The organism is Pseudoroseicyclus sp. H15 (assembly GCF_054353345.1).
Genome location: NZ_JBTHJE010000004.1, coordinates 56460 through 167708 on the forward strand (window position 1 = coordinate 56460; position 111249 = coordinate 167708).

Sequence of the window (111249 nt, forward strand, 5' to 3'; positions counted from 1 at the left end):
TGGGCGACGTGCAGATCGGCCCCGGCAAGGGCGCCCGCTTCGAGCAACACGACCGCGACGAGGGGAGGGCCGAGGTGACCGGCCGGGCGGAGGACATGTATGCCTTCCGCACCCCCTCGCTGCGCAACGTGGCGCTGACCGAGCCTTATGGCCATGCCGGTGCCTTCCGGACGCTGGAGGGCTACCTCGCCTTCCACGTCGACCCGGTGGCGGGAATGGAGGCCTATGACCGCGCCGAGGCGCTGCTGCCGGAGCTGGGCGTGAGCGACTGGGCCATCATGGACACCGACGAGGACCGGGCGGCCATCGAAGCTGCGGTGGAGGTGCCGCCGGTGGAGCTGAGCGAGGCCGATATCGAGGCGCTCGTGGCGTTTCTGGGCACGCTGACCGATCCGGTGGCGGAGACGGGGCGGCTGGGCATCCCAGAGACGGTGCCGAGCGGGCTGAATGTGCCGATGCCCTAGGGGCGGGGTGGTGGGGTGCCACTTTTGCGTCAGTTCCCCTTGGCCGACACTCGATGCCTGGTGCAAGGGTCGCGCCCGACCCGTGAGTGGGCGGACGCGCCGCTCAAGCTGACCGATTTATCCCTGAAGCATCGGACGACCGGCCTGCTGCGAGCATCATCGCCATGCGCCCGCCCGGGGGGCGGGTCGGGGGCGGCCCGCGCTTGGTCAGCGCGGGCCAGTAAGTGGGCGGGTCTCGCTCAGCTGGTGCAGGCTGGATGGTTCCGACTGGAGAGAGACGCGACCCCTTGGCTTCAAGGATGCGCCAGAGACACCACCGCATCCACCCCGACCTCGGCCTCGCTGACCGTGCCGTCGGGCCAAGTCACCGTAACGCTGGCCGCCTCTGCTTCGCCCAGGCCGAAGTGCTGCGGTACGGCCTCACCGCCGGCATGGCCGCCGCCGATGGTGACCTGGCGGGTGTGGCGCTGGCCGTCCTCCGTTTCCACCACGATCTCGGCGCCGATGGCGCGGCTGTTGCCGCCGGGCTGGGAGAGGTCGATGGCAAGCCAGTGGCCCGTGCCCTCCGTCACGTTGCGGTAGAGTTCCAGCGGGGCGCGGCGGTTGACGACCACCAGGTCGAGCCGGCCGTCTCCGTCGAGATCGGCCAAAGCCGCGCCGCGGGAGCGGTCGGTCGTGGCGATGCCGGCGACCAGGCCGGTTTCGGTGAAGGTGCCGTCCTCCCCCTGCATCAGCAGATTGTTGGGGTCGTGGATGGCGTTGCTGGGCATCTGGTCGACATTGCCCTTGGCGATGAAGAGATCGTCGCGCCCGTCATTGTCGACATCGCCCCATTCGGCATGCCAGCCGGTGGAGGGGCGGCCGTCGTCGCCCAGATAGGGGCGCTGGGCATAGGTGCCGATGGAATAGGGCGCGGCGCGATAGGCGCCGTCGGGCCCGGCGAGCTGCAGGAGCTGATCGCCCATCGAGGTGAGCATCACCTCGTCGCGCCCGTCGCCGTCGAGGTCGCGGGAGGCGATGCCCATGCCCCAGAGGGAGACGGTGGGCCAGCCATCCTCCTCGGTGAGGAACCGGCCCTCATCGATGTCCCACATCTGCTCGTAGCCGCCGCGCACGTAATAGTGCCGGTCGTTGGAGAGGCGGAGGCCGAGGCGGCGACGGGCATCACGGGCGGCGAGGATGGAGAGGGCGCAGAAGCCCGGCTCCAGCGGCTCGGAGACGTAGCCGGAGGGGGAGGGGCGCAGGATGACGTTGCCGTCGCAGGCCTCGAAGGGGCCGGACGGATCGGCGCGGTCGACATAGTGGCCGATGGCGAGGGTGGGGGGGCCGTCGCCCTCCCACCAGGCGGTGAAGGCGGTGGACCAGCGGTCTTCGGCCGGGATGGTGTCCTGGCCGGTGGCCTCGGTGAAGCCGCAGGCGCCGTCGCCGAGGAGCAGCCGGTCGGGGCCGACGCGCAGGACGAAGAGGTCCAGCGCGCCGTCGCCGTTAACATCCAGCGGGTAGGCGCCGGTGCTGCCGGTGATCTCGGGGAAGGGGGCAGGGGTGAAGGCGAAGCCGCCCTCGTTGCGCAGGAGCAGCATGGGGGAGGTGCCGCCGGCGGCGACGATCTCCGGCAGGGCATCGCCGTTGCAGTCGAAGACCGCGGCGCCGCCGCCGACGAAATGCTCCCAGCCGCCGGTATATTCGTGCGCGGGGATGTCGGCCGAATGGGGCTCGAAAAGCGGGTCGGCAGTGGCGGGCAGGGCGAGGATGGTGAGCGCAAGGACCGGCAGGAGAGTGCGGAGGGGGGCGCGGCCCCCCGCCTGCGGCCCCCCCGGGATATTTTGAGAAAAGCGAGAGATTGGGGCGGGGCGATGGGGGCGGGCGATGGCGCCTGGTGCGGCGGCCTCACGAAGGGTGGGGATCATGCGGCGGCCGTGCCGATCACGCGGTCGGTGACCTTGTCGAGCGCCAGAGCCGTGGCGCCGCGCGCCCAGACCAGATCGCCCCAGGCGTGTATCTGCACATCGGCGGGGGGGCGGCCGGAATCGAGCACCTGGCGATGCAGCTCGGCCAGCATCTCGTCCGCATAGAGATAATCGTATTGCATGCGCTCGCCCGACAGGATGACCAGCTCGGGGTCGAAGAGCTGCAGCACATTGCTGAGCCCGAGCGAGAGGATCTTGCCGGCGCGGTTGAAGATCGACCGGGCCGCGGCATTGCCGGCCTTGGCCTCGGCGAAGAGATCCTCCAGCAGCATGTGCACGTCGACCGGGTCGCGAGACGACATGCCGAGCGCGGTGCGCGCCTCACGGGCGAGGGCATAGTCGGCGACATAGGCCTCAAGGCAGCCGCGCTTGCCGCAGCGGCAGAGGGCGCCGTCGATCTGCACCTTGGTGTGGCCGAGCTCCAGCCCCATGCCGCGGGTGCCGCGCCAGAGCCGGCCGCCGATGACCGCGCCCATGCCCACGCCGCCCTCGATGGTGACAACGAGGAAATCCTGCGTGTTGCGCCCGGCGCCGAACCACAGCTCGGCCAGGGTGAGCATGTTGGCATCGTTGTCGATATAGGTGCGCACGCCGAAACGTTCTTCAAAGGCGGCGGCGAGCGGCAGATCGCGGCCCGTCATCACCGGCGACCAGGGGATGGTGCCGGCGTGATGGTCAACCATGCCGGGCAGGCCGATGCCGGCGGCGGAGATGTCGCCGGGGCGCACGCCCGTCTCCGCCAGCAGCCGCTCCACCAGGCGGCCGATCTCGGCGATCATCTCTGGCATAGCCTTGCGCGCGGCGCTGGCCGCGACGGCAACCTCGGCGCGGATCGTGCCGGCGAAATCGGCGAGCACGGCGGTGTGACGCTCGTCCCCGAGCTTGATGCCGACGACATGGTGGGCGCCGCCCACCACCTCCAGCGCTACGGGAGGGCGGCCACGGCCCATTTCCAGCCGCTCGCGCGGCGCGTCGGTGACCTCGCGCAGATTGCCCTGCGCAATGAGATCGGAGGTGAGCGTGGTGACCGAGCCGGCAGAGATGCCGAGCGCGCGTACGACATCGGCCCGGGCGGCCCGGCCCGAGGCGCGCACATGCTCGAACACCAGCTGGCGCAGGGCCTTGGTCTCGCCAGACGAGGGCGCGCTAACCAGCGGGCCGCAGCCCGACGGCTCGACGGCGGCGGGGGCCGCGGCAGATGCGCCCTCGTCGGCATCCCCTGCGGGGAAGACCTCCTCCATATACTTCATCCCGTACGACTTATTGGGCCGCTCAGGCCCCTCCCGTTCATTGTCTGCATCTTAGAAGGCATCCGATTGATTGGAAGAGGCAATTTTTGTTCGCTGGGCGCAAAAATATTCTTTGACAGGCGAATAAAAGAAGTCATGCTGTCGGCGCAGAGTCGTAAGGCTCGCCACCGGCTCGAGAACGGGCGTGGTGAAGATAGGGAGGTACCTATGCGTAACGCACTAGTCGCCGCCGTCGTTGCGACGGTTGGCTTTTCCACGTCCGCTCTGGCGCAAGACCTGACGGTCGGTGTGAGCTGGTCGAACTTTCAGGAAGAGCGCTGGAAAACCGACGAAGCCGCCATCATGGCCGCGCTCGAGGCCGCCGGCGCCACGTATGTGTCGACCGACGCGCAATCCTCGTCGTCCAAGCAGCTCTCCGACATCGAGAGCCTGATGGCGCAGGGCGTCGACGCGCTGATCGTTCTGGCGCAGGACACGCAGGCCGTTATCCCGGCCGTGCAGGCCGCCGCCGACGAGGGCATTCCGGTCATCGCCTATGACCGTCTCATCGAAGACGACCGCGCCTTCTACCTGACCTTCGACAACGTCGAAGTCGGCCGTATGCAGGCCCGCGCCGTTCTCGAAGCGGCGCCGGAAGGCAACTATGTCATGATCAAGGGCTCGCCGACCGACCCGAACGCCGACTTCCTTCGCGGCGGCCAGCAGGAAGTGCTGCAGGACGCCATCGACAGCGGTGCGATCACCATCGTCGGTGAAGCCTATACCGATGGCTGGGTTCCGGCCAACGCGCAGCGCAACATGGAGCAGATCCTGACCGAGAACGACAACAACGTCGACGCGGTCGTGGCCTCCAACGACGGCACCGCCGGCGGCGCCGTGGCGGCTCTTGCCGCCCAGGGCATGGACGGTATCCCCGTCTCTGGTCAGGACGCCGACTTCGCCGCGCTGAACCGCGTGGCCCAAGGCACCCAGACCGTCACCGTCTGGAAAGACAGCCGTGACCTCGGCCGCGCCGCCGGCGAGATCGCCGTGCAGCTCGCCCAGGGCACCGAGATGTCCGCCATCGAGGGCGCCGAGGAGTGGACCTCCCCGGCCGGCACCACGATGTGGGCCGAGTTCCTTGCCCCGGTTCCGATCACCGCCGACAACCTCGACACCATCGTCGATGCCGGCTGGATCAGCCAGGAAGAGCTCTGCCAGGGCGTGACGGACGGCCCGTCGCCCTGCAACTGAGCCTCTTGAGGCTCTAGCACCAAGCGCCAACGGGCGCCCCGGGACTTGCCGGGGCGCCCTCCACTTCGCCGAAGGCCGTCTTTCCCATGAGCGACACGACATCGGGCAGCACTGCCCCCGCCCCGAAGCGGCGGAGCCTGCTTCAGACCCTTGAGATCGACACCCGGCTGCTGGGCATGATCGGCGCCTTCGTGCTGATCTGCATCGCCTTTTCGATTTTCACCGACGGGCGCTTCCTGTCGGCCCGCAACATCTTCAACCTGACGATCCAGACGGTCAGCGTCGCCATCATGGCGACCGGCATGGTCTTCATCATCGTCACCCGCCATATCGACCTGTCGGTCGGCGCCATCCTGGCGCTTTGCTCTGCCGTAATGGGCATGATGCAGGCGCGCTGGCTGCCCGAGATGCTGGGCGGGTTCGATTCTTTCTGGATCGCCCCGATCACCATCATCGCCGGCCTCGTCGTGGGCACCATTATCGGCGCCTTCAACGGCTGGCTCGTTGGCTATCAGGGCATTCCGGCCTTCATCGTCACGCTCGGCGGCCTGCTCGTCTGGCGCAACGTCGGCTGGTACATCACCGACGGTCAGACGATCGGCCCGCTCAACGCCAACTTCCTGCTCTTTGGCGGGGCCGAGGGCACGCTCGGCACCACGGTCAGCTGGATCGTCGGCGCCATCGCCTGTGTCGCCGCCATCTGGGCGCTCTGGTCGGCACGGCGCAGCAAGATCGAGCATGAATTCCCGGTGAAGCCCATGTGGGCCGAAGTGGCGCTCGGCATCGTCTTCATCGCCGCCATCCTCGCCTTCGTGTGGGTGCTGAATTCCTACCTCGTGCCGCAGGGCAAGCTGGAGCGCCTGTTCGAGGCGCGCGGCGAGGTGCTGCCCGAGGGCTATACACAAGGCCATGGCCTGCCGATCTCGGTGATGATCCTGGCGCTTGTCGCCGTGGTGATGACGATCATCGCCCGCAAGACGCGGCTTGGCCGCTACATCTTCGCCACCGGCGGCAACCCCGATGCGGCGGAGCTGTCGGGCATCAACACCAAGATGCTGACCGTGAAGGTCTTCGCGATCATGGGCTTCCTCTGCGGCCTATCCGCTGTCGTGGCCTCGGCGCGCCTGACCTTCCACACCAACGACATCGGCACGCTCGACGAGCTGCGCGTCATCGCCGCCGCCGTCATCGGGGGCACCGCGCTTTCGGGCGGTCTCGGCACGATCTACGGCGCCATCCTCGGCGCGCTGATCATGCAGTCGCTGCAATCGGGGATGGGCATGGTCGGCGTCGACGCGCCGTTCCAGAACATCGTGGTCGGCGGCGTGCTCGTCTTCGCCGTCTGGGTCGACATCATGTATCGCAAGCGCTGGGGAGGCAAATGATGTCCGAGGTCAATCGCAGCGGCACACCGCTCGTCGAACTGAAGAACATCCGCATCTCCTTCGGCGGCGTCCATGCCGTCGACGATGTCAGCGTCGATCTTTATCCGGGGGAGGTCCACGGCCTGCTCGGGCACAACGGCGCGGGCAAGTCCACGCTCATCAAGTGCCTCTCGGGCGCCTACAAGCAGGACTCGGGCGACGTCTTCGTCAACGGCGAGAAGGCGGTGATCAACAACCCGCGCGATGCGCGCGGCTACAACATCGAAACGATCTACCAGACGCTCGCGCTGGCCGATAACCTCGATGCCGCCTCGAACCTCTTCCTCGGGCGCGAGCTGACGACCGGCCTCGGCCTCGTCAACGACGCGGCCATGGAGGCCGAGACGCGCAAGATCATGCACCGGCTCAACCCGAACTTCAAAAAGTTCAAGGACCCGGTCTCGGCCCTCTCGGGCGGTCAGCGCCAGTCGGTCGCCATCGCGCGGGCCGTCTATTTCAACGCCCGCATCCTCATCATGGACGAGCCCACCGCGGCGCTCGGGCCCCAGGAGACGCAGATGGTCGCCGACCTGATCACCGAGCTGAAGAAGGACGGCCTCGGCATCTTCCTCATCGACCACGACGTGCACGCCGTGAAGCAGCTCTGCGACCGGGCGTCGGTGATGAAGAACGGCGAGCTCGTCGGCACGGTCGATGTGGACAAGGTGAGCGAAGACGACCTCCTCGCCATGATCATCCTCGGCAAGAAGCCGGAGCATCTGGCGGCCTGATCCGCCTTGTAATTCTGATTTTCGAAAGGGCCTCACATGTATCTCGGCCTCGATCTCGGCACGTCCGGCCTCAAGGGCATCCTGCTTGATGACGATCAGCGCGTGGTGGCCGAAGCCACCGCGCCCCTGACCAACGAACGCCCCCACGACGGCTGGTCGGAGCAGGCCCCCGAAAGCTGGATCGCCGCGGCAGAGGCGGTGTTCGCCGAGCTTGGCGCCAAGGCGGACCTGTCGGGCCTGAAGGGCATCGGCCTCTCGGGCCAGATGCACGGCGCGACCCTGCTGGACAGCGCCGACAAGGTGCTGCGGCCCTGCATCCTGTGGAACGATACCCGCTCGGCGGACGAGGCGGCGGAGCTGGATGCCAACCCCGCCTTCCGCAAGCTGACGGGCAACATCGTCTTCCCCGGCTTCACCGCGCCGAAGCTGGCTTGGGTGAAGCGCCACGAGCCGGAGATCTTCGCAAAGGTCGCCAAGGTGCTGCTGCCGAAGGATTACCTGCGCCTCTGGCTGACCGGCGACTACGTGGGCGAAATGTCCGACGCCGCCGGCACCGCCTGGCTCAACGTCGAGACCCGCGACTGGGCCGACGAGCTTCTGGCCGCCACCGACCTCTCCCGCGCACACATGCCGCGGCTGGTCGAGGGCTCGGAGGTCTCCGGCACGCTCCGCGGTGAGCTGGCGGCGAAATACGGCATCCCGGCCGGCGTCGTCGTGGCCGGGGGCGGGGGCGACAACGCGGCCTCTGCCGTGGGCATGGGCGTGGTGAAAGCGGGGCAGGCCTTCGTCTCCCTCGGCACCTCGGGCGTGCTCTTCGCCGCCTCCGACGCCTACCAGCCCGACGCCGCCAGCGCCGTGCACACCTTCTGCCATGCGCTGCCCGGCACATGGCACCAGATGGGGGTGATCCTGTCGGCGGCGGACTCGCTGAACTGGTTCGCCGGCATCGCAGGCGCCCCGGCCTCGGAGCTGACGGGCAGCCTCGGCGAGCTCAAGTCCCCCGGCCGCACGCTCTTCCTGCCGTATCTCGGCGGCGAGCGGACGCCCCATAACGACGCCAAGGTGCGCGGCGCCTTCCTCGGGCTAGATCACGGCGCCGACCGCGCCGCGCTGACCCGCGCGGTGCTGGAGGGCGTGACCTTCGCGCTCGCCGATTGCGCCGAGGCGCTGAAGGGCACCGGCACCGCCATCGACCGGCTCATCGCCGTCGGCGGCGGCTCGCGCTCCGACTACTGGCTGAAGGCCATCGCCACCGCGCTCGACATGCCCGTCGAGCTGCCCGAGGCCGGCGATTTCGGCGGGGCCTACGGCGCCGCGCGGCTCGGCCTCATGGCCGCCACCGGCGCCGGCACCGAGATCGCCACCCCGCCGGCCATTGCCCGCACCATCGAGCCCGAGGCCGGGCTGACCCAGGCCTTCAAGGACACCCATGACCGCTACCGCGCCGCCTACGGTGCGATCCGCAGCGTCTGACCATCAGTGACGAGGACCAACATGACCGATTTCTTCAAGGGCATCCCCGAGATCAAGTTCGAGGGGCCGGACAGCACCAACGAATTCGCCTTCAAGCATTACAACCCCGACGAGATGCTCATGGGCAAGCGCATGGCCGACCACCTGCGCTTCTCCATCGCCTACTGGCACAGCTTCGCCTGGGAGGGCGGCGACCCCTTCGGCGGGCGCACCTTCGACCGCCCGTGGTGGGGCGACAGCATGGACGCTGCCAAGATGAAGGCCGATGTCGCCTTCGAGATGTTCCGCATCCTCGGCGCGCCGTTCTTCTGCTTCCATGACCTCGACGTGCGGCCGGAGGGCGAGACCTTCGCCGAGAACCAGTCGAACCTCGACGCCATTGCCGACGTCTTCGCCGGCAAGATGGAAGAGACGGGCACGAACCTGCTCTGGGGCACCGCCAACCTCTTCACGCACCGCCGCTTCATGTCGGGCGCCGCGACCAACCCCGATCCGGATGTGTTCGCCTGGTCCGCCGCCACCATCAAGGGTTGCATGGACGTCACGCACAAGCTCGGCGGGCAGAACTACGTGCTCTGGGGCGGGCGCGAAGGCTACGAGACGCTGCTCAACACCGACCTCGCGCAGGAGCGCAAGCAGGCCGGGCGGATGCTGCAGATGGTCGTCGACTACAAGCACAAGATCGGCTTCAAGGGCGCGATCCTCGTCGAGCCGAAGCCGCAGGAGCCGTCGAAGCACCAGTACGATTACGACGTCGCCACGGTCTACGGCTTCCTCAAGGAGTTCGGCCTCGAGGGCGAGGTGCAGATGAACATCGAGCAGGGCCATGCCATCCTCGCCGGCCACAGCTTCGAGCATGAGCTGGCGATGGCGGCGAGCCTCGGCATCCTCGGCTCGATCGACATGAACAAGAACGACTACCAGTCCGGCTGGGATACCGACCAGTTCCCGACCAACGTGCCGGAAGTGGCGCTGGCCTATTACGAGGTGCTGAAAGCCGGTGGCTTCAACACCGGCGGCACCAACTTCGACGCCAAGCTCCGCCGCCAGTCGCTCGACCCCGAAGACCTGATCCTCGGCCATGTCGGCGCCATGGATGTCTGCGCCCGCGGCCTGAAGGCGGCCGCGGCGATGCTGGAGGACGGCAAGCTCGAAGAGGCCCGCGCCGCCCGCTACGCCGGCTGGAACGATGCGCCGTGGCTGGACATGGATCTGGAAGCGATCGAGGCCAAGGTGCGCGCCGATGGCGTGAACCCCGAGCCGCGCTCGGGCCGGCAGGAGCGGCTGGAGAACCTCGTCAACTCCTACCTCTGAGTAGGGTGGAGAGGCCGGGGGGCTGTCTGCCCCCCGGACCCCCCGAGGATATTTAAAGAAAAGCGAGGAGGGGCGGGCTTAGCCCCGCATCGTCTTCAGCGCGTCGGCCCAAAGGACGAGCTCGTCGAACATGCCGGTGAGGCCCTTGTCCATCTCCTCGTTGGCCTTGAGCGTGCCGTTGTCGATGAGCTTGCCGAAGAACGGGACGGGGACGGTTTGCTTGAGCGGCATCATACCCTGATTGGCGATCAGCGTCCGCAGCTCCTGCGCCGCGCGCAGGCCGCCCGAGACGCCGCCGTAGCAGACGACGCCCGCGACCTTGCGGTTCCATTCGGTCGAGAGGCATTGCAGCGCGTTGACCAGGCTGGCGGGGGCGAAGAAATCATATTCCGGCGTGACGAAGACGACGGCGTCGGCCTCTTTCATTTTGTCCGACCAGGCGCGGGTGTGCTCGTGCTGGTAGTCGTGCATGGCCGGGTGGTTCGGCTCGTCGAGGAGCGGCAGGTCGAAGTAGGCGAGGTCGACAAGCTCGGCCTCGATGTCACCGCGGCCCTTCGCGACGCGATGCACCCATTCGGCCACGGCGGGGCCTTTGCGGGTGGGGCGGGTGCTGCCGATAACGATTTTCACATTGAGCATGAGATATCCTTTCCTTGCCGCTGGGGCTTTGCCCCACACTATGGCGCGGCCGGGCAGGGGCAAGGCGAACGCGAGGAGAGGGCGGCATGAGAGAACATTTCGGGCGGGCGCCGGATGGCGGTGATGTCGAACGCGTCACCATCCGCGGCGGCGGGCTGACGGCCAGGGTGCTGAGCTGGGGCGCAACGCTGCAGGATCTGCGGCTGGAGGGCGTGGATCACCCGCTGGTGCTGGGCGCGGAGGAGCTGGATGCCTATCTCGGCCCGATGCTCTATTTCGGCGCGCTCGTGGGCCGCGTCGCCAACCGCATCGACCGGGGCGAGGCGGAGCTGGATGGCGAGCTGCTGCAGCTCGACCGCAACGAGCCGCATGCCACGCTGCATGGCGGGCCCTTCGGGGCGGGCGAGAAGAACTGGCGCATTGCCGAGCTGGGCGAGAGCCATGTCACGCTCACCCTGCGCATGCCCGATGGCGAGGGGGGCTTTCCCGGCAATCTCGATGTCACCGCCTATCTGGCGGTGGGCGACGACGGGCTGTCGCTGGATATCGAGGCGGAAACCGACGCACCGACGCTCTGCGCCTTCGCGCATCATTCCTACTGGAACCTCGACGGGCGCGACGATCTTTCGGGCCATGTGCTGACCTTGCCGGCCGAGTATTACCTGCCGGTCGACGATCACCTGATCCCGCTGGGCGCGCCCGAGCCGGTGGCGGGCACGCGCTTCGACTTCCGGCAGGGGCGGGCGGTGCATCAGAGGGGCGACGCGCCGCTCGACCACAACCTCTGCATTGATGGCGAGGGCCTGCGCCATGCCGGGGCGCTGGAGGCGGGCGGGCTGCGGCTCGACATTCGCGCCGACATGCCGGGGCTGCAGGTTTACGAGGGATTCCTGATCGATACGGCGCCACATGTGGGCCTGACCGGCCGGCCCTACGGCTGCCGCGCCGGGCTGGCGCTGGAGCCGCAGATGTGGCCCGACGCGCCGAACAACCCGAGCTATCCGCCCGTGGTGCTGCGCCCCGGTGAGACATGGCGGCAGCGCGCGCGGTTCAAGATTTCGCGGAGCTAGGGCGGGGCGCGTGGGGCGGGCGTCCCTGGCCCCTCACGAACGTTCCCTGGCTGGCTAGCGTGCCAGAGCAGGGAAGGTCAACTCGACGATGAGGCCCGGCTGGTTGTCTCTCAGCGCGACGCGGCCCTGGTGCTTCTCGGCAATCGCCCTGACGAGCGCCAGGCCAAGGCCGCTTCCGGGCTTCGACCGGCTGGGGTCGAGCCGGTGAAACGGCTCGAAAACCCGGTCCATCGCGTCCGCGGGTATGCCGGGGCCCTTATCCGCCACCGTGAACAGGATGCACCCGTCACCATGGGTGAGCCTCGCGGTGATGCGGTTGCCCTCCGCCCCATGGGTGATCGCGTTCTGCAGAAGGTTCACCATGAGCTGCTGAAGCATCTGGGCATCGCCCCGGATCACATGGTCCGCCGCCGCATCCGCCTCGAACGACAGGCTCTGGCCGGCATCCTCGGCGATCAGGGCAAAGGTCTCGACCAGTTCGCCTGCCAGCTCCTTCAGGTCGACGTCCGCCGTCAGAACCCCGTCACCGGCCGCTTCGATACGCGAGAGTTGCAGGTAGGCGTCGAAGATGACGCGCATGTTTTCCAGCTCGTCCTGCGTGTCTGCGAGCTCGTGGTTGGGGGCCTCGCCGCCATCAACCTTTTCGATGGCTTTGCCGAGGGAAAGATAGGCGCGGCCGAGAGGCGATTTCAGATCGTGCGCGGCGGCGGCGGCGGTGTTGCGCGTCGTGGCGACCATGCGCGAGAGCCGTTCGAGGTGAAGGTTCATCTGCCGGGCAATGCGGTCGATCTGCGTCGTGCCGCCATTCTCCGGGATACGCACCTCCATGTCCCCCTCGCTGGTGCGCGACAGGGCGGTTTCGATGTCTCTCAGGCGCCGCAGGCTCTTGCTGCTGAGGTAGTAGCCGACCGACAGCATCGTCAGGACAACGACGAAGCCGCTGATGGTGAGGGTTCGGAAGATGAGAACCTGCGTGTGGTACAGAAGGTCCAGCCGCTGGCCGACGACGAGCATATTTCCGGCCAGGGGGCCGGCGTAATAGACGTAGTCATGGCCGGTGCCTGCGGGCGCTGCGACCGAATGGTCGAGAGGTCCGACCTGCAGGCCGGTGCCGTCCGGCCGGGTCTCGACGTTTCCGGCGATAAGATTGTCGGCCGTCCCGAACAGCGCCACCGCGTGGTGCCCGCTCGATGACAGACGCGAGACCTTCTCGATGGTCTGCAGCACATGGTCGGGGCCTTCGTTCTCGTGGTCGGCGGCGATGATGTTCCAGCGCTGCTGCACGTCGTCGCCCAGCTCGGCGATCAGGCTGCTTTCGATGTAGGAAAGCGCCGCCCAGCCAAACAGTACCAGCACCGCCACAAAGACGATGGCCGACCGCAGAACCGCCGAGAACGCGGCGCCCGAGAGGACGTCACCGCGGTCCATGCATGGAATACCCGGTGTTGCGAACGGTGTGGATGAGGGGCGTGCCGAAGGGCTTGTCGACCTTGGCGCGCAGGCGGCTCATATGGGTTTCGACAACTGTCGTGTTCGGCTCGAAATTGAAGTTCCAGACGCGTTCCAGAAGCAGCGTGCGGGTCACGACCCGGCCTGCGTTGCGCATCAGGATTTCCAGGATGCTGAACTCCTTGGCGTGCAGCTCGATCACGGTGCCCCCGCGCCTGGCGGTGCGGGAGAGCAGGTCGAGCGTCAGGTCGTGAACACTCAGGACAGGCTCCACCTGCTTTTCAGACCTGCGGCGGACGATCGCGTCGATCCGGGCGACGAGTTCGGAGAAGTGGAAGGGCTTCGTCAGGTAATCGTCGCCGCCGGCTGCGAGGCCCTCGACACGGTCTTCGACCTGCCCCAGCGCGGTCAGGAAGAGGACCGGGGTCGTCTTGCTCGACGCTCTGAGCGCCTTGAGCACCGAAAGCCCGTCCATGCCGGGCAGCATGCGGTCCAGGATTGCGAGGTCGCAGTCGTTGTAGAGGCAATAGCTCAGCGCCTCGCGCCCGTCGGAGATATGGTCGACCGAGTGGCCGTTCTCGGACAGGCCGGCGACGATGTAGTCGGCAATCTTCGCATCGTCTTCTGCTAGCAGGATCTTCATCGGCATCCGTCTCCTGCGCTCATCTAACGAGAACCGGGAGGCCCGTGCCAGCGAAACAGCATTCTTTGCATGGATGTAAGGTTCGCGAGAGTTTCCGGCGATGGCGCGCCTCTATCCCCAGGCTGCACCGGTCTGACCGGCTGAAGACTTGGGAATGAACATAATGCAGCGGTATCTCACCAATCTGAAAGCATCGGCGCGGCCGGAGGCTGCGCTCTACGATGTGCGGAACCTCAGACTGGCCGGCATCGTCATGGCCGCCATCGGTGCCCTCGCCATTCTGCTGCCGCATATCGCCACCTTCGGGGCCGAGATCCTCGTGGCCTGGATGCTGACGATCTGGGGCGCCGTCGGCCTTTGGCTCTCCTGGGCCATCAGGCCCACGCCGGAGTGGCGCTACGGCTTTGCGGCCTGCGGACTAGTGTTCGTGGCGGGGCTTGCGCTGGTGCTGTTCCCGCTCGCGGGGATCGCTGCGCTGACTGTCTTGATGATGCTGTCCTTCCTGATCGAAGGGATCCTGTCGATCCTGTTCGGGCTGCGCAGCAGCGCGCATGTGTCGAACTGGGGGTGGCTGGTGTTCAGCGGGCTGTGCTCCTTCGCCGCCGGCGGGGTGATCCTGTTCGGCTGGCCGTGGACGGCAAGCTGGACGCTGGGCCTGATAATGGGGCTGAACTTTCTCTCCACCGGCCTGTCGCTCTTGATGCTGGCGCGGTTCGGGAAGGGCCCGGCCTGACATGCGTGACGCCACCGATCATGGCGAGACTCCGTCCGCCCATCCTGTCTGGGGACTGGCTTTCCGGGCGGCGGTATCTGGACCTCACGGTCCCTCTCCCTTCATCCTCCAGATCCAGTGATCCTCTCAAGGAAGGTAACGATGGCCGACGTTAAGACGCCGACACTCCTGCCGCGCGTGCTGCGCGTGATCGAGCACCCGGCATTCAAGATCGCGATTCCGCTCGTCATCGGCGTCATTGCCGTGATCGTGCTGCACAAGCTGGCCAGCCATGTGCGGTGGACAGATGTGAAGGCCGATCTTGGGGCGGCACGCCCGGCCGCGCTTCTCGCGGCGCTGGGCTGCACCGTGATGAGCTTCACGGGTATCGCCGCCTACGACTTTCTCGCCATGCGGGCCGCCGCGCCCGGCCGGATGCCCGCCCCGGTGCCTCTGGTCACAGGGGCCGCGGGCTATGCCGTCTCCGGCCTTCTGGGGGTGTCCTATCTCACCGGCACGGCTGTTCGGTATCGGGTCTATTCGGCATTCGGCCTCGACCTGGTCACGATCACCGCGATCATCGCGATTTCCTGGTCGGGGTTCCTCTCTGCGCTGGTTCTGGCCTTCGGTGCCTTGCTGACGCTGCATCCCTCTGGGCTGAGCGCGGTCGTCGACATCTCGCCGACCCTTGAGACGTCACTCGGGATTGCCCTGCTGGCTGTCCTGGGCGCCTATCTGCTGTGGCTCGCGACGGGTAAGCGGCGGGTGAAGTCGGGGAGCTACAGCATCGAGTTGCCGGGCCCTTTCCGGGCGGGCGGCCTTACTCTGGCCGGGCTTTGCGATGTCTCCGGCGCGGCCCTGACGCTCTACGTTTTGTTGCCGCCCGACCTTGTTCCGAACCTGCCGTTCTACGCCGCTGTCTATCTTGCCGCGGTCGGCCTTGGCATCCTCAGCCATTCGCCGGGCGGCTTAGGCGTTTTCGAGGCGACCATCATCGCGGGGCTGGGGGCCTCGGGGCGTTCGGACGTGCTGGCGTCGCTGCTGCTCTACCGCCTGATCTACACCGTCCTGCCGTTCTCGATCGCCGCCTCCGGCCTTGCGATCACGGCGGCGATGGCCAATCGCGGGCGGCTCAAATCGACCTCGGGTGTGCTCTGGCGCGCGATGAAGCCCGTGGTGCCGATCCTTGCCTCGGCGCTGGCCATGCTCGCGGGGGTCGTTCTGCTGCTTTCCGGCGACCTGCCGGCCGAAAGCACCCGGCTGGAGGTTCTGCGCGACCTTCTGCCGCTTGGAGTGGTCGAAGCATCGCATCTCGCCGGAAGCCTGGCCGGTGTGCTGCTGATCGTCGTTGCTGCCGGGCTCTACCGCAAACTCTACCGCGCCTGGCTGTTCGCCATGGTGCTGATCGGGGTGGGGTTCGTCGTGTCGCTGGCCAAGGGGCTCGACTGGATCGAGGCCCTGTCGATGACCGCCAGCTTCGCGCTTCTGGCGCTGCTTCGCCCGGCCTTCTACCGCGCCGAGGATGTCTCGCTCTTCCGGCTGGACAGGCGCTGGATCCTGAACGTTTTGCTACTGGGGGCGGCGGTCTTCTGGGTGGGGCTCTTTGCGTACAATCATGTCGACTACCGCAATTCGCTCTGGTGGCAGTTCAGCTGGAACGGCGATGCCTCGCGCTTCCTGCGGGCCAGCCTTGTCGTTGCCATCGTGCTGGCGGCGGTCGTAGTGAATTCGCTGATCAGCCACCGGCCCGTGGTGCGCGAGACGCATGACATCCCCGACGTCGTGCGCCGGCTGGTGGCCGAGAGCGAGGATACCGAGGCCAATATTGCCCTGACCGGTGACAAGCTGTTCCTGGTGTCCGACGACGAGACGGCCTTCATCGCCTATGCCGACACGGGCAAGTCGCTCATCGCAAAGGGAGACCCGGTCGGCGACGTGAAGGCCGGGCGCGCCCTTGTCTGGGCCCTGCGTGAGAAGGCCTATAGAACGGGCAAGCGGGTGGCGTTCTACTCGGTGTCGCCAACCTACCTGCCCACCTATCTCGACCTCGGCCTCTCCATCCTGAAGATCGGCGAGGTTGCGCGGGTCGATCTGCACGGCTTCACACTCGACGGCTCGAAGCGCAAGGAGCTGCGGCAGGCGCGCAACCGCGCCGCGCGGGACGGCTTCGTCTTCGAGATCGTCCCGCGTGCCGAGACCGAAGCGATCCTGCCGGAACTGCGACAAATCTCCGACGCCTGGCTTGCGCATAAGCAGGGGGAGGAGAAGGGCTTCTCCCTGGGCGCCTTCACCGAAGACTATATGCGCAACTTCGACGTGGCGGTTCTTCGGGAGCCCGGCGGCAGCATCGTTGCCTTCGCCAACCTCTTCGAGGGCGCGGGCCGGCACGAATTGTCGATCGACCTCATGCGCTATTCGCCGAGCGCACCGAACTTCGCGATGGACGCGCTGTTCGCCGAGCTGCTGCTCTGGGGCGCGGCGGAGGGCTATCGCTGGATGTCGCTCGGCGCCGCGCCCTTCGCCGGGGTCGAGAACCGCGACCTCGCACCGCTTTGGAACCGGGTCGGAGGCTTCGTCTACGAGCACGGCGAGCATTTCTACCGGTTCGAGGGGCTGCGCGCCTACAAGGAGAAGTTCGATCCCGTCTGGTCGCCCAATTACCTCGCCTGCCCGGGCGGGCTCGCGGCGCCGCGCATCCTTTACGAGGTCAATATGCTCGTCTCCGGCGGCCTTCGCGGGCTCATGAAGTAAAAAGGGGCTGCGGATGATCGTCAACTTCGAGACCCATACGAGCAATGAACGGATGTTCCTGTCGTGGGTGCGCACCGCTGTTGCCATCGTGGGCTTCGGCCTTGCGGCTGCCCGGCTGGGCACCCGCCCGGTGCCGCTCTGGTCGAGCTATCTGCTTTTTGCATCGGGCGGCGCCGTCGTGCTGATCGCCTGGCTGAGGATGCGCCATGTGCGCCGGCGGATCGACCTTGAGGAGCGGCTTCCCGATGACGACGGCCCGGCCGAGGTGTTTCTGCTGGCGCTGGTGATGGCGCTGTTCCTGCTGTTGGGCAGCTTCGCGGTTCATGTCGCACCCTGATTGGCCGGCAGTCCGGGCGGTCGCCAGCGTGCTTCGGCGTGTGCCGTTCACCCTGTCGTTTCTCGGGGTGATGCTGGTGACAAACTCCCTCGCCGGGACGTTCTCGGGGGAGATCGATCCGGCGGTGCTGGCGGCCTGGGGCGTCAGCGCAGAGGCGTTGCGGAGCGGCGATCTGCTGAGGTTCGTGACCGCCACCTTCCTGTCGCACGACCTGCCGATGCTGCTGCGGCAGCTTATCTTCGCGGGCGTGGTGCTGGGAATGGCGGAATGGCGGTGGGGGAGCTGGCGGACGGCCGCGCTGTTCTTCGGGATCGACCTGACGTCGACGCTGCTGCTTCTGAGCATCGTGCTGCTGATCCCTGGCCTCAACCACCTGGTGGCGGTTACCGATGTCGGCATGTCATTGGGTGGCTTCGGCCTGATCGGGGTGCTCGTGGCGTCGCGGCGGAATGCGGTGCTCTGGCTGGTCGCGATCCTTGGGCTGGTGACGGTGAAGTTCTACGCCGCGCCGGAACCGCTTGCGGATGGCGGACATGTCATAGCCCTGATGCTTGGGGTCTTCGTCGGGATATTCCGGAGGCGCGTCCCGGCCAGGGGGCGTCAGACAGGCGCCGCCTCAGGGCGCGATGACCGTCATGCACGGCAAGAGGACGTGCCGCGCTGACGTCTCGCGCCCCTCTCAGAATCCCCACCTAGCCAGCCCTCAGTGCGACATCGCAGGAGAGGCCTTCCCGCTGCTCGGGCGCTGAAGGAAAAACACCACCGGCAGCATCAGGAACGCCGCCACACCGGTCAGCCAGAACGCATCCTGAAACGCCAGAAGGCTCGCCTGTTGCTGGATCAGCCTGGCAATCTGTGCTGCGCCCTGAACCGAGTTCGGCTCCAGCCCGAGGGGCGCCAGATAGCCGCGCGCGGCGGCGTCGAAGGGTGTGATCCCAGATGCCAGCGTGGCATAGTGAAACTGCATCCGGCTGGCGACCTGCCAGCCGACCAGCGCGATGCCTACCGACGAGCCGAGCGAGCGGGTCACGCCGTAGATACCCGAGGCTTCGTCCTGCCGGTCGGGCCCGATGTTCTGGAACGCCAGCGTCGACATCGGCACGAAGAACAGCCCCATGCCAAGGCCCGACACGACGCCCGGCCAGGCGAGGTTCCAGAAGCCCGCATCGAGGTTGAGCTGCCCCAGCAGCACGTTGCCCGTGCCGGTCAGCACAAGGCCCAGAGCCAGCAGCTTGCGGGGGTCGAAGCGGGTGACGAGCACCGAACCGGTGAGCACCATCGAGAGGCCCCCCGCGATACCGCGCGGGATGAAGAGCCTGCCGGCGTCGAGCACGGGGTATCCGAGCAAGCCCTGAACGAAGAGCGGCAGGATCGCGATGGAGCCGAACATGGCCACGCCGAAGCCGAGGATCGCCACATTCGCGCCCGCGAAGCTGCGGTCGCGGAAGAGCGAGAAGTCGATGATGTTGTCGGCCTTGCCGATGCCCCGGGCGACGAAGGCCACGCCGCCGACCACCATCGTGACCGCTGCGATCTGGATCAGGTGCGAGGCAAACCAGTCGCGGCTTTCGCCGAGGTCGAGCATCAGTTGCAGGGCGCCGATGGCCGCGATCATCAGCCCCAGGCCGACCCAATCGACCTTGATGCGCCTGGTATCCTCTGACTTCAGCTCACCCGTCATCATGGTCAGCGCGAAGGCGGCGATGGGCAGGTTCACGTAAAACACTGCGCGCCACGAGAAATACTCGGTGAGGAGCGCCCCGACGGTCGGGCCTAGAACCGGCGCCACGACGACGCCGAGGCCGAAGAAGGCCATGGCCTGGCCGCGTTTCTCCTTGGGGAAGCTGTCGAAGAGGATCGACTGCGACAGGGGGATCAGGAAGGCGCCGAAGATGCCTTGCCCGAGCCGGCAGGCGACCATGATCTCCACGCTCCAGGACAGGCCGCAGAGCATCGAGAAGGTGGCGAAGCCGATGATGGCCGAGATGATCAGCCGCCGCCGCCCGACCATCCGCACGAAGAAGCCGGTCAGCGGCATGACTACGACCGACGCCACGATGTAGCTGGTCAGGATCCACACCGTCTGGTCGTTGGTGATGCCGAAGGCGGCCTGGATCTGCGGCAGCGCCACGTTGACGATGGTGCTGTCGAGCACCTCCAGCACCGCCGTCAGCACCACGGCCAGCACGATGGTCCAGCGCACGGCCTGGGCAGGGCTGGAGGGGGCAGGGGTGTCGGCGGCGACGCTCATTGCCCGTCATCCAGCCCCGAGGTGTCGACGGTTACGCTGGCGCTGGCGCCGACGCGCAGCTGCATCGCTTCATCCTCCGGGCGGCTGTCGAGGCTTATCCGCACCGGAAAGCGCTGCGTAACCTTCACCCAGTTGCCGCTCGCGTTCTGCGGTGGCAGCAGCGAGAAGACGGCGCCCGAGCCGGCCCCGAGGCTGTCGATGCTGCCATCGAGCGTCAGGCCCGGATACATGTCGATATCGATACTCACCGGCTGGCCGGGGCGCAGGCGGGCAAGGTCGGTTTCCTTGAAATTGGCGTCGATCCACCAATCGCCATCCTCAACCAGCGAGAACAGCGGCATGTTCGGCGACACCAGCGCGCCCGGGACAAGATCGAGGTTCGCGACCCAGCCCGAAACGGGCGCCGTCACCTCTGCCCGGGCGAGGTTGGTCTGCGCCAGGGTCAGCTGCGCCTCGGCCGCGCGCACCTGAGGATTGTCGTTGCCCTGCGGCCCGGTGCGTTCGCGGGCGGCCGCCAGAGTTGCTTGCGCGGTGTCGAGGCCGGCCTGCGCCTGATCGCGTGCCGTGGTGGCCTGATCGAGCGCCGCCTGAGCCACGTCGCCCTGGTTGAACAGCGTCTGGGTGCGCTGGAAGGCGTCTTGCGCCTGGGCGAGCGCGGCCTGGGCGCTGTCGACCTGAGCGGCGGCAGAAGACAGGTCGGTCGTCGCCGCGCTGGCCTGTTGAACGGCGGCATCGTAGCTTGCCTGGGCGGCCTGCACAGAGGCCTGCAGATCGCCGGTGTCGATCTGAAACAGCAGATCGCCCGCCTCGACATGCTGGTTCTCCGACACGGCAACGGTGGCGACCTTGCCGGGCACCTGCGGCGCAATCGTCAGCACATTGGCCTTGAGATAGGCGTCATCCGTCGAGGGATGGACCTTTTCGTGCTGCCACCACAGCCACATGCCGAATGCGATGGCGGCCACGGCGGCGACGAGGATGAGGAGCTTGAGGTGTTTCATGACAGACCCAGGATAGGCGAGGGCGGACCCCGATCATGGGATCCGCAGCGGGTTGCGTGGGGCGCTCAGGCGCCGAAGAGATGCGGGAACAATCCGGCCAGCCCGAAGAGGATCAGGTAGGCGGCGATCACGTAGTTCAGGACCCTCGGGAAGATCAGGATCAGAACCCCCGCGATCAGCGCCAGCAGCGGCTGGACGACGACGAAGCCGGTCATGCCTGTTCCGGCGCCGCGGCGGCGACTTCCTCTTTGTGGGCCTCATCGAAAGCGCGGCGCAGGTGGTTTTCGGAATCGGTATCGAGGTTGGTGCGCAGCACCGTGCCCCCATGCTCGCCAAGCCGGTTGATGACCCGGTCGGAGGCTTCGGTGCGCACCATCATGAACAGCGCCGCCTGGCCCGGTTTCAGAACGCCCGCGACGTCCTTCATGAAGTCGTCGTTGATGCCATAGTCAGTCAGCGCGCCCGAAAGCGCCCCGGCTCCGGCGCCGACGGCGACGCCCAGGAGCGGGTTGAAGAACAGCATACCCACCAGAAGGCCCCAAAAGGCCCCGCCGGCGGCGCCGACCGTCCAGACGTTGAGCATCTGGTTGAGCTTGATATTGCCGCTGTCTTCGGTGACGGCGACGACCGCGTCGGCGACATCGACGAGGTATTCCTTCGCCATGGTCATGAGCGCGTCGCGGGCCTCTTCGGCCTTGTCGGGTGTGTCGTACCCGATGACGATCAGTTCAGACATGTCGGTCTCCTTTTCAGTCTTTGCTTGAGTTTCAGTTCGACGAGACGTGGCTCGTGTCGATGCTATCGAGCCAGAGCTGCACCGAGCGTTCGAGGTCGCCGACGTGGTGGCCATGCGCCTCTTCTTCGGCGGCCTCGCTGTTCAGCCGCGCCTGCAGATGGCGGTAGCGCTCGCGCAGCTCCTTCGCCGTCAGATGCGTGGAATCCTGGTGCAGATGCGCCTCTTTGCGCAGCCGCTCTTCGGCGGCCTGAAGCTTGTGCCCGAGCGCCTGCATGCGGGCGTGAAGCGATGCGTTTTCCATGGCGTGTCTCCTCTTCGGGGTGGGGTCAGTTCATGTACCAGCCGTGGCTGACGACCAGCGACTGGCCGGTGAGCGCGTTGGTGGGGAAGGCGGCGAAGACATGGGCCACTTCGGCCACGTCCTCGATCGTCGTGAACTCCTGGTCGACCGTCTCGCCCAGCATGATCTTGTTCACGACCTCCTCTTCCGAGATGCCGAGGTCGCGCGCCTGTTCGGGGATCTGCTTTTCCACCAGCGGCGTCTTCACGAAGCCGGGGCAGATCACATTGGCGCGGATGCCGTGCTTGGCGCCTTCCTTAGAGATCACGCGGGCTAGGCCCAGAAGGCCGTGCTTGGCGGTGACGTAGGCCGATTTCAGCGGGCTCGCTTCCTTGGAATGGACAGAGCCCATGAAGATGATCGAGCCCGATCCGGCCTTCTGCATGTGCGGGATGACGGCCTTGGAGGTGAGGAAGGCGCCGTCCAGGTGGATCGAAAGCAGCTTCTTCCAATCGTCGAAGGGGAAATCCTCGATCGGATGCACGATCTGCACGCCGGCGTTCGAGACCAGCACGTCGATCTTGCCCCATTTGGCGATGACCTTGGCGACACCGTCGTTGACCTGCGCCTCGTCGGTGACGTTCATCTCGACGGCCATGGCCTCGCCCGGCCCTGCGGCGTTCAGCTCGTCGGCGGCCTTCTGGGCGGCGTCGAGCTTGAGGTCGGCGATAACGACCTTAGCGCCGTCGGCAACGAAGCGTTGCGCGATTCCGTGCCCGATGCCACTGGCGGCCCCGGTGATGATGCAGACTTTGTCTTTCAGATTCATGGTCTTGCTCCTTGTCGGAATGGATGGGGGGTCAGGCGAGGTAGTCATGAACGACGTCGCCCAGGCCCAGCGTCAGATCGGTCAGCAGATGCACGGCAGAGGCCACTTCGCGCACCGGAAGCTCAGCCACGGGCGCCAGCGCATGGGCGTGCAGCTCAAGCGCGGCGGGGCCCTCCCAGGCGCCTTTCAGGGTCACGTCGATGGTGTGGTAGCGAACGAGCTCGCAGATGCGAGGCGTGCAATCGACATGCGGTATGACTTTCAGCATGAAGTTCGGCGCGTCGAAGCCCTTCAGCACCTTGTCGTGGTCGAGCTCGCGGTGCTTGTAGCCCATCGTGCCGGTCGCCACGCGGACCGAGCCCACGTCGAGCGTGCCGACGAGCGTGTCCTTCTCGACGCGCAGCAACGGGTCGGCCAGCTTCTTGGGGAAGCCCCAGATCTCGCGCCCGCCGGCGATGGGCGCGTCGTCGTTGAGGAACATCGAGTGCACGTAGCCGCCGGCCACGCCGTTCAGCGTCACCGGGATCACCTGGCCGCTTTCGGTGTAGTCGCCAAAGCCCGTCGAATCCGGCATGCGGATGAACTCGTACTTCACCAGCGGCTCGGGGATCTCCAGCGGCTCCGGCACGACGCGGCGCAAAGCCTCCATGTCGGTCCGGTAGGTGATGGTGAGAAACTCGCGATTGACGAACTTGTACGGCCCCTTGGGGTAGGACGGGCTGGTGACCGGCATCGCGAAGGCGGTGGAGATGAGATCGGCTTGGTTCATGGTCAGAACTCCTTATTTTCCGCGTGTTGCAAGATCGAAGACCTGCAGGCCGTCTGTCCCGACGACGCGCGATGTCCATGAGGGGTGAGTAAGGGTGCGCTGCACGTCATGGCGACCGGCGGCCCAATGGTCGGCCATCGACTGGCGGGAGAATTCGTAATCCTTGCCGGTGCCCTCGAACCCCTCCTTGCGGTGGATCAGATGAACCAGCGTCACGGGGCAGGAGGGGCCGGCTGCGCGCAGAAGGGCCAGGTCTTCGTCGTCTTGCAGCTCTGCGGGCAGTTTGGCGGCCAGCCGCTCGGTGGCGGCGTGAAGGGCGTGCAATTCGCGGTAGCGGTCGGTGGTCAGGCGGGTCCGGCTGGAGTAGCGGATGTCCTTCTCGCGCTGCTGCACCTCCAGAACGTCCACGGGCACGGGGCCCCTGGCATTGAAGAGGTCGATCTGCAGCACACAGAGCGGCTGATCGCCTTCCGCCTGCTCCATCACGTATTGCAGAGGCGTGTTGGAGACGAGCCCGCCGTCCCAGTAGAACCGCCCGTCGATTTCGACAGGAGGGAAGCCCGGGGGCAGGGCGCCGCTTGCCATGATGTGCCGCACGTCGATGCGGGTGGTGCGGGTGTCGAAATAGACGAAGTTTCCGGTTTCGACATCGGTCGCCCCGATGCACAGGCGCGGGCCGCTGTCGTTAAGCAGATCGAAATCCACCAGCTCGGTCAGCGTCGCCGCGAGGGGGGCGGTGTCGTAGATGCTGAGCGCCGGGTGACGGCCGAAGGGCCAGACCGAAAGGGGCAGCCGCGGCCGGAAGAAGCCCGGCGCCCCGGCCATCATTACCTCGGCGGCGGCGAATTCGGAATAGGCGTGGCGTCCGGCAAGTGTCCACGCCGTTGCCATCGACGGCAGGGTCGCGGTGATCCTGTCCCAGAACGCCTTGAGGGCCGAGGCGCGATCCGCTTCGACATTGCCGCAGATGAGCGCCGCGTTGATCGCACCGATCGAAATGCCGGCAACCCAGTCGAAGGCGAACCCGGCCTCGTCGAGCGCGAGAAACGCCCCGGCCTGGTAGGCGCCGAGTGCGCCGCCACCTTGAAGGACCAGTGCATTCAGCTCGGTGGGGGGCATCGTCGTCGTTCCTTCCAGCAACCGCTTCGTGGCGTCGAGGAACAGATAGGAACGCAGTCCTGCGCGAGCTTTTCTGCAAGCTTACATTTGAGACAGGTTTGCCAAGTTATTGTTTGGAGGCGAAAAATCTGCAGTTTTGAGCGATAGGATCGCGGCGCTCGGGGGGGCAGAGACTGGTTTCCGCAGCGCGACCCTCATTGGTGTAGATGTCCGACGCAGAGCCGCCGATCTGCTGTCAAAGTCACATTTGCCCAGCATGGCAGAGGCCAAGCCTGCCCCGACCGCCAATACGCCCTTTGTGGGATTTGCAATCGTGACAAGGTCGCCCGGCGGCAGTAGGCCCACGCGCACTCATGGGGCGTTCCGGAGGGCGCGATGACCTGGAAAGACGTGCAGGGCTGGGCGACACATCTGCATCCCGACACATGGACGGGCGCGATGATCATCCTCGTGCTCTTCATCCTGGCCGGACTTCTGCTGTCGCGCCTGCTCCGGCACGCGATCCGCCTGATCGTCGAGCGGGACCATGACAACCGGCTCGACAGGATGTCTGTCTCGTTCCTGTCGAAAGTGGCGAGCGCCTTCGTGTGGATCCTCATGGTGATGTTCTACGCCCACATGATCCCGGCGCTCGACCGGTTTGCGACGGCCCTGCTGGCGAGTGTGTCGGTCGCCTCCATCGTCTTCGGCCTGGCCGCGCAATCGACGTTGTCGAACTTCGTGGCGGGCTTCAGCCTGATCTTCTATCGCCCGTTCCGGCTTGGCGACAAACTGCAGATCAGCGCGCCGACCGGGGTTGAAACCGGCACGGTGGAAGACGTGTCGCTCGGCTACACGGTCTTGAAAACCTACGACAATCGCCGGGTCATCATCTCTAACGCGTCGATCTCGAACACGACGATGGTCAACCTCTCCGCCCGCGAGCTCCGCACGATGGCGATGATCCCGATCTCGGTCGGCTACGATGTCGACATCGACGCGGCCCGCGCCCTAATCCTCGAGATCGCGTCGGCTCTTCCGGATATCGAAGAGATCGTCGGCTGCCCCGTCACCAACCTCGGCGGCTCGAGCGTCGATTTCAGTCTTCGTGTCTGGTGTGCGGATGCCGGCGTAGCGGCGGGCATCAAGAACACCGTGCTGGAAGCCGTGAAGAAGCGCTTTGATGCGGCCGGCATCGAGATCCCCTACGCCTACCAGAACATCCAGATCACGAAGCTCCCGGACGGGTTTTCTCAGGGAGAGCGCACCGAGACTGAGTGACGGAGGAGCCCCCCGTGCGAAGCGGGGCAAGGTGGGATACAGTGATCCAACCGCGCCCGAAGCCAACAGTGCCCACGAGACATGACGCTAGATCAGAACGCCAAACTCTCCGTCGCCCCCATGATGGACTGGACAGACCGTCACTGCCGCGCACTGCACCGGCATCTCTCGGCGCGCGCGCTGCTCTATACCGAGATGGTGACGGCCGAGGCTGTGATACACGGCGACCGCGACCGGCTGATCGGCTTCGATGCCTTTGAGCAGCCCGTCGCGCTGCAGCTCGGCGGCTCTGCCCCGGAAAAGCTGGCCGAGGCGGCGCGGATCGGGGCCGACTGGGGCTATCCCGAGATCAACCTCAACTGCGGCTGCCCGTCCGACAGGGTGCAATCCGGCGCCTTCGGGGCGGTGCTGATGAAGAGCCCCGATCTCGTCGCCGATTGTGCCGCTGCCATGATCGCCGCCGCGCCCGGCGCCGAGATCACCGTCAAATGCCGTATCGGCGTGGATGAACAGGTCCCGCGCGAGGTGCTGCCCGCCTTTCTGGAGAAGGTCGCCGCCGCCGGGGTGAGCCGCTTCACCATCCATGCCCGCAAGGCCTGGCTGGAGGGGCTGAGCCCCAAGCAGAACCGCGATGTGCCGCCGCTCGACTACGAGCTGGTCGACGAGATGAAGCGCGCCTTCCCGCATCTGCACCTGTCGCTCAACGGCGGCGTCGCCACGCTGGACGAGGCCGAGGCGGCGCTGGCACGCGGGCTCGACGGGGTGATGATCGGGCGGGCCGCCTATCACAGCCCGGCGGAGATCCTCGCCAGCGCCGATGCGCGCATCTGGGGGCAGGGCACGCCGCGCCCCCCTCATGAGGCCGCCGTCGCCGCCGTGCATGCCATGCTGCCCTATATCGAGGCGCATCTCGCCGCGGGCGGGCGGCTGCATCAGGTCACCCGTCACATGCTCGGCCTCTTCCAGGGCCAGCCCGGCGCGCGGGCCTGGCGGCGCGTCCTCTCCGAAGGGGCGAGCCGCGAGGGCGCCGGAGTGGCACTCGTCGAGCAGGCGCTGGCGCGCGTGGCGCCCGAGGCGGTGGCCGCCTGAGCGAGGCCCGGGCTGGACGTCGGCGCCACTTCTGGCCAAATGGCGGGGCAACAAAGGGGCGCACATGGATATCGGGCTGCTTATCGCCATGGGGGCGCTGCTCCTCGCCATCGGGGCCTTCGCGGGGGTGCTGGCAGGGCTGCTGGGGGTCGGCGGCGGCATCGTGCTGGTGCCGGCCTTCTTCTACGCCTTCTCGGCTCTGGGCTATGGCTCGGAGGAGCTGATGCAGGTCTGCCTCGGCACCTCGCTCGCCACAATCATCGTCACTTCGATCCGCTCGGTCCTGTCGCACAACAAGCGCGGCGCGGTGGATTGGGGCGTGCTGCGCGGCTGGGCGCCCGGCATCGTCATCGGTGCGCTCATCGGTGGGCTGATCGCCGCCTCGCTGCGCACGGTGGCGCTGCAGATGATCTTCGGCGTGCTCGCGATGATCGTGGCGCTCTACATGGTGTTCGGGCGCAGCTCGTGGCGGCTGGGCGAGGGGATGCCCACGGGCCCGGCGCGCTGGGCGCTCTCGCCGCTGATCGGCTTCCTCTCCGTGCTCATGGGCATCGGCGGCGGCTCGTTTGGCGTGCCGACGATGACGCTCTACGGCATGCCGATCCACCGCGCCGTCGCCACCGCCTCGGGCTTCGGCCTGCTGATCGCCGTGCCCTCCGTCGCCGTCTTCCTGTTCAACGACGTGGCCGCGCCGCCGCCCTACACGCTCGGCGCCATCAACCTGCCGGCCTTCGCGCTGACCATCGCCACCACGCTGATCACCACGCCCTTCGGCGCGGCTCTGGCCCACAAGACCGATGCGGCCCGGCTGAAGCGCATCTTCGGCGTCTTTCTGTTCCTCGTTGCGGCGAACATGCTGCGCAAAGCCGCCGGTCTTTAGGCCGGGGCTTGCAGGGCCCGGGGCATCGGCGCCATCGTGGCCCGGGCACCCGAAGCGGGAGAGCAGGCGATGCTGCGAATGATCTATCTTGCGGGCGGCCTGGCCGGTGCCATCGGCCTGTCGCAATTCCCTGAATTCTCGCAGCAATATCTGCAGCGCCTCGCGGGGCAGGTGGATGCGCTCAGCCTCGTCGTCGCCGATTTCGACCAATCGGCGGAAGAGGCGGGCCTGACTCGCGCAGAGGCGATGGAGGAGTACCGCGGCACGCCCTTCCTCGACGGCCGCCATGCCGACATGGAGGCGACCTTCGCCCGCTACGAGCGCCTCTCGGGCAACCTCGCGCTCTTGCGCGCCGCCACGCCGCTGGAACGGCTGGCCATGCCGCACCGCTTCGCCGACCGCGAGCTGCTGGAGGATACGTTCGAGGATTACGCCCCCGCCGTGCCCACCACCACGGCCGGTGCCATCTCGGCCGGTATCGGCTATGCGCTCGGCTGGCTGCTGCTGGCGGGGCTTGCGACGCTGGTGCTCTGGCCCGTTCGCCGCCGGCGCGGGGCCTCCTCCCGCCGACAGCGCGCCTGACCTCACCCGGAGCGTGCCAGCCCCTTGCGCCGCCCGCGGCGGCCTCTAGAGTATTGTCTGACAATTTGGGGGGAGCCACATGAAAGCACTGATCACCTGGGGCGGCTGGGAAGGGCACGAGCCCGACAAGGTGGCCGAACTCTGTCGTGGCATCCTGGCGGAGGCGGGGGGCGAGGTCACCGTGACCGACAGCCTGGCCTGCTTCGACCAGGGCGAGGCGCTGAAGGACTACGACCTGATCGTGCCGGTCTGGACGATGTCTGAGCTGTCGAAAGAGGCCGCGCAGAACGTCTCCGAGGCCGTCGCCCGCGGCACGGGGCTGGCCGGCTGCCATGGCGGCATGTGCGATGCCTTCCGGGCCAACGTGCTCTGGCAATTCATGACCGGTGGCAACTGGGTGGCGCATCCGGGCGGCGACGGGGTGCAGTACCGGGTGAGGATGACGGGCGATCATGAGCTGACGGCGGGCATCGAGGATTTCGATGTCGAGTCAGAGCAGTATTACCTGCACACAGATCCGGCGAACCATGTGCTCGCCGTCACCGATTTCCCGACGGTGAACTGGTATCACGCCGCCAATGGCCCGGTGGAGATGCCGGTGGCCTGGATCAAGCGCTGGGGGCATGGCCGCGTCTATTACAACGCGCTCGGCCACAAGGCCTCTGTCATTGCCGAGGGGCCGGCCTTCGAGATGATGAAGCGGGGCCTTCTCTGGGCGGCAGCCGGCAAGGCGGAGGCCGGCTCTGTGGAGAGCTGGCAAGCCGCGGGCAACCACTACTGACGGGCAGGGCGGCGGAAACCATACGGTTTCCGCCCGCGATTTCCATATGGAAATCGAAACGGAAATCGCGCGATTTCCGTGCACGATTTTCGCGCGAAAATCGCCGCCTAGCGGTTACCGGAGCTGTCGAACTTAGCCGCTTCTTCCGCTGCCCGGCGGATGGCGTTCGACTTGTGCACTGTCTCCATATACTCGGCCTCGGGGTCGCTGTCGTAGACGACCCCGCCGCCGGCCTGGATGTAGAGCACCTCGTCCTTCAGGATCGCGGTGCGCAGCGCGATGCACATGTCCATGTCGCCATTGGCACTGAAGTACCCCACGCCGCCGCCATAGACGCCGCGCTTCTCCGGCTCCAGCTCGTCGATGATCTCCATCGCCCGCACCTTGGGGGCGCCGGAGACGGTGCCCGCCGGCATGCCCGCGAAGAAGGCGGAGAGCGCGTCCTGATCCTCGGCCAGCTCGCCCACGACGTTGGAGACGATGTGCATCACGTGGGAATAGCGCTCGACGATGAACTCCTCCGTCGGATGCACCGTGCCGATCTTCGCCACGCGTCCCATGTCGTTGCGGCCGAGGTCGAGCAGCATCAGATGTTCCGCCAGCTCCTTCTCGTCGGCCATCAGGCTCGCCTCGTTGGCCTTGTCGGCCTCGGGCGTGGCGCCGCGCGGGCGGGTGCCGGCGATGGGGCGAATGGTGATCTCGCGCCCGAAGACCCGCACGAGGATCTCAGGCGAGGCGCCGATCACCTGGAAGCCGCCGAAATGGAAGTAGAACATGAACGGCGAAGGATTGGTGCGCCGCAGGCTGCGGTAGAGCGCGAAGGGCGGCTCGCGGAATTCCTGCGCCCAGCGTTGCGAGGGCACGACCTGGAAGATGTCGCCGGCGCGGATGTATTCTTTGGCCTGCTCGACGGCGGCCTTGTAGGCCTCGGGCGTGAAGTTCGATTGCGGCTCGGCTGGGGGGTGCCCCTCGGCGTAGCTGCGGCTTTCGGTGGCCACGGGCCGGTCGAGCGCGGCGCGGGCGTCGGCCACGCGCTCGGCGGCCTGGGCGTAGGCGGCGCGGGCACTCAGCCCTGAGTTTGCCCAGGCGGGCGCCACGAGAATGACATCGCCCTTCACCCCGTCGAGCACCGCCATGACAGAGGGTCGCAGCATCAGCGCGTCGGGCAGGCCGAGCGGGTCGGGGTTCACATTTGGCAGGCGCTCGACCAGCCGGATCATGTCGTAGCCGAGGTAGCCGAAGAGCCCGGCGGAGGCGGCGGGCAGCCCCTCGGGCAGGTCGATGCGGCTCTCGGTCAGTACCGCGCGCAGGGCCGTCAGCGGGTCCTCCGCCATCTCCTCAAAGGCCGCCTCGTCATAGCGGGCGGCGCGGTTGATGCGGGCCTTGTCGCCCCGGCATTCCCAGACGAGATCGGGGTTCATCCCGATGATCGAATAGCGCCCCCGCACCTCGCCCCCGGTGACGCTTTCCAGCAGGAAGGCGTTCTTGCCGGCGCCGTTGAGGCGCAGCATCAGCGAGACGGGCGTGTCGAGATCCGCCGGCAGGCGCATCCAGACGACCTGGTTCTCCCCCGCCTCGAACCCTCGTGCGAAATTGTCGTAGGCGGGTTCTAGCATCGGGGTGTCACTGGAAGTTGGCGTTGAGCTGCGCAATGACCGACTGGTCGATCGTGACCTCGGTGCGCATCTGCACGGCGGCGTTGAACGCTGCGTTGATGTCCTGCGAGATCGAGGCCTGCATCCGCTCGGTCACGCTGCCCACCTCGGCGCTGAAGGCGGTCTCTTCCGGGTCGGGCTCGGAGATGGAATCGAGGCGCAGGATGACAACGCCATCGTCGGCGGCGAGCGGTTCGACACCGCCGGGCGACATGGTGAAGAGCAGGTCGACAAAGCCTTCGGGCGCATCGGCAAGGAAGTCGCGGCGCGTCAGCCCAGACGTGGTGGTGGGCTGCAGGCCGACCTCTTCGAAGCTCGATCCGGCGAGGATCTGCCCGGCGACCGTGCCGGCCTCTTCGGCCAGCGCGTCGGCGCGCTGCTCGGTGGCCCAGTCGGTGCGCACGGCGCCGGCCACGTCTTCATAGGGGCGCAGCTCGGGCGGGATGATTTCTTGCAGGTTCAGCGCGAAGAGCCCGCCATCCTCCAGCTCGAGGATCTCGGGATAGGCGCCTTCCTCGGCAGCCGCGGCAGCGTCGCGGAAGGCGCTGTAGGCGGCGATGCCGCTGCTCTCGCCGGCATACCAGAGGATCTCGCCCTCCTGCATCTCGCTGTTGGCGGCCAGATCGGAGATGCTGGCGCCGCCGGCAACGAGGTCGCTCAGGCGTTCGCGCTCCTGATCGATGACGCGGCGGGCGCGCGCGGCGGCCAGCTCCTGGCGCAGCACCGGCGTCGCCTCTTCGAAGCTGGTCTCTTGCGCCGACAGCACGGCATTGAGGCGGAAGAGGGCGGGACCGAGGCTTGTCTCGACCGGGCCGATCACGTCGCCGGCGCCCGCGGCGAAGACGGGGTCGCCCGCGGCGCCGAGATCATCGGGGCCGACATCGCCCAGATCGACATCATCAAGCTCGAGCCCACGGGCCGAGACCTCTTCGTCATAGGTGGTCGAGCCTTCGTCGATGCGGGCGCGGGCGGCGGTGGCGGCCTCTTCCGTCGGGAAGACGAGCCGTTCCACGAGCCGGCGCTCGGGTTGTACGAATTCGTCGATGCGCTGGTCATAGAGGTCGCGCAGGGCGCCTTCGTCGACCTCGACGGTGTCGACCAGCATGTCGGGCGTGATCCAGGCGTAATCGATGCGCCGGCGCTCGGGCCAGGAATAGCGGTCGGGATGGGCGTTGTAATAATCCGTGAGGTCGCTCTCGGTGGGCTCGGGCAGGCTGACCGAGCTGGCCGGCACCGTGGCCCAGGTCACATTGCGCCGCTCCAAGAGCCAGTTGGCGATATTGTCGCCATAGGTCTTGGGCGCGGCGACACCGCCGTAGACGGCGGCCTGCAGCAGGGTGCGGGCCATGTCGTCGCGCAGGCTCTGCTCGAACTCTTCCTCGTCGAGGTTGTTGCGGGCGAGCGTGTCGCGATAGGCCTCACGGTCGAAGCTGCCGGAGAGGTCCTGGAAAGCGGGTACGGCGCGCACCTCTTCGGCCACCCGATCGTCGGGGGCGGAGATGCCGAGCTCGGCGGCCTCGTTGTCGAGCACACTCTGGGTGACGACCTGGCTCAGGACCATCTGGTCGAGGCCGAATTGCTGGGCCTGCGCGAAGGAGATGTTGGTGCCGAGCTGCGCCGAGAAGCTCTGCAACTGCTCGTTGAGGGCCGAGGTATAGTCGGCCACCGTGATCGGCTTGTCGCCGGCCATGCCGACGCGGCTGACCCGGCTTGAGAAGCTCGCCCCGCCAAAGCCCATCAGACCCACAATGAGCAGGCCGAGGATGCCGTAGAGGACGATATTGCCGCCTTTGCGCTTGGCCATGCGTGGCTCCCTTCACCCCGCGCCCCTCCCGGCACGGCCCGCCCTGCATAGGCAAGGGGCGGGGACGCTGCAAGCGGGGAAGGGGGTGGGGGAGATGGTGGGGAGGTAGGGAATGCGGGGAGGGCCGTTCGTGTAGCTCGGTGGAAAGTTGCCGCTCCTCTCGCCTCCCGGAATCAGGCCGAAGGCGCCGGGCGAGCGCCTGCCCGTCCCGGCGGGCTGGCGCTCTAGCTGTCGTATGCGCTGAGCTGGCCGCGAGGAGGGGCGTTGCGGTCATAAACCGCGGCAGCGGAAAGGGCAGGGCGCCACCCCACGGGCAGGCGCTCGCCTGGCCCCTGTTCCGCGGGCTGTGACGGTGGGCTAGGCCACTACCCGGCAAATCCCTCAAGTCGCTCGAACAGCCGGCCCACGCCCGGCACGTCGAGATTGGCGAAGGCGATGCGCAGCTGCCGGGCGGCCTGGGGGTGCCCCTCTGGCATGAACATCGTCCCCGGCAACAGGAGTACGCCGGCCTCCTTCGCCAGTCGCGGCGCCAGCTCGTTCGACGGCACATCGAAGGGATGCGCCACATAGGCGAAATAGGCGCCGCAGCCGAGCAGCTCCCAGCCCTTCTCAGCCAGCCGGGGGAAGCCATCCACGATGGCCTGGCGGCGCGCCAGCACCTCGACCCGCTCGCCGGCGAGCCATTGCGCGAGGTTGCGCATGCCCCAGAGCGCCGCCTTCTGGCCGAGCTGGGCGGGGCAGATGGTGACCGTGTCGAGATATTTCTCCACCTCGGCCAGAAGTTGCGAGGAGGCGATCATCGCCCCCACGCGGTGCCCCGTGAGCCGGTAGGCCTTGGAGAAGGAATAGAGATGCACCAGCGTCTCGCGCCAGTCCGGCCCGGCGAACAGGTCATGCGGCGCGCCGGGGGCGGAATGGAAATCGCGGTATGTCTCGTCCACGATCAGCCTGATGCCGCGCGCCTTCGCGAGCTCGAAGAAATCGCGCATCACCTCGCGCGGATATTCCACCCCCGAGGGGTTGTTCGGCGTGATCAGCATGATGGCGCGCGTGCGCGGCGTGATGAGCCGGGCGGCCTCCTCGACGTCCGGAATCAGCCCCGGGCCGGGGCCGAGCGGCACCGTGCGGATGCCGGCCATGTCATTGGCCATCTTGTGGTTGAAGTACCAAGGCAGCGGCAGGATCACCTCGTCACCCTCGGAGCAGAGCGCCGCTATGGCCGCGGTATAGGCCTCGTTGCAGCCCGAGGTGATGGCCACCTGCCGCGGCGCGATCTGGCCGCCGTAGTGGTTGGAGCTCTGGATCGCCACTTCGGCGCGCAGATCGTTTAGCCCGAGGACCGGACCGTAGAGATGGCTGGTGGGATCGTTCAGCACGAAATCAGCCATCGCCTCGAGCATCGGCGGCGGCGGCGGCGCCACGGGGGCGGCCTGGCTGACGTTGATGAGCGGCGGCTCGGCGGGCAGGCCCTCGGCCCAGCGGCGCGCCTCCATCACCGGGGGCGCGAAGGTCTGGGCGGTGCGGGAGGTCGTCATGAAGGGGCTCCGGTGGGTGCGGGGCGAGGATGCGGCGGCGGGGCGGCGCGGTCAATGCGGGGACGGCGCGGGGTGGAGAGGTCGGAGGGGGCATTCTGCCCCCGCCCTCCGGGCCCCCCTGAGGATTTTTGGTAGCAAAGACGAGGGGAAGGGGTGGCGGGCCGCGCTCGGCCGGGATCGGGGGAGGGCCTGAGGCAGGCGGGGTGACGAGGCGCGTTTGTGGGGGCGCGTTTGTGGGGGCGCGGTTGTGGCGGCGCGGTTGTGGGGGCGGGGAGGGCTGGGGTAGAGGGGCGGGATCCTTGCCAGGAGATGCCCCATGACCCCCGGCGCCCGTATCGCTGCCGCCATCGAGATCCTCGACGCTGTCCTCGGGGGGGCGCCCGCCGAGCGCGAGCTGACGCGCTGGGCCAGGGGCGCGCGCTATGCCGGTTCGGGCGACCGGGCGGCGGTGCGCGACCATGTCTTCGATGCACTGCGCTGCCGCCGCTCCGCCGCCTGGGCCGGCGGGCCCGAGGCGGCGCCCGAGACCGGGCGGGCGCTGATGCTGGGGCTGCTGCGGCTCGCCGGAGAGGACCCGGCGCCGCTGTTCACTGGAGAGGGCCACGACGCCGACCCGCTGGCGCCGGAGGAGGCGGGGCGCCCGCTGGAGGAGGCGCCGCCGCAGGTGCGGGCCGATTGCCCGGATTGGATCTGGCCACGCCTCGGCCCGGAGGCGGAAGCGCTGATGGCGGCGCAACGCGCGCGGGCGCCGGTGTTCCTGCGCGTGAACCCGCAGAAGGCATCGCCGGACGCGGCCATCGCCGCGCTGGCGGAGGCGGGGGTGCGCGCCGAGCCTCTGGCTGCCGTGGCCAACGCGCTGCGGGTGATGGAGGGCGCCCGGCGAGTGGCCGGCTCTTCCGCCTACCGCGACGGGCTGGTCGAGCTGCAGGACGCCGCCTCGCAGGCCGCCGTGCTGCGCCTGCCGCTGGCCGATGGGCAGCGCGTGCTCGACTATTGCGCCGGCGGCGGCGGCAAGACGCTGGCGATGGGGGCGCGCGCCCGGCTGGAGCTGACGGCGCATGATGCCGAGCCGGGGCGCATGGCCGATCTGCCCCCCCGCGCCGCGCGCGCCGGGCTGCGCGTGACGCTGGCGGAGAGCCGGGCCGGGCTTGCGCCGCCCTATGACCTTGTCCTCGTCGATGCGCCCTGCTCGGGCTCGGGCACCTGGCGGCGGGCGCCAGAGGCGAAATGGCGGCTGACCGAGGCAAGGCTCGCCGAGCTGACGGCGCTGCAGAGCACCATCCTGGCCGAGGCGGCGCCCCTCGTCGCGCCCGGCGGGTACCTGGCCTATGCGACCTGTTCGGTGCTGGAGGAGGAGAACGGCGCGCGTATCGCAGACTTCCTCGCTGCGCACCCGGGCTGGCGCGCCGAACCGTCCTGGCAGCATCGCCCCGGGCCAGAAGGCGACGGCTTTTTCCTGACACTCTTGACGCAGGGGCCGGGGCCGCGTTGAGCTGACGCAGGGCCTGCCCCACCGCCGAACCGGCCCAAAACCGCCATAACCGGGCCATCATCGGCCAGTGTAAACGCGCCATTAAGCATTTTCATGTGGGTAGGGTGCGAGACGAGTGAAGGACATGTTGGTGCGCTTGGCTGAACAGAGCAAGAGCCCGCCCCCGTCCGAGCCGAGGGCGGCAGAGGGCAGGGGCACGGGGCGGCAGCGGATCGGTTTGGCTCTGATGGTGGCCGGGATCGGTGCTCTGGTGGCGGCCTATTTCTATCTCGCCGGCCCTCAGGCCATCTGGGCCATCTTCGCAGCCGGCGGGCTCTTTGCCGCGGCGCTGCTCGTCTCTGCTGACGGGCTCCTGCGGCGGCGGGCCGAGGGGCGCATGGTCGCCATGCTGTCGGAGGCGTTCGAGGGCGATGAGAGCGCCATGATGGTGGCCGATGCCTCGGGCCGCGTGCTTTCGGCCAATATCCAGGCCCGCGCCCGCCATACCGGCGGCGAAACGCTGGGCCATCTCAGCGACATCTTCGACGAGCTCCTCGCCTCGTCGGGCGAGCTGCTGGAGCAGATGCAGGAACGGGCCGAGCAGCTGGGCGGCGCCCGCGAACAGATCGTCACGCGCCGCGACCACCTGAAGGTCACCGCCAGCCGGCTCGGCCGCAGCGTCTTTCTCTGGCGGCTGGAGGATGTCACCGCCAGCCAGCCCCGCGGGCCGGAGGCTGTGAGCCTGCCGATGCTCACCGCCACCGCCTCGGGCACGATCCTCTTCATGAACGAGGCGGCGCGTAAACTCGCCGGTGGCCGGGTGCGCCGGCTGGAGGCCCTGTTCGACGATCTGCCCATCACCTCGGGCCGCATGCATATGGTGCGCGCGGCGGGCGGCCCCTTCTCTTGCCTCGTGGCCGAGGTGGCTGGCGCCGCTGGGCGCAGCGAGATCTACCTGCTGCCCGGCCAGTCGGCCGAGGGCGAGCGCCGCGGCGCCGATTGGGAGGCGGTGGAGGCTCTGCCGGTGCCGCTCGTCAAGGTTTCGCGCGACGGCATGGTGCTCGCCTCGACCCGTGAGGCGCGCGAGCTGCTGCCGGTGCCCATCGGCCCGCAGACCCGCCTCAGCGATCTGGTCGACGGGCTCGGCCGGCCGGTGATCGACTGGGTGGATGAGGTGTTCGAGGGCCGCGCGCCGCAGGGGCCGCAGTTCCTGCGCAGCACCGGCGGCGGCGACGAAACCTTCCTGCAGGTCTCGCTCAACCTCTCCGGCGGCGAGGACGAGCCCTATATCGTGGCGGCGCTCAGCGACGTCACCGAACTTGAGACGCTGAAGGAGCAGTTCAACCAGAGCCAGAAGATGCAGGCCATCGGCCAGCTCGCCGGCGGCGTGGCGCATGATTTCAACAACCTGCTCACTGCCATCTCGGGCCATTGCGACCTGCTGCTGCTCAAGCACGATCAGGGCGACGGCGATTACGCCGATCTCATTCAGATCCATCAGAACGCCAATCGCGCCGCCGCGCTCGTCAGCCAGCTTCTGGCCTTCAGCCGCAAGCAGAACCTGATGCCCGAGGTGATCGACCTGCGCGATACGCTGTCGGACCTTGGCCATCTGCTCGGCCGGCTCGTGGGCGAAAAGGTGACGCTCAGCGTCAACCATGACCCCGATCTGCGCGCCATCCGTGCCGACCGGCGCCAGCTTGAACAGGTTCTGATGAACCTGGTTGTCAACGCCCGCGATGCCATGCCGAAGGGCGGCGAGATCCGGGTGGAGACGGAGAACAAGGTGCTGAAGGCGCCGCTCTCGCGCGACCGCGCCACGGTGACGCCCGGCGAATGGGTGGTGATCCGCGTGATCGACGAGGGCACCGGCATCGCCCCCGACAAGACCACCAAGATTTTCGAGCCGTTCTTCACCACCAAGCGCCCGGGCGAGGGCACAGGCCTTGGCCTCTCCACCGCCTATGGCATCGTCAAGCAGACGGGCGGGTTCATCTTCGTCGACAGCGCGCTGGGGGAGGGCACGACCTTCTCGATCTGGCTGCCGGCCCACCGTGCCAGCGGTGCCGCCGCGCCCGCCCCGCTGCCCGACAGGGCGGCCATGGCGGAGCGGTCGCAATCGGGCGTGGTGCTGCTGGTGGAAGATGAAGCGCCGGTGCGCGCCTTTGCCGGTAGGGCACTGCGGCTGCGCGGCTATACGGTGCTCGAGGCTGACAGCGCCGAGGCGGCGCTCGACATCCTCAACGACCCCGATCTCGTGGTGGATATCTTCGTCACCGACGTCATCATGCCCGGCAAGGACGGGCCGACCTGGGTGCGCGAGGCGCTGAAATCGCGGCCCGAGACGCGCGTCGTCTTCGTCTCCGGCTATGCCGAAGACAGCTTCGCCGAGCACAAGGCGCTGATCCCCGGTTCTGTCTTCCTGCCCAAGCCCTTCTCGCTCGCCGAGCTTACGACGAAGGTGCAGCAGCAGCTGCAATAGCGGCGCGAGCCGGCCCGTCAGGGCCGGAGAGGGGCGCTAGTCGGACAGGTGCATCAGATGGGCGGCGCAGCCGGTGAGGGCGGCGAAGTCGTCCTCGACCACTGCCACGCCGAAATTGCTCATGAAGCCGGCGAAGCGGCCCTTGTCGCGGAAGGCCTCGCCGAAATCGAAGCGGGTCAGATAGGGCGCGATGGCCCGCGCCATGCCGCCGACGAAATAGACCCCGCCGAAGGGCAGCTGGATCAGCGCCAGATTGCCCGCGACGATGCCCAGCATCCGCGTGAACAGCGCCGCGGCCTCGGCAGCGCGCGCGTCGTTGCCATCCTCAAGCTCCGCCATGATGCGGTGGCCCTTCCACTCGCGCGGATCGCCCGCCTCTTCGCCGAGCCAGGCATAAACGCGCTCCAGCCCGCGGCCCGAGAGCACATCCTCCACCGCCGGAAAACCATGCGCGGTGGCGACGTAATCGCAGAGGCGCAGGTCGGCCTCCGTCTGCACCGGCAGGTTCACGTGGCCACTTTCCGAGGGCGGCACGACGCGGCCCTTCTCCGTCTCCAGCACCATCGCGGCGTTGAAGCCGGTGCCGACGCCGATCACCAGCTTAGCCGCATGGTCGCTTGCCGGTGGGAAGGGCAGGATCTGTCGCAGATTCTCCTCGGGCAGATGGCCGATGGCATGGCCCTGCGCCTGCAGGTCATTAAGGATCGAGGTCACCTCGGCCTTCGTCGCCCGGGCCAGCACCTGCTTGTCGATCGACCAGTCGAGATTGGTCATCGTCGCCCGCCCGTCGCGTACGGGGCCGGCGACGGCGACACAGGCGGCGCGGGTATCGACGCCGTCCTCATCTTCCACGAATTGCTTCAGCACGCTTTCCAGACCCGGAAACTGCGTGTTGTCGTAGCGGCGCACCGTGTCTGAAAGGATGCGCCGCCCGTCGGCCAGCGCGACGCGGGTGTTGGTGCCGCCGATATCGGCGACAAGCGAATAGCGGTTCGGGGGATGCTTCGACATGGGGTCCTCGGCGGCTCTCTAGCGGGCCAGCGCGGCCGCAAGGGCGTGATAGCTCGCTTTCGGTGTCCGGGCCAAGCTGTCGAAATCGACATGCACCAGGCCGAAGCGCTTTTCGTAGCCGAAGGCCCATTCGTAATTGTCGAGCAGCGACCAGTAGAAGAAGCCTTTCACATTGGCGCCCTTGTCAATGGCGTTGAGCGCCGCCTTGTAATGCCCGTCGATGAAACCGATGCGCTGGGGGTCATAGACCGCGCCGTTCTCGATATGGTCGTCCCAGGCCATGCCGTTTTCGGTGACATACAGCGGCGTGTCGCCGACCTGCGTCTCCTTCAGCCAGGTCAGGAAGTATTCCAGCCCGTCGGGATAGATCTCCCAGCCCATCTGGGTTGTGGGCAGCTCGGCATCGAGGCTGATCGGGCTGGTCGCGTCTTCCGGGTTCTCCTTGACGACATGGCGCGTGTAGTAATTCACGCCCAGCCAATCGAGCGGCTTGTTGATGATCTTCAGATCGTCCTGCCAGCCGTTCGGCATATGCGGGCCGAGGAAGCCGAGCGCCTCTTCGGGATAGGCGCCCTTGGTGATCGCCTCGATGAACCAGCGGTTGAAGACGGCATCCTGCAGGTTCGCCGCCGCCTTGTCTTCTGCACTGTCGCTGGCGGGCAGGGTGCGGTCGAAGTTGAGCACGATGCCGAGGTTCTCATGCCCCAGCCCGCGCATCCGCTCGGTGGCCAGGCCATGGGCCAGCATGACGTGATGCATCGCCCGGGCGGTGGCGCGGATGTCGCGCAGGCCGGGCGCGTGATGGCCGAGGAAATGGCTGAGGAACGACACGCACCAGGGCTCGTTGAGCGTGGCAGTGGCGGCAACCCGGTCGCCGATGCGGCCCATGACGATCTCGGAGAAATCGGCGAAGCGCTCGGGGATCTCGCGATTGGCCCAGCCGCCGATATCGGCCAGCGTCGAGGGCAGCTCCCAGTGGTAGAGCGTCAGAAAGGGCTTGAGGTCGCGCGCCAGCATCGCATCGACGAGCCGGTCGTAGTAATCCAGCCCCTCTTGGTTGGGCGCGCCCTTGCCCTCGGGCTGAACGCGCGCCCAGGAGGTGGAGAAGCGGTAGGCATCCATCCCCGCGGCCTTGAGGATGTCGAAATCCTCCTCGAACCGGTGGTAATGGTCGCAGGCGACGGCACCATCTTCGCGGCGCACCACGTTGCCGGGCGTGGCGGCGAAGCTGTCCCAATGGCTGGATCCGGCGCCCCCGTATTTGGCCCCTTCGATCTGATAGGCGGCTGTTGCCGCCCCGAAGAGGAACCCCTCGGGGAAATCGCTCCGCGCGAAACCCAGCTCGTTCATACCACACCTCCGTTCGGGGCCGGCCCGGTGGAGGCGCCGACCATCAATTCTGCTTCAAGCAATTCCTGCCGCGGCGGGACTTGCGGGTTCGCGATCTGCTCCAGCAGCATCTCTGACAGGCGCCGTCCCGCCTTTCGCACCGACGAGCGCGTGGCGGTGAAGATCGGCCGCCCACGGCCGCCGCGCGTGCCATTGGGCACGTAAGAGAGCGCATCGTCATGGGTGATGACCGAGATGTCGCGCCCCATCTTCAGCCCGGCCTCTTCGATGGCGCGGCGCACGCCGAGCGCGCAGATGATCGACGAGACGAGAAAGGCCGTCGGCGGCGCTTCCATCGCCATCATCTCGCTGGCGGCGTCGAAGCCGAAATCTTCGGTCATCTCGTCGGATCGCATCAGCCGGGGCAGGGCGGGCACGCCCCGCGCGGCCATGGCCGCCTCGTAGCCGGCGCGGCGGCGGGCGGCGAAATCGAGGAATTCCAGGCCGTTGATCAGCGCAATGCGGCGGTGGCCGAGATCGAGCAGGAAGTCGGTTGCGCGCAGAAAGGCGCTCTCGTTATCGACGTCGAGCCAGCAATAGGGCCGATCGTAATGGCCCGAGCGGCCGTGCACCGCGTAGGTGAGGCCGATCTCGTCGAGCAGGGCGAGACGGGAATCCTCCGCCCGCGGCCCGTGCAGCACCACGCCATCGACCGTGCCGCGCGACTTGAGCGAGCGGTAGATGCGGGCCTCGTCGCCGTCTTCCACCACCGAGAGGATCATGTCGTAGCCGGCCTTCGCATAGGTCTCGCCAGCGCCGGCGATGAAGTCGGCGAAGATCGGATTGACCATCTCGTGCTTGGTCGCCATCGGGATAACGTGCCCGATCGCCATCGAGCGGCCGGTGGCCAGGCCCTTGGCGCGGGTGTTGGGGCGGTAGTTATGCTGCTTCGCGGCGTCGATCACGCGACGTCGCGTCGTCTCCGACACCTCGGGATAGCCGTTCAAAGCCCGACTCACGGTCGTCTGGGACAAGCCGAGATTATGTGCCAGTTCCTTGAGATTCACGAGATCGGGGCTTTCCAAAGCGCTTGCAGGGCCGACAGACCCTAGCGGGCGCCGCAGATGGCGTCAAAGGCGATTGTCTCTACGCTGCGCGCGCGAGAAAATGCTGCATTTGCAAAGACTCCCCGAAATGTTTCGGTGGCCTCGACCTTGATTGACAGGCTTTGAGAATCCCGGCAGGGTGCGCTTGTCCAAAGCGCTTTGATGATTTCAAAGCGGTTTCTGACAGTAACCAAATGCGCCTTTGCTAAGCTTGGCGCGATGGGAGGTTTTATCATGAATAAGATGCTGTGCGCCTCTGTGGCGACACTGGCGCTGACCGCTGGCGCCGTCTCGGCTCAAGATCTCATGTTCGCCCCGGGCGAGGGTGAGTTCAACTGGCAGTCCTACGACGACTTTGCCGCCAATACCGATCTGTCCGGCGAGCAGGTCACCGTCTTCGGCCCCTGGCTCGGGCCCGACCAGGAGGCCATCGAGGCCGTTCTGGCCTATTTCGCCGAAGCCACCGGTGCCGACGTGCGCTACACCGGCTCCGACAGCTTCGAGCAGCAGATCGTCATCGACGCCGAGGCCGGCTCGGCCCCGAACGTTGCGGTCTTCCCGCAGCCGGGCCTGGCCTCTGACCTGGCCTCGCGCGGCTTCCTCACGCCCCTCGGGCAGGACGCGGCCGACTGGATGGCGGAGAACTACGCTGCCGGCCAATCCTGGGTCGATCTGGGCACCTACGCTGGCACGGATGGCACGGAAGCCTTCTACGCCTTCCCGTACAAGGCCGACGTGAAGTCGCTTGTCTGGTACGTGCCGGAGAACTTCGAGGATGCCGGCTACGAAGTGCCGGAGACCATGGAAGATCTGAAGGCGCTGACCGACCAGATCGTCGCCGATGGCGAGACGCCGTGGTGCGTGGGCCTCGGCTCGGGCGGTGCGACCGGCTGGCCGGCCACCGACTGGGTGGAAGACCTGATGCTGCGCACGCAGCCGCCGGAAGTCTATGACGGCTGGGTCACCAACGAGATCCCGTTCAACGACGAGCGCGTCGTCGGCGCGATCGAAGAGTTCGGTTACTTCATCGAAGACCAGAACGTTGCCGGTGGCATGGGCGCCGTTGCCTCCACCGACTTCCGCGACAGCCCGCAGGGCCTCTTCTCGGCCCCGCCGCAATGCTACCTGCACCACCAGGCCAGCTTCATTCCGGCGTTCTTCCCGGAAGGCACCGAAGTGGGCGTCGATGCCGACTTCTTCTACTTCCCGGCCTATGCCGAGAAGGATCTCGGCTCTCCGGTGCTCGGCGCCGGCACGCTGTTCGCGATCACCGAGGATTCCCCCGGTGCCCAGGCGCTGATCGACTTCCTCGAAACGCCGATCGCGCACGAGATCTGGATGGCGATCCCGGGTCAGGGCTTCCTGACGCCGCTCTCCACCGCCAATCTCGACACCTACTCGGATGACACGAAGCGCGCGCTGGGTGAGATCCTCACCTCGGCCACCACCTTCCGCTTCGACGCCTCCGACCTGATGCCCGGTGCCATTGGCGCCGGCGCCTTCTGGACCGGTATGGTCGACTTCGCCGGCGGCGCTTCGGCGCAAGACGTCGCGGACGAGATCCAGACGGCATGGGACGCGATCAAGTAAAGCGTGCATGATACCGGGGCGGCCCATAGCGGGCCGCCCCATCGCCATTTGGGGGCGAGGTGCGCGGTTAAGGGAGGGCGGCCATGAACCCGGCTCTACAGGGCCTGCTGACGATCATCATCGGTGTCGGCGGCTGTATCGGTTACTTCTACTTCTCGAACATGGTGCTCGACTGGGTGATCTTCCCGGCGCGCGGCAAGAACGCGGGGCGCAACATCAACCGCGCCAACATGGTTCGACCCTGGCTCTTTCTCTTTCCGGCGATCTTCGCCCTTGGCCTTTACCTCGCCTACCCCGTCGTCGAGACGCTGCGCCTGTCGCTGACAGAGCGCATCCCCGGCGGGGGCCTGCGCTGGGTCGGCCTCGACAATTACATTCAGATGGCCTCCGAGACGAAGTTCTGGGAAGCCATGCGCAACAACATGATGTGGCTCGTCGTTGTGCCCGCCGCCTCGACCGCCTTCGGGCTTCTGGCGGCGCAGCTGACCGACCGCATCGGCTGGGGCAGCATCGCCAAGTCGCTGATCTTCATGCCGATGGCGATCTCCTTCGTCGGCGCCGCGGTGATCTTCAAGCTCATCTACGACACCCGCCCCGTGGATCAGGAGCAGATCGGCGTGCTCAACGCCGTCTGGCTGCAATTCGACGGCGGCATCTTCTCGATCCTGCTGCTCAAGATCCTGCCCGCGCTCTTCGTGCTGGCCTTCGGTGCCGGCGTGGCGCTGGTGGGCTGGCGCCTGGCCGAGCCGATGGTGAAGAACACCGGCGGCAGCCCCATCACCACCGGGCAGATGGTATTGCGTGGCATCGGCATTCTGGTGGCGCTGTTCCTGCTCTGGGCCAGCCTCTCGGGGCTCTATAACCTGGCCACCTACCGCTACAATTACGGCTCGCCGCAGACCTGGCTGACCGTGCCGTTCTGGAACAACTTCTTCCTGATGATCGTGCTCATCTGGATTCAGACCGGCTTCGCCATGGTCATCCTCTCCGCCGCTCTGCGGGGCATCCCGGAAGAGACGGTCGAGGCAGCGATCGTCGACGGGGCAAACCCCTTCCAGATCTTCTTCTCGATCAAGGTGCCGCAGATCATGGGCACCATCGTAGTGGTCTGGACGACGATCACCCTCGTGGTGCTGAAGGTCTTCGACATCGTCTTCGCTATGACGAATGGCCAGTGGGAGACGCAGGTGCTGGCCAATTACATGTACGACAAGCTGTTCCGCTCGAACGACTGGGGCGTGGGCTCGGCCTCGGCGATGGTCATCATGCTTCTGGTGACGCCGATCCTTGTCTGGAACGTCTATAACGCGCGCAAAGAAATGCGCTGAGGGAGGGCGAGACATGGCAACGGAAACACTGGACCCGACAGCCGACCCGGCCGCAGAGCGCGTGCTCAAGCCGAAAGCGGTGAGCAACGACGATGGCATGGCCGGCGAGACCGCCGGCCTCACCTGGGCGGTGCATATCTCGGTCGTGCTGCTGGTGCTGCTGTGGATCTTCCCCACGGTGGGCCTGCTGATCTCGTCGTTCCGCACGGCAGACCAGATCGCGACCACCGGCTGGTGGAAGGCGCTCTTCCCCTCCGAGCAGAGCCTGACCTACCGCACCGACGACCCCGACGATGTGCGCATCGAAGCGGGCGACGGGATCTATGTGGTCGAGGGCAATGTCTTCGCCGAAGGCTCCGAGAGCACCATCAGCGCCTGGGGTGTCTCCTCACGCGATGTGGCGGCCTACGAGCTGGGCGACACCGCGGACCTCGGCGACGGCGAGACGCTGACGCTCGTTGAGGGCGGCGATTACGTCTGGCGCGGCAATGACGAGCAGATCTCGGGCAATGGCCAGCGCATCTTCGTCACCGCGACGGTGCCGCCGCAGTTCACGTTGCGCAACTACGACACGGTGCTGGGCCGCAACGTGCTGCTCAACCTCATCATCTACGCTGTGGCGGGCACGGCGGTGGGCTTTGTCGCCTATTACGCCGCCCGCTCTTCCTTGCCCGGGCGAGAAAAGCTCATTGGCTGGGGCGCGGGCATCGTCGTGGCGCTGGGCTGCATCTTCATCTTCGGCCTGTCGGAGGGCACCGTCTCGGGCGCGCAGACGAGCGACTCGATGGCCAAGGCCTTCTTCAACACGATGACGGTGACGATCCCGGCCACGATCATCCCCATCGTCATCGCCGCCTTCGCGGCCTATGCACTGGCGTGGATGGATTTCCCGGGCCGCGCGCTGCTGATCGCCTTCATCGTCGGCCTGCTGGTGGTGCCGCTGCAACTGGCGCTGATCCCGCTGCTGCGCCTTCACCTCGAGATCGGCATCGGCAAGGGCTACCTCGGCGTCTGGCTGGCGCATACCGGCTTCGGCCTGCCGCTCGCGGTGTATCTGCTGCGCAACTACATGGTCGGCCTGCCGCGCGACATCATCGAGAATGCCAAGGTCGACGGCGCGACGGATTTCCAGATCTTCGTGCGCATCATCCTGCCCCTGTCCTTCCCTGCGCTGGCCTCTTTCGCGATCTTCCAGTTCCTGTGGACATGGAATGACCTGCTCGTGGCGAAGGTCTTCCTGATCGACTCCACGGGCGACACGACGGTGATGACCAACCAGATTGTCGAACTTCTGGGCACACGCGGCGGCAATTGGGAAATTCTCGCTACGGCAGCTTTCGTTTCTATCGCTGTCCCCCTCGTTGTGTTCTTCGCAATGCAAAAATATCTGGTCCGCGGGCTGCTTGCCGGCTCGGTGAAATAGCGGACTAGAGCGGAGACGCGTGTGGACAAGGATTGGTGGCGTGGCGCGGTGATCTATCAGATCTACCCGCGCTCCTATCAGGACGATAACGGCGACGGGGTAGGGGATTTGCGGGGCATCGCCCGGCGCATTCCCTACATCGCCTCGCTGGGTGTGGATGCCATCTGGATCTCGCCGTTCTTTACGTCGCCGATGAAGGATTTCGGCTATGACGTGTCGGATTACTGCGGCGTCGATCCGATGTTCGGCACGCTGGAGGATTTCGACCTCGTCGTCGCCACGGCCCATCACCACGGGCTGAAGGTGATGATCGACCTCGTGCTCAGCCACACCTCTGACCAGCACCCCTGGTTCAAGCAAAGCAAGCGCGACAAGACCAACGACAAGGCCGACTGGTATGTCTGGGCCGATGCCCAGCCCGATGGCACGCCGCCGAACAACTGGCTTTCCATCTTCGGCGGCACCGCCTGGGAATGGCATGGCGGGCGGATGCAGTATTACCTGCACAACTTCCTGACCAGCCAGCCCGACCTCAACCTGCACAATCCCAAGGTGCAGGAGGCGCTGCTGAACGTGGAGCGGTTCTGGCTGCGCCGGGGCGTCAACGGCTTCCGCCTCGACACGATCAACTTCTATTTCGCCGACAAGCTTCTGCGCGACAATCCGGCCCTGCCGCCGCATGAGCGCAACGACAGCATCGCGCCGGCGGTGAACCCCTATAACTGGCAGAACCACCTTTATTCGAAGAACCAGCCGGAAAATATCGACTTCCTGCGCAAGTTCCGCCGCGAGCTCGAGCCCTACGGCGCCGCTGCCGTGGGCGAGGTGGGCGATGCGCAGCGGGGGCTGGAGATCATGGCCGAGTACACCTCGGGCGGCGACAAGGTGCAGATGTGCTATCCGTTCGAGATGCTGCAGCCCCAGAAGCTGACGGCGGCTGGGACAGAGAAGATCTTCGAGCGGCTCTATGCCGCCGCGCCCGATGCCTGGCCCTGCTGGGCCTATTCCAACCACGACGTGGTGCGATGGAAGACCCGCTGGAACCTCTCTGACGAGGCGGTGCGCGTCTACGTGGCCATGCTGATGTGCCTGCGAGGCTCGATCTGCCTCTACCAGGGCGAAGAGCTTGGCCTGCCCGAGGCGAATATCGAATTCGACGATCTGCAGGACCCCTATGGCATTCAGTTCTGGCCCGAGTTCAAGGGCCGCGACGGCTGCCGCACGCCGATGGTCTGGGACAGCCACAGCCATGCCGGCGGCTTCAGCCACGGTCGGCCCTGGCTGCCGGTGAACGCGGTGCATCTGCATCAGGCGGTGGATGTGCAGGAGGATGACGAGGATTCGCTCCTGCATCATTATCGCCGCGCGGTCTCGCTGCGCAGCGCCAGCGCCGCCCTGCAGAAGGGCACGATGACCCTGCCGCAGGCCATGGGCAACGTGCTGACCTTCGAGCGGCATATCGGTGACGAGCGCCTGTTCTGCGCCTTCAACCTCGGCGCCGGTGCCTCGGCGCTGCATGTGCCGGGCGGGAAGTGGGAAAATGTGGCCGCCAATCTCGGCGGCGTGGACCCCGAAGAGGTGGCGACTCTCGGGGGGTGGGGCCTGTGCGTAGCGCGGGCCGTCTAATGGGAGGAAGAGAGACATGGCAGATCTGAAACTGACCGACGTCGCGAAGACCTACGGCGGCTCCGTCGAAGTCCTCAAGCATATCGATCTCGATATCGAGAAGGGCGAGCTGATCGTCTTCGTCGGGCCCTCGGGCTGCGGCAAATCCACGCTGCTGCGGATGATCGCGGGGCTGGAGAAGATCTCGGGCGGCACGCTGGAGATCGACGGCGTCGTGGTGAACGACGTACCCCCGGCGCAGCGCGGCATCGCCATGGTCTTCCAGAGCTACGCGCTCTACCCCCATATGACGGTGCGCGACAACATGAGCTTCGCGCTGAAGCTGGCCAAGAAGACGCCGGACGAGATCGACGCCGCGGTGACCAAGGCCGCGAAGATCCTGCAGCTGGAGCCCTATCTCGACCGTCTGCCCAAGGCGCTTTCGGGCGGACAGCGCCAGCGGGTCGCCATCGGGCGCAGCATCGTACGCGAGCCGAAGGTGTTCCTCTTCGACGAGCCCCTGTCGAACCTCGACGCCGCGCTGCGGGTGGCGACGCGGATCGAAATCGCTCAGCTCAAGGAATCGATGCCCGACAAGACGATGATCTACGTCACCCACGACCAGGTGGAGGCGATGACGCTGGCCAGCCGCATCGTGGTGCTGGCCAACAAGGGCATCGCGCAGGTGGGCACGCCGCTGGAGCTCTACGAGCGGCCCGAGAACGAGTTCGTCGCCCAGTTCATCGGCTCGCCGGCCATGAACCTGCTGGCCGGCGAGATCGTCGAGACCGGCGAGCAGACGGTGGTGAAACTGGCGAGCGGCGGCACCGCGGTGTCGGCCGTGCCCACCCAGGCTGCCGACAAGGGGCTGAAGGTGAATATCGGCGTGCGGCCGGAGGATCTGGTCGCCGCCGAGGGGCAGCCGCCGCTCTATACGGGCAAGGTGAACATCACCGAGGCGCTGGGCGAGGTGACCATCCTCTACTTCGAGACGGCCGAAGGGGCGGAAGAGCCGCTGATCGCCAAGCTGCCGGGCATCCACAAGGGGCTGCGCGGCACCGAGGTGGATCTGGTCGCGCCGGCGGACAAGGTGCAGATTTTCGCGAACGGGCAGTCGCTGTACTACCGGTGATGCTCGTCCGGCCCTTGCAGGCCGGCCTCGCGGGGTTTGGCGTGCGCGCCGGGTGGTGATGGAGGAGGGGGGCTGTCTGCCCCCCGCTGCCTGCGGCAGCCCCCCCGAGGATTTTTATTGGAGCAAAGACTGGGGGGAGTGGCGGTCAGCTTTTGGGGCCGGAGAAATCGGCCTTGTGGTCGGCGAAGCCGATGGGGGCCGAGCCGTGTTCATGGGTGATCTTCCAGGCGCCGTCCTTCTGGCGCAGGACCCAGGTGAGGCGCGAGGTCATCTGGCGCAATTCACGGTCGTCGGGTGAGATGGCGGCATAGGTGATGGCGCCGGCCATCAGGGCCATGTCTCCGGAGATGTCGATGCGCTCGGGCACGATCTTCACGCTCACCCGCTCTTTCTGCAGCGAGCCGAACCATTCGCGCACCATGTCGCCCCAGCGGCGGCGCCCGGCGATCGACCATTGGTCCCAGGTGTCATAGGCGAGCAGGCTGTCGTCGTAGATCGACAGGAAGCGGTCGACGTCTTTCTCCCATGCCGCGTCGGCATAGGTCTCGGCCAGCGCCGTGATGTCGGTCGGGTCTGTCATGGGAGGTCCTTCTCATGGCGCCGCACTTCGGCGCCTGTCGCTAGTAGGGCGCGTCTTCGAGCACGCCATCGGCGCTCATCTGCGCGTAGAGCAGCCCCTCGCGCAAGCCCCGGTCGGCCACCGACAGCCGGTCGGTCGGCCAGAGCCGCATCAGTGCCTGAAGGATAGCCGAGCCCGACATGATCAGCGCCTGCCGGTCGCGCCCGATGCGCGGGTCTTTCCGGCGGCCCTCGGGGCCGAGGGAGAGGTAATCGCGGATGACCGAGTCGATCTGGTCGGAAGTCATGCGCAGCCCGTCGACCTTGGTGCGGTCGTAGCGGCGCAGGCCGAGGTGCGAGGCGGCGACCGTGGTGACGGTGCCGGAGGTGCCAATGATCTGGAAGCCCTCACGCGCCTGCTCTTCGGCCGATGGGGCGAAGCCGGCGAGGTTCTCTTCGAAGAACCACGACATCAGCGCGAAGCGGGCAGCGTCGTCATCGACATCGCGGAACTGGTCGCGGAGCGTGGCGACGCCGAGGGGCACGGAGATCCAGTCCACCACCTTGGCGACGGGGAAGGGCGAGGGCGCCTGACGGAAGCCGGCATGGAGGCGCATGATCGCCCGCGGGCGCTCGCGGCCCGGCACGTTGGAGAGGTCGATCCAGACCAGCTCGGTCGAGCCGCCGCCGATATCGACGACCAGCAGCTGTTCGGTGCGGGTGGACACGAGCGGCGCGCAGGAGATGACGGCCAGGCGCGCCTCTTCTTCGGGCTCGATAATCTCAAGATGCAGGCCGGTCTCACGGCGCACTTGTTTGAGGAAGGCGCGGCCGTTCTTGGCCCGCCGGCAGGCCTCTGTCGCCACCAGCCGCATATGGCTGACCTTGTGGCGCTGCAGCTTCTGCTTGCAGATCTTCAGCGCGGCGATGGTGCGGGCCATCGACGAGCGTGACAGGCGACCGGTATTCTCCAGCCCGTGGCCGAGCTGGACCGTCTTGGAAAAGCTGTCGACCACGTGAAACTGGCTGCCCTTCGGCTGAGCGATGAGCATCCGGCACGAATTGGTCCCGAGGTCCAGCGCCGCATAGAGCGATGCCGGGTCGGGTGTTGCGGGCGCGGGGCTCTCGACCGCCTTGGGGAAAACACGCGCGCCGTCTGGGCGCTTGGGCGCCATGGGAACGCCCTCCGATATCAAGTTGTCTGGAAGTTTAGGACGCCCGGACTAAAGGAGCAAGGGAGAAGCCCCCGGGTTGCCCCCATTCGCGTTCCGGCGATATTGTTGCCTTGGAAACGAGCGGCCCGGAGGAGGGCGTACGCCGGGCTCGGCGCCTTACGTCGCTGGGCCCTCTCGTTTCGTCGGAATCAAGCCGGGCCGCCGGCCCGCACGCGGTTACATGCGGCAAGGCGCCAGGATGCCGGCGTGCAGGAGGATTGGATGCAGCAGATCACCATCATCTACTGGCGGGACATCCCGGCGCAGGTGATCGTGGGGGCAGGGCGCAAGGCTGCCAAGCGCCCCCTGCCGGAGCGATTCGAGCAGGCCATCGACCGGGCCGCGATGCGCACCGGCGCGTCTGGCACGGATGAATACCTCGCCGACTTCCGCAAGGAGCCTGCCGGCGAGGCCGAAGGCGATGCTGCCGAGGTTGCCGCCGCTGCCGCCGAGCGGATCGACAGGGAATATGATGCTGCGCGCCTGAAGGCGCTGATCGAAAATGACGGACGCGCCTGAGCGCCCGCGCCGCCCCCGCCTGAAGGAGTTTGTCATGTCGCTTCTGCCGTTCCGCCGCCGCGCCGAGCCCCAAAACGAGGCGGGCAATGCCGCGCTTCACGCCTTTCTGGAGGATTTCTCCATCGAGGTGATGCCGCGCACCGCCGAGAAGGTCGATGATTTCCGCGCCCTGCTGCCGCAGCACACGCGCGTCTACATCGCCCATATCGAGGGCACGCCGATCGAAGACATGGTGGCGACCGCAAAGCGCCTCGCCGGCGAGGGCTTCGCGGTGATGCCGCATTTCCCGGCGCGCATCATCAAGGATCGCGCCACCCTGCAGGACTGGATCGCCCGCTACCAGGGCGAGGCGGGCGTCGAGCAGGCGCTGCTGCTGGCGGGCGGCGTCGCTCAGCCGCATGGGGAGTTCGAGCATTCCATGCAGCTCCTGGAGACCGGCCTCTTCGACGAGCACGGCTTCAAGCGCCTGCACGTCGCTGGCCACCCCGAGGGCAACAAGGATATCGACCCCGACGGGTCGGACGCCAATGTCTCTGACGCGCTGCGCTGGAAGCAGGCGTTCAGCGAGCGCACCGATGCCCAGATGGCCATCGCGACGCAATTCTGCTTCGAGGCCAAGCCGGTGATCCGCTGGGCCGACCGACTGCGGGAGGAGGGCATCACGCTGCCCATCCATATCGGCGTCGCCGGCCCCGCCAAGCTGCAGACGATGATCAAGTTCGCGCTGGCCTGCGGCGTTGGCCCCAGCCTGCAGGTGCTGCAGAAGCGGGCGAAGGACGTGACCAAGCTGGTGATGCCCTTCGAGCCCGACGACTTCCTGCAGGAGCTGGCCGATCACAAGGCGGCGCATCCCGACTTCAACATCGAGAGTGTCCATTTCTTCCCGCTCGGCGGCATCAAGACCTGCGCGACCTGGGCGCAGGAGCATGGCGGTGCCTCTGCCGTTCCGGCCGCGCCGGCAGACGCCTGAGCGATGCCGCAAAAGTCGCTGCTCTTCGATCTGGACGGGACGATGCTGAACACCGACCCGATCCACCAACAGGTCTTTGCCGATCTGCTGGCCCCCCATGGGCTGCAGGTCGATGAAGACTTTTATACCCGCTACATCCACGGCCGGCTCAATGCCGACATGTTCGCAGAATTCCTGCCCGACCATCCCGATCATATCGGCCTGTCGGAGCGGAAGGAGGCCGAGTTCCGCCGCCGCTTGCCGCGCCCCTATCCGGCCACGCCGGGCCTTTCGGCGCTGGTGAACCGGGCCGAGGTCGAGGGCTGGCGCGTGGGCGTGGTGACCAATGCGCCCCGCCTCAATGCCGAGGCGATGCTGGATGCCATCGACATGCGCCCCCGCGTCGAGGTCATGGTGATTGGCGACGAATGCGAGCGCGGCAAGCCGCATCCAGACCCGTATCTCGCCGCGATGAAGCTTCTGGGTGCTGCGCCCGAGACCTCGCTGGTGTTCGAGGACAGCGCCTCGGGCGTGCGCGCCGGCAAGGCCGCCGGCGCCCGCTGCATCGGGCTGCGCACCGTACTCGATGACGCGGCCCTGCGCGCCGAGGGCGCCGACCTGACCATCGCCGATTTCACCGACCCCGCGCTGGCGGGTGTATTGACCGCCTTTCAAGGAGAGCCTGCATGACCCGCACCATCGTCGAGAGCGCCACGAAGACGGCGATCATCGGTTTCGACCAGCCCTTCTGCGTGATCGGCGAGCGCATCAACCCGACGGGCCGCAAGAAGCTGGCCGCCGAGCTTGAGGCCGGCGACTTCTCCACCGTCGAGAAGGATGCCGTGGCGCAGGTCGCCTGCGGGGCCACCGTGCTCGATATCAACGCGGGCGTCGTCTACAACTCCAACCCCAACCCGAATGAAACCGAGCCGCCGCTGATGACGAGCATCGTCGAGCTGGTGCAGGGGCTTGTGGACGTGCCGCTGTGCATCGACTCGTCGGTGCCGGCGGCGCTGGAAGCTGGCCTCAACGCCGCCCATGGCCGCCCGCTGGTGAACTCGGTGACGGGCGAGGAGGACCGGCTGGAATACGTGCTGCCGCTGGTGAAGAAGTTCAACGTGCCGGTCGTGGCGATCTCGAACGACGACACCGGCATTTCGGAAGACCCCGACGTGCGCTTCTCGGTGGCGAAGAAGATCGTCGAGCGGGCCGCCGATTTCGGCATCCCGGCGCATGACATCGTCGTTGACCCGCTCGTCATGCCCATCGGTGCCATGGCGACGGCCGGGCACCAGGTGTTCACGCTGGTGCGCCGCCTGCGCGAAGAGCTGGGGGTGAACACCACCTGCGGCGCCTCGAACATCTCCTTCGGCCTGCCCAACCGGCATGGCATCAACAACGCCTTCCTGCCGATGGCCGCCTCCGCCGGCATGACTTCTGCCATCATGAACCCCTGCGCGCTGCCCATCGGCCCCAAGGCCATCGCCGAGAAGCGCGAGGCTGTGGCCGCCGCGGGCATCATCCTGCCTGAGGATATGGATGACGAGACCTTCCTGACGCTGTTCAACCTCGGCTCCACCCAGGCCCGCCCGGGCAAGGAGATGGAGGCGATCCGTGCCGCCAACTTCCTGCTCAACAACGACCCCTCGGGCGCCGACTGGATCCGCTTCAACCGCCCGGCCGGTGCCGCCGGTGCCGAAACGCCCGGTCGCCGTTCCTCCGGCGGCCGCCGCCGCCGCGCCTGATGGGGCAGGGCCGGGGTCGCCCGTGGCAGATGGATAGCCCCTACAGCTTTCGCCGGGTGATGGCGGAGGACCGCGCGTTGCTGACGCGCTGGATGGCCGAGCCGCATGTGCGCGAATGGTGGGGGACCGACGAGCCGGCGCAGGGGTTCGATCTGGCGGATGGCAAGGTCGCCCGATGGATCGTCTCGTTCGGCGGCGCGCCTTTCGCCTACATGCAGGATTACTCGGTGCACGGCGAGGAGGGCCACCATTTCGCCAGGCTGCCGCCCGGGTCGCGCGGCGTCGACCAGTATATCGGCGTGCGCGACATGATCGGGCTGGGCCATGGCACCGGCTTCATCGGCGCGCGCATGCAGAAACTCTTCTACGAGGGAGCGCCAGCCCTTGGCGTTGACCCTGACCCGCGCAACGACCGGGCCATCGCTGTCTACCGGAAGCTGGGGTTCGAGGTGGCCGGGCCGCCGCAAGACACCCGCTGGGGCCCGATCCTGCCGATGGTCGCGCAGCGCTAGGCGCCGCTGGCCGCCTGGGCGTGGGCGGCCTCCACCTCGCGCACCGGCTCCGTTCTATCCATAGCGCGGAAGCTCGGCACCAGCAGCGGCGCCATCGTCGCCACGAAATAGGCGCCGCCGAGGGCGATGAAGGCGATGGTCAGGCTCCAGCCCTCCACCAGCGCCCCGGCGATCAACCCGCCGAACGGCATCCCCGCCCAGGCGATGGCGGTGAAGAGCGAGGTGACGCGGCCCGTCAGCGCCTTCGGCACCCGTTCGAAGATCAGCGCGCCGATGATCGGGTTGAGAAAGCCCGCCATGAAGCCGCCGAAGGCGATGCCGGCCAGCAGCGCCCAGAAGGGCAGTGGCAGCACGAAGAGAGCGAAGCGGGGCAGGCCGACGATGATGAAGGCGATGGCATAGGTCGGCAGCCGCGGCAGCTTCTCCGCATAGGCCGAGGCGACGAGCGAGCCGGCGACGGCGCCCGCGCCCATCACCATCTGCACGGCGCCGAGATGGCCGACGCTGCCCGTCTGCTCCGCCCAGACGGGCAGGAGCAGGGCGCCCATGCCCTGGTCGAGCATGTTCGTCGCGGCCACCATCAGCGTGATCGCCAGAAGCGTGCCGTCCTGCCGCAGGTAGCGCCAGCCGGCGGCGAGGCGGGTGAGATAGGGCTCGCCCTCTCCCTCACCCTCCGCCTCTGGCGGAGCCACGCCGCGCAGGCCAATGAGCACCGTCAGGGCCGCAACGCCGACAGTTCCGGCATTCACCAGCAGCGCATTGGCCGGCCCGACGACAGCCACCAGTCCCGCGGCGAGGCCCGCGCCGAGGAGGCCGGCCAGACGCTCGACGCTGGAGAGGAGGCCGGTCACCCGCGTCATCGGCAGGCCCGAGGTCTCGGCCGTGGCCGGGATCATCGCGTATTTCGCAGCATCCGCCGGTCCGCGCAGCAGGCCGATCAGCGCCATCAGGGGCACCAGCGTCAGCGGCACCAGCAGGCCGGCGGCGAAGAGCAGGGGCAGGGCGGCCAGAGCAGCGACCGAGAGCGTATCCGTCACGATAGAGACGCGCCGCGCCCCCAGCCGGTCGATCAGCGGCCCGCCGGCGGCCTTTGCCAGCACATAGGGCGCCATCTCGGCAAAGGCGACGATGCCGGCCAGCAGCGGGTCGCCGAGCTCCGTCAGCACCAGCCAGGGCACGGCGATCATGGAGAGGCGTGTGCCGAGGAGGGCCAAGCCCTCCGCCAGGATGAGGGCAACGAGGGGGCGCTTGCTCACGACTCGTCCTCCGCCTTGGGAAGGCCGGGATGCGGGAAGGCGTGCAGCTGCACCGTGAAGCGCCGCGCCCCCTCCGGCCCCGGCCCGGTGATCGGCGGGGTTGTCGCCTGCATGCGGATCAGCTCGTCGTTCAGCTTGTCGGTCAGCTCCTGGGCCTGCTCGGCCGTCAGCCAATAGGTGCCATCGCTGGCGGTGGAGGCCCGGCGCCATTCGGTGGGCAGGCCGGCATGGGCCTGCAGCCCGGCGAACAGCATCTCGACCTGCCGCTCGACCACCGTGGAGATATAGCCGCCCATCGCCTCGGCCTCGGGCGTGCCGGAGGGGGCGTTGTCCTCTGTCCATGTCGAATCGTGCGCAGCGCGCCACCAGCGGTCGCGAGCATTCCCCAGCTCGGTCGCCTCCTCGATATAGCCGTGCTTGGCGAGCTGGCGCAGGTGGTACGAGGTGGCGCCCGAATTGAGCCCGAGCTGCGCGGCAAGGCCAGAGGCGGTTTGCGGCCCCTCCAGGCGCAGAATGCCCAGCATCTTCAGCCGGTCGCCGTGCGAGAGGGCTTTGAGGGCCTCGGGCCCGGGGGAAAAGCGGCGGATATCTCTGGTCATGACCCGGGATATACATCGCAAAGAAACCTTCGCAAACGATTATTTGCAATCGGATGCTCTTGCATCGGCGCCCGCGCTCGCCTAGCCGTCAGACATGGCAAAAGGCAGCAAACCGAACTCTGGCAGGGGCCAGCGCGATCTCACCGTCAAGGTGAAGACAGCGCGGGGGCGCAAGCTGTCGTCGAAGCTCTGGCTCGAACGGCAGCTCAATGACCCTTATGTGCGGCGCGCGCAGGTTGATGGCTACCGGGGACGGGCCGCCTACAAGATATTGGAACTCGACGAGAAATTCGGCTTCCTCAAGCCCGGCGCCCGCGTTGTGGATCTAGGCTGTGCGCCCGGCGGCTGGCTGCAGGTGGCGGTGCCGCGCATCAATTCGCTGGGCCAGAAGGCCGGCAAGCCGCAGGGCCGCATCATCGGGGTTGATCTGCAAGAGGTCGACCCGGTGGCGGGGGCCGAGATCCACCAGCTCGACTTCATGGAAGACGGCGCTGACGACAAGGTGAAGGCCTGGCTCGGCGGCAAGGCCGATGTGGTAATGTCCGACATGGCTGCCAGCGCCTCGGGCCACAAGCAGACCGACCATATCCGCATCATCGCCCTCTGCGAGACGGCGGCCCAGCTGGCCTTCGATGTGCTCGAAGAGGGTGGCACCTTCGTGGCCAAGGTGCTGGCCGGCGGCGCCGAGGGCAGCCTGCAGGTGCTGCTCAAGCAGCGCTTCGAGAAGGTGGTGAATGTGAAGCCTCCGGCGTCGCGCTCGAACTCTTCCGAGAAATTCGTTGTGGCAACGGGATTTAAGGGGTGAAGCTGAGGTGAGTGATGCGGCGCCCTTCGACCTGTTCGTCATCGGTGGCGGGGTCAATGGCACCGGTATTGCGCGCGACGCGGCGGGGCGCGGCCTGAAGGTTGGCCTGGCCGAAAAGGGCGACCTCGCCTCTGGCACCTCCTCGGCCTCCACCAAGCTGTTCCACGGCGGGCTGCGCTACCTGGAATACGGCGAAATCGCGCTGGTCCGGCACGCCCTGGGCGAGCGCGAGCGGCTCTGGCAGATGATGCCGCATATCGCGCATCCGATGCGCTTTGTGCTGCCGCTCGACGCAAGCATGCGCTTCGATACCACCACGCCCGTCTCTCGCCTGATGCCCTGGATGCGGGGCCGGCGCCCGGCCTGGATGATCCGCACGGGGCTGTTCCTCTACGATCATCTCGGCGGGCGCGACAAGCTGCCGGCCACCAAGCGGATCGACTTGAGGAAGGCCCCGGAAGGCACTGTTCTGAAAGACACCTTCAAGACGGCGTTCGAATATTCCGATGTCTGGGTCGATGATGCCCGGCTCGTCGTGCTCAATGCCCGCGACGCCGCGGCGCGGGGTGCCACGATCCTGCCCCGCACCGAGGTTACCGGCGCGCGGCGCGAGGGCGAGTTCTGGCATATCGGGCTCGCGGGCGGCCGCGAGGTGACGGCGCGGGCGCTGGTGAATGCCGCCGGGCCCGCGGTGACCGAGGTGCTGACGGGGCCGCTGCAGCGCAATGACGCGCCGAAGATCCGGCTGGTACGCGGCAGCCATATCGTGGTGCCCAAGCTCTTCGATCACGGCAAAAGCTACTTCTTTCAAGGGCCTGACGGGCGGATCATCTTCGCGATCCCCTATGAGGATGCCTTCACGCTCATCGGCACCACCGATGTCGAGCATCCCTCGCCAGAGGTGCGGCCAGAGGCGAGCGGCGAAGAGATCGACTATCTCTGCACGTTCGCCTCGCGCTATTTCCGCCAGCCCGTCACCCCGGCGGATGTGGTGTGGACGTATTCCGGCGTTCGCCCCCTGCAGGACGACGGGCAGGACGCCAGCGCTGCGACGCGCGATTACAAGCTGGAGCTGACGGGCACGCCGCCGGTGCTGTCGGTCTTTGGTGGCAAAATCACCACCTACCGCCGCCTCGCTGAGGAGGCGATGGAGAAGCTCACACCGCTGATCGGCGGCACGGGGAACTGGACGGGCGGCGCGACCCTGCCCGGCGGGGATTTTCCTGCCGATGGACGGGCGGCGCTGGAGGAGAGGCTGCGCGGAGATTACCCATTCCTGACAGAGATTTGGGCGGCGAGGCTCATCCGCAGTTACGGCACCGAGAGCTGGAGCCTGCTGGACGGTGCCGGAGCCGAGGCCGACCTCGGCCGCGCTTTCGGCGCCACGCTGACAGAACGCGAAGTCGGCTGGCTCATTCGGGAGGAATGGGCCCAGACGGCAGAGGATGTGGTCTGGCGGCGCAGCAAGCTCGGCCTGCATATGAGTGAGGAGGAACGGGCGGCGTTGGCCGCCTGGATGGAGGAGCGATGAGCATTCTGGCGCTCGATCAGGGCACAACCTCGAGCAGGGCGATCCTGTTCGGCGATGACATGGTGCCCGTCCGGCAGCATCAGCTTGAGTTCAAACAGCATTTCCCCCGCTCCGGCTGGGTGGAGCATGACCCGGCAGACATCTGGCAGACGACGCTCGACAGCGCGAAAGAAGCCCTCGCCGGCGAGCAGGCCGACGCCATCGGCATCACCAACCAGCGCGAGACGGTGGTGGTTTGGGACAAGGCGGGCAGGCCGATCCACAACGCCATCGTTTGGCAGGACAGGCGCACCGCCGAGCTTTGCCGCACGCTGCGGGGTGAGGGGCTGGAGGCGGACGTCACGGCCCGCACCGGCCTGATCATCGACCCCTATTTCTCCGCCACCAAGCTGGCCTGGCTGCTGGAGAACGTCGAAGGTGCTCGCGAAAAGGCCGAGGCCGGCGAGCTGCGCTTCGGCACCGTCGACAGCTGGCTGATCTGGAACCTCACCGAGGGCCGGGTGCATGCCACCGATGCCACCAATGCCTGCCGCACGATGCTGTACGACATTCATCGCGGCGATTGGGACGAGGACATCTGCGCCCGGCTCGGCATCCCGCGCGCCATGCTGCCCGAGGTGCGCGATAGCGATGGGGACTTCGGCGAGACGACGCTCTTCGGCGGCGCCATCCCGATCCGCGGTGTGGCGGGCGACCAGCAGGCGGCGACGCTGGGCCAGGCCTGCTTCGCGCCCGGCATGCTGAAAAGCACCTATGGCACCGGTTGCTTCGCGCTGCTCAACACGGGGGGCGACGCGATAACGTCCGAGCATCGCCTGCTCACCACCATCGCCCACCGCTTGGGCGGCGAGGTGACTTATGCGCTGGAGGGCTCCATCTTCATCGCTGGCGCCGTGGTGCAATGGCTGCGCGACGGGCTGAAGCTGATCGAGGCCGCGCCCGAAGCCCAGCCGCTCGCTGAGACCGCAGACGAGGGCCATCGCCTGACGCTGGTCCCCGCCTTCACCGGCCTCGGTGCGCCGCATTGGGCGCCGGAGGCGCGCGGCGCCATCTTCGGCCTCACCCGCAATTCCGGCCCGGCGGAGTTTGCCCGGGCGGCGCTGGAGAGCGTGGGCTTTCAGACAGCCGATCTGATGGCCGCGATGAAGGCCGACTGGCCCGAGATGGGCGACGCTGTGTTGCGCGTCGATGGCGGCATGAGCGCCAGCGATTGGACGATGCAGTTCCTGGCCGATATCCTCGGCGCTCCGGTGGACCGCCCCGTGGTGCAGGAAACCACAGCGCTCGGCGCCGCCTGGCTGGCGGGGCAGGCCATCGGCGCCTGGCCCGATCAGGCCGGTTTCGCCGAGGCCTGGAAGCTCGACAAACGCTTCGAGCCGCAGATGAGCGAGGCTGACCGGCAGGAGCGCATGGCCGAGTGGCAAAGCGCCGTGGCGCGCACCATCGGTTGAGGCTGGCCGGCCGGCCCGAGAAAGCTTAGATTGATATCAACCTTCAGCGCCCGCGAGTCCCCGATGCAGCTGCCCGCCCTTTCCACCACTTCCGTCATCGCCCCCATCTTGGCGCTGCGCGGCGCCGAGGCGCCGGGCACGCTGGCGGTGATCACTGGCGTCGAGGGGCCGTCGTACAGGCCGCTAGGTGCGATGATGGCCGTTCTGCCCGGGCGGCAGAGGGCGGGCTCGCTCTCGTCGGGCTGCGTCGAGGGCGACATCGCGCTCCATGCCGAGGAGGTGCTGGAGGCCGGCAAACCCCGCTCTGTCCGCTACGGGCGCGGCTCGCCCTTCAAGGACATCCAGCTGCCCTGCGGCGGCGGGCTGGATGTGCTGCTGGTGCCGTCGCCTGACCCCGCCGCGCTGGCAGCGCTGGAGGAGGCCTATGCCGCCCGCCGTCCCGCCGTGCTGCGCATTGAGGCCGAGACGGGCGCCATGGCGCTGCAAGAGCAGGGCGCAACCGGCTGGGAGGGCGACAGCTTTCTCATCCGCATCGAGCCGGAGATCTGCTTCTACGTCTTCGGCAAGGGGCCCGAGACCTCCACCTTCGCGGGCCTCGTGCAATCTGCCGGCTACCCCAACCTCATCCTGTCGTCCGATGATGAGACTTTGGCGGCGGCGGAGGAGGCGGGCTGTGCCACGCGGCACCTCACCGGCGCGAGCTTTCCCGAAGACATCGCACCAGACGACCGCTCGGCCATCGTGCTGTTCTTCCACGATCACGATTGGGAGCCGCCCATCCTCAAGGCGGCGCTGCAAACGCCGGCCTTCTACATCGGCGCACAGGGCAGCCAGCGGGCGCGGCAGATGCGCGACTTCGACCTGCAGGCGCTCGGCGTGGCGGACGAGGGCCTGTCGCGGCTGCGCGGCCCCATCGGGCTGGTGCGCTCAGCCCGCGACGCGCGCACCCTCGCCATCTCGGTGCTGGCTGAGATCCTCGCCGAAGCATGACGCAACAGCTGTTGATTTGAAGCTGAGTATAGGCCCCGCCTATCACCCGGATAGGCATTCCTAATAAAATGCAATATCAACGGCCTGTGACTCGAACTTTATCTTCTCTTCACGTCACCGTCTGTTGCGCTGCGAAGGCACTGGCGTAGGCTTTCGCGCAAGCGGCGCATTGGCGCCTGTCCTGAGGAGGAGCGATCCATGGTGCAACTCAATGTCAACGGCGTCAGCCACGATGTGGACGTCGAGCCCGATACCCCGCTGCTGTGGGTGATCCGCGAACAGCTCGGCATGACCGGTACGAAATACGGCTGCGGCGTCGGCGCCTGCGGTGCCTGCACGGTGCATATCGACGGCCTGCCGACCCGCTCCTGCACGCTTCAGGTCGGTGACCTGCGCGAGGGCGAGAAGATCACCACCATCGAGGGGCTGTCGGAAGATCTGACCCACCCGGTGCAGAAAGCCTGGGCCGAACTCGACGTGCCCCAGTGCGGCTACTGCCAGTCCGGCCAGATCATGGCCGCGGCGGCGCTGCTCAACGATTATCCCAATCCGACCGATGACGACATTGACGCGATGATGATGAACATCTGCCGGTGCGGCACCTACAACCGCATCCGCGCAGGCATCAAGCGCGCCGCAGAGATGCTGTAGGGGAGGAGAATCCATGACCGAACAATTCAAACTCTCCCGCCGGGGCTTCCTGGCGAGCTCAGCGGCAGCCGGTGGCTTCGCTCTGGGCTTCGGGCTCAACTCTGCCGCCGCGCAGGACGCGGCTGCCGGGGCGACGCCCGAGATCAACGCCTGGGTCGTCATCAACCCCGACAGCACCGTGGTTGTGCGCGTCGCTAAGCAGGAAATGGGGCAGGGCACACTGACCGGCCTCGTCCAGCTCGTCGCGGAAGAGCTCGATGCCGATTGGGACAATGTCACCTACGAGCTGATCTCGGCCAGCGAGAACGTCGCGCGCGACCGCGTGTGGGGTGCCATGGGCACCTTCGGTTCGAACGGGATCCGTTCTAGCCAGCAGATGGTGCGCACCGGCGGCGCTGCCGCCCGCCACATGCTTCTGGCCGCCGCGGCCGAGCAATGGGGCGTCGATGCCGCTGAGCTGACCGTCTCGAAAGGCGTCATCACCGGCCCGAACGGCGACACGCTGACCTATGGCGACGTGGCCGAGGCCGCTGCCGGCATGGAAGTGCCCGAAGAGGTGGCGCTGAAGGACCCGGCGGACTGGACGATTGCCGGCCAGCCGATGCCGCGCCTCGACACGCTCGACAAGCTCGACGGCAGCCGCATCTACTCGCTCGACCACACGATGGAGGGCATGCTCAACGCCGCCGTCATCATGTCGCCCGTGCTGGGCGGCGTCATCACCAGCTTCGATCAGGGCGCGGTGATGGACATGCCGGGCGTCAAGAACGTCCTGCAGCTCGATGACAGCACCATCGCCGTCGTGGCCGACACGTTCTGGCGGGCCAAGGTTGCGGCCGATGCCCTGCCCATCGAATGGGATCTGGGTGAGAACGCCAACTTCGGGCAGGAACAGCTGCACGCCATGCTGGATGACGGACTTGATGCCGAGGAAGCCTTCGTTGGCAACCAGAGCGGCGATGTCGAAGCGGCGCTGGCCGATGCGGCGCAGGTTGTCACCGCCGACTACCACTTCCCGTGGCAGCACCACGCCACGATGGAGCCCATGAACGCCACCGCGCTCATGACAGACGGCGCCTGCGAAGTCTGGACGGCCACGCAAGACGCCGAAAGCGCCCTTGCCGCCGCCTCCAACGCCTCTGGCCTCGATATCACGGCCTGCCGCGTTCACCGGATCAATCCTGGCGGCGGCTTCGGGCGCCGGGCCTCGAGCCAGGATTACGTGACGCAGGCGGTGCAGATCGCCAAGGAGATGCCGGGCACCCCCGTCAAGCTCATCTGGACCCGCGAGCAGGACCAGACGCACGGCACCTACCACCCGACGACCAAGGCCCGCTTCACCGGCGGTCTCGATGCCGATGGCAACCTGACGGCGATGCACATGCGCATCTCCGGCCAGTCGATCCTCGCCGGCCTGATGCCTTTCGCCCTGCAGGACGGCATGGACCAGACGATGTTCCAGGGCCTCAACGCTGAAAGCGAAGAGGGCGAATTCGGCTACACCGTGCCGAACCTGCTCATCGACCACGCCATGCGCAATCCGCCGGCGCGGCCCGGCTTCTGGCGCGGTGTCTGCAACAACCAGAACGCCTTCTATCTGGAGAGCTTCATCGACGAGCTCGCCGTGGCGGCCGGGAAGGACCCGCTGGAGTTCCGCCGGGGCCTGATGCAGGACCATCCGCGTCACCTTGCCGTGCTCGACAAGGTGGCCGAGGGCATCGGCTGGGATACGCCGCCGGAAGAGGGCGTCTATCGCGGCATCAGCCAGCACATGGGCTACGGCTCCTATGTGGCGGCGGCGGCCGAGGTTTCGGTCGATGACCGTGGCAACGTGAAGATCCACCGCATCGTCGCGGCGACCGACCCGGGGCACGTGGCCAACCCGCAGCAGATCGAAGCGCAGATCGATGGCTCCTTTGCCATGGGCCTGTCCGCCGGTCTCGTCAGCGAGATGACCATGGAAAACGGTCAGTTCCAGGAAACCAACTTCGACACCTACCCCGTGGTGATGATGGCGGACATGCCGCCGGTCGAGCCGCATCTGGTGCCGTCGGGCGGGTTCTGGGGCGGCGTGGGCGAGCCGACGATCTTCGTCGCGACCCCCGCAGTGCTCAACGCCGTCTACCAGGCGACCGGCAAGCGCGTGCGCCAGCTGCCGCTCTGGAAGACGGACCTGACAGCTGACTGACGCCAGCGCCTAACGCCGCTGCGGCCCCCTTGGGCGGGCCGCCGGCAAACACCCCAGGCGGGCGGCTCTGAGAAGGGCCGCCCGTTCATCCCCCGCCTGAACCCTCCAAGGAGGCGCCGATGCGGTTTGCATTCACAGCTTTGATCCTGGCCTCGCTGCCGCTGGCCGCCTCTGCGCAAGACGCGCCGGAGACGCTGGCCGGCATGATGGCAAACGCCCCGCCGGGCGGCCTGGCCTGCACCGGCTGCCATGGGGTGACCGAGGACGCGCCGCTCTCGCTGGCGCAGATGGCGCCGGAAGATATCGAAGCGGCCATGGCGCATTTCCGCGCGGGCGAGCGAGAGGGCACCATCATGCCCCGCATCGCCCCGGGCTTCTCGCCCGATGAGGTGGCGGCCATCGCGGCCTGGATCACGGGAGTGAGCGAATGACCCTCAATCGACGCACCATGCTGGCGGCGACCGGTATGGCTATCGCCACCGCGCCCTTCGCGCTTCGCCCCGTCATGGCGCAGGATGCCGGCCGCATTGTCGTGGTCGGTGCCGGCTTTGGCGGCGGCACCGTCGCCCGGCTGCTGGCCGGGGCGGGCCACAACGTGACGCTGGTCGAGCGCAATGCCGAATTCAGCACCTGCCCCTTCTCGAACACCGTGCTCGGCGGCATCAATGCCATGTCCGCCATCACCTTCAGCTACGAGGGCCTGCGCGCCGCCGGGGTCGACGTGATTCAGGGCGAGGCGGTGGGCGTGGATGGCCAGAGCCTTGTGCTCGCCTCCGGTGACAGCCTGCCCTTTGACCGGTTGGTGCTCTCGCCTGGCGTCGACATGCGCTACGACGCCATCCCCGGCTATGACGAAGAGGCGGCGGAGCTGATGCCCCACGCCTGGAAGGCCGGGCCCCAGACGGAGCTTCTGCGCAGCCAGCTTGAGGCCATGCCCGACGGCGGCACCGTCGCCATCTGCCCGCCGGCCAACCCCTTCCGCTGCCCGCCCGGGCCCTACGAGCGGGCGAGCCTGATCGCGCATTATCTGAAGACAGAGAAGCCGAACTCGAAAATCCTCATCCTCGATGCCAAGGACGCCTTCTCGAAGCGCGACCTCTTCGAGGAGGCCTGGGCGACGCTCTATCCCGGCATGATCGAATGGGTGCCGTTCTCGCTGGGCGGCAATGTCACCTCAGTCGATGCCGACGCGATGACGATCAACACCGACTTCGACAGCTACCAGGTGGACGTAGGCAACGTGATCCCGCCGCAGAAGGCCGGGGCCATCGCCGAGGCAGCCGGCGTGGCGGATGAGACGGGCTGGTGCCCGGTGCATGCCGACACCTTCGAAAGTACGCTCGTGCCCGGCATCCACGTGCTCGGCGACGCCTCGCTCGCCGGCGCGATGCCGAAATCGGGTTTCTCGGCCAATGCGCAGGGCAAGGTCGTGGCCGCCGCCATCGACGCGATGATGCGGGGTGACACGCCGACCACGCCCAAATACATCAACACCTGCTACTCGCTCGCGGCGCCCGATTACGGATTCACCGTTGCCGGCGTCTACGATGTGCGCGATGACGAGATCGTGTCGATCGAGGGCACGGGGGGCGTCAGCCCGCTCGGCTCTGATGCTGCAACCCATGCCGCCGAAGCGGATTACGCCCGGGCTTGGTATGAGACGATCACGCAGCAGATCTGGGGTTAGCGCCGTGCTGGCCGCGCTTGTCGCAGCCGCACCAGCGCTCGGTCAGGGGATGGAGGAGCCCCTGACCACCAATCCCGGCGACGTGGCGAATGGCCGGGCCATCGTCACCGAACCCACACGCGGGCTTTGCGTGCTCTGCCATTCCGGCCCGTTCCCCGAGGTGCCCTTCATGGGCGATCTCGCGCCGCCGCTGAACGGGGTGGGCGACAGGCTGAGCGTGGCGCAGCTGCGCCAGCGCATCGTCGACAGCCGGGTGATCAACCCGGCCACCATCATGCCGCCCTATCACGATCTTGAAGGGCTCGACCGGGTTGGCGATCGCTGGGAAGGGCATACATTGCTGACAGGGCAGGAGGTGGAAGACGTCGTCGCCTTCCTCGCCACCCTGACGGAGGAGCAAGAGTGACCCTGCTGAACCCCACCCGCCGCGGCTTTCTCGCCGCCGGCCTCGCCAGCCCGCTGATCCTGCGGATGACGCCGGCTTTGGCAACGCCCGAGACGATGCGCACCGCCATCGACGAGTTCACCGGCGGCGCCGAGGTTACCGTGGGCCGCGTCGAACTCGACATTCCGCTGCTGGTGGAAAACGGCAATACCGTGCCGCTGCGCGTGGCGGCGGAGAGCCCGATGACGGGCGAGGACTACGTCGAGGCCATCGCGATCTTCAACGAGATCAACCCCTTGCCCGATACGGTTCGCTTCTTCTTCTCCCCCATGTCGGGGAAGGCCGAGGCGCAGACACGCATTCGCCTCAACGGCACGCAGCATGTCCACGCCGTGGCGCGCATGTCTGACGGCTCGTTCTGGTCTGCCGAGACCAACGTCGTCGTGACCGCGCCCGCCTGCAGGGAGACCTGAGCCATGGCCGTGATGATCAATGTGCCGGAGACGGCGGCAAAGGGCGAGCAGGTCGAGATCAAGCTCATCATCTCGCACCCGATGGAAACGGGCTTTCGCACCGGGCCCGACGGCAAGCTGGTGCCGCGCAACATCATCCACGAGATCACCTGCCGCTACATGGGGGCAGAGGTGTTCCGGGCCGAGCTGCACCCGGCGGTGGCGGCGAACCCGTTCTTCTCCTTCTGGCTGACGGCCGAGGAGAGCGGCGATGTCGAGCTGAGCTGGGTGGATGAGGCGGGCGATACGGCCACCGAGACGCGGCCGCTCGAGGTGAGCTGATGGGGCGCCAGGCGGCCAGTGTGGAGGGGGGCGCGGCCCCCCGCCTTCGGCCCCCCCGGAGTATTTCGAAGAAAGCGAGGGCAGGGGCGGCGCTTGCCGGGCTGGTCTCGCTGGCGGCCCCGTTGGCGGGGCAGGACGGGCGCGTCTCAAGCTACGACATCATGGCGCCCGAGCTGCAGCAGATGCAGGACGACGATTTCTCCAACCCCGGCCTGCTCTGGGCGCAGACCGGCGAGGGGCTGTGGAGCGAGGCGGCGGGCAGCAAGGAGGCCTCCTGCGCCGATTGCCATGGCGCGCCGGAGGATATGGAGGGTGTCGCCGCGCGCTATCCCGACTGGGATGAGGAGAGCGGCCGCGCCGTCGATCTGGCCGGGCGCATCAATCTTTGCCGAGAGCGGCACCAGGGCGCCGAGGCGCTGGAGCGCGGCAGCGAGCCGCTGCTGGCGCTGACGACGCTAATCTCGCTGCAATCGCGCGGGCTGCCCATCGCGCTGCCCGAGGGCGAGGCGCTCGATGTCGTGCGCGCCGAGGGAGAGCAGATGTTCTTCACGCGGATGGGCCAGCTCAACCTCTCCTGCGCCTCTTGCCATGACGACAATGCCGGGGCGCATCTGATGGCGGCGGAGATCCCGCAGGCGCATCCGACGGGCTATCCGCAATACCGGTTGGAATGGCAGGAGATGGGCGACCTCGACCGGCGGCTGCGCAATTGCATGGTGGGTGTGCGGGCCGAGCCGTTCGGGGCCGGCAGCGAGGAATTCGTGGCGCTGGAAGCCTATCTGAAGGAGCGCGCCGCCGGGATGGAGATGGAAGCGCCGGCGATCCGCCCCTGAGGCTTCCGACACTAAGAGCCGGCCGGCGCGAGGAGGCACGCCGGCCGGTGGCTTCCCGTTTGTCAGCCAAACATCCAATTCGGGAGGAAGAGGACGAGGCCCGGGAAGAACAGCACGATCGCCACGACTGCGAAGATCGCGAGGAAGAAGGGGATCGACTCCCGCACGTATTCCTCGACCCGTACGTTCAGGATCGAGCAGACCGTGTACATCGCTACCCCTACCGGCGGGGTCATCGAACCGAGGGTGACGATGGTCATCATCAGGATGCCGAAATGCACCGGATCAACCCCCGCCGCCTTGACGACGGGCACCAGAATCGGGGTGAGCAGCAGCACCAGGATGGTGCTCTCGATGAAGAGGCCGGCGATGAACAGCCCAAGCAGCACGACGGCGACAATGACGATGGGGTTCTGCAGCCCGGTGAGCAGCGCGTCGGCCACCTCCTGCGGTACGCGCAGGAAGATGATCGCAAAGCCCAGCATGCCCGACATCAGGATGATGAGCATCACCATGCCGATGTCGCTGAGCGCATCACCAAGGGCGCGCTGCATCCCCTCCCACTGCATCACCCGGTGGCCGAGCGTGCCGACGAGGATGGCATAGACCACCGCGAAGGCGCCGACCTCGGAGGGGGTGAACACGCCGCCGCGGATCGAGACGATCAGAAGCACCGGGAAGAGCAGGGCCCATTTGGCATCCCAGGCCGCCCGGCCGAGGGCGCCGAGCGTGGGGCGCACGGCCTCGGGGTCGCCATAGCCGCGGCGGCGGGCGATGGCCCAGGCGGCGACCATGAGGAAGGCCATCATCATGAAGCCTGGCACGATGCCCGCCATGAACAGCCGCCCGATGGAGACCTGGCCGACATAGCCGTAGAGGATCAGCCCGATGGCGGGCGGGATGGTGGCGGTGATGAGCGATGAGAGCGCGATGACCGCAGCGGTGAAGCCCTTGGAATAGCCCGAAGACAGCATCTGCGGCCCGACCACCCGGCTTTGCATCGCCGCATCGGCCACGGCGGCGCCCGAGACGCCGCCCATCAGCGTGGAGAGGATGATCGAGACCTGCGCAAGGCCGCCGGCCATCCAGCTGACGGCGACATGGCTGAACTTGAAGAGCCGGTCGGAAATGCCGCTCTCGTTCATCAGATGCCCGGCGAAGATGAAGAAGGGCACCGCCAGAAGCGGGAAGCTCTGGCTGACCGTGGCGATCTTCTGCACGGCGATGGAGAGGGGCATTACGTCGCTCTGCAGAAAGAACGTGAAGCCTGCCATGCCGATGGCGATGGCGATGGGCGCGCCCAGCACCATCAGGGCGACGAAGACGATGGAGATCATGCCCATCAGATCGCCTCCGACCGCGAGCGGGCGGCCTCGGCCGAGGGTGTTTCGAGATTGCGGTCGAAGACCAGCCGGTCGTCGGAGCGCCAGGCGCCCAGCAGGTTGGCGCTGATCGAGCCGCCGAGCAGCAGGCTGCCGGCAGGCACCGCGATGGTGACCCAGGCGTAGGAAAGGCCGCTGTCGCCGAACTGCCGCTCGATGTTCAGCAGGGTCAGCTTCACCCCCTCGACCGCAAGCACGGCGAGGAACACCAGCGTCAGCAGGGCGATGCCGGTCTCGACAAGGCGGCGGATGCGGTAGGGCGCGAGGCGGATCACCAGATCGACACCCAGATGCGCGCGCTGGCGCAGGGCACGGGTGGCGCCGATGAAGCAGAGCCAGATGAACAGAAGCTGCGCCAGATCGACGGACCAGACCAGCGGGTGCCCGAAGGTGCGCATCAGGGCGGCCACGAAGACCAGCCCGGTGATCACCATCAGAATGAGCGCGCCGATCACGAATTCGGCGCGGGTGTAGATGTGGGCCATGCCCCCTCCCCGGGAAGGCGGCGGGCCGCGATGGCGGCCCGCTGCGCGTGGTTACTCGCCGGCGGCGATGGCGCGCACCTGGTCGCGCAGATCGCCGTAGCCCAGATCGTCGTAGACGACGGCGGTCGCGTCGCGGAACACCTGGGTGTCGATCTCGTCGACCGTCACGCCGCCATCGACGAGCTGCTGCTCGATTGCATCGAGGCTGTCCTGCGTGCCGTAGGAGGCGATGTCGCCAGCCTTCAGGCTCTCATCCAGCAGCATGGTCTGCAGGTCTTCCGGCAGGCTGTCGAACCAGCCGGCCGAGGTGACGAGGCCGGTGATCAGGTTGATGTGGCCCGTCTTGGTGACGTGGTCGATCACCTCGTTGAGGTTCGCGCCAACGATGGCGGGGAATTGCGCCTCGGCGCCGTCGATGACGTTCGAGGACAGGGCGGAATAGACATCGGCCCAGGGCATCGGGGTGGGCGTGGCGCCCATTGCCTCGATCGTGCCCATCCAGACGGGCGCGCCGGGGGTGCGCATGCGGATGCCGGCCAGATCCTCGGGCCCGGTGATGGCCTTGTTGGTCAACAGATGCCGCTCGCCCTGCCACCAGTTGAAGCTGAGCACCTGCAGCCCCGAGCTGTCGGCCATCTCGTCGACCCAGCCCTGGAAGACGTCGGAGGTCACGACATTGCGGATGCCCTCGTAGCCCGAGGCGAGGAAGGGCGCGCCGAGAATGCCCATCTCGTTCTGATAGACGGCGAGCCGCCCGCCATCGACGACGACGGCGACAGGTGCGCCGGCACGGGCCTGCTCCAGCACGTCTTCGTCAGGGCCGAGCTGCGAATTGGGGTAGAGCACGATCTCCAGCCGGCCATCGGAGGCCTCGGCGACATTGTCGCGCAGCGCCTCGAGCCCGGCATAGAGCGGGTCGTTGGTGGCGAGGGCGGTGTTGATGTTGAGCGTGTAATCCTGCGCCTGCACGGCGGCGCCGAAGAGCAGGCCAAGGGCGGTCGCCCCGGTCAGTACGGAATGCTTCATTGTCTCTCCTCCTGTTGGTGCGGGTGTTCTCTCCCCCCGCGTCTCCTCACTCGAAGTGGGTCTCGTTCTCGCCGGCGATGATGGGCAGATCGTCGACGATGGTATTGAGATGCCGGCGCATCGCGGCCTCGGCGGCCGTGGGCTCGCCGGTGGCGATGGCCTCGACGATGGCGCTGTGTTGGGCGATGAGCTTCGCCTTGGGAAAGCGCTGCAGGCTGAGGTAGCGCACCCGGTCGAGCTGAGCCTTCAGCCCCTCGATGACATGCCAGGCATGCACCCGGCCCACGCCCTCGGCGAGCAGGCGATGAAAGCCGTCGTCGAGCTCGATGAAGGCGGGGATGTCCTCGGCCTTCTGCTGCAGGGCCACGAGGGCGCGCAGCTCGTCGATATCGGCGGCATGCATGTTGCGGGCGGCGAGGCGCACGACATCGGCCTCGATGGCCTCACGCACGAAGCGGGCATCCTCGACCATACGGCGCGAGATCTTCGGCACGATGGTGCCGCGCTGGGGGCGGATCTCCAGCAGGCCCTCTTCGGCGAGGCGGATGAACACCTCGCGCACGGGCTGTCGGGAGACATTGAATTCCGCCGCCACGCCGGCCTCTGACAGGCGGGTGCCGGGCACCAGCTCGCCGCGCACGATGCGCAGGCGCAGCTTGTCGAACAGCTGGCCGCCGATGGGCTGGCTGTCGTTAAGCACGGATTGCGGCTGCATGATCATCGGTCTCACTCCCTGCAAAGACGGTTGCACCATTCTACCATACTAGTCAACAATGCGCTGGACAGGCCGCCCAAGCTCTGGCCAGAAGAGACGACAGTTGAGGGGATGAGGATGCGCGAAAGTTGGCGCTGGTTCGGGCCGCAGGATCCGATCACGATCGAGGATGTGCGCCAGACCGGCGTGCCAGCCGTGGTGTCGGCGCTGCACCATCTGCGCTCCGGCGAGCTGTGGGCGGCGGAGGAGATCGCCCGCCGCCAGGCCGAGATCCGCGCCGGCGGGATGGAGTGGGAGGTGGTCGAGTCGCTGCCCGTTTCAGAGGCCATCAAGCGGCAGACCGGCCCCTGGCGCGAGCATATCGCCACCTATGTGCAGAGCCTTGAGAACCTCGCCGCCGCCGGCATCGAGGTGATCTGCTACAACTTCATGCCTGTCCTCGACTGGACGCGCACCGATCTGGCCTGGGGCCTGCCGTCGGGCGCCACGTGCATGCGGTTCGACTATGTCGATTTCGCCGTCTTCGACCTGCATGTGCTGGGCCGGGCAGGGGCCAGCTACCCCGATGACATCACCGCCGCCGCCGCCGAGCGCGCGGCGGAGATGGACGAGGCCACCCGCGACCGCCTGACCCGCGCCATCCTCTTCGGCCTGCCGGGTGAGCCGGAGGGCCTATCGCTGGAGAAGCTCACCGCCGAGCTCGACGCCTATGCCGAGATCGGGCCGGAGGTGCTGCGCGCCCATCTCATCGCCTTTCTTGAGGAGGTTGTGCCGGTGGCCGAGCGGCTCGGGCTGCGGCTCTGCTGCCATCCCGACGATCCGCCGTTCCCGCTGCTCGGCCTGCCGCGCGTCATGTCGACCGAGGCGGATTACGCCGCGGTGCTGAACGCAGTCGACTCGCCCGCCAATGGCATGACCTTCTGCACCGGCTCGCTCGGCGGGCGGGGCGACAACGACCTGCCCGGCATCGTGCGCCGCTGGGGGCCGCGCATCGCCTTTCTGCATCTGCGCAACGTGGCGCGCGACGCGCCTGTGCCGCCGGCCTCGTTCCACGAATCGGGGCATCTGGCTGGTGATGTCGACATGCTGGCGGTGATCGAGGCGGTGCTTGAGGAGGAGGCCCGCCGCCGCGCCGAGGGCCGCGCCGATCATGACATTCCCTTCCGCCCCGACCACGGGCTCGACATGTCAGACGATGCCCGCCGCCGTGCCCAGCCGGGCTATCCGCTGGTGGGCCGCCATGTGGGCCTGGCGGAGCTGCGGGGCGCCATCGCCGCGATGTCACGCAAGCCCGGGGCCTGAGCCGGCTACCAATAGGCGGCGCAGTACATATGCTCGCGCGCCACGCCGAGGGTCTGGCGGAAGTGCGCGCGCATCTGCCTGGCCTCGGCCTTGCTGGCGGCGAACCAGTAATGCGTCTCGCCCTTCGGCCCGCGCAGGCCGGCGGCGGCCTCGGTTAGGCTCTCGCCCTTGCCACGGATCAGCCAACGCGCTTCGATCTGCGAGGCGGTTTGCACCTCCTGGACGGCGCTCTCGTCCCCGGCCAGCAGCAGCACCTCACCCCGCTGGTCGGGCCGGGCCTGCTCCAGCATGCGCAGAAGTGCCGGCACTGCCGTCTCGTCGCCCGCCATCATCAGCCAGGGCTCTACGGGCGTGTCGTCCTTGCCCGAGAAGGAGAGGCCGACCCGTTCGCCGATGGGGCGGGAGAGGCACCAATCCACCGTCGGGCCGCCCTCGTGGCGGAAGATGTCCACCATCATCACGCCGGCATCGGCATAGACGTGGCGGGCCGTATAGGCGGGGCAGAAGGGCGCGCCGGGCCCCTTCGGCCAGTCGACGGTGCCGCGGGCCGACATGCGCGGCCAGACGGGCGCGGCGATGCCGGGCTGCTGGCGGAACATGCGAAAATGCAGGCCGCCGGCCGCGAAGGGCGCCATGTCGCCCTCCAGCGTGAGGCGCAGGTATGAGCGGTTGAGCTCGCGCACATCCACCACATCGGCGAAGTGGAAATTGGGCGGCACTTGGCCGCTCAGATCCTCGCCGCTCCAAACAGGCTCGGCCAGCACGAGGTCGTAGCCGCCGAGGTACCACGAGACGAGCCCGCGCGTCGCCACCAGCCCGCCGATGTCGCCCGCCTCCACCGCGATGCGGGCCGCGCCACCGCCGAGGTCGATCTTGGCTCGACCGGTCTGCCTCTCGGCCTGCAACTGGCCGGGCGCCGGCTGCGAGAGGCCAAAATCATCCTCCGCCGCGCGGGTTGCGAGGTAATTGCGGAAGGCGGCGGTGTCTTCGATGGTGACGAAGGTCGCGCTTTCAAGCTGGGTCACGGCGGGCATCCCGGGCGATATTGAAGTCGGCAGATTCCTATCCGATGAAATCAGTCAGGAAAAGTCGAAAGCCGCGCACGAAGCCGTGGGGCGGCGGCGGCACGCAGCACGGAACCGCCGGCGCGCGGCCAATATCCGCCGGCCTTTGACGCTTTTTGCAAATGTCTCAATTGGGGGATGCCGATTGACAGGTCTCGCCCATCCTCTGACCATCCGAGTCGCCTGAAGGGTTCGCATCAGCCGCTGCTTGGAAGAGCACCGCTGAGAACGGGCGCGTCGCGAGGAGGAAAGCGGCGCTGTCCGATCGGCCCGGGCAAGGAGGAGGAAAATCATGAGATCTGCACTGACATTACTGCTCGGCAGTACGGCAGCGCTCGGCGGAGCGCAGGCGGCTGTGGCCCTCGACGCCGACTACTGGCGCGGCGGCTGGCGCACCGAGCTCGGCACCGATCCGCATATCTACGAGTTCGTCATCGAGGGCAAGACGGTGCGAGGCTACTACTGCACCAGCTGCTCCGACGTCACCACCGCCGGCTTCATCGACGGCACGTGGAGCGAGGAGGAGGGGCTGAGCTACACCGTGCGCTTCCCCAATCCAGACGGCTCGATCCATACGACGCTGACGCAGCACGCGATGCTCGATGGCAGCCAGATCACGGTCACGGGCGATGGTGTCGAGGGCGATCTGGCCCTCATCAAGGATCCGCGCGGCCCCGATATCGGCGCCAATCCGGTCGAGATGTATCCGCCCGGCACGCCGGCGACGCCCGCCATGGAAGAGGTGCCGCCGCAGGGCAAGACGGCTGGAACGACCGTGCAGGCGGCCTCCGACGGCTACTGGCAGCCTGCGGAGTTCACGCAGGAGCTCGGCATCGATGACGTGGCCGGCACCTGGATCGCCCTGTTCTGGGGCGGCGTCGGCATGAACAAGCAGCTGTTCAATTTCGTCCGGTTCGAGGACGGGATCCGCGGCTATGTCTGCGGGCGCTGCGACAACCCGTGGACGCACGGCAGCCTTGAGGACATCGTGATCGACGGCGAGCTGGTCTACTATAAGATCGCCCATGAAGACTGGGGCCCGCCCGGCTCCTGGCACCAGGATGTCGGCCGCATCGTTCAGAACGAAATGGTCGTCGCCGCCTTCATCGACCAGGACGTGAACGCGGAGAACATCCCGGCTGAAGCGCCGCCCATCGAAGGCTACGTCTATTCGATGCTGGGGCCGATCTCGATGGAGGCAACTGCGGGTAATTCCTCGGAGAATGTCGACATCTGGGGCCCGGGCACCGGCTCCTCGGTCCAGCCGCCGGAGGGCCGCGAGCCCGTCGCCTTCGCCTTCCCGGAGTAGAAGGCTGCCGCGCCGGAGCGGAGTTCTTGCGAGCTTCGCTCCGGTGTACCCCGCACCCGGATTGCCTCTCCGCCTAGAGGATCATCAGCCGGATGAGATAGGCCACCGCGCCCACGCAGGCGACGCTCGCCAGCCAGAGGCCGGCGAACCAGAAAAGCCGCGACACGCCGCGCTTCAATGATACCCCGCCTCGGGGTCGATCTTGCCGCGGAATACCCAATAGGCGAAGGCGGTATAGATCAGGATGATCGGCACCAGCACCGCGGCGCCGATCAGCATGAAGATCTGGCTGTTCTCAGGTGCGGCGGCCTCCCAGATCGTCACCTCGGTCGGTACGACATAGGGGTACATCGACAGGCCGAGCCCCGCGAAGGCCAGCACGAACAGCCCCAGCGACAGCACGAAGGGCAGGCCGTCGCGCCCGTTGCTGCGCAACGTCATGGCCAGCAGGCCGGCCAGCACCAGCGTGATCACCGCCACCGCGACGGCCAGGCCAATGCGCCAGCCGCCGAACCAGCGCAGGTAGTAGCCCTCCTGCAGGAAGGGCGTCCACAGGCTGACGAGCCCGATGAAGATTACCGTGCCGACCATCAGCACCATGGCCTTGCGGCGCATCCGGGCCTGCAGCGCGCCGGTGGTCTTGGCGACCAGCCAGGTGGCGCCGAGCAGCATGTAGCCGCACATCAGCGCCACGCCGACGAGCAGCGAGAAGGGCGTCAGCCAATCCCACCAGCCGCCGGAATAGGCGCGGGCGGCCTCGTCGATCTCGATACCCTGGAGCAGCGCGCCAAGGGCGATGCCCTGCGCCAGCGTGGCGACGGACGAGCCGAGGATGAAGGCCCAATCCCACATCCAGCGGCCCTTCGTGGCGCGCCAACGGAACTCAAAGGCCACGCCGCGAAAGACCAGCGCCAGCAGCATGGCGATCAAGGGCGCGTAAAGCGCCGGCAGGATCAGCGCATAGGCCAGCGGAAAGGCCGCCAGCAGCCCGCCGCCGCCGAGAACGAGCCATGTCTCGTTGCCGTCCCAGACAGGGGCGACAGAGTTCATCATCACGTTGCGGTCGTCCTCACGCCGCTCGGTCGCGAAAAGCATGCCGAGGCCCAGATCGAAGCCGTCGAGCACAACATAGACGAGCACTGCGAAGGCGATGATAAACGCCCAGACGACGGTCAGATCGAAGGAGATGCCCTCAACGAACGGCATGAGCGCCTCCACGTTTGCCGGAATGGCCGCGGGCCGCCTCGCCCGGGGCCGGGGTGATGCCAGAGGCGCGGGTCGGCCCGTCGGTGGAATCCTTCAGGCGTGGCTCGCCGGCGGCTGGCGCATGGCCCATGAGCCGCAGGATGTAATAGGTGCCGGCCCCGAAGAGCGCGAAATAGATCACGATGAACGCCACCAGCGAGGCGCCCACGGCCGGGGCTGCCAGCGGCGCCGCGCTGTCGACGGTGCGCAGCATGCCGTAAACGGTGTAGGGCTGGCGCCCGACCTCTGTCGTGATCCAGCCGGCGAGGACCGCGACCAGGCCCGACGGCCCCATGAGCACGCCGAAGCGGTGCAGCCAATGCGCGTCGTAGAGCTGCCCGCGCATCCGAGCGATGAGCGACCAAAGGCCAAGGCCCAGCATCGCGAAGCCAAGCGCCACCATGATGCGGAAGGCCCAGAAGACGATGAAGACCGGCGGCTGGTCCTCGTCCGGCACGGTATCAAGCCCGTCGAGCGGTGCGTCCCAGCTGTGCTTGAGGATCAGCGACGACAACTTCGGGATGCCGATGGCGTAGTCGAGCGTCTGCGTTTCGTCATTCGGGATGCCGAACAGGTAGAGCGGCGCGCCGTCGGGATGGCTCTCGTAATGGCCCTCCATGGCCATCACCTTCACCGGCTGATGCTCCAGCGTGTTCAGCCCGTGCTGGTCGCCGAGGAAGATCTGCACCGGCGCCACCACCACCGCCATCCACATCGCCATCGAGAACATCGTGCGCGTCGCGGGCGTCGCCAACTCGTTGCGGCGGCGGGCGCGCAGCAGGTGCCATGCGCCGACGCCGCCGACGATGAAGGCGGTGGTGAGATAGGCTGCGGTGACGGTATGGGCGAGCCGGTAGGGGAAGGAGGGGTTGAAGATCACCTGCCAGAAGTCGGTCGGCAGGAACTGCCCCGTCTCGGGATCGATCTCGAACCCCGCCGGCGTCTGCATCCAGGAATTGACGCTGAGGATCCAGAAGGCCGACAGCGCGGTGCCCCCGGCCACGGCGATACAGGCGATCATGTGCAGCGCGGGGCCGACACGGTCGCGCCCGAAGAGCATGATGCCGAGGAAGCCGGCCTCGAGGAAGAAGGCGCTGAGCACCTCATAGGCCATCGGCGCGCCGATCACCGGGCCGGCCTTGTCGGAGAAGACCGACCAGTTGGTGCCGAACTGGTAGGACATCACGATGCCCGAGACGACGCCCATCGCGAAGGCGATCGCGAAGATCTTCACCCAGTAGCGGAAGAGTGCGAGGTAGCGCTGCTCCTTCGTCCACAGCCACATGCCGTTCAGCACGGCGAGATAGCTGGCCAGGCCGATGGTGAAGGCGGGGAACAGAAAGTGGAAGCTCACCGTGAAGGCGAACTGGATGCGCGCGAGGAGGATGGCGTCGAACGATCCAAGCATACGCAGGCCCTCTGTATCGGCCCGCCGCAGGGGTGGCAGGCGCAGCTCCTCAATAGCACGGGGGGCAGGGCGCGGAAACGGGGCGCCGGGTCGCACCCGGCGTCACAAGCTGCTTTTGCGGGGGCAGGGCGCCCGATGGCGCCTTCCCTCCGGCTCTGGTGCATGCTAACCGCGCCGCGATCAATTCAGCCGGCCCCGCCGGCCCCATCCATCAAGAGGTAAGCCCATGGCCACCGAACGCACGCTTTCGATCATCAAGCCCGACGCCACCCGCCGCAACCTGACCGGCGCCATCAACAAGAAGTTCGAGGATGCCGGCCTGCGCATCATCGCGCAAAAGCGCATCCTGCTGACGGTCGCTCAGGCCGGCGAATTCTACGCCGTGCACAAAGAGCGCCCCTTCTTCGGCGAACTGACCGAATTCATGGCCTCCGGCCCCGTCGTGGTGCAGGTGCTGGAAGGCGAGAACGCCATCAGCAAGAACCGCGAAGTCATGGGCGCGACCAACCCCGCCGATGCCGCGCCGGGCACCATCCGCGCCGAATTCGCCGAGAGCGTCGGTGAGAACTCCGTTCACGGCTCTGACGCGCCGGAGACGGCGGCCGAAGAGATCGCCTTCTACTTCTCGGGCCTCGAGCTGGTTGGCTGACTTGGTGGGTGCGTGCTGAGCACGCACCCTACGGCCTGACATGAAAACGGGCACGCGCCGGCAAGGTGCGTGCCCGTTTCTCGTTTGGGGGTGTGCTCAGCCGCGTTCGGCGGCGCAAAGCTCGCGGCTGTTCAGCCCGGTCTCGACGAGCAGGCAGCGGTCGCGCGCCTCGTAATAGTAGCCGCGGGCATACCAGCCGACGGCCGCGTCGATATCGCCGTCAGAGACGAGCCAGGCGCCGCGCAGGTAGCGGCCGGCATATTCCAGATTGGTGGCCGCATCGAGCAGGCCGGAGGGCGGGCCGTCATAGCCCATCGTTCCGGCCGTGGCGGGCAGGATCTGCATGAGCCCGTAGTAGGGCCCGTTGCGAGCGCCGGGGTTGTAATCGCTTTCGCGCTGGATGACGCGGTGCAGCAGCTCTTCGGGGATACCGAGGCGCTGGGCATAGGCGCGGATCATCTGGCGCATCTCGCCGGTCTCGCCGGGATATAGCGTCGGCGCCGAGCGGGTGACCTCGGGCTCTTTCGTAGCGCAGGCCGAGAGGGCAAGGGCCGCCGCAAAGGCAGCCAGGGCAAGGGATTTCATCGCGCAACCTTTCGCGGGAGCTGACCGTGGAGGGAGCGGGGCGAAAGACCGGCGGGCCGGAGGGCGGCAATGGATGCCGCCGCGCTGGCCTGGCCGGTGACGATAAGTGTCGTTCTGCCGCTCATGGCGGCACATTAGCCGCGGAGCGGGCCAATTCCAGAGGGCCGCACAGTCATCGGCGCCTCTCCGCCCATGTAGGGCGAAGGGCGTGGGATGCGGGCGCTCGTTCCCCCGAGGGGCCTAGATGCTGGCGTAATCGCGGAACATCACCGGCACCGGCTGCGGGGCCGGCTGGGAGGGTTGCTGCTGGGGTTTCGGTTGCTGTGATTTCTGCGTCATTTGCTCGTCCTCAAGTTGCGCGTTCGGCTCTTCCGTCCGCACGCCTCCACCACTGCGTCTCAGTCAGCGTGTGGATGCTGGCGCTCATCGGGTGGAAGTGGGGCAAGATCAAGGAGCGTCGAACAGGGGGCCCGGGGCCGGCCTCTTTCCGCCGTTCGAAGGCGGGATCTGGCCGGGGAATGTTTCAGGCGGGCAGGGGGTTAAGTGTCTGAAATTATGAGGGGTTCATGAAAATGGTCAACGGACTGCTGCACGAATGCCGCGCCCGAAACTTATCGTGAACCGTGCCGACGCTTTCCCGTCACAGATCGGCGTGCGGCCCGGCCTGTCACCGCCGTGCCCGCGATTCGAGATGCACCACTGCTGCGGCGCCGCGCCCGGTGGCGGCTGGAGCCTTGTCATTGCAGGGTGACCCCCGCACGATGACGACCGGGAAGGAGATTTGGATGGATTTTGCCGACCGCAGACTGGACGACGCCGCGCGGGCCGCCTGGCTTTCCTATATCGCCGGCAAGAAGCAGGACGAGATCGCCCAGATCATGGGGATCTCCCGGCAATCGGCGCAGCGTCTCATCAGTCAGGCGCAGGCCGCCGGTCTGGTGAAGGTGCGAATCGATCACCCCATCGCCCGCTGTCAGGAGCTGGCCGCGCGCCTCAGCGACAGCTTCGGGCTGGAGCTCTGCGAAGTGGTCCCCACTCTGACCTCGCCGGCGACCTCGCTGTCGGCGGTGGCGCAGGCGACGGGCGACATCCTTGAGCAATGGCTGCTGCGGCCCGAGCCGCTGGTCATCGGCCTTGGCACCGGGCGCACCCTGCGCGGCGCCATCGAGCATTTGCCCCATCTCGACTGCGCGCAGCACAAGGTCGTCTCGCTCACTGGCAACATCGCGCCCGATGGCTCGACGGCCTATTACAACGTGCTCTTCACTATCACCGACAAGGTGACGGCGCCGACCTTCCCCATGCCGCTGCCCGTCATCACCTCGACCCCCCAAGAGCGCGAGGCGCTGCTGGGTCAGGAGATGCTGGCCACCACCCGGGCGCTCGCCTCGAAAACCGATGTGCGGTTCGTCGGCGTCGGTACGCTGGGCGAGCGGGCGCCGCTGCGGCTGGACGGGTTCATCAGCGTCGAGGATCAGGAGCGGCTGCGCGCCAAGGGCGGCGCCGGCGAGGTGATCGGCTTCGTCTTCGATGCCGAGGGGCGGCTGATCGACGACGAGGTGAATGCCCGTGTCTCCTCTGCGGAGATCGTCCCGTCGCCGGCCACGCCAACCATCGCCGCGGCGCAGGGCCGCGAGAAGGTAACCGCGATTCGCGCGGCGATGCTGGGCGGCCTGGTCAGCGGCCTTGTCACCGACGAAGACACGGCTGACGCACTTCTCGCGCAGTAATAACCTTAAATCAAAAGCTTGTACGTCGAAGCTCGCGCTCACGCCGCAGCGCGGCGACGATTGTCTGTTGACCATCCTCACCCATTTTTGAGAAAAAGCCCGCGAGCTTAGCATTTGCTCAAGACCTTGGGAGGATCTTATGACCAAGACCATCCGCGCCCTCATGGGCGCCACCGCGCTGTCTGCCGTCGGCTTTGCCGCGGCCGCGCAGGAAACGACCCTGACCATCGCCACCGTGAACAACGGCGACATGATCACCATGCAGGGCCTCACCGACGACTTCACCGCTCAGCACCCCGACATCGCCCTCGAGTGGGTGACGCTGGAAGAGAACGTGCTGCGCCAGCGCGTGACGCAGGACATCGCCACCGGCGGTGGCCAGTTCGACGTGCTGACCATCGGCACCTACGAGGTTCCGATCTGGGCGAACCAAGGCTGGCTCGTGCCGCTCGACAACATGGGCGACGATTACGCCGCCGATGACCTGCTGCCCGCCATCTCCGACGCGCTCAGCGTTGACGGCACGCTCTACGCCTCGCCCTTCTACGGCGAGAGCGCCATGGTGATGTACCGCACCGATCTGGCTGAAGAAGCCGGCGTGACCATCCCCGAGAACCCGACGTGGACGGACATCATGACCGCCGCCGAGGCGATGACCGACCGCGACAACGAGATCTACGGCATCTGCCTGCGCGGCAAGGCCGGCTGGGGCGAGAACATGGCCTTCCTGACGGCCATGGCGAACTCCTACGGTGGCGCCTGGTTCAACAACGACTGGGAAGCCCAGTTCGAGAGCGAGCCGTGGCAGTCCGCCGTCGCCGACTACCTGATGATGATGGAGAACTACGGTCCTCCGGGCGCCGCCAACAACGGCTTCAACGAGAACCTGTCGCTCTTCCAGCAGGGCAAGTGCGGCATGTGGATCGACGCGACGGTCGCGGCCAGCTTCGTGACCAACCCCGACGATTCCACCGTGGCTGACTCGGTTGGCTATGCCGTCTTCCCGAACAAGGAAGGCGTCGACAACCACGGCAACTGGCTCTGGGCCTGGTCGCTGGCCATCCCGGCTTCTTCCGAGAAGCAGGATGCCGCCAAAGCCTTCATCGCCTGGGCGACCGGCCCCGGCTACGCCCAGATCGTCGCCGATGCGAACGGCTGGCGCTCGGCCCCTCCCGGTACGCGGACCTCGCTCTATGAGAACCCCGACTACCAGGAAGCTGCGCCCTTCGCCGAGATGACGCTCAACGCGATGAACGCGGCTGACACGATCAATCAGTCCGTGATGGAGACGCCCTACACGGGCGGCCAGTTCGTGGCGATCCCGGAATTCGCGGGCATCGGCACCCAGGTCGGCCAGGAAATCTCTGCCGCGCTCGCCGGTCAGCAGACGGGCGAAGAGGCTCTGGCCAATGCCCAGGCCTTCACGACGGACGAGATCGAAGCCGCCGGTTACTAAGCCTGCCTGAAGACAGGCCAAATTAGGGGGGCGGCTCTAGCTGCCCCTCCACCTTCCGGGGGGCGGCAGGCCCGCCCCCCGGCATCGCTCCTGGATCACTCGTGGTGGGTCCGGTCGAGCATAAGGGGAGGACACCGCGCCATGGCGACACAGCATTCCCGCTCCGCCGCACGTCTGATGATGACCCCCGCCGTCGTCCTGCTTCTGGCCTGGATGCTCGTGCCGCTCATCATGACGCTGTACTTTTCGTTTACCGATTACCGGCCCCTTCGCGGCGTCTTCGACTGCTGCGTGGGCTTCGACAATTACGAGCGCTTCATCACGTCAAGCTCGTTCATCGATTCCGTTCTCACCACGCTCATCATGGTGGCCGGCATCCTCGCCATCACCGTCATCGGCGGCATCCTTCTGGCGCTGCTGCTCGACCAGCCGATGTGGGGGCAGGGGATCGTGCGTATCCTCGTCATCGCGCCCTTCTTCGTGATGCCCACCGTCTCGGCGCTGGTCTGGAAGAACATGTTCATGGACCCGGTGAACGGCGTCCTGTCACATCTATGGCGCTTCTTCGGGGCGCAGCCGGTCGACTGGCTCTCTCAGGCGCCGCTCTTCTCGATCATCCTGATCGTCAGCTGGCAATGGCTGCCCTTCGCCACGCTCATCCTGCTCACCGCCATCCAGTCGCTCGACAGCGAGCAGCTCGAGGCGAGCGAGATGGACGGTGCGCCGATGCTCAAGCGCTTCTGGTTCATCATCCTGCCGCACCTGGCGCGGGCGATCACCGTGGTCGTGCTGATCCAGACGATCTTCCTGCTCTCGATCTTCGCAGAGATCTTCGTGACCACGCAGGGCAGCTTCGGCACCCGCACGCTCACCTACCTGATCTACCAGCGCGTGCTGGAAAGTCAGAACGTCGGCCTCGGCTCTGCCGGGGGGATCATCGCCGTCATCCTTGCCAATATCGTCGCCATCTTCCTGATGCGCGCCGTCGGCAAGAACCTTGACGCCTGAGGGGGAGGAGCAGACATGGCACGCGCCGTCACATCTCAGCGCAAGACGCTGAACACCATCTTCGCCTGGGCGATCGGCCTTCTGATCTTCTTCCCGATCCTCTGGACGTTCCTGACCAGCTTCAAGACAGAAGGCACGGCCATAGCCAATCCGCCGGTCTTCCTGTTCTTTGACTGGACGCTGGAGAACTACGCGACCGTGCAGGAGCGCAGCAACTACGCCCGCTACCTGTGGAACTCGGTCGCCATCGCGGGGGGCTCCACCATCCTGGGCCTCATCGTCGCCGTGCCGGCGGCCTGGTCGATGGCCTTCGTGCCGGGGCGGCGAACCAAGGACATCCTGATGTGGATGCTCTCGACCAAGATGCTGCCGGCGGTGGGGGTGCTTTTCCCGATCTACCTCATCTGCATCCAGCTCGGCATTCTCGACAGCAAGATCGCGCTGATCGTCATCCTGATGCTCATCAACCTGCCGATCATCATCTGGATGCTCTACACCTACTTCCGCGAGATCCCCGGCGAGATCCTCGAGGCCGGGCGGATGGACGGGGCGGGGCTGAGGGAGGAGATCCTCTACATCCTCACGCCCATGGCGGTGCCGGGCATCGCCTCGACGCTGCTGCTCAACTTCATCCTCGCCTGGAACGAAGCGTTCTGGACGCTCAATCTCACCACGGTCAACGCGGCGCCGCTGACGGCCTTCATCGCGAGCTATTCGAGCCCCGAGGGCCTCTTCTTCGCCAAGCTCTCCGCCGCCTCCACCATGGCCATCGCGCCCATCCTGATCCTTGGCTGGTTCAGCCAGAAGCAGCTGGTGCGCGGCTTGACCTTCGGTGCGGTCAAATGAGCCGGGCAGAGTACGACATTTCTAGGGGGAGGGGCCAAGGCTCCGTAGCGGGCCAAGGCCGGGACAAGGAATAAAGACATGGGACGCATTCAACTCAAACAGGTCCGCAAGGCTTTCGGCGAGGTCGAGGTCATCCCGCCGCTGGATCTTGAGATCAACGATGGCGAGTTCGTCGTCTTCGTCGGCCCCTCGGGCTGCGGCAAGTCCACGCTCTTGCGCCTGATCGCTGGGCTGGAGGATGTCTCCTCCGGCCATATCGAGATCGACGGCAGCGACGCCACCATGGTGCCGCCCGCCAAGCGCGGCCTCGCCATGGTCTTCCAGTCCTACGCGCTCTATCCGCATATGAGCGTGCGCAAGAACATCGCCTTCCCGCTGCGCATGGCCAAGATGGACCAGGCCGAGCAGGACCGGCGCGTGAATGCCGCCGCCGAGGTCTTGAACCTCAAGGCCTATCTCGACCGGCGCCCCGGCCAGCTTTCGGGCGGCCAGCGCCAGCGTGTCGCCATCGGGCGTGCCATCGTGCGCGAGCCGGCGGCCTTTCTCTTTGACGAGCCGCTCTCCAACCTCGACGCGGCGCTGCGCGTCGGCATGCGGCTGGAGATCAGCGAGCTGCACAAGCGGCTCGATACGACGATGATCTACGTTACGCACGACCAGGTCGAAGCCATGACCATGGCCGACAAGATCGTGGTGCTGCAGGCCGGGCATATCGAGCAGGTGGGTTCACCGCTGGAGCTCTACCGTGCCCCCCGCAACCTCTTCGTCGCCGGCTTCATCGGCAGCCCGAAGATGAACCTGCTGACCGGCCCCGAGGCAGAAAAGCGCGGCGCCAAGACAATCGGCATCCGCCCCGAGCACATCACCGCTTCGTCCACCGAAGGGGCGTGGCAGGGCAAGATCGGCGTGTCCGAGCATCTGGGCAGCGACACCTTCTTCCATGTGCATCTTGAAGGCCGCGAAGAGCCGATCACCGTGCGGGCCGGCGGCGAGGTCGACCTGCACCACGGCGACACGATCTACCTGACGCCGCAGGAAGAGCACATGCACCGGTTCGGGCCCGACGATCTGCGGATCGCCTGAGCCTGCTCCCGGGCCGCCGTTCCTCCTGGCGGCCCGGGCCAATTCTCTTGCCACCAGGAAGACCCCATGTCGGTTAAGCTTTCCTTGTCGACCCTCGATGACCTGCCGCAGAATGTGGGCCGGCCCTCCTATGCGCGGGCCGATCTCGCCCCCGGCATCCTGCATTTCGGCGTCGGCAATTTTCACCGCGCCCATCAGGCCATGTATCTCGACAGGCTGTTCGAAGCCGGGGAGAGCCGCGACTGGGCGCTGGTTGGCGCCGGCGTCTTCGAGGGTGAGAAAAAGGCGCGCGATGTGCTTCAGGCACAGGACTGGCTGACGACGCTGGTCGAGCAGGAGGCGGAGAGCAGCGAGGCGCATGTGCTGGGCTCGATGGTCGATTTCCTAGAGCCTGCGAATGCGGAGGCGATCATCGCCCGCATGGCCGAGCCCGATATCCGCATCGTCTCGCTGACGATCACAGAGGGCGGCTACTTCCTCGATTCCAAGGATGATTTCGACCCGACGCACCCGGCCATCGCCGCCGATGCGGCGGACCCGGAGCATCCGAAAACTGTCTTCGGCATGATCATCGCGGGCCTGCGTGCCCGGCGCGACGCCGACCTCGCACCCTTCACCATCATGTGCTGCGACAACATCCCCCATAACGGCGCCGTCACCCGGCGCACGCTCGCCGGCCTCGCCCGGCTGAGCGACCCGGATTTCGCGCAGTGGATCGAGGACAACGTCTCGTTCCCCAATGGCATGGTCGACCGGATCACCCCCGCCACGGGCGACCGCGAGCGGACCATCCTGAAGGAGGAGTTCGGCGTCGAGGACGGCTGGCCCGTCTTCTGCGAGGGCTTCGTCCAATGGGTGCTGGAGGATGACTTCCCCCTCGGCCGCCCGGCCTTCGAGGAGGTCGGCGTGCAGTTCGTGCCCGATGTCGCGCCCTTCGAGCTGATGAAGCTGCGCATCCTCAACGGCGGCCACGCCGCCATCGCCTATCCCGCCGGGCTGATGGACATCCACTTCGTCCATGAGGCGATGGAGAACGAGCTGGTGCGGGCCTTCCTGCGCAAGGTCGAGGAAGAGGACATCATCCCCACCGTGCCGCCGGTGCCGGATACAGATCTGCAAGGGTACTTCGATCTCATCGAGACGCGCTTCTCCAACCCCAAGATCGGTGACACCATCCGCCGGCTCTGCCTTGACGGCTCGAACCGTCAGCCGAAGTTCATCGTGCCAACGCTCCGCGACGCTCTGGCGCAGGGCCGCTCGTTCGAGGGATTGGCGCTCGAATCCGCGCTCTGGTGTCGCTATTGTGCCGGCACGACGGATAGCGGCGCCGAGATCGCCCCGAATGACCCAAGCTGGGACAGGCTTGTCCCCAAGGCGCTAGAGGCGAAGGAGCGGCCCGACGCATGGCTGGAGATGAGCGCGATCTATGGCGATCTGGGCCACGATGCCCGCTTCTCGTCCGCCTTCGCCAAATGGCTCCGCCAGCTCTGGGCCGAGGGCACGGCCGCCACGCTGCGGGCCTATCTCGACGGGGCCTGACATGACGGCCGGCGCAGCACTCGCGGGCGCGCCGCCGGCCCTGATCATCTTCGATTGCGACGGTGTGCTGGTCGACAGCGAGCCCATTTCGCTGGGCGTGACGCTTGAGATGCTGGCCGAGGCGGGCCTCAGCCTCACGCCGCGCCAGGGCTATGACGAGCTGCTCGGCCGCTCGCTGGGCACCATCGCCGCATGGGCGGAGGAGGAGCATGACGTCTCGCTCACCGCTGCTCACCTTGCCGCGATGCGCGAGCGGCTCTTTGCCCGCTTCCGGGCCGAGCTGCGCCCCGTGCCCGGCGTGGCCGAGGCGGTTTCGGCGCTGCCCTGGCCCGTCTGCGTCGCCTCCTCCTCGCAGCCAGACCGCATTCGCCTGAGCTTGGAGCTGGCGGGCCTCTTGCCGCTGTTCGAGCCGCATATCTTCAGCGCCAGCATGGTGGCGCGCGGCAAGCCGGCGCCCGATCTCTTCCTGCATGCAGCCCGTGAAATGGGCGTGGCCCCCGCCGATTGCGTGGTCATCGAAGACAGTCCCGCCGGCATCGCGGCGGCCAAGGCGGCGGGGATGCGCGTGGTCGGCTTCACCGGCGGTGCCCATGCCGCACCGGCCGGGCTTGCCGAGGCGGTTGCAAATTCCGCCCCCAGCGCCATCATCTCCAGCATGGCCGAATTGCCCGCGCTGCTCGGCGCAGAACACTGAAGGCGAGGGGGCCGGGAGGGGGAATGTCCGGGTACATCTGTGCCGTTGATGTCGGGACGCGCAGCGCCCGTGCCGGGCTGTTCGACGCAGCCGGAAGGATGCTGGGCCGCGAGGTCGCGGCCTTCCGCAGCTATGAGACCGGGGCGGACCGGGCCGAATACGCCTCCGACGAGATCTGGGCCTCGGTCTGCGCCGCGGTGCGGCAGCTCCGCGAGCGTGCCGGCGTGGGCGCCGAGGAGGTGCGGGCGCTGGCCTTCGACGCCACCTGTTCGCTCGTCTTGCAGGATGCCGACGGGATGCCCCTGCCGCTCGGCCCCGGCGGGCGCGACACCATCGCCTGGTTCGATCATCGCGCCACGTCGGAGGCGGAGGAGATTTCCGCCACCGGCCACCCGCTGATCCGCCATCACGGCGGCGCTCTCTCGCCCGAGATGCAGGCGCCGAAACTGCTCTGGCTCAAACGCCAGCGCCCCGAACTGTGGGAGCGGCTCGGCAGCGCCCGCGACCTGACGGATCATCTGGTCTGGCGGGCGACAGGGCAGCGCATCGCCTCGGCCTGTACGCTCTCGGCCAAGTGGCCTTACCTGCCAGAGGCCGGCGGCTGGCAGGACGATCTGCTCGGCCAGGTGGGCCTGGAAGATCTGCGGGCGCGCGCGGCTTTGCCCGAGGCGCCCGCGCCCGTCGGCCGAGTCGCCGGCACGCTCACCGGCGCCGCCGCCGCCTCTTTGCGCCTGGCGGTCGGCACGCCCGTGGCCGTGGGGCTGGTCGATGCCTATGCGGGCGCGCTCGGCTGCCTTGGCGCCGCGGGTGATGACGGGCGCGGCCTGACCCTGATCGCCGGCACCTCGATCAGCCTGATGGCGGTGACGGAGACGCCGGTCTTCGCGCCCGGCCTCTGGGGGCCGTTTCGCGATGCGGTGCTGCCGGGCCTCTGGTGCTCCGAAGGCGGGCAATCGGCGGCGGGCGCGCTGCTCGACTATGTGCTCGATCTCTGGCCCGGTGCATCGGCCGCCGCGCACCCGACCCATGACAGCGTGCTCGACAGGATAGAAGTGCTGCTGCGCGAGCAGGGTCCGGGGTTCGGCCGACCCATCCATGTGCTGCCCGATTTCCGCGGCAACCGCTCACCGCTGGCCGATGCCGCCAGCCGCGGCGTCATCTCGGGGCTCACGCTCGACCGCAGCTTCGATGGGCTCTGCGCGCTCTACTGGCGCACCGCTGTCGGCCTTGCTCTCGGCGCCCGACAGATCCTCGGCCATATGAGCGCCGCCGGGCTGGCGGCGGAACGGCTGGCCATCGTCGGCGGCCTCACGCGTTCGCCGCTGATCTCTCAGCTTTATGCCGATGCGACGGGCCTTGCGATCCACCGCCCCGAGGTGAAGGACAGCGTGCTGCTTGGCACCGCCATGGCTGGCGCCGTAGCCGCGGGGATGCAGCCCAGCCTTGCAGAGGCCGCGCGCCAGATGGCCGGCGATGTGGAGAGCTTCCTGCCCGATCCGGACCGGGCCGAGGGCTACCAGCAGGATTACCGCGCCTTCTGCCTGATGCAGCGCCAGCGCGAGGAGCTGGCGGCGCTCTAAGGGCGGCCCAGCCATGCGCGCGCCGCGAGTCCGTCTTTCGCCCGGCGGGATTGTAACGCCGGCGCGCCTGCTTAGCTCCATGACAGACCGGGGAAAATTCCCCAGCGAGATCAGCCGCCCGGCGCCGTGCGCCTGGGCGCGAAAGGACGACCCACATGACCGATTCACCGCTCTTCCAGCCCTACGACCTTGGCCGCATCCGCCTGGCCAACCGCGTCGTCATGGCGCCGCTCACCCGCAACCGCGCCGGCGCCGGCCTGGTGCCGAGCGAGCTCGCCGCCGAGTATTACAGCCAGCGTGCCAATGCCGGGCTGATCATCACCGAGGCCACCCAAATCTCCCGCCAGGGTCAGGGCTATCAGGACACCCCCGGCATCTACACGCCCGAGCAGGTCGAGGGCTGGAAGGCCGTGACGCGCGCCGTGCATGACAAGGGCGGCAAGATCTTCCTGCAGCTCTGGCATGTCGGCCGCATCAGCCATGTCGACCTGCAGGAGAATGGCGCCGCGCCCGTCGCGCCCTCTGCCATCCGCGCCGAGGCGAAGACCTTCGTCGGCGGCACCTTCGCCGATACCTCCGAGCCGCGGGCCCTCACGCTGGAGGAGATCCCCGGCATCGTCGAGGATTACCGCCGCGCCGCCGCCAATGCCATCGAGGCCGGCTTTGACGGCGTCGAGATCCACGGCGCCAACGGTTACCTGCTCGACCAGTTCTCCAAGGACGGTGCCAATGAGCGCACCGATGCCTATGGCGGCTCCATCGAGAATCGCGCTCGCCTGATGCTGGAAGTGGCCGGAGCCGTGGCCAAGGAGATCGGCGCCGACCGCACCGGCATTCGCCTGTCGCCCGTCTCGCCGGCCAACGGCGTCTCGTCCAGCGATCCGCAGGCGCAGTTCGACTACATCGTGGATGGGCTGAACGCGCTCGGCCTCGTCTACATCCACGTGGTGGAGGGGGCGACGGGCGGCCCTCGCGATGCCGTGCCGTTCGATTTCGCCGGGCTACGCAAGCGCTTCAAGGGCACCTGGATCGGCAACAACGGCTATGACCGCGCCCTCGCCGAAGCCCGCATCGAGAGCTGCGAGGTCGACCTCATCGCGTTCGGCCGCGCCTATATCGCCAACCCCGACCTCGTCGCGCGCCTGAAGACAGGCGCCACGCTCGCCGAGGCCGATCGTGCGACGATGTATGGTGGTGGTGCCGAGGGCTACACCGACTACCCGGCGCTCGAAGAGGCCTGAGGGCGATGGCCCGGCCGGAGGGTCGGGTCGTTCATCGGGTAGAAGAACCCATATCGCGAGAACAGCTCCGCCCGGGAACCTCCCGGGCGGAACCACGTCAGGGCCAGGGGTATACGGCTGTCTCGATGCCGCGGTCTGCGAGCTCTGCGACAACCTCGCGGCGGTAGTCGACGATGTTGCCGACCTCCAGCCCCCGCAGATAGGCGACCTCGTCGCCATCGAAGGGCTGGTAATCCTCCGGAAGCGAGGTGCCGGCCCACGTTTCCACGATGAAGTTCAGCACCTCGGCCACATCGGGCTCGTTCAGGCCCGAGCCTACAACGTTCGGCACATTGGCGAGATAGGCGCGGCCGGCCTCGTCGGCGGCGAAGGTGCCGATCAGGTTGACGAAATCGGGGATGCCGACCTCTGTCAGCCCGTGCCCGTCCACCCCGTGACAGCCGACGCAGCGCAGGATGTAGTTCGTCTTCGCGGTGCGCCCCGAGCTGAGGTCCGTCGCCATGGCGGGCATCGCCGCCCCGGTGAGGGCGGCGGCGCAAAGCAGGGGGCGGATCATTCGAGCGCCCCTTCCCGCAAGGCATGGATCGCCGAGCCGTCGAGCGGTGCCGCGCGCAGCCCGGCAAGCGTGTCTGCGTCGAGCTCTGGCTCGAGGCCGTTCAGCTCGCCGAGCACGTAAGCCGCAAGATCGACGATCTCGTCGTCCTCCAGCCAGTCGTGCCGCGGCATCGCCACGCCGATATACATCACGCCGCCGGCGGTGATGCGGCCGGTCAGACCGCCCAGAACCACCGAGCCGAAATAGGTCGGCGCGTCGTCACCCAGCCCCTCCCAAAGCGGGGCATCGACCAGCGGCGGGGCAAGCCCCGGCTGGCCGATGCCGCCCGCCTGATGGCAGGCCGCACAGTTTTCATCGAACAGCGCCGCGCCCCGGGCGGCGTCCTGCGCCGCGGCCGGAGCCGCAAGCGCATTCAGCCCGCAGAGCAGTATCGCGGAAGGCGCAAGCCTCATTCCGCAAGCCCCACGACGATGGCAACGGTGCAGTGGATGCCCTTGTTCTCGTTGGCCATGCACCAGCTCGATTCAGAGGCGAGACCCAGGCGATAGCCCGGCATGTCGCCTTCCTGGCGCGAGCAGCCTTCCGTGCCGCAGCCGCCTTTGCCACAGCAATCGTTGTACGAGACGAGGTAGTCCTTGTCATCGTTCGGGTTGCGGCAGGTGCCGACCCAGGCGACCTTCGAAGGCGTCGAGCCGGGCGGGCATTGCGTGACGGTGCCCCCGCACTGGCTGCACAGGCCGCCATGCAGCGAGCAGTAGCGCCAGTAGTCGCAATCGTCGGGCAGAACCTCGGGCTCGCCGAAGCCGCGGGCATAGGCCGCGCCGTTGGAATTGTCATAGGGCAGCATCGGCAGCACGCCCCCGCCAACCAGCGCCGCGCCGGCCTTGGAGAGGAAACTGCGCCGCCCCGAATGGTGGGCGATGTTGCGGGAGGTGCCCTCGATCTTGGCGTCGAACCAGTCCGAGAACGGTGTGAACAGCGATTTCAAAGCACGTATCCTTTTCGTTGAGACGGAAGTGAGGGGCTTAGTGCACGGGCTGTGCTTCGAGCCCGTCCATGTAGGACTGGATCGAGGGGGTCTTCATGTCGAAGGCATTGAAAAGGCTGTCGAACTGCTCGCGGCTGTTCACCAGGCCCTTGGCGCGCACCACGCCGTGCTCATCGAGCAGGACGGCATAGGGCAGGCGGGCCACCCGGTAGGCGAGCCCCAGCTCGGTCGTGACGACGTAAGGGTAGCTGTCCAGCTTCGCCGTCTCGATGAAGCGATCATGCTGCTCGGGCGAGCCGCCGTCAGAGGCGAGCACGACGTCGAGCCAGCTGCCTTCGGCGTTGCGGATCGATTCCACCACCGGCAGCAGCTTCTTGCAGACCGGGCAGGTCGGCGAGAGGAAGAACACCAGCGTGGCCCGGTTCGGCCGCGGGCCGATGGGGACCATGCCGCCGGTGCGGCTTTCGAGGTTGAACTTGGGGCTGGCCGAGCCGACCTCGGGGCCGGAATCGTTGACCAGCGCCCCCATGGGCGAGACCCGTTCGAAGAGAATGCCGACCTGACGGGCGAGGGCCAGTAGGGCGACGGCCAGTCCGATGATCATCAGGAACATGGCCGCGCAGATGAACGCGATAGCTGTCATGTGTTGTCCTTTGTTGCCTGGCTCAGAGCGAGCGGCGCGCGAGCGAGGCGTTGGAGAGCAGAAGGTCGGCCATCAGGAAGGCGACCCAGAGGAGGATGCCGGCAGCCAGAGCAGCGACTACGGAGAGGGCGGGAAGGCCGCCGGAGGGCAGGGCGGCGGCCAAAAGCGCCACGGCCGCGAGGATGCCATTGCGCCACAGAAGCGCCGGGCCGACAGCCTGGGGCGCACCGCCGCAACCGCATTCCACCGTGGTCCGCCCGCGGGAGACGTTGATGCCGATCGCGGCGGCGTAGAGCAGGAAGAGCCCCGCCCCGAGCACCATCGCGTAGCGCAACCCGCCCGGCACGACAGTGCCCAGCACCACCGCACCCTCGGCGATGACCAGCCCATAGGAGGCCGGGCGCACCAGAGCCTCGGGCAGGATCCGGTAGTCGGCGACGAAGCCGGTGAACTCGGTGAACTCCGAGACCTTGTGGTAGAGCGCCCGCAGGAAGATCAGCGCGACACCCGATCCCAGGGTGAGAGCCAGCATCGTTGAGACGGCGTCACTGTTCATTGCAGCGCCGCCGTTTCCATCACCGTCGAGAAGCCGATCCCGACGTTGGTCTCTGCCTTCTTCACCGCGAACTTGGCCTCGGTGTCGACCTCGTATCTGGCGATTTCATCGTCACGCAGGCTGAGCGTGTAGAGCACGGGCTCGGCATCGTCGGTCACGAAGACCGAGGTCGCGTTGGCCGCGGGCGAGCGGTAGAGCAGCGTCCCCGCCTCGATGTCATAGGCCCAGATCTCTTCCGAGCCGCGGTGATGCGTGCCGATCTCGTCGGACATGTGCATCGGCACGAAAGCGACGCCATTGGCCTCGTTGACGGTGAACGGAACATAGCCGCCCGGCAGCCAGCCCTCGGTGCCTTCGGTCATGGGGTAGGTCGTCACCAGCTCGACGGTGCCGGAGGCATCGGCGGCGCGGTAGATATTCCCGTTGTAGGACAGGAACATCAGGTCGCCCTGATAGCGGTCGGTGGCGAGATAGATCGGGTCGGCGTCGGGGTCGAAGATCATCTCGCTCCGCGTCGTATCGACGGTCTGGCCCGCGTCATCGAGAGCGACGGTCATGAAGCTGCCGTCGGAGCAGATGGTCGAGAAGCTGTGCCCTTCGAGCGTCGGGTACACGCCGAAGCAGCCGGGCGTCGGCACTTCCTGCACCACGGTATTGGTCGTGAGATCGACGATTGTGACCGAGGTCGCCGGCGTGGAGTTTTGAACGTAGATGAGGGTCTCGTCGGCGCTGAGCCGCAGCAGCGACGCATCGGCCGTGTATTGCGCGACCTTGAGCGGCAGCTCGATTTCCCGGACAGGGTTCAGGCGGTCGACGTCGAAGATCTGCAGAACATGCTCGGCATCGCCGTAGCTGAAGCGGCTGTAATAGCCCGAGACGTAGTACACCGTCTTGCCATCTGCCGAGACCGCCGAGTTCCCCTGCAGGCCCGCCGACATGATGCCTTTGAAGCCCAGATCCTCGGCGCCGTAGACGCGGATCGAGCTCGCGCTGTCCCAGCCCTGCATGTTGACGAAGATGTTGGGGCCGGGTTCGATCGTCTCCCGCACGCTGGTGGTTTCGAACTCGAAGGCTGGCTGATCGGCAGCGTCCTGGGCCGCGGCTGTCTGCGCCGCGAGGCTGCATAACAGCCCGATGCCGAGGGTCAGAGGTCTTGTCATCTGGATCTCCTTCATGACGAACGAGACCGGATGATGCAGGCGGGCCTGAAACGTGAATATCCAGTTTTGACGGGATATTCAGCCTATCATTCGAGCAGCTGGCGAACCGATTCTGCCTTTACCCCTCGGCAAGGCGAGGCGTAGCTTTTGCGGCAATTCCAGTGAATGTCTGTTCGGGTATCTGGTGATGAACCTCCACGCCACCTCTTTGTCGATCACGACCTATCTAGACCCGACGCTGCAGGAAACCGGCCTTCGGGGCTGGGACCAAAGGTACATGCGCACCGTCGCCGGCGAGTTCGAGGGCAGCGTCACCCGCATCGATTTCGGCCCTGTCGTCATGCTCGACGAGCGGATGAACCTCGGGGTCATCCAGTGGAGCGCACCGCCGCCGGGCACCATCGTGCTCGGTTTCATGCCCGCCGCCGATAACCCGCGGATGAACGGTGTGCCTGTCGGGGGCATGGCCATGCTCCAGCGCGGCGGGGCGGAAGTCATGGTGAACAGCCCGCAGCATACCCGCGGCGTGGTCATCCAGCTCGACAGTTCGGCCTTCGTGCTGCCCGACCGGCTGTTCCACCGCAGCCCGATCGTACTTCACCCGATGACGGCCGGCATGGACGACACCGCCCGCTTCATAGAGACCATCCTGGTCTCGGCGGCCGGAAACATCTGCTTCTCGCCAAGCGAGTTCGGGCGGATGATGGGCGAGGTGCTGGTTGCGAGGGTCCAGCGGGTCCTCGACGAATTCGGCGACAGCGCCCAGGCCACACCGCTGGGCATCGACCAGGCCGTAAGGATCGTCGAGCAGGCGGAGCGGGCGTTCACGGCCCATCAGGCGGAAGGCCTCACCGTCGCCACCATGGCGGAGGCGCTGCACATCTCGCAGCGCCAGTTGCGCGAGGCCTTCTCGACGGCGCTCAGCACGACGCCGCGGGAATGGCTCCTCTTGCGGAAGCTCGACGCGGTGCACCGGCAGCTCCTGAAGGGCGGCGATCAGTCCCTGACCCGCCTCGCTCTCGACAGCGGCCTCGGCCACCTCGGCCGGTTCGCGGCCTACTATGAGCGGCTCTTCGGGCGATTGCCTTCGGCGGAGCGATAGGGCTGGGCCTCGGCGGGTTGGTCGGTCTTCCTGCGGATGTTGGTAGCCACTCCATGGGGGGTGAATGGGGGCCTGTCGCGACGGGCGAACCAGTCGATTGACCGTGGAGGCCAGTGTCGCCAGTCTGGAGCCCATGAAAGCAGCAAGCCCGCACATCTGGCGCGCCCCCCCGTGCGCGGCTCTCACGTGATGAGCACGCCGGTCTACAGGAATGCTGGCCTCAGCGAAATCGCGCTTCTGCTCGATTGGGCGGCGGCAGAGGGCTGGAACCCCGGCCTCGATGACGACGCCGCATTCCATGCCGCCGATCCGCAGGGCTTCTTCGTCGCAGAGCTGGACGGCACGCCCGTGGCCGGCATCTCGGTCGTGAACCACTCGCCGCAGTTCGCCTTTCTCGGCCTCTATCTCTGCCTGCCCGAGCACCGGGGCAGGGGGATCGGCTACGGCCTGTGGCGCCATGCGCTGGCCCACGCGGGCGAGCGCACCATCGGGCTGGATGGGGTGGCGGCACAACAGGCCAATTACGCCAAGTCCGGCTTTGCCCTTACAGGCCGCACCGTGCGCTTCGAAGGCCGGTTTCCGGCCACTCAGCAGGAGCTGCCCCTGGCGTCGCCCGATCAGCTCCCCAGGCTCATCGAGCTGGACAAAGAGGCCACCGGGACGTCCCGCCCCGCCTTCCTGACCAGCTGGACGGCGCAGGAGCCGTCTCGGAAGACGGTCGTATCGGCAGAGGGCGGCCACATAACCGGCTTCGCCACGGCGCGTTTGTGTCGCAGCGGCTGCAAGATCGGCCCGGTTGTCGCGCCCTCGGTCAGTATGGCGCTCCTCCTCGCCACACAGGCGGCGGCTGCCCTGGGCTGCGAGCAGGTCGCCATCGACATACCGGACGGGCAGGGCGCGTTCGAGGGGCTTCTGCGCGCCCGGGACTTCGCAGAGACATTCGCAACCGCCCGCATGTACCGGGGTGCCGTGCCCGCAACGGGTGAAACGGGGCGCGCGATTGCATCCATGGAATTGGGGTAGCCGCGGCTGTCAGGCCGCTGCACGGTTCAGGCGTTGCCGATTGCCTACGATCTATTGTCGTGCTGCTGAAGTCTGAGGGCTGACACAGTATCGGCGTTTAGATGGGTCGACGACTGTCGGCCCCGGGCGTTCTGGCCGGTCACCCTTGGGCGTCGGCGAAGGCTCCCGGTGGCCTGCCTGTATGACGGACGAAGGCCACGCTGAATGCACTCGCCGACCCGTAGCCAACCTTGCGTGCGATCTCGGCGATCGGGGCCGTCCTCTTCATCAGCATGTCCCCTGCCAAGGCCATGCGCCAGTTGGTGACATATTCCATGGGGGCGGTGCCGATGTCGCGGTGAAACCTCTCGTAGAAGGTCGATCGCGACATCGCGGCGGATTTTGCCAGGGCTGCGACCGTATGCGGCCGTCCGGGATCCGCATGGATCTCACGCAAGGCGACCGAAAGCTGGGGATCGGCCAGGCCACGCAGCATGCCGGGGGAGGCGATGGTGCCCGCGGTCGAGCGAAGCGCCTCGATCAGCAGCAGCTCCAGCAGGCGCCCCAGGACCATGTCGCGCGCCACCCGGCCGCTGCGTGTCTCGTCATCGATCATCTGCACCAGCTGCATCAGCCGGGCCTGTCCCTGGACATGCACGATATCGGGCAACAGCGACACGAGCAGCGCCCGGTCCCGCGAGGCAAAGGAACAATGGCCGACCAGCATGATCACGTCTGTGGGCACGTCGGGGTCTCCCTGCCGGATGACGCCGGGGCTGATCTCGTGCCACCGGGTCGGTGCCTGCGGCCCCGGCGGCACGAGGCCCGTGATCACGAAATCGAAGATCTCGGGCACCAGTACGAAATCGCCGGCCTCCAGCCGGATCGGATCACGCCCCGAAGGTGTCAGCAGGCACCCGCCCGCAACCATGGCGCAATAGAAGGGGTTGCCCATCTCCGTGCGTTCCACGCGCCAGCCTCCCCCCGCCGTCACCCGCTTGGAGATAGACGGGACGGGTTTCAGCAGGCCGACGACATCTGTGAGAGGATCGCTCATGGCTTCGGACATACGCTAATCATTCCCGGATTATCCGTTATAGAAAGTCCGGGGCGCGCCGTCCATCTCCTCGTCATGTGAACCGCTGGAGTTCAGACGCCGTGATCCCGGGTCCGGGCGCGGCGTCACCCCTTCATGACCAGGAGCTTTTGTCCCATGAACAACCTCATCGACCTGTCCCGCCATATTCCCGCGCCCGATGCGGCCCCGACCGTGGCCTATACCCCCCTCACCCTTCCGATGGAGGGTCGCCAGCCGCTCGAGCTGCGCATCACGGCGCCGGTGCAGGGCACGGGCATCCCGATCGTCCTGCTGTCGCATGGGCACGGGCCGTCGAACTACATCGCGTCGAAGGATGGATACGCCCATCTGGCGCAGTTCTGGGCCGAGCGCGGGTTTGCGGTGATCCAGCCCACCCATGCCAGTTCCCATGTTGCCGGATTGCCCGCGGACGCCGACGGGGCACCTTTCTTCTGGCGCGAGCGGGTGACCGAGATGAAGACTATCCTCGACCGCCTGGATGAGATCATGCTGCAGGCTCCGGCAATCTCGGGGCGCCTGGATCCGGCCCGGGTCGCCGCCGTGGGCCATTCGCTTGGCGGCTACACGACCAGCCTGCTGCTGGGCACCAGCGTGAAGGGAGAGGACTTCCGCGATCCGCGCATCTCTGCGGGCATCCTGTTGACCGCGCCCGGCCGTGGCGGCAGGGAGCTGACCCCGGAGAGCGCAGAGCGTTTTCCCTTCTTCAAGGTTGATTTTTCGACCCTGAAAACGCGGACCCTCGTGGTCTGCGGCGATGCCGATCAGCCGCATTTCACCACGCGCGGGCCGGACTGGTTCGCCGATTCCTTCCACGATGGCCCCGGGGCCGAGGCGCTGTTGACGATGCATGGTGTCGGCCACGGGCTGGGCGGCATCGCCTCGCTCGACGCAAAGGAAACCGAGGCCGAGGTCCCCGACGTCCTCGAAGCCACCAAGCGCATGACGCTTGCCTGGCTGCGCGACGCGCTCGGACTTGAAGAGGCGGCGTGGCAGACGGCTGTCGACGCGCTGGATGGCGCGGCATCTGCATTGGCCCGGGTTACGTCTGCGTAGCAGGCGACCCCTGCTCAGGATCGCGCGCTAGTAAGACGGCTGACGGTCGTGGAGGGGTTGGCACCGGTCAGCTCCTCTGCGCCTCGTTGCAGCCCGCCTGAGCGAAGCGCTTCGGGCCAAAAACACCTCCAGCGCCGCTCTCATTCCGACCCCGTCGGCGCGGCGAAAGGCGATCATCGTTCGAATGATGGATGACTACACTCGTCCCGGTCGCACGACACCCAAATAAGCGGCTTTCGCGGGCTCAAAGCGGCCGCCCGCCCTTGTAATTCGCGTCCCGGCATGGGAGCTTGCACGCAGCAAAATAAGGCGGAAAGTCCCGTTATGTCACAACAATCCCTGATCCGTTACGAGAGCGCCGATGCGCAGGCAGGCGGGCAGAAGCGCCCCTTCGCCAAGGCCGTCCGGGCGGGCGACTACGTCCACGTGTCGGGGCAGGTGCCGACGGTCGACGGCGAGGTCGTGACCGGCGGGATCGTGGCGCAGACCGAACAGGTCATGGCCAATATCATCGAGGTGCTGGCGCTGGCCGATTGCGGGCTGGAAGACGTGGTCAAGGTGAACTGCTGGCTTGATGACGCGCGGGACTTCTCGTCCTTCAACGCCGTCTTCGCCAAGCATTTCGGGCCGAACCCGCCGGCGCGCTCGACGGTCGAATCGCGCCTGATGGTCGATGCGAAGGTGGAAATCGACGTCCTCGCCTGGAAGCCGATCTGACCCCGACATGAAGATCCTGATCCACCAGACCAAGGCGCTCGCAACCGACTGCGCGGCCAGCCTGATCGCCGCGCGCCTGAACTGGCAGCCGGACACTGTGCTGGGGCTGGCCACTGGCGGGACGATGGAGATGGTCTATGCCGACCTCATCGCGCGCCACCGGGCCGGGCAGGTCAGTTTCGCGCAGGCCACGTCGTTCAACCTCGACGAATATGTCGGGCTGCCGGAGACGCATCCGTGCTCCTACTGGCACTACATGCGCGCAAAGCTCTTCGATCACGTCGACATCGACCCGGGGCGGGCCTTCCTTCCGCAGGGCGATGCGCCCGACGCGGAGGCCGAGGCCGAGCGCTACGAGGCCGCGATCGCAAGGGCGGGCGACATCGGCCTGCAATTGCTGGGCCTTGGGCTGAACGGGCACATCGGCTTCAACGAGCCCACGTCGAGCCTGTCGTCGCTCACCCGGATCAAGACGCTGACGCGCTCGACGCGGGAGGCCAATGCCCGCTACTTCGACGACCCCGAAGACGTGCCGCGGCTGGCGATCACCATGGGGATCGGGACGATCCTGCGCGCGCAGGAGGTCGTCCTTCTGGCCTACGGTGCCGAGAAGGCCGATGTCGTGGCCCGCATGATCGAGGGTCCGGTGGCGGCCGCCTGTCCCGCGTCGGCGCTTCAGATGCACCGTAAGGTGACGGTCGTGCTCGACGAGGCCGCGGCGGGCGCATTGGAGCTGCGCGACTATTACGAGCAGGTTCACCCGCGGGTGGACGACAGCTCGAACTGATCCAGCGCGCGGCGCGGGGCCGCGGCTGTCTTGCGGTCGGCCCCGCCGCCGACTCCGGCGGGGTCGACCGCGAAGGGATCCCGCGTGATCAGGCGGATCGCCGTTCCAGCGCAAGCAGCAATGCCGCCCCGGCGACCCCGGCGATGCCGCCCATGACCGAGGCGGTGCCGTAGCCGCCCACCGCCGTGCCAAGCGCGAAGATGCCCGACCCCAGCGCCGCCCCGAGGAACATGTTCACCGCGATGAGCGAGGCCGACAGGCCCGGCCGATTGCTGATCAGATCGAGCAGGTAGCTGATGGGCAGCGAGATGATGCCCGCCGCGGCGATGCCCGCGACGACGCTCGCCGCGTAGACATGCCAGGGCGCCGAGGCCATCGCGATGGCCGCGAGATACGCCAGATAGAGCAGGGCCGAGACGGCCAGCGCCGTCGTCAGGTGGATATGGCGCACGGCGCTGGCCCAGGCGATCATGAAGATGACCTCCAGCACCGCGACGAGGCCGACGAGAAAGCCGATGTCGGAGGCCGCACCGTTCGCCCGCCCGGTCACGATCAGCGGCAGGACGGTGGCGTTGACGGTCAGGACCTGCGTGATCAGGGCGACCCCCGCGATGCGCAGGCCCATGCCCCAGGACAGCACGCTGATCAGGTCCGGCAGCATCGCCGGACGCGGGCCGGTGGACTCAGCGGGGGCGGCCCTGGCCTTCACGCCGAAGAGGATCGTCAACACGCAGGCGAGTGCCACGAGGGCCGCGATCCCGTAGGCGTCGATCATGCTCTCCCGCCGGGCGAGGTAGAGGCCGACGATGCCGGGCACCAGAACCCAGGACAGCGAGATCATCATGCGCATCAGCGCATTGGCGATGGCCGCCTCGGCCGGGGCGAAATCGGAGGTCTGCGCGCGGACATTGCCGAAGAGCAGCGAGTTCGTGGCATGGAACAGCGCCAGCGGCCCGATGAGCGCGATGGCGAAGGTCGCCTGTGACGGGTAGAGCCAGACCATGCCGTAGCCCACGAAGCCGAAGCTCGCCATGACGATGAGCGGCGTGCGGTAGCTCTGCGCTCGGTCCGACAGGTAGCCGGTGCCGACCGCGATGAGCACCTGGAACACGGCGCCCACGAGGGCCACCGCCGCGTAGGCGGCATCCGACAGGCCGAGCTCGCGGATGCCGATGACCGACTGGTAGGGCGAGGTGGCCGCCCCGGAGAACCCGTAAAGGAAGATCGCCGCCGCCGAGGCGCGCACGACCGCATGGTCGCGCAGGATGGAAAGCCAGGCGTTCACGGATCAGCCGGGGAACCGTGCGGAGGGCTCGGCCTCTGGGGTGTAGTCTGCACGGGGCTCGAAGGGCAGCGTGCCCTTTGCCCTGAGCCGGTTCGACAGGCGCGGGATGTCCTGGTTGATGACCCCGTCGGTCAGCGCCATCAGGCTTGGATTGGCCAGCGGCGCAAGCTCCGGCGACAGGTAGCCCGATTTCACGACCAGCAGCGCCACGGCCCTCGGGTCGAGCCCCAGCATCTCGAAGTCCGCGATGTTGTGATAGGGCCGCCGCCGCGCGGCCAAGACGAGGGTGATGCCGCCGATCCGCACGACCGCCTGCCGTTCCGCAGGGTCTGTGGCGTCTTGCAGGCGCTCGACGCGGGCGGTCGTCTCGACCGTGGCGCCCGCAGGGTCGAGCGTGCCGCCGATCCTCAAATCCAGCGTCGCGCCTTCCCCGGCGGCGAAGCAGGCCTCGACCGCCGGCCGGTCGGTGATGCCGGCCACAAGCGCATCCTGCCAATCCGCGGCGATCAGGGCGGCCAGCACGTCGCCGCGGTCGCCCACGCCACCGCCCGTCGGGTTGTCGCCGCTGTCGGCGAGGATAACGGGGCGCGTCGTGGCCTTGGCCGCGATGTCCAGCATCTCGTCCAGCGGGCCGGTGACGGGGCCGAAGTGGAACTCGTCCCGCGCGGCCCAGAAATCCTGCGCGATGCGCTCCCCGGCGCGGGCGGCGGCGTCCTTGTCTGTGCCGGTCACCACGGCGCAGGCAGTGGCGCGCGGCTCGTCGGCCCAGACGTAGCCGATCATCAGGTCGGTCCGCCAGACGCCCTCGCTCTCCAGCTTCGGAAGGTCGGCGTAGAGACGGCGGGCCGGTTCATCCTCGGTCGAGGACCGCTCGCCGGGCAGAAGATGCGGGACAGGCACGCGGACGACGCCGGGGCGGGTGCCCTCCTTCAGCGCGCGCGTAAGCATGTCCACCGAGGCGGTCATCGTCTCGGCGACGTCGATATGCGGGGCCGTGCGGTAGGCCGCGAAGATGTCGATCTGATCGACGATCTTCTGAGAGACATTCCCGTGCAGGTCGTAGCTGCAGGCGATCAGCATGTCGGGACCGACCGCCTCGCGCACGGCGGCGATCCAGTCGCCCTCGGCGTCCCACATGCCGTCGACATGCATGGCGCCGTGCATCGCAAGGTAGACGGCATCGACCGGCTGCGCCGCCTTCAGCCGATCAAGGAACTCCGCCTTGAAGAGATCGTAGGTTGGCCGGGCCAGCGGCCCGCCCGCGACGGCGCGGGCATGCAGCAGCGGGGCGAAGTCGGCATCGAAGGCCTTGAGGAACGCGAAGTGAGGGGAGGCCAGAAGGCCCTCTTCGCGAACGACGCGAAAATCCTCGGGCTGCATCAGAACGGGCGAATAGGTCGAGCATTCGGTGTGAATGCCGCCGACGGCGATACGCATAGAGCTCACTTTCGACTCAAAGGGTGGGGTGCAGACGGACCTGGCGGGCGAAGCGCTGCCAGTCCTTGTGGGCCTTGTCGGTCCACGCCGCCTCTGCCATCGCGCCGAGGCGCGGGAAGACGAGGTCGTTGAACCAGGCTTTGGTGGTGTAGTGCTCGCACCAGATGCAGGCCTGGATGCCACGCATCCGGTCGCGCAGCTCCTCGGGGAAATCGCCCTCCGCCTCGAAGGCGTAGCTTTGCTCGGGGGGGACAGGCCCGGCCCAGCCAGCGCCGTTCTCCAGCCAGTCGCCCGATTGCACCATGTCGAGGTAGTAAGCCTGTCCGGGCGTCATCACGACGCCGTAGCCGTCCTTCGCAAGGTCGATCCCAACGCCGGGGTTCTCCCAGGCCATCACGACCGTGTCCTCGGGCGGCACGCCGCCGCCATGGGCGATCTCGTTCCAGCCGACCATGACCTTGCCGCGCGCATCCAGCATCGCCTTGATCTTGCGCATGAACCAGCTTTGCAGCTCGAAGGTGCCAGCGAGGCCTTCCCGCTGCATCAGCACGCGCGCGCGCGGCGAGCCGAGCCAGGCATTCGCCGCGACCTCGTCGCCGCCGATGTGAATGTACTTCGACGGGAAGATCTCGATGATCTCGTCGAAGACCTTTTCCAGCATGTCGTAGACGGCTGGCATCGCCGGGTTCAGCGCGTTGTTGAAGAAGCCCTGAACGGAGAAGTAGGAATTGGGCTCCTCGTCGGGGTCCTTCAGTTCGGGCATCGCGGCCAGTACGCAGATCGCGTGGCCCGGCGTCTCGATCTCGGGCATGACCTCGATGCCAAGGCCCGCGGCATGGGCCACGAGGCCGCGCATCTCGTCCTGCGTGTAGTACTGGCGCTTGGGCTCCGGCCCGTCGCCCAGTTGCGGCAGCATCTCGGGCAGCTCGGCCCCGCGGGTCGCGCCGGCGCCGGTGAGCTGCGGCAGCGCCTTGATCTCGGCCCGCCAGCCTTCGTCATCGGTGAGGTGCCAGTGGAAGATGTTCAGCTTGTGCCAGGCGAGGATGTCGACGACGCGCGCGACCTCGTCGATCTGCCAGAAGTGGCGCGAGACATCGAGGTGGCAGCCGCGCCAGCCGTAGCGCGGCGCGTCGGTGATGTGGCCCGCCTCGGGGAACTTGTAGTCGGGATCGGTGAAGGCGCCGTGCAGCATCTGCGCCAGCGCGATCAGCCCGTAGCGGCGCCCGGCCTCATCCGATGCGGTCAGGGTCACGTCGTCGCCAAAGTCGAGCCGGTAGCCCTCGGCGGGCAGGCTTTCGTCGGTGGCAAAGCGCAAGGCGCGGCTGCCCGGCACGGCGGACAACTGGAACAGCCGGCGGGCCTGCGGGAACAGGCGGCCGTGCAGCGCGTCGACGGAAATCATCAGCCGCAGATCGGCGGTCGAGGCGCCGGCGGCGTGCAGCAGGACGGGGGCCTCTCCCGGCTCGGCGTCGATCTCGTTCGGCCACGGCAGAAGGGCGAAGGGCAGCGTCAGCCGTCCTTCGGGCAGGCGCGGCTGCGGCAGGACGGGCGTCATGCCCCCGTGGGTCAGATCGCCCACCACAACGTCGTGGTGCGTGCCGTCCGAGGTGGTGATCCACGCCGTCTTGGCAGCATCGTTGCGGTGGAACGGGGAGCGGTTGAGCCCCTCGACGGAAAAGCTCCAGCTCTCGCCGCTGGCCAAGGGCGTGGTGTCCTTGGGGGCGAACTCGTGAAAGTTGGCGGCGCGCTTGTGGAAGACGGCGCCCGTGATCTCGTGCTCCGGCATGATGCGCGTGATCGAGGTCAGCGACAGCTTGAAATCCGACAGCGGCGCGTCCGACAGGTTCGTCAGGGTGATCTGCCAGGTGCCGGCGGGGGCCGGGTCGGGCAGCCATGCATTCTCTAGGAAGTAGGTCATCGGTTGATCCTGTTATCGGTAGTCGTCGGATTGGCTGAAGGTGGCGGCCAGCGCGGGGATGCCGGCCGTCAGGCCGCAATCCACGGGCAGGCAGGTGCCGGTGATCGCCGCGGCGAGGCCCGAGGCGAGGAAGCCCACCGCCTCGGCCACGTCCTCGGGGCGGACGATCCGGCCCAGCGCATAATGCGCCGCGGCCTCGTCGAAGACGCCGGGATTGGCCTCGGCGCGGGCCTCCCAGGCGCGGGTGCGGACGGTGCCGGGGGCCACGGCATTGGCCCGCACGCCGAACTTTCCGTACTCCACCGCGATCAGGCGCGTCAGATGCATCATTCCGGCCTTGGCGGCGGAATAGGCCGGGTGCCCGAAGACCCCCATCCCGTTGACCGAGGAGATGTTGACCACCGATCCACGCGCCGCGATGAGCTGCTCGGCCACCGCCTTGAAGGTCAGGAAGCTCGCGTCGAGGTTCAGCGCCCGATCCGCCTGCCAGTCGTCCAGCGTCGTGGCCTGCAGGCTGACCGCCCGGGCCGCGCCCGCGTTGTTCACGAGCGTGGCGAGCTTGCCCATTTCTTGGGCGTGAGACGCAAGCGCCGCGCAGGAGGCGGCGTCGGTCACGTCCATCTCGAAGGCCGAGCAGCCCGCACCGATCTCGCCGGCGGCGGTTTCGGCCCCGGCGACGTCGCGGTCCGCGAGGATGACGCGGTCGTGGTCGCGCAGCAGGCGCCGCGCGATGGCCTGGCCGATGTCACCGCTGCCACCTGTGACGATGGCGACTGTTTCTACCATGTTCGAACTTCCCTTGGCGGCGTTGTGAAGTGCCGCCGATGCGTCCGCCAACGCACCGGCGGGCAGGGGTCAGTCGCCAAGCATCTGGCTATCGTCGCCCTCGTCGCGGTGGCGGATCAGCTCTTCCTTGATGCCGCGCAGAAGGCGGGTGGACCGCGCCCGATCGCTGTAGGCGAAGAGGTTCGCGATGATGTCCACCACCGCGATCGAGGCATAGCGGGTCGAGGTGGCGCGGAAGATGTTCTTCCCCTCCGGCAGGTTCACCGCGACGACGACATCGGCCACCTCCGCCAGCGGCGAGCCGTCCTTCGTCAGCGCGATCGTCGGAATGCCCCGGCTGCGCAGCACATCGAAGGCGTGGACCAGCTCCTTGTTGCGCCCGGTGAAGGACGACCCGAAGACCACCGTCCCCGGTTCCGCCGCGGCGCAGAGCATCAGGTTCATCGATTGGTCGCTGGATGCGGTGATCCGCGCACCCAGCCGGAACAGGCGGTTCTGCATCTCGCTCGCGATCATCGAGGAATTGCCGCCCGAGCCGAAGGCGTAGATCATCTTCGCCCCGGTCAGCAACGCCACGGCCTCTTCGACGCGGGGCAGGTCGAGATTGCGGTGCATCTCGAACAGGGCGTTCTGCGCCTTCGTGACGATGTCCTCGGCCACCTCTTCGGCGGTGTTGGTGACGGATTCGGGCTTGAGGTAGCGCAGGCCGACGTAAGGGCTCTTGGCCAGCTGCACCTTGAAGTCAGAGAACGAGGCGCAGCCGAGGCGGCGACAGAACCGCGTCACGGTCGGCGGTGACACGCCGGCCCCGGTGGCGATGTCCGAGATCGAGGCCGTGGTGGCATAGTGCACATCCGCCAGCACGAAGGCCGCCAGCTTCTTTTCCAGCGTCGACAGCTTGCCCTCCTCGTCCGCGAGGCCCTCGATCAGATCGGTGGCGCCGGACCAGCCGGCGACGGGGGAGGTGTGTGGATCGTTGGTCATGGGCTATCCTGTCGAAGGTCCTGATCCGGTCCGCTCAAGAAATTCATTTTCACGATTTTGAGCTACTGGGGCACATTCGACTGGATTTTTCCAGTGGTTATATCGCAAAGTCGAAATCAGTTTCACGAGGCGATGAACATGACGGCACGCGACCCCTTCCAGAACCCCTTTGGCGATGACGACACCGACCGCGCCGCGATCTGGGAGATGCTCGTCCCCCGCGACATCGACGCCTTCGTCGCGGCAGACTGGTCGGCGGTGGCGGATGACTTCATCTCCGACAACTTCACGGCGATCAGCGGGCATTTCCAGTCCGACCCCGATGGCTTCGACATGGCCTACCCCCATCTCGAGGCCTACCGCGACGACTGGCTCAGGCAGGCGCAGGATTTCGTCGACCAGCGCGACGCCGGGGCCTACGCGGGCGATCCGCGCAGCGGCATCTTCCACGCGACCCGGCTGGAGGAGATCGAGATCACTGGCGACGCAGCCCTGGTGCGCAAGAAGTTCGACGGCGCGCTGCCGCGGGCGGACGGCACGTCGGAGAGGATGAACTGGCAGACGCTCTACTGGTGTCGCAAGGTGGGCGGCTGCTGGAAGATCGCGGGCTTCGTGGGGTATCTGCCGCACGTCCAGGACACCTGAGGGATGGCCGCAAAGCGCATCTTCACCGCCGCCATGGCGACGGAGACGAACACGTTCTCGCCGATCGTGATCGACCGCCGCGCCTTCGTAGACTCGTTCTACGCGGCCCCGGGTGCGCACCCCGAGACCGCGACGCTTTGCACCGCGCCCATTCCCGTCGGTCGGCGGTTCTGCGCGGCGGAAGGCTGGGAGCTGATCGAGGGCAGCGCCGCCTGGGCCGATCCGGCCGGCCTCGTCTCGGGGCCCGCGCATGTCGGCCTGCGGGACGAGATCCTGGACCAATTGCGCGCGGCGCTGCCGGTGGATGCCGTGGTGCTGGGGCTGCACGGGGCCATGGTGGCGCAAGGCTGCGACGACCCCGAGGGCGATCTTCTGGCCCGCGTGCGCGAGATCGTAGGCCCCGACGTTCTGGTCTGCGCGGAGCTCGATCCGCACAGCCACCTGACGGCGAAGCGGGTCGCGGCGGCGGATTTCTTCGTGGTATTCAAGGAATTTCCCCACACCGATTTCGTCGAGCGGGCCGAGGATCTCTGGCGGATCGTGGTGGACACGCTGCATGGCCGGGTGCGGCCCGTCATGTCGACCTATGACTGCCGGATGATCGACATCTTCCCCACCTCGCGCCAGCCCATGCGCGGCTTCGTCGACCGGATGATGCAGATCGAGGCCGAGGACGCCCGCGTCCTGTCGCTCTCTGCCATTCACGGCTTCATGGCGGGCGACGTGCCCGAGATGGGGACCAAGATGATCGCCGTGACCGACGGCGACGCCGCCCTGGGCGCCGAGCTTGCGGAGCGACTGGGGCAGGAGCTGTTCGCCAACCGGGGCCGCCACATGATGCCGGTCCTGACCGCCGAAGAGGCGGTGGCGCAGGCGATGGCGGCAGAGGCCTTTCCGGTCGTGATCGCCGATATCTGGGACAACCCCGGTGGCGGCACGGCGGGCGATGCGACGGTGGTGCTGAAAGAGCTGATGGCGCGCGGGGCGATCGGCGTCGCAATCGGCACGATCTGGGACCCGATCGCCGTTGGCCTCTGCACCGCGACCGGGGTGGGGGGCGTCATGCCGCTGCGCTTCGGTGCGAAATCCGCGCCCGACACCGGCGAGCCGGTCGATGCGCTGGTCCGCGTCGAGGCGCTCGAGCCCGAGGCCGCGATGGTCTTCGGCGAAAGCGTGGTGCCCTTCGGCCCGGCTGCGCGGATCGCCCTGCTGGATGCGGAGGGGCAGGACATCGGCATCGAGGTCATCCTCAACACCGTGCGCGCGCAGAGCTACGACCCCTCGCTCTTCACGGCCATGGGGATCGATATCGCGGCGCAGAAGATCCTGGTGCTGAAATCCACGAACCACTTCTACGCGGCCTTCGCGCCGATCGCGGCGGAGATCCTCTATTGCTCCGCCGGCAAGCCCTATCCCAACGACCCCGCGACGAACCCCTACCGCTTCGTCCGGCCCGATATCTGGCCCCGCGTGGCCGATCCCTTCGCGACTGGAGCCTGAGATGGACTTCCCCTGGCCCGACGTCGGCACGCCGCTGTCCGATGTCCTCACCCCCATGCCCGTGATCGACGAGGACCGGCTGGCCGGTAATATCGCGCGGGCGCAGGGCTACATGACGTCGCACGGCCTGCCGTTCCGCCCGCACATCAAGACCCACAAGATCCCCGAGGTCGCGCGCCAGCAGGTCGAGGCCGGGGCCATCGGCATCAATTGCCAGAAGGTCAGCGAGGCCGAAGTCTTTGCCGAGGCGGGCTTCGACGACATCCTGATCACCTACAACATCCTCGGGCCCCAGCGGCTTGCACGGCTGGTGGCGCTGAACGAGCGCGTGACGACCCTTCGAGTCGTCGCCGACAGCGCGGTCACCGTCGCGGGCCTGTCAAAGGCCGTGGGGCAGGGCAGGCCCCTGCGGGTGCTGGTGGAATGCGACACCGGCGCCGGCCGCTGCGGCGTGCAGGGGGCCGAGGCGGCGGTGGCGCTGGCGCAAGACATCGCGGCAGCCCCCGGCCTGCAGTTCGACGGGCTGATGACCTACCCGGCCGTCGGGGGCGCGGCGGCGGTCGAGGCTTTCCTGCAGGATGCGATGGCCCGGCTCGCGGCGGTGGGCCTTGAGTGCCCGGTTCGCTCGAATGGCGGCTCTCCCGATCTCTTCTCGGCGCATCTGGTGCCGAGTGCCACGGAGCATCGTGCGGGCACCTACGTCTACAACGACCGCGCGATGCTGCGGGCGGGGGAGTGCGGCGCGGAGGATATGGCGATGGAGATCCTCGCCACCGTCGTCTCGCGCCCGACGCCCAACCGGGCCGTGCTCGATTCGGGCTCGAAGGCGCTGACCTCGGACCTCTTGGGCTTCGAGGACTACGGCACGATCCCGGCGCTGCCGGGCGCGCGGATCGTCTCGCTGTCCGAAGAGCACGCGGTGGTCGACCTGACGGACTGCGGGGCGGATCGCCCGGGCGTCGGCGCGCAGCTGCGGATCGTGCCGAACCACACCTGCGTGGTGTCGAACCTCTTCGACCGCATGGTCTTTCATCGCGGCGGTATCGTCACGCGGGTGCTGCCCGTCGCGGCGCGCGGCACGGTGTGGTAGCTGGCGCCATGATGCAGATGACCGCCTATCACGCGCCCCGCATCTTCGACGGGGCCGAGTGGCACGAGGATGCCGCGCTTCTCGTCTCGGAGGGGCGCGTCACGGGGATCGCTCCGCGCGCCGAGGCGCCGGAGGGTGAGGTGCTGGAGCATCCGCTGGTGCCGGGGTTCGTCGATCTGCAGGTCAACGGCGGCGGCGGCGTGCTCTTCAACAACACGCCCTCCACCGACGGCATTGCCGCGATCTGCGACGCCCATGCCCGCTTCGGCACCACGTCGACCATGGTCACCCTGATCACGGACACGGCAGAGGTCACGGGCCGGGCGATCGCGGCGGCGCAAGCGGCCAGCCATCCCGGCTTCCTCGGCCTGCACCTCGAAGGGCCGCACCTGGCCCTGTCCCGCAAGGGCACGCACGACCCGGCCCTGATCCGCCCGATGGGCCCCGAGGATCTGCAGGTGCTGACGGAGGCGGCAGAGCGGCTGGGCCGGATGATCTGCACCGTGGCGCCCGAAACGGTGACGCCCGCGCAGATCGCGGCGCTCACGAAAGCCGGCGCGGTGGTGAGCCTCGGTCATTCGGATTGCGATATGGGCGCGGCCCGCGTCGCCGCCGATGCGGGGGCCACGATGGTCACGCACCTGTTCAACGCGATGAGCCAGCTGGGGCACCGCTCCCCGAACCTCGTCGGTGCGGCACTGGACGACGGGCGGCTTTGGGCCGGATTGATCGCCGACGGCTTTCACGTCGATCCCGCGGCGCTGCGCATCGCCCTGCGGGCGAAGGCGGGGCCCGCGGGCCTGTTCCTCGTCTCCGATGCCATGTCGACCGTGGGGACCGATACGAGGGAACTGGTCCTGAACGACCGGCGCATCTTGCGGGAGGGCGGTCGGCTGACGCTGGAAGACGGCACGCTCGCGGGGGCCGACATCGCGCTGGTCGATGCGGTGCGCTACCTCCACCTGACGCTGGGCACCCCGTTGGGGGAGGCGGTGGCGCTGGCCTCCGCCGCACCGGCGGCGGCGATGGGGCTGACGGATCGCGGCCATCTGCGGCCCGGCGCGCGCGCCGATTTCACCTGCCTCACGCCGGGGATCGAGGCTGCGGAGACGTGGATCGCGGGCCGCCGCGTGGGCGTCGCGGCATGATCCTGTGCTGCGACATCGGCGGCACCGCCATCAAGGTGGCGGAGGCGCACAGTCCCGACGATCTTGTCCTGAAGGGGCGCATTCCGACGCCGACGCGGGACTTCGATGCTTTCGCCCAGGTCCTGCGCGACGCCATCGCGGCGGCCTCCGAGCCGCCCGCGGCCATCGCCTTCTCCATTGCGGGTGTCGTCGAGCCGGGCACGGGGGTGGCCACGGTGGCCAATATCCCCTGCCTGACCGGGCGACGGCTGGAGGATGACCTGACCGCGGCCCTCGGGCTGCCGGTGATCCTTGCGAACGACGCGGACTGCTTCGCGCTGGCCGAGGACGAGCTGGGCGCCGGGCGGGGACACGAGGTCGTCTTCGGCCTGATCCTCGGCACCGGTGTCGGCGGCGGCGTCGTGGTGCGGGGGCAGCTGGTGAACAGCAGCGGGTTCGCGGGCGAGATCGGGCACGGGCCGGTGGCGGGGCGGATCCTCGACAGCCTTGGCGTGACCTTGCCGGCCTTTCCCTGCGGCTGCGGACTGACGGGGTGCCTCGACGTCGTCTGCTCGGCCCGCGGGATGGAGCGCCTGCATCTCCACCTGCACGGGCGCGCGCTCGATAGCCGCGAGATCGTCGCCGCGTGGCAGGCAGGGGAGGCGGACGCCGGGCAGACCATCGCCGTCTGGCTGGAGGTTCTCTCCGGCCCGCTTGCCATGGTCGAGAACGTGCTGGGGGCCGGGATCATCGCGGTGGGCGGCGGGCTGTCCGGTGCAGCGGACCTGATCGCCGCGCTGGACGTGGCGGTGCGCGAGAAGATTCTCCGTCGGCTCGACAGGCCCTTGATCGTGCCGGCGCAATGCACGGTCGAACCGGGGCTGATCGGGGCCGCGATCCTGGGGCTGTCGCTGGCGTCGCGCTGACGCGTCAGAAGTTCTCACGAGGCGCAAAAAAGCGGCCTTTGTGAAAATAAATTACAGGGTTCCCGGCGTCTCGAAAACTTCTGCGGAAATATCTTGACGCAAACGCCGTGTAACGGCCAACATCAGAAAATGAATTTCTTTCGCGGAGTCGTGGCATGAAGGTCGCCATCATCGGGTTGGGGTATCGCCTGGGGTATCTAGGTCACGTCTTCAACGAGATGGATCCCGACTTCGAGATCGTCGGATATTTCGACCCGGACCCCGCCGGAATGAGCGTTCTGGACGAACACGGCATCAGCCCGGGCGTGCAGCACGGCTCCCCTGAAGATCTGGTGAAGGCGGGTGGATATGATCTGCTGATGATCGGCT

The 111249-nt window shown here is 67.3% G+C and carries 107 protein-coding genes (2 of these 107 running past the window's edge); 63 read left to right on the plus strand and 44 right to left on the minus strand.

All coding sequences use genetic code 11. The features are described 5' to 3' along the window. A protein-coding gene (locus ACXN5S_RS09650) for a cytochrome-c peroxidase (RefSeq protein ID WP_458605218.1) crosses the window boundary here: on the plus strand, positions 1-464 show its 3' end. It extends 889 nt beyond the left edge of the window; the window shows 464 of its 1353 coding nt (coding positions 890-1353); its start codon lies beyond the left edge, outside the window; it ends in the stop codon at positions 462-464. A 293-nt stretch (positions 465-757) separates the two neighbouring features. Here the strand turns inward: ACXN5S_RS09650 and ACXN5S_RS09655 are convergent, their stop codons facing one another. Continuing rightward, positions 758-2371 carry a CRTAC1 family protein gene (locus ACXN5S_RS09655; RefSeq protein ID WP_458605219.1) on the minus strand — a complete coding sequence of 538 codons (1614 nt, stop codon included), beginning with the start codon at positions 2369-2371 and terminating at the stop codon, positions 758-760. Then, positions 2368-3672, minus strand: coding sequence for an ROK family protein (locus ACXN5S_RS09660; RefSeq protein ID WP_458605220.1), 1305 nt, complete (start codon positions 3670-3672; stop codon positions 2368-2370). Before ACXN5S_RS09660 ends, ACXN5S_RS09655 begins: the two co-directional genes overlap by 4 nt. Before the next feature lie 216 nt (positions 3673-3888). Between ACXN5S_RS09660 and xylF the strand changes: the two genes are divergently transcribed. The 5 genes from xylF (at position 3889) to xylA (ending at position 9856) form a co-directional block, all read left to right on the plus strand. Then, positions 3889-4914 (plus strand): D-xylose ABC transporter substrate-binding protein, encoded by a 1026-nt coding sequence (gene xylF / locus ACXN5S_RS09665; protein WP_458605221.1) that lies wholly within the window; start codon positions 3889-3891, stop codon positions 4912-4914. An 86-nt stretch (positions 4915-5000) separates the two neighbouring features. Continuing rightward, on the plus strand, positions 5001-6299 hold the full coding sequence (locus tag ACXN5S_RS09670) for a sugar ABC transporter permease (protein WP_458605222.1): 1299 nt from the start codon (positions 5001-5003) through the stop codon (positions 6297-6299). Next, positions 6299-7069, plus strand: coding sequence for an ATP-binding cassette domain-containing protein (locus ACXN5S_RS09675; protein WP_458605223.1), 771 nt, complete (start codon positions 6299-6301; stop codon positions 7067-7069). The genes ACXN5S_RS09670 and ACXN5S_RS09675 overlap by 1 nt, the downstream gene beginning before the upstream one ends. Positions 7070-7105: 36 nt before the next feature. Then, complete coding sequence (gene xylB / locus ACXN5S_RS09680; RefSeq protein WP_458605224.1) at positions 7106-8542, plus strand: xylulokinase; 1437 nt, start codon at positions 7106-7108, stop codon at positions 8540-8542. Positions 8543-8563: 21 nt separating this feature from the next. Continuing rightward, a complete protein-coding gene (gene xylA, locus ACXN5S_RS09685) occupies positions 8564-9856 on the plus strand; it encodes a xylose isomerase (RefSeq protein ID WP_458605225.1) in 1293 nt (430 codons plus the stop codon). A 78-nt stretch (positions 9857-9934) separates the two neighbouring features. Here xylA and ACXN5S_RS09690 read toward each other — a convergent pair whose 3' ends face one another. Continuing rightward, complete coding sequence (locus tag ACXN5S_RS09690; RefSeq protein WP_458605226.1) at positions 9935-10495, minus strand: NADPH-dependent FMN reductase; 561 nt, start codon at positions 10493-10495, stop codon at positions 9935-9937. An 86-nt stretch (positions 10496-10581) separates the two neighbouring features. Between ACXN5S_RS09690 and ACXN5S_RS09695 the strand changes: the two genes are divergently transcribed. Further along, positions 10582-11565 (plus strand): aldose epimerase family protein, encoded by a 984-nt coding sequence (locus ACXN5S_RS09695; RefSeq protein ID WP_458605227.1) that lies wholly within the window; start codon positions 10582-10584, stop codon positions 11563-11565. A 54-nt stretch (positions 11566-11619) separates the two neighbouring features. Here the strand turns inward: ACXN5S_RS09695 and ACXN5S_RS09700 are convergent, their stop codons facing one another. Continuing rightward, entirely contained in the window at positions 11620-12993 is a 1374-nt protein-coding gene (locus ACXN5S_RS09700) for a sensor histidine kinase (RefSeq protein WP_458605228.1), read from the minus strand. Continuing rightward, positions 12980-13657, minus strand: a complete 678-nt coding sequence (locus ACXN5S_RS09705) for a response regulator (protein WP_458605229.1) — start codon at positions 13655-13657, stop codon at positions 12980-12982. Before ACXN5S_RS09705 ends, ACXN5S_RS09700 begins: the two co-directional genes overlap by 14 nt. A 154-nt stretch (positions 13658-13811) precedes the next feature. Here ACXN5S_RS09705 and ACXN5S_RS09710 point away from each other — a divergent pair, with 154 nt between their 5' ends. From ACXN5S_RS09710 to ACXN5S_RS09725, 4 genes are all read left to right on the plus strand, one after another. Further along, complete coding sequence (locus tag ACXN5S_RS09710) at positions 13812-14390, plus strand: HdeD family acid-resistance protein (protein WP_458605230.1); 579 nt, start codon at positions 13812-13814, stop codon at positions 14388-14390. Positions 14391-14531: 141 nt separating this feature from the next. After that, on the plus strand, positions 14532-17120 hold the full coding sequence (gene mprF / locus ACXN5S_RS09715) for a bifunctional lysylphosphatidylglycerol flippase/synthetase MprF (protein WP_458605231.1): 2589 nt from the start codon (positions 14532-14534) through the stop codon (positions 17118-17120). Positions 17121-17133: 13 nt separating this feature from the next. Then, positions 17134-17457: a YidH family protein gene (locus ACXN5S_RS09720; RefSeq protein WP_458605232.1), complete on the plus strand. Its 324-nt coding sequence runs from the start codon at positions 17134-17136 to the stop codon at positions 17455-17457. Between the two features lie 40 nt (positions 17458-17497). Beyond that, positions 17498-18121, plus strand: a complete 624-nt coding sequence (locus tag ACXN5S_RS09725) for a hypothetical protein (protein WP_458605233.1) — start codon at positions 17498-17500, stop codon at positions 18119-18121. 39 nt (positions 18122-18160) lie between these two features. Here ACXN5S_RS09725 and ACXN5S_RS09730 read toward each other — a convergent pair whose 3' ends face one another. The 8 genes from ACXN5S_RS09730 to ACXN5S_RS09765 form a co-directional block, all read right to left on the minus strand. Next, entirely contained in the window at positions 18161-19708 is a 1548-nt protein-coding gene (locus ACXN5S_RS09730) for a DHA2 family efflux MFS transporter permease subunit (RefSeq protein ID WP_458605234.1), read from the minus strand. Next, entirely contained in the window at positions 19705-20709 is a 1005-nt protein-coding gene (locus ACXN5S_RS09735; RefSeq protein ID WP_458605235.1) for an HlyD family secretion protein, read from the minus strand. The genes ACXN5S_RS09730 and ACXN5S_RS09735 overlap by 4 nt, the downstream gene beginning before the upstream one ends. A 65-nt stretch (positions 20710-20774) precedes the next feature. Next, the gene (locus tag ACXN5S_RS09740) at positions 20775-20924 is read right to left on the minus strand and encodes a DUF3096 domain-containing protein (protein WP_458605236.1); all 150 of its coding nucleotides are present in this window, start codon (positions 20922-20924) and stop codon (positions 20775-20777) included. Then, a complete protein-coding gene (locus ACXN5S_RS09745; RefSeq protein WP_458605237.1) occupies positions 20921-21445 on the minus strand; it encodes a DUF1269 domain-containing protein in 525 nt (174 codons plus the stop codon). Before ACXN5S_RS09745 ends, ACXN5S_RS09740 begins: the two co-directional genes overlap by 4 nt. A 31-nt stretch (positions 21446-21476) precedes the next feature. Beyond that, a complete protein-coding gene (locus ACXN5S_RS09750) occupies positions 21477-21746 on the minus strand; it encodes a 3-ketoacyl-ACP reductase (RefSeq protein WP_458605238.1) in 270 nt (89 codons plus the stop codon). A gap of 25 nt (positions 21747-21771) precedes the next feature. Next, the gene (locus ACXN5S_RS09755; RefSeq protein ID WP_458605239.1) at positions 21772-22554 is read right to left on the minus strand and encodes a 3-hydroxybutyrate dehydrogenase; all 783 of its coding nucleotides are present in this window, start codon (positions 22552-22554) and stop codon (positions 21772-21774) included. 31 nt (positions 22555-22585) lie between these two features. Further along, the gene (locus ACXN5S_RS09760) at positions 22586-23323 is read right to left on the minus strand and encodes an acetoacetate decarboxylase (RefSeq protein WP_458605240.1); all 738 of its coding nucleotides are present in this window, start codon (positions 23321-23323) and stop codon (positions 22586-22588) included. 12 nt (positions 23324-23335) lie between these two features. After that, positions 23336-24442, minus strand: coding sequence for a DUF3734 domain-containing protein (locus tag ACXN5S_RS09765; protein ID WP_458605241.1), 1107 nt, complete (start codon positions 24440-24442; stop codon positions 23336-23338). A 375-nt stretch (positions 24443-24817) separates the two neighbouring features. Between ACXN5S_RS09765 and ACXN5S_RS09770 the strand changes: the two genes are divergently transcribed. The 5 genes from ACXN5S_RS09770 to ACXN5S_RS09790 all read left to right on the plus strand — a co-directional run bounded on the left by ACXN5S_RS09770 (position 24818) and on the right by ACXN5S_RS09790 (position 29034). Further along, positions 24818-25702 (plus strand): mechanosensitive ion channel family protein, encoded by an 885-nt coding sequence (locus tag ACXN5S_RS09770; RefSeq protein WP_458605242.1) that lies wholly within the window; start codon positions 24818-24820, stop codon positions 25700-25702. A gap of 81 nt (positions 25703-25783) precedes the next feature. Then, a complete protein-coding gene (gene dusA, locus ACXN5S_RS09775; RefSeq protein WP_458605243.1) occupies positions 25784-26791 on the plus strand; it encodes a tRNA dihydrouridine(20/20a) synthase DusA in 1008 nt (335 codons plus the stop codon). 64 nt (positions 26792-26855) lie between these two features. Next, positions 26856-27671 carry a sulfite exporter TauE/SafE family protein gene (locus ACXN5S_RS09780; protein ID WP_458605244.1) on the plus strand — a complete coding sequence of 272 codons (816 nt, stop codon included), beginning with the start codon at positions 26856-26858 and terminating at the stop codon, positions 27669-27671. 78 nt (positions 27672-27749) lie between these two features. Continuing rightward, positions 27750-28253 carry a DUF2937 family protein gene (locus tag ACXN5S_RS09785; protein ID WP_458605245.1) on the plus strand — a complete coding sequence of 168 codons (504 nt, stop codon included), beginning with the start codon at positions 27750-27752 and terminating at the stop codon, positions 28251-28253. A gap of 79 nt (positions 28254-28332) precedes the next feature. Then, positions 28333-29034, plus strand: coding sequence for a ThuA domain-containing protein (locus ACXN5S_RS09790; protein ID WP_458605246.1), 702 nt, complete (start codon positions 28333-28335; stop codon positions 29032-29034). A 107-nt stretch (positions 29035-29141) separates the two neighbouring features. Here ACXN5S_RS09790 and trpE read toward each other — a convergent pair whose 3' ends face one another. From trpE to ACXN5S_RS09805, 3 genes are all read right to left on the minus strand, one after another. Beyond that, on the minus strand, positions 29142-30650 hold the full coding sequence (trpE, locus tag ACXN5S_RS09795; protein ID WP_458605247.1) for an anthranilate synthase component I: 1509 nt from the start codon (positions 30648-30650) through the stop codon (positions 29142-29144). Between the two features lie 7 nt (positions 30651-30657). Then, the gene (locus ACXN5S_RS09800) at positions 30658-32493 is read right to left on the minus strand and encodes a peptidylprolyl isomerase (RefSeq protein ID WP_458605248.1); all 1836 of its coding nucleotides are present in this window, start codon (positions 32491-32493) and stop codon (positions 30658-30660) included. Positions 32494-32858: 365 nt separating this feature from the next. Continuing rightward, complete coding sequence (locus tag ACXN5S_RS09805; RefSeq protein ID WP_458605249.1) at positions 32859-34028, minus strand: aminotransferase; 1170 nt, start codon at positions 34026-34028, stop codon at positions 32859-32861. Positions 34029-34344: 316 nt separating this feature from the next. On the opposite strand from ACXN5S_RS09805, the gene ACXN5S_RS09810 reads away from it, so the two are divergent. Both ACXN5S_RS09810 and ACXN5S_RS09815 read left to right on the plus strand, forming a co-directional pair. Then, entirely contained in the window at positions 34345-35520 is a 1176-nt protein-coding gene (locus ACXN5S_RS09810; protein ID WP_458605250.1) for an RsmB/NOP family class I SAM-dependent RNA methyltransferase, read from the plus strand. Between the two features lie 226 nt (positions 35521-35746). Then, positions 35747-37981 carry an ATP-binding protein gene (locus tag ACXN5S_RS09815; RefSeq protein ID WP_458605251.1) on the plus strand — a complete coding sequence of 745 codons (2235 nt, stop codon included), beginning with the start codon at positions 35747-35749 and terminating at the stop codon, positions 37979-37981. Between the two features lie 36 nt (positions 37982-38017). On the opposite strand, the gene ACXN5S_RS09820 is transcribed toward ACXN5S_RS09815, so the two are convergent. The 3 genes from ACXN5S_RS09820 to ACXN5S_RS09830 are packed head-to-tail and all read right to left on the minus strand — an operon-like array spanning position 38018 to position 41388. Beyond that, positions 38018-38992, minus strand: a complete 975-nt coding sequence (locus ACXN5S_RS09820; protein ID WP_458605252.1) for a glucokinase — start codon at positions 38990-38992, stop codon at positions 38018-38020. Positions 38993-39010: 18 nt separating this feature from the next. After that, a complete protein-coding gene (locus ACXN5S_RS09825; RefSeq protein WP_458605400.1) occupies positions 39011-40333 on the minus strand; it encodes a GH1 family beta-glucosidase in 1323 nt (440 codons plus the stop codon). Positions 40334-40338: 5 nt separating this feature from the next. Further along, positions 40339-41388, minus strand: coding sequence for a LacI family DNA-binding transcriptional regulator (locus tag ACXN5S_RS09830; RefSeq protein WP_458605253.1), 1050 nt, complete (start codon positions 41386-41388; stop codon positions 40339-40341). A gap of 273 nt (positions 41389-41661) precedes the next feature. Here ACXN5S_RS09830 and ACXN5S_RS09835 point away from each other — a divergent pair, with 273 nt between their 5' ends. From ACXN5S_RS09835 to ACXN5S_RS09855, 5 genes are all read left to right on the plus strand, one after another. Beyond that, positions 41662-43017, plus strand: a complete 1356-nt coding sequence (locus ACXN5S_RS09835; protein ID WP_458605254.1) for an ABC transporter substrate-binding protein — start codon at positions 41662-41664, stop codon at positions 43015-43017. A gap of 83 nt (positions 43018-43100) precedes the next feature. Beyond that, positions 43101-44345 carry a carbohydrate ABC transporter permease gene (locus ACXN5S_RS09840; RefSeq protein WP_458605255.1) on the plus strand — a complete coding sequence of 415 codons (1245 nt, stop codon included), beginning with the start codon at positions 43101-43103 and terminating at the stop codon, positions 44343-44345. A gap of 13 nt (positions 44346-44358) precedes the next feature. Continuing rightward, positions 44359-45768, plus strand: a complete 1410-nt coding sequence (locus tag ACXN5S_RS09845) for a carbohydrate ABC transporter permease (RefSeq protein ID WP_458605256.1) — start codon at positions 44359-44361, stop codon at positions 45766-45768. A gap of 21 nt (positions 45769-45789) precedes the next feature. Then, positions 45790-47394 (plus strand): alpha-glucosidase, encoded by a 1605-nt coding sequence (locus tag ACXN5S_RS09850; protein ID WP_458605257.1) that lies wholly within the window; start codon positions 45790-45792, stop codon positions 47392-47394. A 16-nt stretch (positions 47395-47410) separates the two neighbouring features. Beyond that, entirely contained in the window at positions 47411-48505 is a 1095-nt protein-coding gene (locus ACXN5S_RS09855; protein ID WP_458605258.1) for an ABC transporter ATP-binding protein, read from the plus strand. 145 nt (positions 48506-48650) lie between these two features. On the opposite strand, the gene ACXN5S_RS09860 is transcribed toward ACXN5S_RS09855, so the two are convergent. Together ACXN5S_RS09860 and ACXN5S_RS09865 are read right to left on the minus strand one after the other, a co-directional pair. Next, positions 48651-49085, minus strand: coding sequence for a YybH family protein (locus ACXN5S_RS09860; RefSeq protein WP_458605259.1), 435 nt, complete (start codon positions 49083-49085; stop codon positions 48651-48653). A 40-nt stretch (positions 49086-49125) separates the two neighbouring features. Further along, on the minus strand, positions 49126-50238 hold the full coding sequence (locus ACXN5S_RS09865) for a Ppx/GppA phosphatase family protein (protein WP_458605260.1): 1113 nt from the start codon (positions 50236-50238) through the stop codon (positions 49126-49128). A gap of 261 nt (positions 50239-50499) precedes the next feature. On the opposite strand from ACXN5S_RS09865, the gene ACXN5S_RS09870 reads away from it, so the two are divergent. Genes ACXN5S_RS09870 through ACXN5S_RS09890 form a run of 5 tightly spaced genes read left to right on the plus strand, consistent with a single transcriptional unit; the run spans position 50500 to position 54002 of the window. Beyond that, on the plus strand, positions 50500-50796 hold the full coding sequence (locus tag ACXN5S_RS09870; RefSeq protein ID WP_458605261.1) for a virulence factor: 297 nt from the start codon (positions 50500-50502) through the stop codon (positions 50794-50796). Between the two features lie 34 nt (positions 50797-50830). After that, on the plus strand, positions 50831-51766 hold the full coding sequence (locus tag ACXN5S_RS09875) for a methylenetetrahydrofolate reductase (protein WP_458605262.1): 936 nt from the start codon (positions 50831-50833) through the stop codon (positions 51764-51766). A gap of 3 nt (positions 51767-51769) precedes the next feature. Continuing rightward, complete coding sequence (locus tag ACXN5S_RS09880; RefSeq protein ID WP_458605263.1) at positions 51770-52435, plus strand: HAD family hydrolase; 666 nt, start codon at positions 51770-51772, stop codon at positions 52433-52435. After that, complete coding sequence (locus ACXN5S_RS09885) at positions 52432-53490, plus strand: methyltetrahydrofolate cobalamin methyltransferase (protein ID WP_458605264.1); 1059 nt, start codon at positions 52432-52434, stop codon at positions 53488-53490. Before ACXN5S_RS09880 ends, ACXN5S_RS09885 begins: the two co-directional genes overlap by 4 nt. 29 nt (positions 53491-53519) lie before the next feature. Further along, on the plus strand, positions 53520-54002 hold the full coding sequence (locus ACXN5S_RS09890) for a GNAT family N-acetyltransferase (protein ID WP_458605265.1): 483 nt from the start codon (positions 53520-53522) through the stop codon (positions 54000-54002). On the opposite strand, the gene ACXN5S_RS09895 is transcribed toward ACXN5S_RS09890, so the two are convergent. Then, the gene (locus ACXN5S_RS09895; RefSeq protein WP_458605266.1) at positions 53999-55258 is read right to left on the minus strand and encodes an MFS transporter; all 1260 of its coding nucleotides are present in this window, start codon (positions 55256-55258) and stop codon (positions 53999-54001) included. The two genes, ACXN5S_RS09890 and ACXN5S_RS09895, sit on opposite strands and share 4 nt — an antisense overlap. Next, positions 55255-55857: a winged helix-turn-helix domain-containing protein gene (locus ACXN5S_RS09900; RefSeq protein WP_458605267.1), complete on the minus strand. Its 603-nt coding sequence runs from the start codon at positions 55855-55857 to the stop codon at positions 55255-55257. Before ACXN5S_RS09900 ends, ACXN5S_RS09895 begins: the two co-directional genes overlap by 4 nt. Positions 55858-55951: 94 nt before the next feature. On the opposite strand from ACXN5S_RS09900, the gene ACXN5S_RS09905 reads away from it, so the two are divergent. From ACXN5S_RS09905 to soxA, 12 genes are all read left to right on the plus strand, one after another. Then, positions 55952-56662 carry an RlmE family RNA methyltransferase gene (locus ACXN5S_RS09905; protein ID WP_458605268.1) on the plus strand — a complete coding sequence of 237 codons (711 nt, stop codon included), beginning with the start codon at positions 55952-55954 and terminating at the stop codon, positions 56660-56662. 7 nt (positions 56663-56669) lie between these two features. Continuing rightward, the gene (glpD, locus tag ACXN5S_RS09910; RefSeq protein ID WP_458605269.1) at positions 56670-58193 is read left to right on the plus strand and encodes a glycerol-3-phosphate dehydrogenase; all 1524 of its coding nucleotides are present in this window, start codon (positions 56670-56672) and stop codon (positions 58191-58193) included. Then, complete coding sequence (glpK, locus tag ACXN5S_RS09915; RefSeq protein ID WP_458605270.1) at positions 58190-59644, plus strand: glycerol kinase GlpK; 1455 nt, start codon at positions 58190-58192, stop codon at positions 59642-59644. Before glpD ends, glpK begins: the two co-directional genes overlap by 4 nt. A 63-nt stretch (positions 59645-59707) precedes the next feature. Continuing rightward, a complete protein-coding gene (locus tag ACXN5S_RS09920) occupies positions 59708-60634 on the plus strand; it encodes an XdhC family protein (protein WP_458605271.1) in 927 nt (308 codons plus the stop codon). Between the two features lie 198 nt (positions 60635-60832). After that, positions 60833-61285 (plus strand): (2Fe-2S)-binding protein, encoded by a 453-nt coding sequence (locus ACXN5S_RS09925; RefSeq protein WP_458605272.1) that lies wholly within the window; start codon positions 60833-60835, stop codon positions 61283-61285. A gap of 13 nt (positions 61286-61298) precedes the next feature. Further along, positions 61299-63473: a xanthine dehydrogenase family protein molybdopterin-binding subunit gene (locus tag ACXN5S_RS09930; protein WP_458605273.1), complete on the plus strand. Its 2175-nt coding sequence runs from the start codon at positions 61299-61301 to the stop codon at positions 63471-63473. A gap of 119 nt (positions 63474-63592) precedes the next feature. Further along, positions 63593-63904 carry a c-type cytochrome gene (locus tag ACXN5S_RS09935; protein ID WP_458605274.1) on the plus strand — a complete coding sequence of 104 codons (312 nt, stop codon included), beginning with the start codon at positions 63593-63595 and terminating at the stop codon, positions 63902-63904. Further along, positions 63901-65160 (plus strand): FCSD flavin-binding domain-containing protein, encoded by a 1260-nt coding sequence (locus ACXN5S_RS09940; RefSeq protein ID WP_458605275.1) that lies wholly within the window; start codon positions 63901-63903, stop codon positions 65158-65160. The genes ACXN5S_RS09935 and ACXN5S_RS09940 overlap by 4 nt, the downstream gene beginning before the upstream one ends. 49 nt (positions 65161-65209) lie before the next feature. Continuing rightward, positions 65210-65566 (plus strand): sulfur oxidation c-type cytochrome SoxX, encoded by a 357-nt coding sequence (gene soxX, locus ACXN5S_RS09945; RefSeq protein ID WP_458605276.1) that lies wholly within the window; start codon positions 65210-65212, stop codon positions 65564-65566. After that, on the plus strand, positions 65563-66018 hold the full coding sequence (locus tag ACXN5S_RS09950; RefSeq protein WP_458605277.1) for a thiosulfate oxidation carrier protein SoxY: 456 nt from the start codon (positions 65563-65565) through the stop codon (positions 66016-66018). The genes soxX and ACXN5S_RS09950 overlap by 4 nt, the downstream gene beginning before the upstream one ends. Positions 66019-66021: 3 nt before the next feature. Beyond that, positions 66022-66339 (plus strand): thiosulfate oxidation carrier complex protein SoxZ, encoded by a 318-nt coding sequence (gene soxZ / locus ACXN5S_RS09955; RefSeq protein WP_458605278.1) that lies wholly within the window; start codon positions 66022-66024, stop codon positions 66337-66339. Between the two features lie 122 nt (positions 66340-66461). Then, entirely contained in the window at positions 66462-67172 is a 711-nt protein-coding gene (gene soxA / locus ACXN5S_RS09960) for a sulfur oxidation c-type cytochrome SoxA (protein WP_458605279.1), read from the plus strand. Between the two features lie 62 nt (positions 67173-67234). On the opposite strand, the gene ACXN5S_RS09965 is transcribed toward soxA, so the two are convergent. The 4 genes from ACXN5S_RS09965 to ACXN5S_RS09980 are packed head-to-tail and all read right to left on the minus strand — an operon-like array spanning position 67235 to position 70786. Beyond that, the gene (locus ACXN5S_RS09965; RefSeq protein ID WP_458605280.1) at positions 67235-68515 is read right to left on the minus strand and encodes a TRAP transporter large permease; all 1281 of its coding nucleotides are present in this window, start codon (positions 68513-68515) and stop codon (positions 67235-67237) included. Then, complete coding sequence (locus ACXN5S_RS09970) at positions 68515-69039, minus strand: TRAP transporter small permease (RefSeq protein ID WP_458605281.1); 525 nt, start codon at positions 69037-69039, stop codon at positions 68515-68517. Before ACXN5S_RS09970 ends, ACXN5S_RS09965 begins: the two co-directional genes overlap by 1 nt. A gap of 51 nt (positions 69040-69090) precedes the next feature. Then, complete coding sequence (locus ACXN5S_RS09975; RefSeq protein WP_458605282.1) at positions 69091-70065, minus strand: C4-dicarboxylate TRAP transporter substrate-binding protein; 975 nt, start codon at positions 70063-70065, stop codon at positions 69091-69093. 46 nt (positions 70066-70111) lie between these two features. Beyond that, positions 70112-70786, minus strand: a complete 675-nt coding sequence (locus ACXN5S_RS09980; RefSeq protein WP_458605283.1) for a GntR family transcriptional regulator — start codon at positions 70784-70786, stop codon at positions 70112-70114. Positions 70787-70897: 111 nt separating this feature from the next. Between ACXN5S_RS09980 and uxuA the strand changes: the two genes are divergently transcribed. Beyond that, positions 70898-72082: a mannonate dehydratase gene (gene uxuA, locus ACXN5S_RS09985; protein WP_458605284.1), complete on the plus strand. Its 1185-nt coding sequence runs from the start codon at positions 70898-70900 to the stop codon at positions 72080-72082. A gap of 5 nt (positions 72083-72087) precedes the next feature. Here uxuA and ACXN5S_RS09990 read toward each other — a convergent pair whose 3' ends face one another. Next, positions 72088-73116 (minus strand): siderophore-interacting protein, encoded by a 1029-nt coding sequence (locus ACXN5S_RS09990; RefSeq protein ID WP_458605285.1) that lies wholly within the window; start codon positions 73114-73116, stop codon positions 72088-72090. A 322-nt stretch (positions 73117-73438) separates the two neighbouring features. Here ACXN5S_RS09990 and ACXN5S_RS09995 point away from each other — a divergent pair, with 322 nt between their 5' ends. Further along, positions 73439-74455, plus strand: coding sequence for a hypothetical protein (locus ACXN5S_RS09995; RefSeq protein ID WP_458605286.1), 1017 nt, complete (start codon positions 73439-73441; stop codon positions 74453-74455). A gap of 73 nt (positions 74456-74528) precedes the next feature. Here the strand turns inward: ACXN5S_RS09995 and ACXN5S_RS10000 are convergent, their stop codons facing one another. The 3 genes from ACXN5S_RS10000 to ACXN5S_RS10010 are packed head-to-tail and all read right to left on the minus strand — an operon-like array spanning position 74529 to position 77108. After that, on the minus strand, positions 74529-74621 hold the full coding sequence (locus ACXN5S_RS10000; RefSeq protein WP_458605287.1) for a DUF2474 family protein: 93 nt from the start codon (positions 74619-74621) through the stop codon (positions 74529-74531). Between the two features lie 8 nt (positions 74622-74629). Further along, positions 74630-75661, minus strand: a complete 1032-nt coding sequence (gene cydB / locus ACXN5S_RS10005; RefSeq protein WP_458605288.1) for a cytochrome d ubiquinol oxidase subunit II — start codon at positions 75659-75661, stop codon at positions 74630-74632. Beyond that, positions 75648-77108, minus strand: a complete 1461-nt coding sequence (locus tag ACXN5S_RS10010; RefSeq protein WP_458605289.1) for a cytochrome ubiquinol oxidase subunit I — start codon at positions 77106-77108, stop codon at positions 75648-75650. Before ACXN5S_RS10010 ends, cydB begins: the two co-directional genes overlap by 14 nt. A gap of 226 nt (positions 77109-77334) precedes the next feature. Here ACXN5S_RS10010 and ndk point away from each other — a divergent pair, with 226 nt between their 5' ends. Next, entirely contained in the window at positions 77335-77757 is a 423-nt protein-coding gene (ndk, locus tag ACXN5S_RS10015; RefSeq protein ID WP_458605290.1) for a nucleoside-diphosphate kinase, read from the plus strand. A gap of 96 nt (positions 77758-77853) precedes the next feature. Here the strand turns inward: ndk and ACXN5S_RS10020 are convergent, their stop codons facing one another. Next, entirely contained in the window at positions 77854-78342 is a 489-nt protein-coding gene (locus ACXN5S_RS10020) for a transglycosylase SLT domain-containing protein (protein WP_458605291.1), read from the minus strand. A gap of 785 nt (positions 78343-79127) precedes the next feature. Here ACXN5S_RS10020 and ACXN5S_RS10025 point away from each other — a divergent pair. The 9 genes from ACXN5S_RS10025 to ACXN5S_RS10065 all read left to right on the plus strand — a co-directional run bounded on the left by ACXN5S_RS10025 (position 79128) and on the right by ACXN5S_RS10065 (position 89519). Continuing rightward, entirely contained in the window at positions 79128-80072 is a 945-nt protein-coding gene (locus tag ACXN5S_RS10025; RefSeq protein ID WP_458605292.1) for a sugar-binding transcriptional regulator, read from the plus strand. A 139-nt stretch (positions 80073-80211) separates the two neighbouring features. Then, positions 80212-81528: an ABC transporter substrate-binding protein gene (locus ACXN5S_RS10030; protein WP_458605293.1), complete on the plus strand. Its 1317-nt coding sequence runs from the start codon at positions 80212-80214 to the stop codon at positions 81526-81528. Between the two features lie 141 nt (positions 81529-81669). After that, entirely contained in the window at positions 81670-82536 is an 867-nt protein-coding gene (locus tag ACXN5S_RS10035; RefSeq protein ID WP_458605294.1) for a carbohydrate ABC transporter permease, read from the plus strand. Positions 82537-82551: 15 nt separating this feature from the next. After that, on the plus strand, positions 82552-83382 hold the full coding sequence (locus ACXN5S_RS10040; RefSeq protein WP_458605295.1) for a carbohydrate ABC transporter permease: 831 nt from the start codon (positions 82552-82554) through the stop codon (positions 83380-83382). A gap of 78 nt (positions 83383-83460) precedes the next feature. After that, positions 83461-84465 carry an ABC transporter ATP-binding protein gene (locus tag ACXN5S_RS10045; protein WP_458605296.1) on the plus strand — a complete coding sequence of 335 codons (1005 nt, stop codon included), beginning with the start codon at positions 83461-83463 and terminating at the stop codon, positions 84463-84465. 66 nt (positions 84466-84531) lie between these two features. Further along, positions 84532-86004, plus strand: coding sequence for a mannitol dehydrogenase family protein (locus ACXN5S_RS10050; protein WP_458605297.1), 1473 nt, complete (start codon positions 84532-84534; stop codon positions 86002-86004). A 1-nt stretch (position 86005) separates the two neighbouring features. Then, on the plus strand, positions 86006-86698 hold the full coding sequence (locus tag ACXN5S_RS10055) for an HAD family hydrolase (protein ID WP_458605298.1): 693 nt from the start codon (positions 86006-86008) through the stop codon (positions 86696-86698). A 23-nt stretch (positions 86699-86721) separates the two neighbouring features. Next, a complete protein-coding gene (locus ACXN5S_RS10060) occupies positions 86722-88278 on the plus strand; it encodes an FGGY family pentulose kinase (RefSeq protein WP_458605299.1) in 1557 nt (518 codons plus the stop codon). Between the two features lie 155 nt (positions 88279-88433). Continuing rightward, positions 88434-89519 (plus strand): alkene reductase, encoded by a 1086-nt coding sequence (locus ACXN5S_RS10065; protein WP_458605300.1) that lies wholly within the window; start codon positions 88434-88436, stop codon positions 89517-89519. 97 nt (positions 89520-89616) lie between these two features. On the opposite strand, the gene ACXN5S_RS10070 is transcribed toward ACXN5S_RS10065, so the two are convergent. The 6 genes from ACXN5S_RS10070 to ACXN5S_RS10095 are packed head-to-tail and all read right to left on the minus strand — an operon-like array spanning position 89617 to position 93422. Then, a complete protein-coding gene (locus ACXN5S_RS10070; RefSeq protein ID WP_458605301.1) occupies positions 89617-90075 on the minus strand; it encodes a c-type cytochrome in 459 nt (152 codons plus the stop codon). Beyond that, the gene (locus tag ACXN5S_RS10075; RefSeq protein WP_458605302.1) at positions 90072-90527 is read right to left on the minus strand and encodes a c-type cytochrome; all 456 of its coding nucleotides are present in this window, start codon (positions 90525-90527) and stop codon (positions 90072-90074) included. Before ACXN5S_RS10075 ends, ACXN5S_RS10070 begins: the two co-directional genes overlap by 4 nt. Next, positions 90524-91063 (minus strand): methylamine dehydrogenase light chain, encoded by a 540-nt coding sequence (locus ACXN5S_RS10080; RefSeq protein ID WP_458605303.1) that lies wholly within the window; start codon positions 91061-91063, stop codon positions 90524-90526. Before ACXN5S_RS10080 ends, ACXN5S_RS10075 begins: the two co-directional genes overlap by 4 nt. Before the next feature lie 37 nt (positions 91064-91100). Beyond that, on the minus strand, positions 91101-91706 hold the full coding sequence (mauD, locus tag ACXN5S_RS10085) for a methylamine dehydrogenase accessory protein MauD (RefSeq protein WP_458605304.1): 606 nt from the start codon (positions 91704-91706) through the stop codon (positions 91101-91103). 22 nt (positions 91707-91728) lie between these two features. Further along, positions 91729-92262 (minus strand): MauE/DoxX family redox-associated membrane protein, encoded by a 534-nt coding sequence (locus tag ACXN5S_RS10090; RefSeq protein WP_458605305.1) that lies wholly within the window; start codon positions 92260-92262, stop codon positions 91729-91731. After that, on the minus strand, positions 92259-93422 hold the full coding sequence (locus ACXN5S_RS10095) for an amine dehydrogenase large subunit (protein ID WP_458605306.1): 1164 nt from the start codon (positions 93420-93422) through the stop codon (positions 92259-92261). The genes ACXN5S_RS10090 and ACXN5S_RS10095 overlap by 4 nt, the downstream gene beginning before the upstream one ends. Before the next feature lie 187 nt (positions 93423-93609). Between ACXN5S_RS10095 and ACXN5S_RS10100 the strand changes: the two genes are divergently transcribed. Together ACXN5S_RS10100 and ACXN5S_RS10105 are read left to right on the plus strand one after the other, a co-directional pair. Further along, positions 93610-94524, plus strand: coding sequence for an AraC family transcriptional regulator (locus tag ACXN5S_RS10100; protein ID WP_458605307.1), 915 nt, complete (start codon positions 93610-93612; stop codon positions 94522-94524). Between the two features lie 189 nt (positions 94525-94713). Beyond that, positions 94714-95547 (plus strand): GNAT family N-acetyltransferase, encoded by an 834-nt coding sequence (locus ACXN5S_RS10105; RefSeq protein WP_458605308.1) that lies wholly within the window; start codon positions 94714-94716, stop codon positions 95545-95547. Positions 95548-95686: 139 nt separating this feature from the next. Here the strand turns inward: ACXN5S_RS10105 and ACXN5S_RS10110 are convergent, their stop codons facing one another. Next, entirely contained in the window at positions 95687-96583 is an 897-nt protein-coding gene (locus tag ACXN5S_RS10110) for an AraC family transcriptional regulator (protein WP_458605309.1), read from the minus strand. Positions 96584-96739: 156 nt separating this feature from the next. Between ACXN5S_RS10110 and ACXN5S_RS10115 the strand changes: the two genes are divergently transcribed. The 3 genes from ACXN5S_RS10115 (at position 96740) to nagB (ending at position 99182) form a co-directional block, all read left to right on the plus strand. After that, entirely contained in the window at positions 96740-97678 is a 939-nt protein-coding gene (locus ACXN5S_RS10115; protein WP_458605310.1) for an alpha/beta hydrolase family protein, read from the plus strand. Positions 97679-98002: 324 nt separating this feature from the next. Further along, positions 98003-98395 (plus strand): RidA family protein, encoded by a 393-nt coding sequence (locus ACXN5S_RS10120; protein ID WP_163892403.1) that lies wholly within the window; start codon positions 98003-98005, stop codon positions 98393-98395. A gap of 7 nt (positions 98396-98402) precedes the next feature. After that, the gene (gene nagB / locus ACXN5S_RS10125; RefSeq protein WP_458605311.1) at positions 98403-99182 is read left to right on the plus strand and encodes a glucosamine-6-phosphate deaminase; all 780 of its coding nucleotides are present in this window, start codon (positions 98403-98405) and stop codon (positions 99180-99182) included. Between the two features lie 88 nt (positions 99183-99270). Here the strand turns inward: nagB and ACXN5S_RS10130 are convergent, their stop codons facing one another. The 5 genes from ACXN5S_RS10130 to ACXN5S_RS10150 form a co-directional block, all read right to left on the minus strand. Next, positions 99271-100467, minus strand: a complete 1197-nt coding sequence (locus tag ACXN5S_RS10130) for an MFS transporter (protein WP_458605312.1) — start codon at positions 100465-100467, stop codon at positions 99271-99273. Positions 100468-100470: 3 nt separating this feature from the next. Beyond that, positions 100471-101904, minus strand: coding sequence for a M81 family metallopeptidase (locus ACXN5S_RS10135; RefSeq protein WP_458605313.1), 1434 nt, complete (start codon positions 101902-101904; stop codon positions 100471-100473). Between the two features lie 16 nt (positions 101905-101920). Next, on the minus strand, positions 101921-103822 hold the full coding sequence (locus tag ACXN5S_RS10140) for a beta-N-acetylhexosaminidase (RefSeq protein ID WP_458605314.1): 1902 nt from the start codon (positions 103820-103822) through the stop codon (positions 101921-101923). 12 nt (positions 103823-103834) lie between these two features. Next, positions 103835-104608, minus strand: a complete 774-nt coding sequence (locus ACXN5S_RS10145) for an SDR family oxidoreductase (protein WP_458605315.1) — start codon at positions 104606-104608, stop codon at positions 103835-103837. Positions 104609-104677: 69 nt separating this feature from the next. Continuing rightward, on the minus strand, positions 104678-105592 hold the full coding sequence (locus ACXN5S_RS10150; RefSeq protein WP_458605316.1) for a MurR/RpiR family transcriptional regulator: 915 nt from the start codon (positions 105590-105592) through the stop codon (positions 104678-104680). A gap of 138 nt (positions 105593-105730) precedes the next feature. Between ACXN5S_RS10150 and ACXN5S_RS10155 the strand changes: the two genes are divergently transcribed. The 6 genes from ACXN5S_RS10155 to ACXN5S_RS10180 form a co-directional block, all read left to right on the plus strand. Further along, positions 105731-106237: a hypothetical protein gene (locus ACXN5S_RS10155; RefSeq protein WP_458605317.1), complete on the plus strand. Its 507-nt coding sequence runs from the start codon at positions 105731-105733 to the stop codon at positions 106235-106237. 3 nt (positions 106238-106240) lie between these two features. Further along, complete coding sequence (locus ACXN5S_RS10160) at positions 106241-107737, plus strand: M81 family metallopeptidase (protein WP_458605318.1); 1497 nt, start codon at positions 106241-106243, stop codon at positions 107735-107737. 1 nt (position 107738) lies between these two features. After that, on the plus strand, positions 107739-108827 hold the full coding sequence (locus tag ACXN5S_RS10165) for a D-TA family PLP-dependent enzyme (protein WP_458605319.1): 1089 nt from the start codon (positions 107739-107741) through the stop codon (positions 108825-108827). Between the two features lie 11 nt (positions 108828-108838). After that, on the plus strand, positions 108839-109975 hold the full coding sequence (gene nagA / locus ACXN5S_RS10170) for an N-acetylglucosamine-6-phosphate deacetylase (RefSeq protein ID WP_458605401.1): 1137 nt from the start codon (positions 108839-108841) through the stop codon (positions 109973-109975). Continuing rightward, positions 109972-110880: an ROK family protein gene (locus ACXN5S_RS10175; protein WP_458605320.1), complete on the plus strand. Its 909-nt coding sequence runs from the start codon at positions 109972-109974 to the stop codon at positions 110878-110880. Before nagA ends, ACXN5S_RS10175 begins: the two co-directional genes overlap by 4 nt. A 155-nt stretch (positions 110881-111035) precedes the next feature. Beyond that, positions 111036-111249: the beginning of a Gfo/Idh/MocA family protein gene (locus ACXN5S_RS10180; protein WP_458605321.1), read on the plus strand. It continues 950 nt past the right edge of the window; only the first 214 of its 1164 coding nucleotides appear in the window; the start codon lies at positions 111036-111038; its stop codon lies off the right edge, out of view.

What these genes read in the sequence shown, in the direction of transcription:
- ACXN5S_RS09780 (WP_458605244.1), top strand. Translation starts at nt 26,856, where the DNA reads ATGGATATCGGGCTGCTTATCGCCATGGGGGCGCTGCTCCTCGCCATC.
- ACXN5S_RS09755 (WP_458605239.1), bottom strand. Translation starts at nt 22,554, where the DNA reads ATGAATCTGAAAGACAAAGTCTGCATCATCACCGGGGCCGCCAGTGGC.
- ACXN5S_RS10155 (WP_458605317.1), top strand. Translation starts at nt 105,731, where the DNA reads ATGACGGCACGCGACCCCTTCCAGAACCCCTTTGGCGATGACGACACC.
- soxZ (WP_458605278.1), top strand. Translation starts at nt 66,022, where the DNA reads ATGGCCGTGATGATCAATGTGCCGGAGACGGCGGCAAAGGGCGAGCAG.
- ACXN5S_RS10110 (WP_458605309.1), bottom strand. Translation starts at nt 96,583, where the DNA reads ATGAGCGATCCTCTCACAGATGTCGTCGGCCTGCTGAAACCCGTCCCG.
- xylB (WP_458605224.1), top strand. Translation starts at nt 7,106, where the DNA reads ATGTATCTCGGCCTCGATCTCGGCACGTCCGGCCTCAAGGGCATCCTG.
- ACXN5S_RS09800 (WP_458605248.1), bottom strand. Translation starts at nt 32,493, where the DNA reads ATGGCCAAGCGCAAAGGCGGCAATATCGTCCTCTACGGCATCCTCGGC.
- ACXN5S_RS10040 (WP_458605295.1), top strand. Translation starts at nt 82,552, where the DNA reads ATGGCACGCGCCGTCACATCTCAGCGCAAGACGCTGAACACCATCTTC.
- ACXN5S_RS09670 (WP_458605222.1), top strand. Translation starts at nt 5,001, where the DNA reads ATGAGCGACACGACATCGGGCAGCACTGCCCCCGCCCCGAAGCGGCGG.
- ACXN5S_RS10140 (WP_458605314.1), bottom strand. Translation starts at nt 103,822, where the DNA reads ATGACCTACTTCCTAGAGAATGCATGGCTGCCCGACCCGGCCCCCGCC.
- ACXN5S_RS10090 (WP_458605305.1), bottom strand. Translation starts at nt 92,262, where the DNA reads ATGAACAGTGACGCCGTCTCAACGATGCTGGCTCTCACCCTGGGATCG.
- ACXN5S_RS10035 (WP_458605294.1), top strand. Translation starts at nt 81,670, where the DNA reads ATGGCGACACAGCATTCCCGCTCCGCCGCACGTCTGATGATGACCCCC.
- ACXN5S_RS09745 (WP_458605237.1), bottom strand. Translation starts at nt 21,445, where the DNA reads ATGTCTGAACTGATCGTCATCGGGTACGACACACCCGACAAGGCCGAA.
- ACXN5S_RS09695 (WP_458605227.1), top strand. Translation starts at nt 10,582, where the DNA reads ATGAGAGAACATTTCGGGCGGGCGCCGGATGGCGGTGATGTCGAACGC.
- ACXN5S_RS09730 (WP_458605234.1), bottom strand. Translation starts at nt 19,708, where the DNA reads ATGAGCGTCGCCGCCGACACCCCTGCCCCCTCCAGCCCTGCCCAGGCC.
- ACXN5S_RS09890 (WP_458605265.1), top strand. Translation starts at nt 53,520, where the DNA reads ATGGATAGCCCCTACAGCTTTCGCCGGGTGATGGCGGAGGACCGCGCG.
- ACXN5S_RS09740 (WP_458605236.1), bottom strand. Translation starts at nt 20,924, where the DNA reads ATGACCGGCTTCGTCGTCGTCCAGCCGCTGCTGGCGCTGATCGCGGGG.
- ACXN5S_RS09840 (WP_458605255.1), top strand. Translation starts at nt 43,101, where the DNA reads ATGAACCCGGCTCTACAGGGCCTGCTGACGATCATCATCGGTGTCGGC.
- ACXN5S_RS09675 (WP_458605223.1), top strand. Translation starts at nt 6,299, where the DNA reads ATGTCCGAGGTCAATCGCAGCGGCACACCGCTCGTCGAACTGAAGAAC.
- ACXN5S_RS10135 (WP_458605313.1), bottom strand. Translation starts at nt 101,904, where the DNA reads ATGCGTATCGCCGTCGGCGGCATTCACACCGAATGCTCGACCTATTCG.
- ACXN5S_RS09925 (WP_458605272.1), top strand. Translation starts at nt 60,833, where the DNA reads ATGGTGCAACTCAATGTCAACGGCGTCAGCCACGATGTGGACGTCGAG.
- ACXN5S_RS09760 (WP_458605240.1), bottom strand. Translation starts at nt 23,323, where the DNA reads ATGAACCAAGCCGATCTCATCTCCACCGCCTTCGCGATGCCGGTCACC.
- ACXN5S_RS09700 (WP_458605228.1), bottom strand. Translation starts at nt 12,993, where the DNA reads ATGGACCGCGGTGACGTCCTCTCGGGCGCCGCGTTCTCGGCGGTTCTG.
- glpK (WP_458605270.1), top strand. Translation starts at nt 58,190, where the DNA reads ATGAGCATTCTGGCGCTCGATCAGGGCACAACCTCGAGCAGGGCGATC.
- ACXN5S_RS10065 (WP_458605300.1), top strand. Translation starts at nt 88,434, where the DNA reads ATGACCGATTCACCGCTCTTCCAGCCCTACGACCTTGGCCGCATCCGC.
- ACXN5S_RS10095 (WP_458605306.1), bottom strand. Translation starts at nt 93,422, where the DNA reads ATGACAAGACCTCTGACCCTCGGCATCGGGCTGTTATGCAGCCTCGCG.
- ACXN5S_RS09935 (WP_458605274.1), top strand. Translation starts at nt 63,593, where the DNA reads ATGCGGTTTGCATTCACAGCTTTGATCCTGGCCTCGCTGCCGCTGGCC.
- ACXN5S_RS09855 (WP_458605258.1), top strand. Translation starts at nt 47,411, where the DNA reads ATGGCAGATCTGAAACTGACCGACGTCGCGAAGACCTACGGCGGCTCC.
- trpE (WP_458605247.1), bottom strand. Translation starts at nt 30,650, where the DNA reads ATGCTAGAACCCGCCTACGACAATTTCGCACGAGGGTTCGAGGCGGGG.
- ACXN5S_RS10175 (WP_458605320.1), top strand. Translation starts at nt 109,972, where the DNA reads ATGATCCTGTGCTGCGACATCGGCGGCACCGCCATCAAGGTGGCGGAG.
- ACXN5S_RS09710 (WP_458605230.1), top strand. Translation starts at nt 13,812, where the DNA reads ATGAACATAATGCAGCGGTATCTCACCAATCTGAAAGCATCGGCGCGG.
- ACXN5S_RS10145 (WP_458605315.1), bottom strand. Translation starts at nt 104,608, where the DNA reads ATGGTAGAAACAGTCGCCATCGTCACAGGTGGCAGCGGTGACATCGGC.
- ACXN5S_RS09735 (WP_458605235.1), bottom strand. Translation starts at nt 20,709, where the DNA reads ATGAAACACCTCAAGCTCCTCATCCTCGTCGCCGCCGTGGCCGCCATC.
- ACXN5S_RS09870 (WP_458605261.1), top strand. Translation starts at nt 50,500, where the DNA reads ATGCAGCAGATCACCATCATCTACTGGCGGGACATCCCGGCGCAGGTG.
- ACXN5S_RS10105 (WP_458605308.1), top strand. Translation starts at nt 94,714, where the DNA reads ATGAGCACGCCGGTCTACAGGAATGCTGGCCTCAGCGAAATCGCGCTT.
- ACXN5S_RS09690 (WP_458605226.1), bottom strand. Translation starts at nt 10,495, where the DNA reads ATGCTCAATGTGAAAATCGTTATCGGCAGCACCCGCCCCACCCGCAAA.
- ACXN5S_RS09980 (WP_458605283.1), bottom strand. Translation starts at nt 70,786, where the DNA reads ATGATCATGCAGCCGCAATCCGTGCTTAACGACAGCCAGCCCATCGGC.
- ACXN5S_RS09720 (WP_458605232.1), top strand. Translation starts at nt 17,134, where the DNA reads ATGATCGTCAACTTCGAGACCCATACGAGCAATGAACGGATGTTCCTG.
- xylA (WP_458605225.1), top strand. Translation starts at nt 8,564, where the DNA reads ATGACCGATTTCTTCAAGGGCATCCCCGAGATCAAGTTCGAGGGGCCG.
- xylF (WP_458605221.1), top strand. Translation starts at nt 3,889, where the DNA reads ATGCGTAACGCACTAGTCGCCGCCGTCGTTGCGACGGTTGGCTTTTCC.
- ACXN5S_RS09885 (WP_458605264.1), top strand. Translation starts at nt 52,432, where the DNA reads ATGACCCGCACCATCGTCGAGAGCGCCACGAAGACGGCGATCATCGGT.
- mauD (WP_458605304.1), bottom strand. Translation starts at nt 91,706, where the DNA reads ATGACAGCTATCGCGTTCATCTGCGCGGCCATGTTCCTGATGATCATC.
- ACXN5S_RS10120 (WP_163892403.1), top strand. Translation starts at nt 98,003, where the DNA reads ATGTCACAACAATCCCTGATCCGTTACGAGAGCGCCGATGCGCAGGCA.
- ACXN5S_RS09785 (WP_458605245.1), top strand. Translation starts at nt 27,750, where the DNA reads ATGATCTATCTTGCGGGCGGCCTGGCCGGTGCCATCGGCCTGTCGCAA.
- ACXN5S_RS09865 (WP_458605260.1), bottom strand. Translation starts at nt 50,238, where the DNA reads ATGGCGCCCAAGCGCCCAGACGGCGCGCGTGTTTTCCCCAAGGCGGTC.
- ACXN5S_RS09770 (WP_458605242.1), top strand. Translation starts at nt 24,818, where the DNA reads ATGACCTGGAAAGACGTGCAGGGCTGGGCGACACATCTGCATCCCGAC.
- ACXN5S_RS10100 (WP_458605307.1), top strand. Translation starts at nt 93,610, where the DNA reads ATGAACCTCCACGCCACCTCTTTGTCGATCACGACCTATCTAGACCCG.
- ACXN5S_RS10060 (WP_458605299.1), top strand. Translation starts at nt 86,722, where the DNA reads ATGTCCGGGTACATCTGTGCCGTTGATGTCGGGACGCGCAGCGCCCGT.
- mprF (WP_458605231.1), top strand. Translation starts at nt 14,532, where the DNA reads ATGGCCGACGTTAAGACGCCGACACTCCTGCCGCGCGTGCTGCGCGTG.
- ACXN5S_RS10030 (WP_458605293.1), top strand. Translation starts at nt 80,212, where the DNA reads ATGACCAAGACCATCCGCGCCCTCATGGGCGCCACCGCGCTGTCTGCC.
- ACXN5S_RS09990 (WP_458605285.1), bottom strand. Translation starts at nt 73,116, where the DNA reads ATGCCCGCCGTGACCCAGCTTGAAAGCGCGACCTTCGTCACCATCGAA.
- ACXN5S_RS10150 (WP_458605316.1), bottom strand. Translation starts at nt 105,592, where the DNA reads ATGACCAACGATCCACACACCTCCCCCGTCGCCGGCTGGTCCGGCGCC.
- ACXN5S_RS09965 (WP_458605280.1), bottom strand. Translation starts at nt 68,515, where the DNA reads ATGGGCATGATCTCCATCGTCTTCGTCGCCCTGATGGTGCTGGGCGCG.
- ACXN5S_RS10070 (WP_458605301.1), bottom strand. Translation starts at nt 90,075, where the DNA reads ATGATCCGCCCCCTGCTTTGCGCCGCCGCCCTCACCGGGGCGGCGATG.
- ACXN5S_RS09750 (WP_458605238.1), bottom strand. Translation starts at nt 21,746, where the DNA reads ATGGAAAACGCATCGCTTCACGCCCGCATGCAGGCGCTCGGGCACAAG.
- ACXN5S_RS10025 (WP_458605292.1), top strand. Translation starts at nt 79,128, where the DNA reads ATGGATTTTGCCGACCGCAGACTGGACGACGCCGCGCGGGCCGCCTGG.
- ACXN5S_RS10050 (WP_458605297.1), top strand. Translation starts at nt 84,532, where the DNA reads ATGTCGGTTAAGCTTTCCTTGTCGACCCTCGATGACCTGCCGCAGAAT.
- ACXN5S_RS09975 (WP_458605282.1), bottom strand. Translation starts at nt 70,065, where the DNA reads ATGAAGCATTCCGTACTGACCGGGGCGACCGCCCTTGGCCTGCTCTTC.
- ACXN5S_RS09790 (WP_458605246.1), top strand. Translation starts at nt 28,333, where the DNA reads ATGAAAGCACTGATCACCTGGGGCGGCTGGGAAGGGCACGAGCCCGAC.
- cydB (WP_458605288.1), bottom strand. Translation starts at nt 75,661, where the DNA reads ATGCCGTTCGTTGAGGGCATCTCCTTCGATCTGACCGTCGTCTGGGCG.
- ACXN5S_RS10165 (WP_458605319.1), top strand. Translation starts at nt 107,739, where the DNA reads ATGGACTTCCCCTGGCCCGACGTCGGCACGCCGCTGTCCGATGTCCTC.
- ACXN5S_RS09920 (WP_458605271.1), top strand. Translation starts at nt 59,708, where the DNA reads ATGCAGCTGCCCGCCCTTTCCACCACTTCCGTCATCGCCCCCATCTTG.
- ACXN5S_RS09765 (WP_458605241.1), bottom strand. Translation starts at nt 24,442, where the DNA reads ATGCCCCCCACCGAGCTGAATGCACTGGTCCTTCAAGGTGGCGGCGCA.
- ACXN5S_RS09875 (WP_458605262.1), top strand. Translation starts at nt 50,831, where the DNA reads ATGTCGCTTCTGCCGTTCCGCCGCCGCGCCGAGCCCCAAAACGAGGCG.
- ACXN5S_RS09810 (WP_458605250.1), top strand. Translation starts at nt 34,345, where the DNA reads ATGACCCCCGGCGCCCGTATCGCTGCCGCCATCGAGATCCTCGACGCT.
- ACXN5S_RS09900 (WP_458605267.1), bottom strand. Translation starts at nt 55,857, where the DNA reads ATGACCAGAGATATCCGCCGCTTTTCCCCCGGGCCCGAGGCCCTCAAA.
- ACXN5S_RS09880 (WP_458605263.1), top strand. Translation starts at nt 51,770, where the DNA reads ATGCCGCAAAAGTCGCTGCTCTTCGATCTGGACGGGACGATGCTGAAC.
- ACXN5S_RS10020 (WP_458605291.1), bottom strand. Translation starts at nt 78,342, where the DNA reads ATGAAATCCCTTGCCCTGGCTGCCTTTGCGGCGGCCCTTGCCCTCTCG.
- ACXN5S_RS09655 (WP_458605219.1), bottom strand. Translation starts at nt 2,371, where the DNA reads ATGATCCCCACCCTTCGTGAGGCCGCCGCACCAGGCGCCATCGCCCGC.
- ACXN5S_RS10055 (WP_458605298.1), top strand. Translation starts at nt 86,006, where the DNA reads ATGACGGCCGGCGCAGCACTCGCGGGCGCGCCGCCGGCCCTGATCATC.
- ACXN5S_RS09845 (WP_458605256.1), top strand. Translation starts at nt 44,359, where the DNA reads ATGGCAACGGAAACACTGGACCCGACAGCCGACCCGGCCGCAGAGCGC.
- ACXN5S_RS09905 (WP_458605268.1), top strand. Translation starts at nt 55,952, where the DNA reads ATGGCAAAAGGCAGCAAACCGAACTCTGGCAGGGGCCAGCGCGATCTC.
- ACXN5S_RS09835 (WP_458605254.1), top strand. Translation starts at nt 41,662, where the DNA reads ATGAATAAGATGCTGTGCGCCTCTGTGGCGACACTGGCGCTGACCGCT.
- ACXN5S_RS09995 (WP_458605286.1), top strand. Translation starts at nt 73,439, where the DNA reads ATGAGATCTGCACTGACATTACTGCTCGGCAGTACGGCAGCGCTCGGC.
- ACXN5S_RS09860 (WP_458605259.1), bottom strand. Translation starts at nt 49,085, where the DNA reads ATGACAGACCCGACCGACATCACGGCGCTGGCCGAGACCTATGCCGAC.
- ACXN5S_RS09820 (WP_458605252.1), bottom strand. Translation starts at nt 38,992, where the DNA reads ATGTCGAAGCATCCCCCGAACCGCTATTCGCTTGTCGCCGATATCGGC.
- uxuA (WP_458605284.1), top strand. Translation starts at nt 70,898, where the DNA reads ATGCGCGAAAGTTGGCGCTGGTTCGGGCCGCAGGATCCGATCACGATC.
- ACXN5S_RS10010 (WP_458605289.1), bottom strand. Translation starts at nt 77,108, where the DNA reads ATGCTTGGATCGTTCGACGCCATCCTCCTCGCGCGCATCCAGTTCGCC.
- ndk (WP_458605290.1), top strand. Translation starts at nt 77,335, where the DNA reads ATGGCCACCGAACGCACGCTTTCGATCATCAAGCCCGACGCCACCCGC.
- nagB (WP_458605311.1), top strand. Translation starts at nt 98,403, where the DNA reads ATGAAGATCCTGATCCACCAGACCAAGGCGCTCGCAACCGACTGCGCG.
- ACXN5S_RS09805 (WP_458605249.1), bottom strand. Translation starts at nt 34,028, where the DNA reads ATGACGACCTCCCGCACCGCCCAGACCTTCGCGCCCCCGGTGATGGAG.
- nagA (WP_458605401.1), top strand. Translation starts at nt 108,839, where the DNA reads ATGCAGATGACCGCCTATCACGCGCCCCGCATCTTCGACGGGGCCGAG.
- ACXN5S_RS09930 (WP_458605273.1), top strand. Translation starts at nt 61,299, where the DNA reads ATGACCGAACAATTCAAACTCTCCCGCCGGGGCTTCCTGGCGAGCTCA.
- ACXN5S_RS09815 (WP_458605251.1), top strand. Translation starts at nt 35,747, where the DNA reads ATGGTGGCCGGGATCGGTGCTCTGGTGGCGGCCTATTTCTATCTCGCC.
- ACXN5S_RS10115 (WP_458605310.1), top strand. Translation starts at nt 96,740, where the DNA reads ATGAACAACCTCATCGACCTGTCCCGCCATATTCCCGCGCCCGATGCG.
- ACXN5S_RS10045 (WP_458605296.1), top strand. Translation starts at nt 83,461, where the DNA reads ATGGGACGCATTCAACTCAAACAGGTCCGCAAGGCTTTCGGCGAGGTC.
- ACXN5S_RS09940 (WP_458605275.1), top strand. Translation starts at nt 63,901, where the DNA reads ATGACCCTCAATCGACGCACCATGCTGGCGGCGACCGGTATGGCTATC.
- dusA (WP_458605243.1), top strand. Translation starts at nt 25,784, where the DNA reads ATGACGCTAGATCAGAACGCCAAACTCTCCGTCGCCCCCATGATGGAC.
- ACXN5S_RS09660 (WP_458605220.1), bottom strand. Translation starts at nt 3,672, where the DNA reads ATGGAGGAGGTCTTCCCCGCAGGGGATGCCGACGAGGGCGCATCTGCC.
- ACXN5S_RS09970 (WP_458605281.1), bottom strand. Translation starts at nt 69,039, where the DNA reads ATGGCCCACATCTACACCCGCGCCGAATTCGTGATCGGCGCGCTCATT.
- ACXN5S_RS09705 (WP_458605229.1), bottom strand. Translation starts at nt 13,657, where the DNA reads ATGAAGATCCTGCTAGCAGAAGACGATGCGAAGATTGCCGACTACATC.
- soxX (WP_458605276.1), top strand. Translation starts at nt 65,210, where the DNA reads ATGGAGGAGCCCCTGACCACCAATCCCGGCGACGTGGCGAATGGCCGG.
- ACXN5S_RS10075 (WP_458605302.1), bottom strand. Translation starts at nt 90,527, where the DNA reads ATGAGGCTTGCGCCTTCCGCGATACTGCTCTGCGGGCTGAATGCGCTT.
- ACXN5S_RS10160 (WP_458605318.1), top strand. Translation starts at nt 106,241, where the DNA reads ATGGCCGCAAAGCGCATCTTCACCGCCGCCATGGCGACGGAGACGAAC.